Genomic DNA, 115343 nt, shown 5'->3' with positions numbered 1-115343 from the left:
CTGTCCAGACCTTCCCAAACTAACCATAGCCTATATCCCTCCAACGTCATCATAAAATACATATAAATTTTCATCTCCGTATATTACCTTATCAACCACGCTTTGTCAAGTAGATATAAAATTTATTTAAACATGTTTAAAAAAATTTACAGCAAACATAACTAAAGCTGTTATAACAGAAAAAAAGTACGAATGTCAAGGGAATTTTTTTATTAAAAAATTTTTGTAATTCTTTTTTCCCTTTATTCTGCTAAGGAGGAAATTCAGCGTTTTAATGCTTTTTTTTATTAAGGACTGTATGCAGCTCTGCATTGGGTTGCTAACCCCTTGAAATGACAGCTATAAATGTTACTTTAACTTGCTTGATAATCATTATTTTGGTGTTTCTTTCATGTCCGCACTTCTAAAAAAAGCACCATGCTTTACCTCAAAGAAAATTTCCTCTTTAACACCCTTGCTGATTAAATAGCGAACAACGTCAAGAGGTTTAAAAAATAACCTTAATTTCCAGAGTTTTTTGCTTGAGCCAATAAAAAAATCTGAGCTCAACTTGTCTATTATGCAAGATAATTCCTCTATTTCGCTGTCGTTGTACTCTGATTTCATTTGAAGACGCTCTGTTATAACTTTTGAGTCATGGAAACTAAGGAGAAATGTTCTCACTATGCTTTTAACCGCTGATGTGAAAGCCGCTCCCGATTTTGCTTGCAAAAAAGATGGAATATCAAGCAGATAGCCGCTTATTTCCCTTACATCAGGAATATTTCCCACGTAGTTTAATTTAACCCCGTACTTTGTAAAACAGTGGTTTATCAGACTTGTCACTAAGCGGCTGGACTCCTGCTGCCCTATCCTGTTTAAAACCAAAAATGGATCAAAACTCTCACTTACCTCCATAACAAGAGGATACACCTCTGGGTCAGTGTTCAGCACTTTCTCTATAAACCAGTTAAGCATAAGGGAATCATCATAGGTTGACGTCTCTGACATTGTCTCAATAACGGGCCCTAACTCGGCATGGTTTTTAAACACCCCGCGAAGTTTCCTGTAAAGCGATCCCTTTATAAACCTGTAGGCATTCATAACAGCCCCGGGCTCAGGCACTGTAACTATAAATCCTTTATCGGAATTTATAAAAAAATCCATCGTGCTTAAATCCATACCGGCACCCAGGTCTATTATCACAAAGTCCACATCAAGCGCTCGTATGTGTTTAAGCAGCTTTGCCTTAATTGTTGAAGCCGGGTTTGACATTGAAGGCAAATAATGTACGCCGCTTATCAGAGTCAGATTTTTAACACGTGTCTCTGTTACAACATCCTGAAGGGTTTTTACTTTTTTCTGAATGAAATGGGCTAATGACATAGTTTTACCCATAACGCCCATGTATGTGTGAAGATTGGCCCCTCCAAGGTCTAAATCTACAAGACATACGGAGTTATCCATACCAGAGAGCAACGTGGCAAGTGTAATGGAAAATATGCTTTTGCCTACGCCTCCTTTGCCGCCAGCCACAGCAAGGACGTGTTTTGCTTTTCTATCTAATTTCACTGTTACCTAAAATCGCCGCAAATTCAAATAAATTGCAGCTTTATTCCCTCCTGAACATCTTTCACTGTCGACTTTTACCTTAAAGGCTGAGATTGCGACGCTGCGCTCGCAATGACGGCTGGGGGCTGTGCGTGTTGTCCCTGATAGTGAACAGATGCGGCATTCCCTTCTCCGTCATTACGAGGAGCGGCAGCGACGTGGTAATCTCATCTTTTACGAAACTATTACTATCAGACATTTGTCGGAGGCTGTCTAACATCAGAGTTTTGCCTCTGCCTCAGTTTTAGCCTCATAAAGGGAGGCTGCCACCTCAGAAACCCTTTCTGCCCATCGAATGTCGTGTTTGTTAAGTTCCAGCTCTATAAAAAAATCCCTCACATCAGGGTGCACCATTTTGTAGGGATTTTCAGGGTTTTCAATGTCCATCTCAATGTGGCGCAACTGATGCCGTATGATTCTAATCTTATCGTCTCTGTCAACAGCGTTTATGGTTACTTTATCAAGGTACAATATAAAATCATAGCCCTCGCCGCCTCCGGCCTCGTCTTTGGTGAGAAATCTGAGCAGGTCGCTGCATTTCTGAAGTCTGCTGATTACCAGTGAGCCACGGCTCATTCTCTTTTTAAGGTCAAAAAGCACCTTTATCCTTGTGTTTATAAGCTCCGGCATAAACTCTGCCACAATCTCCCCAACCAGTGTGCGCACATCCACCTGTGCCTCTTCATATCTGTTTCCCATATTGACTTCTAATTCCTCCTTTATTCAAAAAGTCTCTGATACCCATCTTCACAATCTCTCGATATGCGCTGCCAACTGAAACGCTCCTCTGCGGTCTTGCGCCCGCTGAGTCCTATGCGCTCTCGTAACCCACTGTCTTTAATAAGATCCCCTATAATTTTTGAAATACTTCCGCTTATGTTAGTTTCATCAATGAACAGACCGTTTTCTTTATCTTTGATATAATCCAGGACACCGCCCTTTTTTCGCACAATTACCGGTAAACCAGTTGCCATAGCCTCTAACACAACAAACGGAAAAGGATCATTAAAATTTGAAGGAAGCACCAGCACATCTCCCAAAAGATACAGAAGGTGCATCTTTTGCGGAGGAAATACTCCTGTAAAACCCACCTTTCCGCCCAAAGCTTCAGCTGCCTTTAACATTTCAATACCATACCTTACCCTGCTGCTGCTTAAATCCCCTTCAGAAAGCTCTCCTACTATAAAAAACTTTACATTTTCGCTATCCCGAAAAGAAACTGCCGCCTCCAGTATGTGCTCAACACCCTTTTCGGCTGATACCCGTCCTACATATAAGACGACAAAATCATCTGATTTTATGTTAAACCGCCGCCGTACATATTCTCTGTCCTCAGGAACATCCTTAAAATACCTGTACTTATCTAAATCCACGCCGTTATAAATACACTCACTGGTACCTGCATCTATTAATGAAGTGTTGTAATGGTTCATCAGATAGCTGCTACAGCCCCAAAAAGCGTCAACACTGAGCGCACTCTCCACAGGGTACTCATTTTGAAGATGCAGCACGGTTTTAGTTGCCGTTCCATAGAGGGATTTTATCACTGGTAAAAACCACTTAACAGAGTTATGCAGATGAACGATTTGTGGATTTAGTTTATGAATTATTTTTAAAACACGCTTAGAGTACGAAAACGGATCGAAACGGGTCAGTTTTTGAAACAACCGTTTGTATAGCGTTCCAAAGTGCACTCTGTGATGATATACACCATCCCTGTACTCATAGTCCGGGTAGTACGGGGCAGATATGGAAATTATATGCGGTTCAAACGATAAAATTCTCTTTGAGACTTCACACATCCACATCTCAACGGCTGCTCCCTTAAGCGGAGGAACAGAATGAAATGGCGGTGATACCATTACTACCCGCTTAACCACTGATTTGTGCCTCCTTATCAAATCTGTCTGTGACAGTGTTCCAGCTAAAATTATCCAGACACCGCTGTCTGCCATTTTTTCCCGTTGAAGCAGCTAATGAACTGTCAGAAAGCAGAGCGTTAACGGCGCTACCGAGGGCATGTTCATCTCTTGGAGGGATAAGCACTCCGGCATCGTCTGAGAGCACCTCAGGAATTCCTCCAACCCGAGTTGCCACAACAGGCACCCCACAAGACATAGCCTCTGCTATAGATATTCCAAAAGTTTCATCGGCAACACTTGGATACACCGCAACACTGGCAAGATGATAGTACAGCGGCATATCTTTGTTGGCTATTTTACCTAAAAATACAACATCGCCGTCAACCTTTAGATCCTGAGCCTTTCTTTCCAAAGATTTTCTAAACTCTCCGTCTCCAATTATCAAATATTTAACCCTGTGTTTAGTTAAAATTTCCGGCAATGCCGCTATAGCATATTGTACTCCTTTCCATCCAACCAGTCTGCAAACTGTGATAAGAATCTTTTCACCATGGGAACAATATTGCTTTACGAAATTTTCATCAGGCTCTGAGGGCTTAAAAAAATCCGTATCTACCCCATTATAAATAACAACGGGATTAATTCCAGTTCTCTTTTCCACTGAAGCGGCATTAAACTGGCTACAAGAAAAAAACTTATCGACCCGTCTTACAAGGCTACCAAATCCAGGGAAAAACTCTGTCCCATGGCTATGGAAAAACACCCTTGCGCCAGTCCTCAGGCGGATATAGAGGGCAGCCGGCAAATCAAAAGACTTATGTATGTATATTATATCGTAAGAGCGTTTGATAAGAGGGGAAATGGCAAAAAAAGCAAACGAAAGGCGCTCTATAAATTTCCTGAGACGCGACCCCACAAACGGTATCAACTCCCTGTTAAGATATGGGTATGTGAAGACCGTAACACCATCAGTTTCAGGAAAGTTATCATTTGACTTACCGCCATAGATATGAACTTCATGTCCTAGTGTTGCAAGCCCGCGTGCAATGCCCCAGACGAAAGTCTCTACGCCTCCGGCTTTAGTAGTGGTTGTCAAATTATATATAGCTATCTTTGCCAAGAAGCTCCTTTACGGCTGAAAAAACATCCTCTAAGCTGATTTGCTCCATACAGTGGGGATTTTTACATTTTTTTGTAATGCACGGGTCACATGGGCGCTCTTTGTAGATTACCTTATGAAGGTGAAAATCATATGCTCTGCCTACTCCCCAGTGGTTTGACGGGCAAAACAGGGACACGGTTTTAGTGCCAACGGCTATTGCCACGTGCATTGTGCCGGTGTCATTAGTTATAAGGACTGTCAACTCTTTAATAAGCGCTCCAAGTAATCTTAACGGAAGCTCTCCGCAAACCGGCACAGCTTTTTGGCCAATATCGGTGGCAATTTTTGTGCACAGTGCTCTTTCTGCTTTTGAGCCGGTAACTACTATTCTGACATCAGGTATAAGTTCAACGAGTTTTTTGCCAAGAGAGGTGAAATTACTCTGTGGCCACATTTTGTAGCTAAGAGCGGCTCCCGGCTGAAGACCTATTAAAACATGTCTGCTTTCAAATCCAAGTTTGTGAAACAGATGTTTTACAGTGTCTGAGTCTTGAGCGCTTACTGGCAGCACCATTTTAAGATCATCCTCTTTGCAACCGGCAAATGAGGCGGTCTTCAGCCGAACCGATATGGCGTGATGTTGCCACGGGCTGTCAGTAAAGCCGTTTGTGTGATTACTTAATAAAAAACCGTACTGAGACGGAATCGGTATTTTAAAGATAAATCTTGCTCCGGCAAGATATGCCAAAGGGGTTGCCTGCGGTTCATTGCCATGCAGTATAAATGCTGTGTCTGGTTTGAGCTTACGGAGACGTAATGTGGTTTCTAAAAATTTTTTGTATCCGCCATAATATGGGATAAACTCATCAATATGGGGGTTAGTGGCAACGAGCTCCATGTAATTTGTATGAATAAGAGCAAAAATTGCTGCCTCAGGGTAGCGTCTTCTTACGGCTGCTATTGCAGGTGTGGAAAGCAGCGTGTCACCCAAAGCGGTTGAGGAGATGATTAAAATCCTTCTGGTTAACGTTGGTTCAAAATACTCAATACCACATAATCTGCTGTCAAAGAATCTTTTTAACAACTTCATTAAAACATAGACAATGCTGTCAACAGGATTAAGCTTCATGATACAACGGGTAGTATATCACGTCTGAGTTATTAAAGAAAGTTTAGAATTATACCCGATATCCGATATAGGAAATGTAGTTCCCCGATAAAAAAGATTTTTTAGAAAAAATGAAATGCGTTTGCCCTGGGTCGTCCCTAACCGTTAACTGAAAGTTTTTCAAGAATCGTAATTATCCGGTCGAGCGTGAACCGCCGAAGCCGTGCATTTCGGATACGTGAAAAATCCTATTTAGAGCCTCCTTCAATCGTTTTAAGCGTTATACGCTGTCAATCCGATTCGGCCAAAATAGAGCGCACTGTTGCCAAAGTCATCATAAGGGTCGTAGGTTGCAACGGGGACTCTACAAAACCGCGTGATAGATAGAAACGTTTGGCTTGTTCTGATAACGCATGAACCATGAGCGCAAAAATACCCGCATCGCTGGAAACGTTGACGGCTCTAATCATGGCATCGCGTAACAGTGCGCGGCCAAGTCCTTGATTATGATAACGCTGGTCAATCGCCAACCGGCCAAGCAGTAGCACCGGCAATGGATCGGGCATATTGTGCCGCATAGCCTTAGTTACTGATTCATGCCTGATTGCTCCTGCTGACAAGCTATAATAACCGATTACATCCGCACCGTGGCAAACAACAAAGCAACGTGAGGCTCCTGAAGCATGGTTTTTGAGTGCCCGCTTTTTCAGCCATTCATCCAGTGACGGCTCTCCGCATTCAAAACCATCAAGGACATGAGCGGCTGAAATTGGTAATGGGGGTGTTAGAACAAACGTCGTCATTTGTCCCAAGGGGCTTTCGTCTTTAGTAATCGGCGTAGCCTGTCGGTCGGCGGTAGTGGCTCATCAAGCATTGCCTGAAACGCGGCGAAAGTGCCAGCGTTGACCATGAAAAATGCCTGGTCAAGCAGCACGTCCTCCGCTTCACGGCACGCAACGCTAAGCATAAAATCTGAGCGGCTACGGCCAAGCCGTTCGGCAGCTTGGTCTATAAGATCGCGTTGTTGCGTTTTGGCTCGTATGTTGATTGATACGGCTTCTTTCCCTTTTGTCTGTGCCATATGACACCTCCTTATATGCCTTTACAATACACTATTGTATAGAAAACATCAATACAAATATGAAGACTATAAAGGTCTATGACAGAGAACAGCTTAGTATCTCAATCATTTTGTCTAGTTTTGGCCTTGTCATACTTTAGGAGAGACGGGGTTTTACAGGCCGCCATAAGTATAACAATAGACAAAAGGGTTCATTTTTTCCAGTGTTTGAGAATTATTACACCTTCGCAAAAGATATTTAATGCTCATGAAGTTAACTCCACTGTTATGGTTTAATACGGCAGGAAGCAACAATAATGAAAAAACAAGAGGAAGATTCAGATTGTACAGAAGACATTAAAATATAGATAGTTTATAAAATCATCTGCTCTGTAAAACAATATAGCCGGCACCTTAAATCGCGCACTTGACTATCTGAACCGCTTGTTGAAGTGAACAGCTCAATGGACGGGTCATGATAGTTATGTTATAATGGAAATGGGGATTTGTAATATAAAAATACAGTTTAAACAGGATAGTAAAAATGCAGAAAATTAAAGATATTCCAAAGGTTGACCGCCCAAGAGAGCTATTTATACAAAAAGGTGCAGATGCACTTTCTAAAAGCGATCTTTTAGCAATTATATTGGGCAGTGGAATAAAAGGTAAAAATGTCAGGCAACTTTCAGAACATATTATTAGGAGATTTAGCAAGAATTTTCTAACTATTACTGTTGATGACTTATTAGAGATTTCAGGAATTGGGCAAGCTAAAGCTTTACAAATTATTTCAGCAATTTCTTTGGTGAAAAGATTCTATGAAGAGAATAAAGACAGAGACGTTGTTATCAGAAACTCAAATGATGCTTATGCTTTGACTTATGATTTAGGAGATAAAAAAAAGGAATATTTGATTTGCCTCTATCTCAATGCAAGAAATGTTTTAATAAAAAAAGATATTGTCAGTGTGGGTTTACTTGATAAAACACTAATCCATCCGAGAGAAATTTTTTATCCAGCAACTGAATTAAATGCGTCAAGTATAATTTTAGTCCATAACCACCCATCCGGTAATTCCATACCAAGTGAAAAAGATCAGCGAATTGTTACAAGGATTGTGCAAGCAGGAGAAATAATGGGTGTCCCTGTAATTGATTTTATTATTATTTCTGAAAACAAGCATTATAGTTTTTACTTAAACTTAAAAGATTCAGACAACGGCCTTGATTATGTTTCAGATGGGATTCAAACTACCTTGTTTGACCTATTGGAAATAGATAAGCCTCTTTATAATGCAAACATAAAAAAAATTAACAGACCGTATCTTCGCTTTCTTAAAGCTAAGGCAGATACTTTCCAATTACACAACAGAAGATACTTAGGCAATAAATATAAATTACTCGGTTTTATTGAAGATATTGTTATAGAAAAATGCAGTAGTATTAAGTCATTTTGCGATATTTTTGCTGGCACCGGTGTTGTTGGCGAAAGATTTAATAAACCAGAAATAAGAGTTATTTCTAATGATTTTCTATATAGCAATTACGTGTGTCTAAGAGCATTTCTTGGCACAAGAATAAATGTCAGAGATATTGCAGAAAAGATACATTATCTTAACAACTTACAAGTTGAACAAGACAATTATTTTTCAGAGCACTTTGGAAATAATTATTTTTCTTTGGAAAATGCCAGAAAAATTGGGGCTATTCGCGAAGAGATAGAGAAAATAGAGAAAATAGAGGGAGTAAAAAATATTCTTATCTGTTCCTTAATTTACGCTATAGATAAAGTTGCAAATACAGTTGGACATTATGACGCTTTTCGTAAAGATTTGGATATGTTGCAACCCATAAAGTTATTAGTCCCCGATATTGATTATCTAAATAATGGAAATAATGAGGTTTATAAAGAGAATGCAAATATTTTGATTAGACAAATTACTTGCGATGTTCTTTATATTGATCCGCCATACAATTCTCGTCAATATTCTGATGCGTATCATTTATTAGAAAATGTAGCGCAATGGAAAAAACCAACAGTTGAGGGTGTAGCTAAAAAAATGGATCGTTCACACATCAAAAGTTCATATTGTCTAAAAAATGCCATTCAAGCATTTGATGACTTAATTAAAAATGCAAATTGTAAACATATTCTATTTTCTTATAATAATACAGGCGATTCTAAAGATGGACGTTCAAATGCCAGAATGAGTGATAATGATATTTTGCAAATATTGTTAAATAAAGGGGAGGTTGAAATTTTTGAAAGAGATTACAAGGCCTTCAGTACTGGAAAGAGCAATGGCGATGGTAACGCAGAGCGTATTTTTTATTGTAAAGTAAACTAATAATATTAATATGAAAAAAACATGGTCAATAACAACAACTCTGAGAAATCCTGAGCGCTTAAGAGATTTCTTGATCGTTTTAAATCAACTTGGAAATTGCAAATGGGATTTAGAAAACCAAAGAAAATACCAGATTCTTTTGATTAAAGAAAGAATATACGGCTTTGGAAATAATCAATTTTATAATGGATTATCGCAAGTACAAATTGATTTGATTGATGATCCAACCAGAAAAATTTCTTTTGAAGAGGCTGAAAAGATTTTTATTGCTAAAAACTATGAAGATCCTGCAATGAGAGGCAGGCAGTCTATAAACCCGCTTAAGAAATTTGGATTTGTTGTACTAAAAGATAAAAAAATTTTTATTACAAGTTTAGGCAAACTATTTTTAAATGATGACTTTGATCTTGGAGAGATTTTTTTTAGAAGTTTTATAAAGTGGCAAATACCAAATCCTGATAGCGATGATTATAACCTTAAAGACGGATACGACATAAAACCGTTTATCGGTATCCTTCACCTTATTCAAAAAGTAAATAACAAATCAGGGATTTTAGCAGAAAAAGAAAAGGGAATTAGTAAGGAGGAATTTTCTTTATTTTGTCCAACGCTTGTTAATTATAAAGACATAGACTCGTATTCCGAAAAAATTATTTCGTTGAGAAAAAAACTAAAAGGTAAAACAAGGCAGGAACAAAAAACTATTTTTAGTAAATATAGAGATGTTTTTGCAGAAGAATTTTTACAGACAACAGATACTATAAAAATTCAAAAACTCTTAAAAAACCTAAAAGATTATGGAGATAATGCAATTAGATATTTTCGTTTGACACGTTATATTTACATCCGAGGAGGTGGTGTTTATATTGATTTAGAGCCACGACGGTCAATAGAAATTAAGAACCTGCTTAATTTTGATAATGCACAATCAAAAGTTTTTATCTCAAAAAAGGATTATATAGAGTATATTTCCAACATTTCCAAACCAAAACTGCCATGGGAAACTATTGAAAAACTTATTGAAATTGCTGTAACGCTAATAGACGACATAAGGTTGTACGAAAAGGAAACAGGAATAACACCGAAGTCGTTTTTGAATTATAAGGATTTAGAGGAGGATGGTTTAAAAAGATTTATTAGTGATTTACGAAACTACCGAAGGGAACTACAAGATAAACAAAACCAACAAAAAACACAAGAAATTGAGCAAATAAAAATATGCATTAACGATTTAGAAAATATCTTTAAGGCTGATGATAGGCCAATTTTATTAGAAAAACTTCTATCGCTTGGACTTAATGCGCTAAATGATGCATTGAAAATCAAACCGAATTATCCCGTGGGCGATGATAATGAGCCAACTTTTACTGCCCCTGCAAATATTCCGGACATTGAATGTTTTTATGAAAACTACAATGCTATTTGTGAGGTTACAATGCTTACAGGACGTAATCAGTGGTACAATGAAGGACAGCCGGTAATGCGTCATTTAAGAGATTTCGAGAACAAACATATTGATAAAAGTACTTATTGCTTATTCGTTGCTCCAAAACTGCACAGAGACACAATAAATACTTTTTGGACTGCAATTAAATATGAATATGAGGGGCGTAAACAAAAAATTGTTCCATTATCAATTAATAATTTCATTGAGCTTTTAAAAATACTTGTTGAGATAAAAAAACACGGAAAGCTTTTAAAACATAATGACCTTTTTCGTCTCTATGATAAGATTTTAGAAAAGTCGGAGGTCTTGTCAGATTCAAATGAGTGGGTAAAAAGTGTACAAAAGAGTATTACGTCCTGGCAGGAAAGCCTTACTTTTTAGTTATGAAAAAAAATATAATTTACAATGACGATTGTATAAAATGTTTAAATCATGAAATTGATGAAAACTCAATTGATCTTATTTTTGCCGATCCGCCTTATAACCTTTCCGGTAACGCTTTGAAATGGAAAGGGAATAAAACCGGAGGAGATTGGTACATGGTCAATGAACACTGGGACAAGATGACAGCACCCGACTATTTGCAGTTTACCAGAAAATGGATTGCTGGCTGTCATAGCGTCTTGAAAGAAACGGGGTCAATTTATATTGCGTGTAGTTACCACAATATAGCAGAATTAATAATTGTTTTAAAACAACTCGATTTTAAGATAAACAATATCATCACATGGTATAAGACAAACGCAATGCCAAATATGACAAAACGTGTCTTTACCCATTCAACTGAATTTGTTGTTTGGGCAGTTAAAGGCTCCGGGTGGACTTTTAATTATGAAAAAATAAAGGCAATTAATCCGGAAAAACAAAAAAATGGGGAAGAGAAGCAAATGCGTGATTTATGGGAAATGCCGTTGGTTCAGGGCAAAGAACGAGCAAGAGGCGAAGACGGAAAAGCCTTGCATCCAACGCAAAAACCAGAAGAGATGTTAAAAAGGATCATTTTAGCAAGCTCAAATGAGAATGATATTGTCTTGGACCCATTTTTGGGAAGTGGAACAACTGCTGTTGTAGCTCAAAAATATGGCCGGAACTGGATTGGAATCGAGAAAGAACCGCAATATGTGAGGATCGCTGAAAAAAGATTAAGGGGAGAACACACTTAATATGGTAAGAGAAGGTGAATCTGTAAAGGTTAATATAACATAAAGAAGAGTAAAGCAAAACAGCCATGTTTTGTTGCCTTGGGTCTCAGACCCCTTGAAATTTATGCCATACTATCTATATAATTATGCCACAATGTTGTCAAAGATAATCAGCAGTACGGTGATAGGGATAGATGCCTATATTGTGGAGGTGGAGGTAGACATAGCGTCAAAGGGTTTTCCGGTCTTTTCGATAGTAGGGCTTCCCGATATGGCGGTTAAAGAAAGTAAGGAGCGGGTGAGAGCGGCACTTAAAAATATCGGATTTTCGTTTCCGCTTAAGAGAATCACGGTTAACCTTGCTCCCGCCGATCTGAAAAAAGAGGGCGCCTCGTTTGATCTTGCTATTGCTATTGGTATTATGGCAGCCGAGGGCGCCATCCCCGCAGAAAAATTAAATGATTACATCCTGACCGGAGAGCTTTCGCTTGATGGCAGCATAAAACCCGTAAAGGGGAGTCTGTCGGTTTCAATTAAGTCAAGGGAGTTAAACTATAAAGGGGTAATTCTGCCTGCGGAAAATGCACCAGAGGCGGCAATTGTTGACGGTGTGTCGGTCTATGGAATGAAGAGTCTTAGCGGTGTTGTTGATTTCTTAAATGGCCAGGAACTTTCAAGTTATCCAACTGTAGATTTGGCGGCAATGGATAATAGCGGATTTTTGTATGAAGAAGACTTTCAAGATGTAAAGGGTCAGGAACACGCCAAACGTGCGCTTGAGGTAGCGGCCTCAGGCGGCCATAACATCATAATGATGGGGCCTCCGGGCTCTGGTAAAACCATGCTGGCACGCAGAATTCCATCAATCCTCCCCCCCATGACAGTTACCGAGGTAATTGAGGCAACACAAATCTACAGTGTGGCAGGCCTTCTGAGAGATAAACAACCCCTTGTAGCAACTAGACCGTTTCGCTCCCCTCATCACACAATATCTGATGCCGCACTGATTGGAGGCGGACACATTCCCCGTCCCGGTGAGGTCTCACTGTCTCATCACGGCGTATTGTTTTTGGATGAGCTGCCGGAGTTTAAAAGAAACGTTATCGAGGCTCTCAGGCAACCCATGGAAGACGGCGAGATAACCGTCTCCCGCGTAGCCTCCACAATTAATCTACCTGCCCGATTTATGCTTGTAGCCTCTATGAATCCTTGTCCATGCGGAAGATTTGGCGACTCCCGCCAACCCTGTTCGTGCTCTCCCCCGCAAATCCATAAGTACAGGGCAAGAATATCCGGCCCCCTTCTGGACAGATTTGATATACACATCGAGGTGCCGGCTGTGCCGTATAAGGACTTATCGTCTAACTATTCGGGTGAGAAATCAGATCAAATCAGAAAACGCATAACAGAGGCCAGAAAAATTCAGTTAGAGCGGTTTGCACACGACAAGATATTTTCTAACGCTCAAATGAAGACCCGCCAAATAAAAAAATACTGCACCCTTAACGACTCTGCCACAGAGCTTCTTGATATGGCCATGCAGCGCCTTGCGCTTTCCGCCAGAGCATACTCAAGAATCATAAAACTCTCACGGACAATTGCCGACCTTGATGCCTCATCGGAAATAAAAGCCCACCACGTCTCGGAGGCTATTCAGTACAGAGCCCTCGACAGATCTGTACATTAATGATAGTTTTTTCGGAGGCTTTTAATAAGATTGTCGCAATATGTCTATAGATAAACCCAATAGCGGAATTGTTTTTTTCTTAAAACGAGAATACGTTTTAATACTTCCTGTTGTTGCAGGATGTTTCCTTCGTTTATACATGATAACTGAGCAAATCATTGCCGATGATGAGTGGCATGGAATTCATGCTATTTTTACGTTTAGTTACCACCATATATTCTCTCATTTTGGATTCTGCGACTACTGCATTCCTCTTGCCGCATATTATAAATTTATGGCTGAAAACTTTTTTCTTTCTGAAATGGTAGTGCGCACTCCTGAGTTGTTTTTTGGCATTATCTCGCTTGTTATTTTTCCTCTTGTTGTACGCAATCTTATAAACCGCAGGGTTGGAAATGTTTTTGCCTGTTTTTTAGCAATATCTCCTATACATATCTTCTACAGCCGGTATGCCAGGCCTTATGTTATTGTCGTGTTTTTTTCGTTTTTAGGTCTTATCGCTTTCTATAAGTGGCTGCACGGCGGCAGGGACAAACGATGGTTATGGACGTACATTGTTTGTGCCATTATTGGCCCGTATTTTCACCTTACGGTTTTGCCTGTTTTGTTTGCACCATTGTGTATTTTGGTAGGAGATAAATTGATATATAAAAACGACATCCCTGTTAAAGAAATAATTAAATTGTTTGTTATTGTGTTAGCAGCTCTGGGCATATTGTTATCGTTACCTGTAGTAGTAGGAATGAGTGATCTTAGTGGGAAATTAGGGCATGACAGGGTATCGCTTGATACTGTTTATGAAACATTTAAGTTATTCATAGGGGTTTATAATTATTGGATACTTTATTTGGCTTTACCGTTAATAATTGCTGGAATACTGTCAATTGTAAAATTTCCGAAAAAATTCCTGCTCTATCTGTCTATTTTGTTTGTTTTGCAGTTAGTTTTCAGTATTTTTTCCAATTCCAGCAATATTTCGATACCAATGGTACTTGCCAGATACTGTCTGTCTTTGCAACCTTTTGTTATCTTGTTACTTTCTGCAGGATTTATCGCTTTTTACGATTTTATCAAAAATATCACAAAATCCAGGATATTTTCTTATATGGTTTCCTTTACGGTTTTTGCTTTGTTTGTTTTTTTTTATCCATTAAAAAACATTTATTACTTTCCTAATAACTGGACAAATCATCCTAAATTTCAGGCTTATTATGGCGATACAAACCCTGAGTACAGTTTACATCCCGAAAAAATTCCAAAGTTTTATTATCAGTTGGCAACACTACCTAAAGGCAACATAACTATCTTAGAAGTTCCATGGTACTATGAATGGAGCTGTAACACTAACTATACTAACTATCAGTTCATACATGGCCAATATGTTATGATAGGGTTTGTTGGCGGCCTCTATGCTTGGACACGATCGGGTGAGCTTCCAGTTCTAAAAAAAGGAATTGCCTTCAGGCATTTTTATCATGTAAGCCTTTATAAATCATTACCCTCAAAAATAAAATACGTAGTATTTCATAAAAATCTTCAAAAAGAGACAGGATATCCCGTAGAGTATATAGATGTTACGCCGTGGATTAAAACTTATACCGACGTGTTTGGTAAACCGGTTTATGAAGACAGTTTGATTGTAGTTTTTGACGTGTTATCCTAATTCTAATTCAATCGTCTAACTTCGTTGGCATCGTCAAAAAGCTCCTCAACGTACTAAAAGTACGCCTGCGTCGCTTTCTCCTTGCCGCCTTGTTATACTTCTGAATTAAAATTAGAATTACGAGACAAGTTTAAGTTATAGGTGCAGCGGATTTTGGTATATGATTTTTATTGACATAGTTGAGTTGTTTTGTTAGCATACGTGTTGCACAGTTGCAACGTCCGGAGATACAGCATAAATTATTATTTGAACAAGGAGGCGTTGACGTGGAAGTGTTGTACGATCTCTGCATAGTTGGCGGCTTAGGGCACATTGGGCTGCCTATGGGCATAACTATGGCAAAAGCTGGTAAACGCGTCCTGCTAATAGATATAAACCCGGAGGCTATTAAAACTGTCTCTGGCGGTAAGGTGCCGTTTATGGAATCAGGTGCTGAGGGTGCCCTCAAAGAGGTGCTGAACAAGACTCTGTTCATTTCAAATAATAACGCCGATATCCGTCTGTGTAAGTTTGTCGTTATTGTAATTGGCACTCCGGTGGATGAGCATTTGAACCCTCAATTTACAATTTTCAAAAAGCTGTTTTTATCTCTTATGGATAATATCTCAGACACCCATCACATTATACTCAGAAGCACCGTGTATCCGGGAACTACGGAAAGAATTCGGGATTTTTTACAGTCATACGGCAAGCACGTCTCACTGACCTTCTGTCCGGAAAGAATCGCAGAGGGTAAAGCCATGGAGGAGCTAAGCAGTCTGCCACAGATAATAGGAGCCTTTGATGATAAATCATTTAATGAGGCAAGCGGATTTTTTAGCGCCCTCACCACAGACATTATCCGGCTGAATCCTCTTGAAGCAGAATTAACAAAACTCTTTACAAACGTATGGCGATATATTCTTTTTTCGATTTCAAACCAGTTTTATCAGGTGGCTACCCAAAACGATGTTGATTTCTATAAGGTATATAATGCGGCAGTACACCATTACCCAAGGATGGCAGGGTTTGCCAAAGCAGGATTTGCTGCAGGCCCGTGCCTTTTTAAAGACACCATGCAGCTTGCCGCCTTCAGCAATAATAAGTTTTTCCTTGGCCATGCCGCTATGCTCATTAACGAGGGACTGCCTAATTTCATCGTTGGCCGCCTGAAAGACAAGTATAATCTTAAGGAAAAGCGGGTGGGAATCATCGGAATGGCCTTTAAAGGGGATATAGACGATGAGAGGGAGTCACTTTCTTATAAACTTAAAAAAATCCTTGAGTTTGAGGCAAAAGAGGTGCTCTGCACTGACCCATATGTCAGAGATGACAGACTTATATCGTTAGATGAATGTATTGAGGCATCTGATATTCTGATACTTGGCGCTCCTCACAGCAACTACAAGGGGCTCAAAATTGACAAAACATCAAAGGTGCTGGTGGATATATGGAATTTTTTTGGTGAAGGGGGATATTTCTAATTATGAAGATACTGGTAACGGGGTCAGCCGGATTTGTTGGCGGCTATCTGGTTGAGGAGCTGCTTAATTGCGGGCATGAGGTTGTTGGAATTGACAACTTCTCTAAATACGGCAAAGTGGAAAAAAGTTATGATACTAACCCATCGTACCGGTTTGTTGAGGGCGATGTTAAAAATGTGGATTTGCTTAAGGAGTTAATATCGGATTGTGACCAGATGGCGGCAATTGCTGCAATCATTGGCGGCATATCAATGTTTCATGAGCTGGCGTACGACCTTATAGCTGAAAACGAAAGAATCACAGCGGCATCGTTTGATGCGGCACTCTGGGCATTTAAAAACAAGAAGTTGAAAAAGATAAATGTTCTTTCATCCTCTATGGTTTTTGAAAGCACCAGCACATACCCAACCCCTGAGGGAGAACAGCTAAAATGTCCTCCGCCTCTTTCCACATACGGGTTTCAGAAACTTGCCTGTGAGTACTTCGCTAAGGGTGCGCACGAACAATACGGGTTGCCCTATACGATAATAAGGCCGTTTAACGCCGTTGGTATTGGAGAGAAGAGAGCAAAAGTGGAGAGGGAGATTCTCTCCGGTAACGTGAAACTTGCCATGAGCCACGTTGTCCCGGACATTGTGCAAAAGGTACTAAAGGGACAAGACCCGCTTCACATACTGGGCAGTGGCAATCAAATCCGCCACTACACCTATGCCGGAGACCTGGCAAGAGGAATCCGCATGTGTATAGAAAATGAAAAATCCATTAACGATGACTTTAACATATCCACCGCTCAGTCAACCACAGTAATCGAATTGTCTGAAATGATCTGGAATAAGATAAACACCGGCAAACCATTTCGATACGTATCCGATAAACCGTTTCAGTACGATGTACAAAAGCGCGTACCAAATGTTGAAAAGGCAAAGCGGATTTTAGGGTTTGAGGCAACAACAACTCTCAGTGAATCGCTTGATGAGGTAATCCCGTGGATAGCCGAGCAGATAAAGATAGGTGGAATTTAGTTTAAGTTACATTAATTATCAAAATGATAAAGAATAAACTTGCCATAATCATACCTGTTTTTAATGAAGCGGAAAACATATCTGCTACAATTTCGGTGATAGAAAATACGGTTAAAACCCCTCATGTCATATACATTGTGTATGACAATGACGATGATAACACGGTGCCAGTGGTAAAAGCGTTAAAGGAAAACGGGGCAGCGGTGGAGCTCTTGAAAAACCCCCAAAAAGGTGCCTGTGAGGCAATCAAATGGGGATTAAAAACTGCCATTGGTGATTATAAACTTGTTACGATGGCAGACATGTCTGACGACTACGGTGATGTTGATAAAATGTGCAGCTTGATGGATGCCGGGTTTGATCTTGTCTGCGGCAGCAGGTATTGCAAAGGAGGAAAGCAAATAGGTGGCGGCATAATAAAAAAAACAATGTCACGAACTGCAGGACTTACGCTTAAACTGCTTGCCGGTGTTCCAACCTATGATGCTACAAACAGTTTTAAACTTTACCGGAGTACGATGCTTGATACATTTGAAATACAAAGTGACGGCGGGTTTGAGATTGGGCTGGAAATAATAGCAAAGGCTTACACATCAGGATATAAAATCACCGAGGTTCCAACCACATGGAAAGACAGAGAAAAGGGACAGTCACGGTTTAAGATTATACAATGGCTTCCTAAATATCTAAAATGGTACTTTTACGCTATAAGTCATTAGTCTGTTTTGGGCATCAGGGCAAGGTGTCTGAGTATGGTGCGTCTTGTGGCAGGCGAGGTATCCGGCTTAAAAAACTTACCTTTGGTTTTAAGTCCAACGGGTGTTTTCTTTTTAGATAATTCAACTATTAAGTAAGTTATACCGGAAATTTTAGTTTCTACCGACTCAGACGGAAAATTTTCAAAATCAATCACTATCGGCTGAAACGTCAGCGAGGACAATTCTTTAGTCTTAAGTTTGCCTGTGCGTGCTGTTGCTTTCCAGTGAACGTATTTAAGAGGATCACCAGCCACGTAATCCCGTACTGAGATTAGCTCTGAGTCATAGCCTGCTCTGTCTGAGGAACTCTCACCTTTGGAAAGTCTTGTTTTTTCACTTACCACGGGGATGCTGCACCTGAGTGGTTCCGGATATATTATTATATCGGTTTTAGTTTCTAACTGACGGTATCTGGTAAACAGGTTAAAGGGGTAAACCGAGGAAACCTCTATGGAGTCTATGGTTGTAAGGCCTCTTTGAGGAAACTGCATCTGCACGGTTTTTTGCTCTTTAGCGTTTGGTGCAACGTATGGAAACAGAATTTCGTTACCGCTGACTCGGACTCTTACAAGGGAGGCAGGCAGATATGTCTTTTGATTAATCAGCGTTACACGCAGTGGAAACTCCATGTTAGCATACAAATCATCAGGAAACTCAATCACGGCCTGAAGTTTAGAGATATTTTTTCTGCCAAACGCTCCGGAGATGGCCATAAAACTTAAAATCGCAGCAGTTATAAGGTATATGAGATTGTTGCCCGTGTTGGTGGCTGAAACACCGATAAGTATTGACAATACGATATATATAGTACCGGCTTTATTAACTTTTATTATAGAGGGGTGGGAATTTTTTCTAAGAGCGATCTTATTATCTCCCTTTTGCTATCTGTGTCAAGCTCCTCCTTAAAGAGCACCCTGTGTGGGATGGTAAACTCCGCCAGCGCTTTTATATCCTCAGGGATAACGTAATCTCTGCCGTTAAAGAAGGCATGTGACCTGGCTGTGTTGGCTAAGGCCAGTGCACCGCGGGTGGATACTCCGGCTGTAAGGTGTTTGCTGGTTCGTGTTGCTTCTATTATGTTTATTGAATAGTCAAGGATTTTTTCTGATATATAAACGTTCTTACGAATGGCGTCCTGAATGTTAGTACATTCCTCACTGTTTAAAAACGGCTTTAACGCATACAACTCCTCGCGTCTGCTGCCTCCTCTCATGATATCCATCTCGGCTGCCCTGTGCGGATAACCGATACCGATTTTCATCATAAACCTGTCCAGTTGAGACTCAGGCAGGGGGAAAGTCCCGTAGTGTTCGATGGGATTTTGGGTGGCTATAACAAAGAAAGGCCTGGAGAGCTTATAGGTGGTCTCCTCAACAGTTACCTGTTTTTCCCCCATAGCTTCAAGGAGAGCGCTTTGGGTCTTGGGGGTTGCCCTGTTTATCTCATCAACGAGAACGATGTTGCTGAAAATCGGTCCCTTACGAAATTCAAATTCACCCTTAGTCTTGTTAAAAATAGAAAGGCCTGTAATGTCTGTTGGCAGAAGGTCGCTTGTGCACTGAATTCTGCCAAATGTGAGCCCTAGTGCCCGCGCTATGCCAATAGCCAGTGTTGTTTTACCAAGCCCCGGCAAGTCTTCAATGAGAAGATGTCCGCGTGAAAAAAAAGATATCAGAGATAATTTTAAAGCATTTTCCTTACCTTGAAGATACTTTGAAAGTTCTCTTAAAATCCCCGCAATGGCTTCATTTTTAATTTCCGTCATATTCTTGCAGTATGGTAACACAGGATGCTTTGAAGTTGCAAAGATGAAATTTTCCCGCCGGCAACGAATTTTATCTAAATTATACCTGTTGATAAAAACACACAATCAATGATATATTTCATGGTGGTGGTGTTGAAGCGATGAAGATGCGAGTACTCAGGATATCAGGGTCTATGGTAGGTAAACCCCTCGAGAAGCCGATTTATGACGAAAACGGCCAATTGATGCTTGGGCGCGGTTATGTCATGACCGAAAAGGATGTTGCCAAAATCTCCCGCGCACTTGTGATAGATCCAGAGGGAGATGACGCTGTACTTGAAGAGGACGAAGACATTGACATAGAGAAGATAGTTGACTCTGACCTGCCGTTTGAAAACCTTGACCTTTTAAACATAAAAATAGATGGATTATTTGAAAACCTAAAAAGAGAAAGAGAGCTTCAGAAGAAAATCCACAATTCTGCCAAAATTGTACAGGATGTCTGCTCTATTGATGAGGACCTAGCCCTTGGAACCATTATGCTTGAACATGAGTCCCGATACACGGTCAAGCATCCCATTCACACAGCCATAGTGTGCGAAATAGTTGCCAAGAAAATGGGTTGGAGTCAGGAGGGCCGTACATCTCTGATATGTGCTGCTTTAACTATGAATATAGCTATGGTAGAACTTCAGGAAAGACTTCACTTTCAGGAGGAGGCGCTCTCTCCCTTTCAGAAAGAGGAGATAAACAAACACCCGTTAGAGGGTGTTAAGCTCTTGAAACGGCATGGCGTTACAGATGACGTGTGGCTTACAGCCGTGCTTCAGCACCATGAGATGCTTGACGGTACCGGCTATCCCTCAAAGCTTAAAGACAAGGCGATAGCTGAGGTATCAAGAATAGTGGCGCTGGCTGACATCTATTGTGCCAGAGTTTCCGGCAGGTATTACCGCCAGCCAATGCTTCCTACGGTTGCTTTAAAGGAGCTGTTCCTCAATAAAAACGACAGCCTGGATCCTGATATTTCTGCTGTGTTTATAAAAAACCTTGGCATTTATCCTCCCGGCACCTACGTGCAGCTGGCAAATAATGAAACTGCTATTGTCACACAAAGAGGGGAGAGAATCAACGCTCCTATTGCCTACACAGTCCTCAGGCAAAATAACACAGTGCCGACAGTAGCAATTAAGAGAGATACATCGCTGGACGAATATGCCGTAAAAACCATAGTTCCCCCATCAAAGGTAAAAGTTGTGATAAACCGCTTCCAGCTATGGGGATACGGTGCGTTTAAACGCCCAAAGGTCGCAAAGCGCAAGCAACTAAGAGTGCAGGTCACTATTCCTGCAAAGGTGCTGGAGCTTGCCACTATTTCAACTTATGAGGCCGTAATTTTAAATATAAGCCTTAAAGGGTGTTTTATCAGAATTCAAACCTCAACTGACAAGGAATTCCAATTCAATAAGGATTTCTATGTAACTTTCCGGCTCCTAAACAGAACTCTCGAAAACATACACGCCCTGTCAAGAACCATTCAGCGCAAGTACGACCACTCTCTTATCGGTATGGAATTTATAGAGCTTTCAACTGAGCATAGCGAAATTATCAAGATTTTCATCAACTCTCAGTCTTAGTTCAACTGGTAGCTTTTATAATCCCTCTAATTTATTGAGCACGTCATGTGTACCTATACAGTAAAGCCTATAGAGGCTTCCTTCTTTAGTAAAAACACAGCGATAGAATTTGTCAACGTATAATTCCCAATAATCTGTTCCCTGAATTTTATGAATCTTCAAAGATGGGTGTTGAGGATTTTCCTTAAGAAACTTGAATTGCTTTTTAAATTTTTTTTTAATTTCTTTAGGAAGGTTCTCAAAATCGGACCAAAAATTTGGCTCTACGTCAACTATGATAATGCTTTTCAATCTGTGCCGATTTTTTTCTCAAGTATTTCTATAAACTCATCTATAGTATATTGACTATAATTACCAGTTTTGAAGTTTTCATGAGCACTGGCTATGCGTTGTTGTATTTCCGGTTTACAAAACCAACTCAGGGAAAATGGTATATTAACCGCAGGCTCTAAGATCAACTTCCCATTTTCTACCGATACAGAGAGAGTATCTCCTTCATTTATGTTCAAATCTGCCCTCATTGCCTTAGGAATCGCTACCTGACCCTTTGATGACACAACAACACTTTTCATAAATAATACTAAAATATTCTCGCTTTTTTGTCAACATGTACATACGTCTTTCATCTTTTTAAAATTACTTTTTTAAAGCCAAATTGGTATAATCAAAAATAGAAAACAATAAGGAGGCTCAGCTATGGCACAGTATAAGATTCATCCAATCGTTATGGGGTCAAAGTTGTTTGATAAAACCATGATGACCTATCAGTTCGGCTATGGACAAATGTATAACATCCCAATATACTGCTGGCTGATAGAGGGCGAGGGTGTGAGAATTGTCGTTGATACTGGTGAGGCTGCTCCCGGGCGTTCCGAAGCACGCCAGAAAGCTATTGGCGCCAGGATTTATACTTTTGAAGAGGGGCTTGCAAAATGGAACCTCTCCCCCTCCGATATAAACATTATCCTGCATACACACTTACATAACGACCACTGCGAAAACGATGATAAATGTGTAAACGCTGACATCTACGTCCACGAAAAAGAGCTTGTGAGAGTCCATGAACCCCACCCTCTCGATTTCCGCTACATGGAGGATTATATTGTTGAGGTGGAGGAAAGCGGGCAGATTAAACCGCTTACCAAAGACACTGAAATACTGCCAGGTATTACCATGATTCACACTCCGGCCCACACCGAGGGCGGTATGAGCGTTATGGTTGAAACCCCGGTAGGTAAGGCCGTTATCACGGGGTTTTGCTGTATAATGGAAAATTTCAACCCACCCCCTGCTATAAGAGGAATGGACATGGAGGTTATTCCGCCGGGAACCCACGTTAATGTCTATGACTCCTACGACATATTGCTTAAGGTTAAAGCTATGGCTGATATTCTTTTACCCCTTCATGAGCCTGAATTTGCTGTCATTGACACTATTTAGCGGTTTCAAGGCTTACCGACTCTTTTGTTGCTGATGTGCTGGCTTATTGTGCCAAGTTGCAGTCAGAAGCATAACAAGGCGGCAAGGAGAAAGCGACGCAGGCGTACTTTTAGTACGTTGAGGAGCTTTTGACGCATGCCAACGAAGTTATACCAAGTTGCGCTCAAAAGAGGAGATTGCCACACCCCCTGCGGGGGTTCGCAATGACGGCGTGGGGCTTGTACATGAGCTTCCCTATATGTCATTACGAGGAGCGTAGCGACGTCGTAATCTCCTCTTTAAATTATAGTTTAGATTGCAACTCGGTATTAGGCGATTGAATGCAGCTTGGTATGAAGCAACTTCACACCGGTACCAAGATTCTGATTGTATTTATGCTTACCAGTGTGGTTTGGTTTGCTATTTTGAATTTTGTAAGCGTAACGTATTTCAGAAAAACTCTGGAGGAACTCTTATTAGACAAACTCTCTGTAACAATACGCCAGTACAAGCAAAATACATCTTGCGGACTGCCGGAGTATATCGTGGCAACCCATAAAACACTTACTGAGGAGAGGTCTTTGACATTGTTGGCCGAGGAAAACGTAAACGGAAACCTGATGTACTTTTACGTCAAAAGAGCATACTTTGAGGATAAAATAAGGGATTTTGCCATTATAGTTCTGGGGATAGAGTCCTCGCTGTTTCTTTCCCTGATTCTTATCACGTATTTGATTATTGCCAGATTTGTACGGGACATTGAACACAGCGGGAGGTTTCTTAACCTGCTCCTTCTTTCTTTTAACCACAAGATAGGGAATTTTCTCTCAATTCTGAAAATAAATATTGAGATTCTAAAGGAAAATCCCTGCGAAAAAGGAGCTGTTCAAAGGCTCTCTTCAACTACCGAAAAAATAGAGGGTGATTTAAAACGCACCTTTAAAATGCTCAGAGAAAAGGGGAAAACTGTAAAGGAGGATGTCAATCTGATGGACTGTATCTTAGAAGCAACAGAGTTCTTTGCACTCTCTGACACCAACACCGTCTTTCATTTAAATGTTAAACCGCTTGTTATATCGGCAAATTCCAACGACATCGGAGACATCCTGTATAATCTCATTGACAATGCAGTTAAATACTCAAACGGCTTTGTTAATATAAGAGTGTCGTCAGATGCCCGCTTTGTTTACGTGTTTATCAGAAATGAGCTTGCAGTTAATTCACTAAGGGGGACAGGCCTTGGCATTGAAATAACAAACAACATTCTAAAGCGCTGCAACGGCAAATTAGTATTCCGGCAAAAGGGACAACACTATCTCACTTATGTACGCCTGTCCCTACTTATCAAGAATCTCCCTGACTTTTGACAAGAACTCCTCTGCCAATAACGGTTTTGATATAAAGTCAAAATTCTCTGTTGTGAACTCCCTGCCTGACAAAACATCAAAGGTGTAGCCGCTCATAAACAATGCTTTTACACTCGGTTTTACAGCTTTCATCTCATCGTAGGCTTGTTCTCCGTTCATCTTTGGCATTATAACGTCCAGTATTACCATATGAATCTCTCCGCTGTGTGTTTTATAAGTTTCCACAGCCTCCTTTCCGTCTTCTGTCTCTATAGTTTTATAGCCGGCATCGTGCAGCAGCTCTACCACAATCTTTCTAACCTCAGGGTCATCCTCAACTACCAGGATTGTCTCATCGCCGCCCCTTACCTCTACCTTTTCCACTACCTTCAACCGCTCAGCTCTGATATTTGCTAACGGAAAATACACCTTAAAAGATGTACCTAATTCTGGCTCACTATAGACGTTAATCAGGCCATTATGCTGTTTCACTATTCCATACACTGTGGAAAGTCCCAAACCTGTCCCTTTGCCAATCTCTTTAGTCGTATAGAAGGGCTCATAAATCCTGCTCATAACCTCCGCATCCATTCCGCAGCCGGTATCTGTCACAACTAAAAGAGCATACGGGCCTTTGACATCACGGCGACTTTTACCAATGTACGGCCTGTCAAGCTGAACAAGCACAGTTTTTATAATTAGAAATCCTCCCTCAGGCATGGAATCCCGTGCATTGGCCACAAGGTTTAAAAGCACCTGCTCAAATTGAGAGGGGTCTGCCATTATGCTGGGGTTATCATCTGTTAGTTCCACTCTGAGCTCTGTTTCCTCAGGAATCAGACGCCTCAGTATCGGCTCCACGTGCGATATAACATCGTTTAAATTAACTACTCTGGGTTGAGTTACCTGTTTTCTGCTGAAATCAAGAAGGGACCTTGTAAGATTAGATGCCTTTTCCGAGGCTAACCGTATGCCCTCGGCATATTTTCTTAGTGGATGTACCTCATCCATGTTCTTAAGCATGAGATAAATGTAATTTGTTATTGAAAATAAGATGTTATTGAAATCATGGGCAATCCCACCGGAAAGCTGCCCTATGACCTCCATTTTCTGAGAACGGACAAGCTGTTCTTCAAGCGTTTTGTTCTGCTGCTCTATCTGGTTTTTTATCTTTTCCTTTTCCATATTTTCAAGAGCATACGAAACATCTCCGGATAACTCATCAAGCAGATGGATTTCCTCTTCACTAAAAAAATCCGGCTCCCCGGAGTAAAACATAATGGCTTCTTCGTTTTTTTCAAACACTTTTAAGGGAAACACAGCATAAGACTGATACCCTTGCCTTAGCGCCTCTTCTTTCCTCTTAGCGCAGGGTTCGTTAGAACTGATGTCATTGCATATGTAGAAGGTACCAGTCTGAATGGTTCTTTGAACCGGATCAGGGTTCTTGTCATCACACTTTGAAACGAGGGTCACTGAGTCCGGATATCTCTCTGAATGTCCGTTAAAAGTCAGAGGTTCAAGAGTATTGTTATACTCGTTGTATCTGATTATTGCTACAAACATGAAAGATCCCTGTTCAACACCCACCTTGCATATTTTATCCAGTAGCTCTCCTTTATTGGAAACGTGCACAATCAGATGAGTTGTCTCACTTACAACGGCATACACACGGTTTAAACGGGCAAGGTTACTCTCTATATTTTTCCGCTGATGAATCTCCTCCAAAAGCAACATAGTACGGTTTTCAACCCTCTGTTCGAGTTCGGTATTAATTTTTTGAAGGGAATCCTCGCTTATTTTCAGAGTTCTGAACAACAGGTCAAATGGTTTATTAATGCCCGTCACAACTATCGCTCTATAAATGAAATAGTAGGAGAACACCTTAAAAAAATGGCCTGCCATGTTAATCGAGTCATATAAACCAATGTAAGTTGTAAAGCATAGCTCTGTCAGTATTGCAAAAGATATGGAGGCGGCAGATAGCCTTAAAACATCTTTATCGAAAAAACTCCTTCTCCTAAACAGTAGCAGCAATGAAACTGCTAAAATGCAGCAAATGAGGTATTCACTGCATTTTTTAAATGTGGTAAGCCCGGTTCTTTCTGTATAACATTCTGGAAAATTATTCCATATGAAAATTGTGGCAAACACCAGCATGGTCACAATCACATAAGCACTAAATATATAAAAAGCGCTGAGTCTTTTCTTGTATAAGAGTAGTGGGGCAATAAGCAGGGAAATACTCTCAATGTATCTCGTAGAAATCCATATTTCGATTGTCTCTCCCGTACTGTGAGTGTGTATTAAATTCATACCCTCATAGGTAAGTGTGTGCAATATATCAAGACTGCCGATAAAAAGGTATGAAATGCCAATAAAGAAAAGATAGTTATTTTGCATATACCGGCGTGTGTTCCAGGAAAGAATAAAAATACAAAATGCTATAATCACACAAAACAGCTCAGCAAGGGTATGAAAAACCAAATATCCCCAAAAAGAGCTTGCATACAGCACAGAGATAATTAACCCCCAAAACGGCAAACTGCGGATTAGACTGTAATTGCTTGTTGTTGTGATATTTTCCTCCATATAATAACCTATGCCTTTGTGCTGTTACGCTTTTCTATGCAAGACTATTATAAAGGTGAGTGAGATAAATGTCAAAAAAACATATTATGAATTCATGCTATTTTCCCTTTTATGCAATTTAGAATGAGAACCTCTGTCAATACACACCTGAAAAAACTTGACGTATTTACGTATTTGTGTTATTCTACCGGTGTTTTATAATGACAGTTAATTTTTGGTTTGGGTTTTTAGTCATAACATTTGGTGCTTTTCATAAAATGTACTAAGGAGGTACAGTACAATGGAGGAAAAAAACGGCATTGCAGGAGAGAGCGCACAAGAGGAGGGTTCAGCAGAGCAGTTAGGCGTAGAGGATATTATCTCCCAACGTGAGAAGCTTGATGAGTTATTCAAAAATAAATTCGTAAAAATCATAACAGTGATGTTTACCGACCTTAAAGGCTCAACTGCCCTTGCCGAACAACACGGCGATATGTTTCACAGAACGATACTTAAGCAGCACAACGACATTGTGTTTCCACTCATATCCCAAAACAATGGGACACTCGTAAAAACAATGGGAGACGGCACGATGTCATATTTTGAGGATGCCTCTGATGCAGTAGAGACAGCCGCAGCAATACAACGAGCAATTGATGAGTTTAATCTTGCAAAAATATCAGTAGTCCCTATTCTTATTCGAATCGGCATACATACCGGGCAGGGCATTGTGGAGAAAACAGACATATTTGGAGATGTGGTTAATGTTGCCTCAAGATTTGAAAGTCAGGCCAATCCCAGTGAGATTTATATATCAGAGGAAACATACCATGCTATGAGAGAGCGTGTGAGCGCAAAAATCGCAGCCGGAGAGACTAAGGACGAAATATTCTGCAGGTTTGTTAAGACAACGTCTCTTAAAGGAAAATCCGGCGAGTTTAAGATATACAAAGCCTATTGGAACCCTAATGAAATAGAGAAAGACCTTTCCGCCGAGACTGTCACGGTAAAAACGGAAAAGAAAAAAAGTTCCCAGTATGCAAAAATGATAATCTATCTTGTATTAACGTTTCTTATAGTCTTTATGCTTGTCAAGGGTATCAATATGTTTACGGCTCCTGATGCTCCCCAGAAGCGTACCTTACATCATGGAGTTGATAAGGACACCAATTAAGCACTTTATACGCAAACACTTTATACAAACAAGGCGGGGCTATACAGTTGGCATATATATCGCGTTGGGCGCTGCTGTGCTTCTGTATTTCCATATCATCGGCTTACTCCTGCCCGTTTATGCGCAAGCAATAGTCAGTTGGGGATTGATAGCAATATTAATAGTTTTTAACCGTATTAAAAAGTTTAAATATCCTCCGTGGCGTATTCATTTTATGCTAATAGCTTCTCTCATAACGCTGAGGTATCTGTACTGGCGGACTTTTGAAACGCTTATATATACTGATATTTCAGATTTTATGGGTATGGCGCTACTGTATCTGGCTGAACTTTATGGGATTACTCTACATTTCCTGTCGCTTTTTGTAAGCCTCTGGCCCACAGAAAATGAACCTGTACCGCTGCCTGCTGACACTGCTTTATATCCCTCAGTGGACATATTCATTCCAACGTATAATGAGCCCCTTGAATTAGTCAAAGTAACGGTAATTGCGGCGCTTCAGGTAGATTATCCTAAAGACAAGCTCCACGTCTATGTGCTTGATGACGGCGGCACTATGGCAAGAAGAAGCAATCCTAAGCTTTCTCAGGCGGCATGGGAGCGTCATTATGAATTCAGAAGAATGGCCAGGGAGTTTGGCGCAGGTTACATCACAAGAGAACGAAATATCCATGCTAAAGCCGGTAATCTTAATCATGCTTTTGGATATACTAATTCTGACCTCATACTGATTCTTGATTGCGATCATGTTCCCGCAAAAGACATATTGAAAAACACCGTTGGATATTTCATAAGAGATGAAAAACTTGCCTTTGTACAAACTCCTCACTTTTTTATCAATTCAAGCACAGTGGAGAAAAACCTAGCAGTATTTGCGGATGCGCCAGCTGAAAACGAGATGTTTTACCGCGGAGGGCAGCCCGGGCTTGATTTCTGGAATGCTTCGTTTTTTTGCGGTTCTGCCGCCATTATGAGAAGAAAGTACCTTGTAGAGGTTGGCGGCATTAGCGGAGAAACAATTACAGAGGATGCTGAGACCGCACTGTCTTTGCACGGCATGGGTTATAACAGCATATACTATGGCCGCCCCATGGTTTGCGGTCTTTCCCCTGAGACATTTGATGATTTTATCCTGCAAAGAAGCAGATGGGCACAGGGTATGGTACAGATTTTTATTTTGAAAAACCCGCTTTTTATTAAGGGACTTAAATTTTATCAGCTAATTTGTTATATCAATGACTGCGGTTTTTGGTTTTTTGGAATATCAAGGGTTATTTTCTATGTGGCACCGGCAGCTTTTTTGCTGCTTAACCTTAAGATATTTTTTGCCTCCACATCTCAGGTGCTTATCTATGCGTTACCTCACTTGTTGAGTTCCTTAATTCTTACGGAGTATATTTCAGGAAAGTACAGATGGCCGTTCTTTTCAGACCTGTTTGAAAGCGTACAGTCAATATATCTGTTTCCTGCTGTAATTGGCGTGGTGCTTAATCCTCGTTCCCCTTCATTTAAGGTGACGCCTAAGGGCCAAACATCCGAGAGTGAATCGTTAAGTAAAATGGCGATTCCTTTTTTAATTATGACTACAATAATGTTCATAGCCGTGCCGGTTGCCATTATAAGGTGGTTTGAGTTTCCTTTGTACAGAGATGTTATAGCTGTTACGTCAGCATGGAGCGTCTTTAACTTAATTTTGGCAATGGCCTCGCTGGGAGCATTTTTTGAACGCCGGCAAGTGCGCCGCCATCATCGTTTATGGGCAAATTATAAGACAAGCGTTTACTTGCCGCAATCAAATGAACCTGTTGCGGGATTAATTACTGACCTCTCCCTCTCTGGCGCAAGTGTTGAGCTTGGTCTTTCAGTTTCTTTAAAACAACTTGATGAAGTTACCATCTCCTTTAGTGATAGTTACGGAAACCAATATTCTGTTCAGGCAAGAGTTCAGAGAATTTTCAAAAAGGGAACCTATATTCTTTGTGGTTGTGAGTTTATTGTTTTAAATGAGGAAACATTTAAAAACATCGTAGGGTTGGTTTATGGTGACAGCCAAAGGTGGGTGGATTTCTGGAATAAAAGAAGAAAGACTCCAAATACCTTAAGGATAGTTTTCGTCCTCTTAACCCTGGGAATAACAGGCACTAAAAAAAGCTTTGCAGCTGTTTTTCAGATGATTTTTCAGTTAATCAAACGACAGTGGAAATATCTAAGGCCAAACCGGGGTACTGTTTGACATATATATCGAAATTGTGTTATTTTTGTTGCCAGAATTACAAAAAATGAGATGCTGAACTAAATATGAAAGCAAAGAGCATATTTGCTCTGGTAGCAATGAACTTTTTAGGGCTCTTTTACTCTATACAAATTACTGAGGCAGAGGTAATCAAACTTCCCTTATATAAGCTATCTCCCGTTAAAGCAATGGATCTTAAATGCTCAAGTGCTGCCGCTGAAATATCTATAGCAATTCCTGAGAGATGGAAAGTGGAGAAAGCCGTGCTTGAATTCAATTACACCAACTCAACAGCTCTCTTACCCAACAGATCCCGCATGGTTGTCAGGTTAAACGGCTTTCCTGTGGAGCAGTTTAATCTCAATCCCCAGTTTCCTGATAAAAGTGCTAAAATAGTTTTACCGGAACTTTTGTTTGAGACGGGTTATAATCGCCTGACTTTTGATGTTGCCCAGCACTATACTAATGAGTGCGAAGATACGTGTGCCAAAGAGCTCTGGACCACGCTAAGGCTTGACCAGGCTTTTTTGGAACTTGAGTACTCCCTGCGTCCCGTGCCTCAGAAATTATCATCCCTTGATAAATTCCTGTTTGACCCCAAAATTCTGCCATATGGCGAAATAAACGTTGTTGTTTCAAACACAAAAGAGGACATGATAACAAATGTTGCCATAGTGGCATCAAGCATTGCTAAAAAATTCGACTATAAAAAGGTGATCTTCACTGTCTCTAAAGATATTAAACCAGGGGTTGACAATGTTATCGTGGGAGAAAGCAGCTTTATAACTGATTATCTTAAGCAAAAAGGCGTAGCCTTAAGTGAAATTAAGGGACCGTTTCTTAAACTTATGAGTTTACCAGCCGGGGAAAAAGCTGACACGCAGCATATGCTTCTTGTAATCTCCGGTAAAAACGTAGATGAGGTGAAACTGGCAGCAGAAACAATGTCTGTTATTTCGCTTCCATATCCAGACACCAGTGAAACGACTATTTCTGAGTTGACTCTCCCTGACATCACCCTCTATGGAGGCAGGCAAACAATCGTTCCAAACAAGAGATACACCTTTAAGACCATGGATTTCCCGGATTATACCTTTAGGGGATTTAACTCAATGTCTAAGGACATTTCTTTTCGCCTGTCGCCGGATTTTTTCATAAAACCAAATCAATACGCAGAGATTCTTCTGACAACCGCATATGGTGCCGGGATGAGGTCCGATTCTGTTTTGAATATTTTAATAAACAACGTACATGTTTCTGCAATCAGTCTTGATAACAAAAATGGCGCAATCATTGAGGATTACAAGATGAATATACCTACGCATATGTTTAAAGTGGGTTCCAATATACTTACTTTTGAACCCATATTGGTGCCCTCGGTCTCTAAGAATTGTGAGTTACCTCAGGACAGAAGCCTCTTTCTGACCATATTCGGAAAATCCTCGATGAAATTTCCGGCAATGCCTCATATCGTGGATTTACCAAAGCTGGAACTTTTTATGAGCAGCGGTTTTCCTGTCACACGATGGCCGGATGGTTTTGAGTCACTAATATATCTGACAAACGGTAATTTAGACAATATAGCCGCAGCTTTTAACTTAATCGGACTTATTACTCAAAAAAACGGCTACCCTCTGTTTGAGACAAAGTTTACCTACACTAATCCCATAAGCTGGAAAGGGGAAGTTATCATAATTGGAGACACCGGCACTCTGCCAGAAAACATTAAAAAGTTAACACCACTTAAACTCACTGCCAAGTCTGTGATTCCATATCCTGTTGTAAAGAGCTGGAGTGATGAGATAACTATTGCCCTCAGTAAGCAAACGGTTAGCATAAGCGAGGGTAAAGGCGCTATCATGGAATTTCAGTCGCCATATGCCGAGGGCAGAACAGCAATACTATTGACTGCCGCAACGACAAAAGATATTTTTGCGCTCTCTGATGCCCTTTTAGATCCTAATGTTCAGGGAGATTGCAAAGGAGACTTGAGCCTGATAGACCTTACTCCGCCAAACTTTAAGGTAAATTCTTTAAATGTCGGAGGAAGATATTTTGCCGGTAAATCAGGTGCAACATCAAAACTGGATATGTATTTGTATGTTTATCCGTGGCTATACTATGTAGCCATTGGATTAGCCGTGACAGTCATAGGTTCTACTTTATATATTATATTGAAAGCATATAGAAAAAGGAGGTTGAACGTTGGTAAAAATACGGACAATAGTGGTTAGTGTAATACTCTCAATGCTCTTCTGCACGTCATCCGGCGCAGATGATAACGGGCTTTGGGAAAAATATAAAACCACATTTATCCAGGCCGACGGTCGGGTAGTTGACTTCTATCAGGGGCAGATGAGCCACTCCGAAGGACAGGGCTACGGCATGCTGCTTAGTGTTTTGTATAATGACAAATCTACCTTTGACAAGCTCTATAAATGGACAAAAAACAACCTAATGCTAAGAAAAGACAATCTGTCGGTGTGGAGCTGGGGGAAAAGAGCAAACGATAAGTGGGATGTGATTGACTACAACAATGCCACAGATGGCGACGTTCTAATAGCGTTTGCCCTGATTAAGGCCGCTAACAAGTGGCAAAACAACGCTTACAAGACAGAGGGCACAAAAATTGTTGGGGCTATAAGAGCAAATCTTTCAGTCAAATGGCAGGGCTTGAACGTTCTTTTGCCTGGCTACTATGGATTTACAAAAAACGATTCAATAGTGTTAAATCCCTCATATATAATCCCTCCGGCATACAAGCTGTTTGCAAGTGTTGATGACAAGGCATTCTGGGAAAAAACATATAAAGACTCCATTACCTTTTTGGGGCAGTGTAAGTTCAGTAAGTATAAGCTTCCAGGCGACTGGATTGCCCTGACCGGTAAGGGACTTCAACTTAGCAGTGAAAACCCCCAGGTGTTTGGTTATGATGCAATAAGAACTTTTCTTTACCTTTCACTGGATAAAGTTGTTCCGTATCCGGAGGGTCTGAAAGAGATTTCTAAAATATATAAGCAGGCAGGTTCTATCCCGGCTCAGATTGATCTTTCTGACAATGCAACTAAAGCATCCGTTTCCACAGACACCGCTCCGTCAGGGTTTTATGCCATATATTCTTTTGCCTTTTCAAAGTCCGGAGATGGGGAGTTAAGTGCTAAACTATCTAAAGAAGCGCAAGATAAACTAACCAACGAAAAAGAAAATTACTACTCCTACACCCTCTACCTTCTCGTTAAAAAGGGCAACGATTTGTGAAATCCATAAAAACACTGCTTGTCTTTATTGCGGTTGTTGTTTTGTCATGTCACAATCAAGCTATTGCAGAGGATGTGACAGCAGATAATGTGACGGCAGGTGATGAAAAAAATGACGGTTCTTACTTTGCCTATAAGGGCTGGCAGTATTATCAAATAGGCAACTACAAACAAGCCGCCGATCTCTTTAAATATGCTCAAACCTTCAAAAAAAGTGTTTTAGAGGCAACATTAGGATTGGCACGTTGTTATGTAAAACTTGGAAAGACTGAGCTTGCACTTTCTAATTATGATATACTTCTTGATAAACGTTATAAGCTGCAAGATGTTGTCTCTGACATTGTATGGGTGATGATTGCCCAAAAAGATTTTGTTAAGGCTGAATTATATCTAAATATGCTTGAGGGTAAAGACCGTCAGAAGGTGCAAGAAATAATAGATAAGGAATTTTTTCCTGAACAGGTTAAAGAAGCCGTAAAAGCCGGTAACGTTACAGAGCTCCACAATCTTACACAGACACATAAACACTACTTAATGAAGTGTGAATTGCCAGGCACTTTTTTTGATGCCGGTGAAGCATTAAACCAAAGAGATAAAAAAACTGAGGCGCTGGAGATTTTTCAGACACTGCTTAAATCCTGTCCGAAAGAATGGGGAATCCGTACGGGCGTGTTTTATTCTCTTAAGACCATGCTGTCTTTGGCAGAGGTCTTATCAATTATTGACACTGAAGGAGAGCGTGACAAACTGCCTAAAGGTTATACAAAAACACTTACAGAGATAAAACTTGCACTGCTTCACGATGAGCTTAATGATGATAAAGAAAACACCGAGTCTATCGCAAACAAAATACTGTCACTTGACCCTAATGATGTTGCAGCAATTTCGGCACTTGCATGGCACGCTTACCACACTGAAAAGTACGATAAAGCCTATGAGGGATTTTCAAAACTTCAAGCTATGGAGCCCGGTGTCGCTGTTTATGTCTCAGGCCTGATATACACACTTGTCAAATTACAATGGACAGACGAGGCTCTGGATTTGATAGGAAAGTATGAATCTGTGTCGGATTTTAAAGACATAAAAGCCGGCATATATAAAGAGAAAGCCTCACAGGCCTTTGATGCACAAAACTATAAAGAGGCCGAACAATATACTTTGAAATCAATAGAGATAAGCGGTGGCGATGATAATGATACAACGCTTTTAGCCTGGAGCATATATAAACAGGGAAGAGTTAGCGACTCACTGCCTGTGTTTTTATCTGTTTTTGAGACTAAAAAGGACCCGGCAACTGCTCAGGTAATCTTATCTGCCTATAACGACAGCGGTGATATAAAAAAAGCAGAATCATTTGCCAACACACTGTTGGCACTGAATGACGAAAAACTTAAAAAACTAACCGGAGATTATTTTTTTGACAAGGGTGAAACCATGCGGGCTGCTTACTCATATTGCGGTGCAGATTCCTGCTACTATAATTACGAAAAACCGCTGCTTACCCTTTCGTCTTCTATGAGGACTAAAAGTGGTGACAGCGGGCTTTCAAGACTTTGGGAATATTCAATTCCTGTAAGTTACTCATTTACAATAGCTCCCGATAAGAAAATAACAGTATCGTTTACAGATCAACACTTATTCTCAGGTACTGCTCCCCCACTGCCATTTACGGGTACCTACAAAAACGTATTAAACCCCGTATCTCTTATTACCTCAGCCAATGTCTATACACCGGAGGTAAAACTGGAAAAAGAGGGAGAGCTTCACTATGCCATAAAGCTGGGTACAACACCGTTTAATGGCCCCATTGATCCAACAATCACTTTTGATGCCGGCATAGGGGCAGCACACTGGAATATTAACCTCCATAGGACACCAATTGCAGAATCTATCCTGTCCTATATTGGATTAAAAGACCCCTACGGCACTGACAAGTGGGGACGAGTGGTAAAGACCGGAGTTGAGGGAGAGATTGTTATTACACCGTTTAAACCGTTTTGGGTATCAATAAAGGGAGGGTATGACTCTTATAATGGGATAGGTGTGATTGAAAACTCTGCGTATCACGCCAATGTCTCTCTTGGTGCCACATTTATGACTGACGCAACAAGTTTTTCAACGGGAATTGCTGTAACAGACTCACATTTTAATAGCAACTCTGGATTTTATACTCACGGATATGGGGGTTACTATAGCCCAGACATTTATTACTCGGTTGGACCGTTTGCACACCTGCAAGTGAACCAATGCAGGGATTACTTTATTGACGGCCAGTTTTCAATCGGATATTTTAATTCCCAGAGCGATGATGCACCTATGTTTCCCTATCCTGAGGATTTTCATGTAGGAGGCAACACTTACGAGGGCTCAACCGTAAAGGGAATAGGATACTATATAAACGTTCATGGACTCAAACTGATTACAAAATATTTGGCGGTTGGCGGCACTTTTGAATTGAATAAGTCCCCGGATTACACTGAGTGGACAGCTGGTTTGAACTTGCGTTTATATTTCTCGCCGCGAGCTAAGCTAATTGAAAAATAGGAGTTTAGGCAAAATTTCACTGTTTAATCGTCGTCATCGCTGTTTAATTGCAGGATTTGTTTTATGTCTGTAGAGCTAACCTGAGTGTGGAGTCTTGCAATGTTTTGTGTGACATTGCCTTTTGTCATAAGTATGCCGAAATCCCTGGGAACTGATGTTTGGTTATCGCTAAAGATACGGGCGAAGATGTACTTACCGTATTGACTTCTAAGGTGCGAGGTGTCCCACCATAGGCTTTGATCTGATGTGACAGTGTTTCGACCTGTAAAATCGTAGTAATCAGATAGTTGAGCTATTTCAAATTTCCACTTTTCGTAAGTCTTACGTAGTCCCATTGCGTATATTAAATCAAACTGATTCTTATACACCGGGCTGATATAGAGTTTCAGGGTAATTCGCCGCTCCTTACAAGTGTCAACAATGCGTTTCAGAAGCCGGAGGTTATCGTTAATTGAATCAGGATTTCTAAATGCCTCAGAATTATAACCAAGCGGGTCTGTGGAAAACACCCGCAGGGAGTTTTTCATGTCTCGCTGGATTATGATATTGCCGTATTCCTGCAGAGCTTTTTCCTTCTCACACCACGTGCTGTAACCCTCTGACCAGTTTATTGGTTCACATTTCCCGGTAATGTTGTTTCTTACAGTATCGATACTTGATTTCAAACTCTGTAGCCCCAAAAGCTCCGCTTCAAAATCACTGAGCAAAAATCCATGCTTAAACCGCCTTTCATTAAAACCAATCTTGTTTCTATTTTCAGGATTATATGAAAAAAAATCCAAACTTAAAATCACATACCTTATGTTGTAGTTTTTAACCATATAGTAAAAATAGCTGAACTGTTCATAAACATTTGAACCGGAAAGGGACAGGTTATAAGTTTTCATATTTATATAGTGTTGTACGTCAGAGGGCTTAAAAACCATCATCCTTGATGTGCCAATCATTAAAGCCTCCGGTGTTGCCCGCTTTGCATAATACAGTTTTGTTGTATACTCTGATATGATTTCATACTTGTTTGCATTTATCCCGTGAATTTTTATAGTCTGCAAATATCCGTTTGAATCAATAATTAAATTGAAAAAAACAGGTGCAGCTGTTATGAAAAAGAATATGATTATCCATTTTTTGTAAATATTTATTTTCATACGGCTCTCATTGTTCAGAAATTGAAATACAGAAATTTTGAGAGCTTCTCTTTGTGGAGCAGCATTATGGCAACTGCCCCTAAAAAACCAAACAACAGAGCGTTTCTTAAGTTGGGGGAAAAGTCCTTTGAAATATCATTTGAATTACGGCAGGAAACACACACAGTTATGAGTATTGCGAGATACATGATTTTAGCGCCATCTGAGGAAAAATAGTTGCATAAAGTGCTGATTGCCTGGAATTTCTCCTTATTCTGAAACAGATTTATAAAATCCATAGTAACCGTATTAAGAAATGTTTTAACCTCTGTGCTGCCAAAATTAACCATCCCCTTGATAACCTTAACAGCATCGGCGAATGATTTTGCCCTGAAGAAAATCCATGTTATGTTTATAAAGTTGAAAGTTAAAAACCATGCTATTGGTCTAGCTAACCTAAGACCGGTACTTTGCCAGAGGCGGTAAAAAGCGTATGCAAAACCATGCAAGGCTCCCCAGATAAGAAATCCCCATCCGGCTCCGTGCCATATCCCTCCTAAAATAAAAGTGAGTATGATGTTGAGATTAACCCGTGCCGTGCCGCACCTGTTTCCGCCCAGTGGGATATATAGATAATCGCGCAGAAATCTGCTCAGGGTCATATGCCACGCTCTCCAGAACTCACGGATATTTAACGACTTATAGGGTGAATTAAAATTCAGGGGAAGGTGAATATTCAGCAACAGTGCAGAGCCCAACGCCATATCGGTGTAGCCGGAAAAATCAAAATAAATCTGAAGCGTATAGGACAGACTGGTTATCCATGCCTGAAGCAATGAGAGATTTCCTGCAGAGTCAAACCCAAAATCAGCCCAGGCAGAGAGATAATCGGCTATGGCAATTTTTTTTATAAGGCCTATTACGATAAGGACAAGAGCTCTTACGGTGTTTTTTGAACTAAACACTTTATTTCTCATCCTGTCAAACTGCGGCATCATCTCTCTGTGGTGCAGTATTGGGCCGGCAAGCAGGTGAGGGAAAAAAGCCACAAAAAGCGAATAATTCGTACCCTTATATTCTTTAACCGTCTGTCTGTATGCGTCAGACAGGTAGGCAATCTGAGTTATGGTGAAAAAACTGATGCCAAGGGGCAGGGTCAGTTTAAGTGTGTTAATGTTGGTGTTAAGAAGCGTATTTATGTTTAAAATTAAAAAATCGGTATATTTATAAAATATCAGCAGCAATATATTAAGTGATACACCGGTTATGAACAATCGTTTCCTGTCGCTGGAAATATTTGTTTTTCCAAGCTTTAGTCCAATACTGTAATTAAATATTACGCTTATAATTATAACAGGCAAATCCCAGATATTCCACCATGAATAGAATATAAAAGATGCTAAAATAAGAAAGACTCTTGCAGCGAAGGTTTTTTTTAACTTATTGAGAAAAAAATAGACACAGATTGTTGCTGGCAAAAAGGCAAACAAATAGACATATGAGTTAAAAAGCATGAAAGAATTATGTCTTTATTTGCCGGTTATAATATTGTTTTTAACTATGAAATCCACCTGTGCTTTTGCCCATAGTGCATTGCCCCCGATATTGAAATGTCCTGTATCTGATTTCCAGTAATACTTGTCAGCAGGAGCATCCTCAACAGACGGCCTTAATGCCTCAACAGAGTCCAAATAATATGCTTTATGTAAAAGGGCTGTCTTTTCAATGTCTTTATGTTGCAAAGAGCTACAAGTGTCTGTAAGCTGACAGAGGCCTGGCGCTCCGGTTACAATTATTTTTATATTGTTTTTTCTGCAGATATCAATCGCTCTGCCCAGAAGTTTCATAGAATAAGCTACTGCTTCTTTATCCTTAACTGTAGGATTTTCAGAACCCCAATTTACGCCGCCAAGAGGACAGTCAAATGTTTCAGGTTCATTTATTTTTTGTTTCCATGTTTTATTGTCAGGGTTGTGTCGTGACCAGGCTTGCTGTTCTGGTGTTTCTTGTTGCTCCAACAAACCTGCCCCTTTAGTCAATTTAATAATTAATTTACTAACTAAATACTCTAAATAAGCTGCAAGGTTAGAATGGTTTACCAAAATACGCGCTGTTTCTATTAAAAGCGGCATCCTCTTAAAACCCACCGGAGAATGTATATACGCCCTGTAGCTTTTATTTATCATAATTGGATACCCGTCTTTGTCAAACGTACTTAAAGTCTTGTAAAACGCATCATTGCCGACATCAGACATATCAACGTCAATAACAATCAAATCCGGTGAATACTCCAACAATGTATTCTCTATAAACAGCATGTACTGAGAAACTGCAAAGGAGGAGGTTCCAGTGTTGATTACTTCAATTTTTTTTCCAAGGTCTTTATATCTGGCATTCAGTTCGTTTTCAACTATCGTAGTCATTTTATACATAGGAGATACCACTCCCTGGGTTGTGGAGTCCCCAAGGTAAAATATCCGGTAAAAATTTTTAGGTTTTTTTACTGAGACTTCATATTGTGCAAGAAAAGACTGGCTGTTAATGTATATAAAATATGGAATGCTCCGGTAATTATCAGGCCATATCACATTTTTGTGCCATTTATGGTGCAACAGAAGGTCATGGTCCACAAGATGAAACATTTCGTCTGAAGGGTATTCATATTTCCAGAACTGGATACGGCCAGCTATAATCTCCATTATCGAAAGACATGCGACGATACTCAACAGGATTATTAAAATCTTCTTAAATCTCATGTTATTCCATTATAATGAACAATAGGAATATTTGCAACAATTGCCATGTAGGAGTGCACTACTTAATTACCGTTTCACTGGTACTGTACTTTGTACCTTTTTTGATGATTTTCCACTGTACATCGTGTTCTTTATATTTAGCAGAGTTAACTGAGGTTAATACTTTAATTATATTTGCAAAAAGTCTGCTTGGCGTAAATATTTTTTTACCGCTAACAATTATTTCATCGTTTTTTTCCAATACTTTTAGTGCCTGAAAATTATACGTTCCTAAAACAACGCCAAGACTCTCCAGTTTATAACTTAAATCGAGAGTCCGAAGCAACACATCGTAGTTATTGCCTATTGGTGTAATTACGGTACCTGACGGATTACTTTCTACTTTTACGTCATTAGTTGTTTCTAAAGTCCGTGCCACTTTTAAATATTCGCCATTTAGGTTAGCATCAGCCTTTCCCACAGGCAGCTTTACTGGTAAAACATATATTTCATCCTGAGGATAAGCGCATGTTCTCCTTATGATTTTTTTGTAATAATTTAAGTCTTCTGCAAAAACACTAAAGTTGCAAAGTGGCAATGACAATGCGCTAAATAACAGAAGTCCGATGCCGGCTTTAATCAAATGATGTTTCAAATCTATAATCCCCCCATCCGTACTTCACCTGTTGTTGCAATTATACCACCAGCAGATTCTATCCGTCAACTTTAACCATTTTACAATAACCCATTAATATTCCCTTTAAGTTATAATATCCGGTAAATGGCTGAAAACAGTTTTTCTTATAGCCCCGGGTCTCTGTGGATACATGGGGTCATTTACTCAGTTTTGATTATAGTGTTAACCCTCTATGTGTATCAGGATACAAGGAATTTCCAGTTTCTTATTTACGACGACAACCGCTACATAACCGCCAATCCTTTTGTTCAAACGGGGTTTACAAAAGAAAGCGTCAAGTGGGCATTTACCACTGATAACGACGGCAACTGGTTCCCTCTTACGTGGTTGTCACACCTTACGGATTTTCAACTCTACGGGATGCGCCCAATGGGACATCATATCACAAGCGTTATAATACACACGCTAAACTCTCTGCTGGTGTTTATCCTGTTTGCTAAACTTTTACATGGGAATATGCTGCAAGGAGCAATAGCCGGAGCACTTTTTGCAATACACCCTATGCACGTTGAGTCGGTAGCGTGGGTATCGGAAAGAAAAGATGTGCTGAGCGCTTTCTGGTTTTTTCTCACAATGCTTAGTTATGTCTCCTATGTGCGTAAAGAAAACATCCTCCGGTATATGCTGACACTGGCTCTTTTTGTGCTTTCACTTATGTCAAAACCTATGGCAGTTACGCTTCCTGTTTTGCTTTTGCTCCTGGATTTTTGGCCTCTTAACAGATTCTCAAATGTTCCGGATGCGAGGGCTACAAAAAAAGCTGCTGCAATTATACTAGAAAAAATTCCATTTTTTGTCCTCTCTGCCGTCTCCTGTGTCATAACGGTTTATGTCCAAAAAAGTGGCGGGCACCTGATGCCCCTTCAACGCTTTCCGCTTTCTCTAAGAGCTGGTAACGCTCTGGTGTCATACACTAAGTACCTGTATCTTGCCGTGTATCCAGCCGGACTGTCTAATTTTTACCCTATGCCTGAAAGCATTCCAGCTTTGCTTGCCATCTTTTCAGCGGTTTTAATAATTACTATAACTACCGTGTCTTTGATAAAGATAAAAACTATGCCGTGGCTTATAGTTGGATGGGGTTGGTTTTTTATCTCACTGCTGCCTGTAATCGGTCTTATTCAGGTGGAGCTTCAGTCCATGGCCGACAGATACACTTATATCCCATACACAGGGATCTTCGTTTTGGCAGTGGTTTGCGTTTTCAAACTCATGGAGAGGTTTCAAAAATTAAAACTGCCTATAACAGTCTTTGGAGCAATTTTTTTACTCCTTCTGACTCATTTTGCAAGGGTTGAAGCCTCCTACTGGAGAGACAGCCTGACGCTTACAAATCGCGCCATAGAGGTAAACACTAAAAACTACATGGCATACTATAACCTTGGTTACATAAAAGCCTCAGAAGGAAACCATGTTGATGCTTTTATAAGCTATAAGAAAGCAATTTCCCTGAAACCCGGGTTTGGTAAGCCATACATAAATGCAGGATTTGAACTTTTGGCTCTTAACAAAGTGACAGATGCCATCTGGTATTTCAAGAAATCAATACCAATAGCAGGCCCCAATATTTCCATTGGTTTTAATGGTCTTGGGATTGCCCTGTTAAGGGTTGGAAAAATAGACGAGGCACGTACCGCGTTTGAAAATGCACTTAAGTATGACCCTGGCATGGAGCCTGCCCGGATTAATCTGGATATTGTTAATGAAATGCTCAGAGAAAAGAATAATCTAATAAGGTAGGGCGCTGCCCTCCCTTAAAATCCCACCTGTAAGGGGGCCAGCCCCCTTAACCCCAGGTTTTTATCTACGATTGGTGGGTTTATTTAAAGTTTGTGAGGGATGTTTTTGATTTAAAAGAATTTTTTAACCGGCGTACCGCCGCTTAAAAAGTTTCAATTGCGAGCTCCGCCCGCAAAACAGATGAGTAGATTAAAAGATTTATTATTTGACATCATATATTTTAAAGCTATGCCCATCAACATTTGCATCATACACTAACCTATACCGTGCAAGTTTGTCATACTGTACACTGAGTGAGTTAAGTTCATAGGGGCTGACTAAAATATACGATATATTGTATTTTTTTATAAGTTCAGGGTCTCCTGTTAAATAAATCTTTCCAACATCGTCCTGCTTGCCAGGTTTGTCATATCCTACCTCCCAATTATATGCTCCGTCAACAACTGCACGAGCCCCCATGGAGGGGACAAAATGTATTACACTGTTGCTTGTTAAAAAAATTGAATCCTTAGCTGTATTGGCTTTTATCCACCTTGCCGTAACTCTGTCCCCTGCACTGAACAACACACTCTTTGGTTTTGTAAAAATAATGTGGAACTCAGTTGAAAAAGGCAGCACTGCCATAACCATTATAATTAACACCGCCACAGATTTTTTAACAATGTTTCCCTGTTTAAACATATTGCTCAATTGAAATCCGGAAAAAAGTGATAGTATCACATCAAAGTAAAAGAAAAACTTATTACTGTCTCCCCACGCAGGGCTAAAACGATAAAAGTTTATCAATACAAAAAATGAAAACGTGACAGCCAGAGAAACAATGAGAAAAATATTTTTTCTGCCCATTGCTATTGAGGATTCCTTATACCTTCTGAAATATAAAAATACCGATAAAAGCCCTGTGGTTAGGACGGCACCACCAGCTCTTATCCAAAATATTAATCTTGCGATAATTTCTGAATTAAGCGGTTTTATCTCATTCAGCCCGCCTCCAAGTTTATGAACGTCAAATCCGGCATAATATGAGGGTTTTAAACCTGAAAACAAAAAAACTATCTGAAACACCCCTAATAAAAGCGGGGATAACGATATGAATGCTCTTTTTTTATCTTTACACATATACAAAAACATTATCACGATAATCGGACAGACTATAAAGAAACTATGAATATGAAAAAGAGGCAGAAGCCCTGTAAACAGTGAAATCATAAAGAGATTATCATAATCGGCATCATCTTCTTTAATCAGTTCCTTGCTGGCGGCAGACAGTATGATCAGTGCCAGAGGAAACCCAAACAAAAACGGTCTTTGAGGGTGAAACAGGTTTATAATTACATCCAGAAAATTATAAAACGGCCTCAGCATCTCCTCTCGGATACTCATCCAGGAAGAGAGTTTAAGCTGGGTATGAGTGACAGGAAACCCAATAAGAGCAAACAGCATATTAAAAACCCCTGTGTGCCCCATAATTATTAACGTTGAGGAAAAGAAAACCTCAGTTTCTGTCTTAAGCAGGGTTTTACAGAAATGATACAGAATGTTAACAAGAGCAAAACTATACAGAATCTGAGGAATAATCACAGAGTATAACAAAGTCATTCCGCAACGCACTAGTATTGCTGAGTTAAAGTTAACCAGATAGTGGTATCTTAACGCATCTCCGGCTGATTGCAGATTTGCAGGCGGGAAATCCATTTTTTCTACAAATGAGGAAATCATCGACATGTGATAAGCCATATCGTTATAATTTCCTATAAACATGACACTGCCATCAGCTCTTTCCCACATGCCAAAAATGAAAAACGGCATAAATACCATACACAGGTATGCCTGCACGTGTGACATAGTTAACTCCGGGTTTTTAAATGAGGAAACACTCATAAAACGCACTGCAAGGAACAACAGAATAACGCCAACACTCAGCACTGATATCATATTGAAACCAACAAATGCCGATAAAATGTACACGCCCCAGGTTGAAAATAAATTCCCGATGATTATGGCAAATGAGAGCTTTATCCAGAAGTTTTTGGAAAAACCAAAGGATCTCTCAATTGCCAATCCCAGCAGTGTTGAAAGACAAATAAAAATTACTGCTGTCATCTGTCAGCCACTGTCAGCTACCCGTAACACCTGCCGTATGAACCTTTTTACGCCTTGTCAGGTACTTAAAAACTTTACTTATTAAAAACAGCGGGTCATTTTTCAGCAAGTAAAGAATAAGGTGTCTGCTTCGTTTAAGCTTTGTCGCAAATTTGTTATTATAATCGTAAAGCCATCTGGCTATCATGTTGACATAGTTGTCAAAATCCTCTCTTTTAATATTTTTAACATAATAGGCGTCAGGCCAAAAGGGGAAATTTGTCCAATCCGGATTTTTTGGAACGAGTCCCTCCGCTATACACTTTTCATACTCTGTGCTTCCCGGCATAGGGTCAAAAATATTAAAGGCAAGCTCCCCGGCCTTAAGTTCCTGCATAAGCTTAAAGGTCTCTGCAAGGTCCTCCAGTGTTTCATCCGGGAATCCGGCCATAAAAAAACCGCCAACCCCTATCCCTTTTTTAGAGATAAGTGAAAACGCTTTTTTTATCTGTTCGTTTGAAACATCCTTAGAGATTATCTTTTTTATTCGGTCGCTTCCGCTTTCCACCCCTATTTCAAGTTTCACACACCCTGACTTTGTCATCAGTTCAAGAAGCGGCTCATCTATCAAATCCGCCCGCGTAGCAGTTTTCCAGCTTACGTTTACCTTAGACTCTATGAGTGATTTACAGTACTTTTCTATGACAGTTCTGTTGATAGTAAAGGAGTCATCCCAAAACATTATAAAGTTAGTGCCATAGGTCTCCTTAAGCAGTTGTATTTCCTTAATAACATTGCCTGGGCTTCTCATTCGCACCTTTTTATCCCAGAAATTTCTTGACGAACAAAATGTGCACCTAAAAGGACAACCCCGTGAAACAATCATACTGCCCAGCGATTTGAAATCAAATGTCTCAGGATACAGTACCGCATCACGGGCAGGAAACGGGATATCGTCCACATTTTCCACTGCCATGCGCACAGGGTTATGGATAATCTTTCCATTTTCCTTAAACGAAAGACTCTCAACAGAGCTTAAGGGTGTATGCCCCTCCAGTGCTCTGCAAAGCTCAAGAGTGGGATATTCACCCTCACCCCTGATTACGAAATCAACCTCTGGCAACATTAAACTCTCATCGGCCATAAAGCTCGGATGCAACCCCCCCCAAAGGACATAGCAACTGGGATTGTACTCTTTAACAAGCTGACTTATCTTTAGAGCTGAACCAACCTCTACCGACAAAAGTGATATGCCAACCATGTCAGGCCTGTAATCTTTGAGAGTCTGTCTGACCTCAGCCCAGACAAAGTGAGTGTCATCTTTTAATATTTCCAGGTAGCGGTGGTAACTCTTAGAGCGAAAATTAAAAGTCATATCAGCATCCGGAAAAACGCACTCAGCTTTACTTTTTGGATTTTCGGCATGATATATAACCGCCTCGTAACCGTTTTCCCTTAGCAATGATGCTATGTAGCCAAGTCCCAGTGGAAAATACGGTGATTGCCCAACCCCTTTTAATCTTGAGTACGGCGGTTTAATCAGTAATATTCTCATTTTGTGTTACCCCTTTTGCCTTACAAGCTAACACACGTTTAAAGTGTTATTTTTAAAATACGGCACATCGTCACCGTTTAAGGCTATTTTGTTGCGCCATGCAAGATAGTATATGTAATGCCACGGGTATCTTGCCACATAAGACTGCAGCCGGTTAACAAAAGCGGCTGTGTAGTTTGTTATTGTTTCTGTTTTATCAGCTCCCTCTGGGCATACAAGAGGGCTTTCTATAATCATCTTGTGGCGGCTGTCCTGCCCTCTAACCATAAAGACAGGCAGAATTACTGCTCCAGTCCTGAGAGCTATATCTATGGCACCGGTTGAATAAAGCGCCTTCTTGCCAAAAAACTCTACCTCCACCCACTCCTTACCGCCCCCGCCATCAAGTGCCACCCCAAGGATTTCATTTCTCTTTAAACACAGGAATGCCTCCTTAAGAGATCCAAACACGTTAATATGGGTCACGGGAAGAGTTTGTTCGTGCCGCCATTTGATTTCCATGTTCTTCTTTTTTATATAAGATACATCGTTTTTGTCATTCCACACAGTGGCGGGCGCTCCCAACTGGCTCATCTTGTATCCTTTATATCCGATTGCAGGCATCACCATCTGGTTTGCCCCAAAGTGCGCAAAAAGCAGGATAACTCCCCTTTGCTGTTTTAACGCCTCATCCAGATTCTCAAGTCCGTCATACTTTATAAACCAGTCTATGTTGTCTTTGTTAATTTTAGGAAACATCAGGGTTTCTATCTCATTTTGCAGAAAATTCAGTAAAGTCTCCTTTGCAAGGTAGCGGATTTCCTCTGCTTTTTTACTCGGAAAAAGCCTTTGAAGTTCTTTAGAATAGGCAAACTCCTTCTTTTTGTCAATGTTAAAGCCAATACTCCCAAGGGCTTTAATCAGGCGGTATGAAAGCGAAAATGGAAAGAGCCCGACAAGGTACCTAAACGGATAATAGTAAATAAACCTGAAAATATCTTTTATCAGCTCAACTTTAAGACTCATGGTTGTTGAAAAACCCCCCTTTCTCGAACTTTCACTCTCCTCAGTATATCCATAATATAAACTTTCTCACTTATCGCAAAAATACCTCCCCAAACTGCCAATCCTAAAAACATCACCTCAGTTGTTATGGCTGCAATGTAAACATTATAGTCCTTTATCAAAATCCCGGCACAAACCGACACGGCAGAGTACGCCATGGCTTTCACCACAGCAAAGACGGGAAGCCTTAACACGGACTTATTTAATACAAAAAGAGAAACAAGGAAATTTGAAAAATATGCTGTTAAAGAGGCAAGGGCAGCCCCCCTGTACCCATATACAGGAACCAAAGCGACAAGCAAAATGGCTATCAGTATGAGGGAAATTAAATTACAAAGTATAAACTGCTTTTGCATCTTTAAGGAAATAAAGAACAGATGGGCAAAATTAGCTAAAAATAGAAACACTACTGAATAAGATATGACCCTTAAAATCATCCACGATGAATCATACTTGTGCCCATAGAGTATCCCCATGGTTTCCCTTGAAAAGACAAAAAACAGTATTGAAACATTCAATGAAAACACAAGGAGTATCTTAAAAAATTTGCTACCAATATCCTTAATTCTGTCTCTGTCTTGTAAAGCGGCTAAAAAAGAAAATCGCGGTAAAAACACAGTCATCAGCACCTCGCTAAGAACCAGCGTCTGAATAATAATGCCGTGAGCAGTTTCAAAAAAAGCAACCTCCTCAGCCCCCTTTAAGTATTTCAGAAGCAAAGCTGGCATCCGGCCAATAATCTGCACAAACAGTACGCCAAGCCCCAGACTGAAAGCGTCTTTGAGAAATATCCTGAGGTCGGCCATTGGAAACACTTTAGCGGGAACTACAAATTTCTTTAACATAATCCGGATGCTTAATATAAACTGTACAACCTGAGCCGCTAAAATTGCAATAACAACAGGCATAAATCCGCTCTTGAAATAAACAATAGCGATTACGATAACAAGCAATACGGCGGAGTAAACGGTTGTAAGAACCATTTCGTATTGCATTTTCTCGTATGCTCTGAATACGTCTTTAGAGAGATCTGAAAAAGCCCTGAATATTTCAGCAACAGCCGATATGATAATAGCGATAAGAATAAGTTTCTCTACCTTCATAACAATGGCAATAGCGATTACGGAGGTAAATGAAGCGACAGCCAGCCAGACCCTGACTTTAAGTGCTATCCCAATATAAAGAGAGGCTTTATCCCTGTTTTGTGACACCTCGCGCACAAGTGCCTGCCCAACTCCATAGAAAGCTATGCTCATCACACTTGCCGTAAGGCTTACAACAAAGACAAAGTTACCGAAATCCACTACCGTAAGAACCCGTGCAAGGCCAAACAGCAATAGCATACCGGTGCCGATTCTAAGGATACGTGCTATAAAAATAAAAAAATAATTCCTTGCAATCAGACTGACAGAGTCTTGCTCACCACGTAAAAGGTCATTCCCGTGCTCAGGTGTGTTCATACAGTGATTTTAAGATACTATTTTCTGAGTGGTTTTTACAAATAACTATAAAGATGAATTTAAAAAAATTGTTCTTTTAGTTTAACTCGTGGTAATAATGCTTTGTATTACACTAATAAAAAAGTTGAGTAATTTTTTTTTGATTGTCGTAAATTTATTAAGTTGACAATAACCTGGCAAAATAGTTAAACTCTACCTGCGTAGATTTTAAGCATGGTAATGGGGCTGTAGCTCAGTTGGGAGAGCGCTTGAATGGCATTCAAGAGGTCGTCGGTTCGATCCCGATCAGCTCCACCAGTTCTAATTAATATGGCAGGCGATTGAATGCGGCTTGGTATCAGAAGAAAGTGCTGACAAGTGTTACCGGATTATCCAGCAAATTAACATTTACATGAAAATCATCTTCTCTGTTTAGAATTCTGATAGTTCCTTTATAGTCAATCCTCAACTGTATAGGTTTTCCAGGCGGTAACGTCAGCGTCTGAGGCTGTCTTGCTTCACAACAATCTGCCGATGAGACAATTTTGCCGTAATAGTTTTCAGGCGGGCGGTGTATAACATAACTGACACCGGTGTCTTTCAATGATTTTTCAAGAGTATCCCAATCTGCCTGATCTGTTATGAAATTGTCTTTTTTCCACTGAGAATCTATGCCGGTTACATTAAAAGGATACCTTATTTCATGAAATACGCCTGCGTACTTTTTAGCACATTGAGTTACAATGTCAGGTGTTTCGCCCATGTTTGATTTTAAAGCTACGGTTATGTAGTGGAGTTCTGGAGCACGAGGCTGTTGAGAAAATAACGATGCTAAACGCTCCAGGTTATTGATGAATCTGTCAAAGATACCGCCTTTTCTTAATTTAGGATACAAGGATGGATTAAGCGTATCTGCCAAAATGTTAATATGGTGAATGCCGCTTTTACTCATAGCGACAAGAATGTTATCCGATAGATTAGCAGCTAAGTTTGTTGTAAACAACACTCTCTTGCGCAATTGCAGAGGGATAAGTTCCAAAAACTTTGCCAGCTCAGGATGAAGTGTAGGCTCATAAAGAGATGATAAATAAAATGAGGCAGCGGGCAGGTATGGCAGAAACGATATTACTTTTGTAAAAGTTTCAATTGTCATAAAACCGTTATCCATTAACCCTTTATGAGTGACTGGGCAAAAAGGGCATCTCAGATTACAGTTATCAGTGATGTCAGCTGTTATAAACTCTATATCCATATTCATGCCGATACTAAAAGGACTATCTTTTAAAATGTAGTCAGTATTACGAATTTTTACAGATATCGTATGAGTTTTGTTATCTGCCATATATTCAGGGAAAAAGAAATGAAACGCATGGCAGCCATTGCCAATGCCCGACTCTTCAAGATCTTTCCTGTATGTGTCTGCCGGAACTGTACCTATATGTGTTTGAGTTGATGAATCATAGATTTCAATATCAACAGGAGTGTCAGGATTTTTTTTGTTATAAGCCCAGCCGGAAAACCCGGTTTTGTCAAAGCCTTCAATATACCCTTCATACTCAATTTCTACAGGTATATTGACTGTTAAAAAATTGGCACTAAGAAAGAAATCAGTATTAACAATCTTTGCTGTTATCGTGTGCTCGTTACCATCTGCCAAATGGTCGGGGAAATCAAATCTAAACGCATGGCAACCATTGCCAATGCCCGACTCTTCAAGGTCTTTTCTATATGTGTCTGCTGTAACTGTATCAATAAGTGTTTGAGTTGATGAATCATAGATTTCAATATCAACAGGGGTATCAGGATTTTTTTTGCTATAAGCCCAGCCGGAAAACCCGGTTTTGTCAAAGACTTCAATATACCCTTCATACTCAATTTCTATAGGTATATTGACTGTTAAAAAATTGGCACTAAGAAAGAAATCAGTATTAACAATCTTTGCTGTTATCGTGTGCTCTTTACCATCTGCCATATAATCTGGCAAATCAAATCTAAACGCATGGCAGCCATTGCCTATGCCTGCATCTTCAAGGTCCTTTCTATATATGTCTGCCGTAACTGTATCAATAAGTGTTTGAGTTGCTGCATCATAGATTTCAATATCAACAGATGCATCCGGAGTTTTCTTGCTATATGCCCACCCGGAAAACCCTGTTTTGTCAAAGAACTCAATATACCCTTCATACTCAATTTCTACAGGTATATTGACAGTTAAAAAATTGGCACTAAGAAAGAAATCAGTATTAACAATCTTTGCAGTTATCGTGTGCTCTTTCCCATCTGCCATATAATCTGGTAAATCAAATCTAAACGCATGGCAGCCATTGCCTATCCCTGCATCCTTAAGGTCTTTTCTATAGATGTCCGCTGTAACAGTACCGACAAGTGTTTGAGTTGATGAATCAGCGATTTCAATATCAACAGGGGTATCGGGATTTTTTTTGTCATAAGCCCACCCGGAAAATCCGGTTTTATCACAGCGTTCAATACGCCCTTCATAATTTTTTATTTCATGCGGCATTATGTCACTTCGCCCTGTGTTTCATACGACATGATCCTGTCATGCTATACTGATTCTGCATCAGAGAGTCATTGGAAAGCAGTAAAGAGCTTCATAGGATTATTAAGTATATGTATGTTTACATAGAAATATTCTTCTCTGGTTAAAACTCTGATATCACCCTTATAATCAATCCTCAACTGTATAGGCTTTTCAGGAGGTGTTGCTTTCATATGATGCTGCCCTGTTTCGTAATAATCAACTGATGAGGCAAAAGTATCATAATAGTTATCTGCCGGACGGCATAAAACATAGTTAGCTCTGGTATCTTTCAGCGATTTTTCAATAATATCCCAATCGGTTGCCTCAGTTATGAAATTTTCTTTCCGCCACGTATCATCTATGCTGCTTACATTAAAAGGATACCTTACTTCATGCGATACGGATAGATATTTATTTGCACATTGAGCCACAATATAAGGGATTTCACTCATGTTTGATTTTAAGGCAACAGTTATAAAGTGAAGTTCCGGGGCGAGAGGTTCTTTTGAAAAAATAGCTGTTAAGCGCTCAATGTTATTCATGAATCTTTTATAAATACCACCTTTTCTTAGTTTTGGATATAACGTTGGGTTTAGCGTATCTACTGAAATATTAATGTGATGGATACTGCTTTTGCTCATAGCTATAAGAATGTCATCAGAGAGGTTAGCTGCTAAGTTTGTTGTAAAAAAAACCCTGTTACGCCACTGCAGCGGTATAATTTCTAAAAATTTTGCTAAATCAGGATGAAGCGTTGGTTCGTGAAGACATGATAAATAAAATGAAGCTACAGGCAGGTACGGCAAAAACGTTATTGCTTTTTTAAAAGTTTCAAGCGACATAAAATCTGTATTTATTAAACCTGTACGATCAACAAGACAAAAAGGACACCTCAGGTTACAGTTATTGGTGATGTCAATAGATATAAAATCAATATCTGTAGGTATGTATATTGTAAAAGGGCTGTTTTTTAATAAGTAATCCGTGTTAGCAATCTTTACAGATATATCATGATTTTTTTTATCTACAAAATGCGGTGGGAATTTAAACCTAAACCCATGACACCCGTTGCCAATTTCTGCTTTCTCAAGATCCCTTCTATATGCATCAGCCTTAATTGTGCTGATGAGAGTGGAGGAATCATAAATTTCTATGTCAACAGGAGTGTCAGGAGTCTTCTTATTGTACGCCCACCCGGAAAACTCGCTTATTTCAACGGCCTCGACATAGCCTTCAAAAACATCGTTTTCCTCAGAATCAACAGGTATGTTTATAGTAAAAGGGCTATTATTTAAAAAGTAATTCGTGTTGGAAATCTTTACAGATATATCATGATTTCTATTATCTATAAGTTGAAGTGGGAATTTGAAACTAAATGCGTGACGTCCATTACCTTTGCCTGTCTTTTCAAGATCCTGTCTGTAAGTATCAGCCTTAATTGTGCTTATGTGATTGGAGGAATCATAAATTTCTATGTCAACAGGAGTGTCAGGATTCCCGCGATAATACGCCCATCCAGAAAACCCTTCTTTGTCAACACCCTCAACATAGCCTTCACAAACATTATTTCCATCTGAGTCTATCGGTATGTTTATTGTAAATGATGTGTTATTTAAAAGGTAATCCGTGTTAGAAATCTTTACAGATATATCATGATTTGTATTGTCTAAAAGTTGAAGCGGGAATTTGAAACTAAATGCATGACGCCCATTGCCTTTGCCTGCCTTCTCAAGATCCTTTCTATACGTATCAGCTTTAATTGTGCTTATGTGATTGAATGAATCATAAATCTCTATCTCAACAGGAGAATCCGGAGTCTTCTTATCATATGCCCATCCTGAAAATCCGGCTGTGTCAATGGTTTCAACATATCCTTCAAAACCTTTATTCTTTCCCTTATAGATATTCTTAAATCTCTTCCACATCATGCGTCTCTACTTATATTTAGCCACGTATATGCCCGTTTTGTCAAGGCTGCAACGATGCAAGCCCGATTAAACTGCAGGCAAAGAAACTGTGAAAGGGCTATTATCCAGAAAGAAATCGGTATTAGAAATCTTCACAGATATAGTATGGTTTTTATTGTCCATTATAAGTGACGGATAGTCAAACCTAAATGCGTGACAACCATTACCCATTCCTGTCTCCTCAAGATCCTTTCGATATGTACCGGCTGTCATGGTACTAATAAGTGCCTGAGTTGTTACATCATATATTTCAACCTCAACAGAGGTATCAGGATTTCTTTTATCGTATGCCCACCCTGTAAACCCGCGTTCATCAAAACCATCAATATAGCCGTCATACTCGGCAGGGATATAAATTTCAAAAGGACTATTTTGCAAAAAGAAATCGGAATTAGAAATCTTTACAGAGATTGTGTGATGTTCATCATCAGCCATAATAGCAGGAAAATCACATCTAAACGCATGAGAGCCATTACCAATGCCTGTATCTTCAAGATCCTTTCTATACAAATCAGCGGTAATGGTTAGGTGTGTTTGAGTTGACAGGTCATAGAGTTCAACATCAACGGGTGTATCCGGACACTTTTTATTATAAGCCCAGCCTGCAAGTCCGGTTTCGTCAAAGCTCTCAACGTAACCCTCATAATCTTTCTCTTCATATGACATAAAAAGCAACTTTTCCACAAACCATGTTATGTTATTTTATAACGTATGTTCCGATGTTGTCAAACACAACTATAAACTCTACATATCAATTCTTGTGACAACTCCACGGAGTTTATGAGAAGGCAGGGCATAGAACTGAACAAAGGCCGGAGTAAGCCGTTTTATTATTGAAAAAATTTGCCATATAAAATTCCTTGTGGCTATATCCTCCACACCATAAAATATGGTCTTTTCATAAATACTGTTTATGTTCAATATTGACTCCACATCAATAACCTCCATGTAGCCTATCTCTATTTTAAATGCTCTTAGCCCTGGGGCAGCCTCCGTCTCCGGCCAGCCCCTTACACCAAAAGGCTCATCCGTTACACGGATGGATACAATGACATTGTCCTCGTAAATTATGTTGGCTGTAAACATTGTACTTACCACATACGGAGGTATCAACTGCATATCCCTCGCAAAATATAAGACCGTACCTCGTATCTTGTTCAGAGTTCTGTAGATTTCTGTGTATTCAGGCAAAAAATCGGCCAGAGGAACTGGCTTTAAGCTCTTGTATAATCTCTTTTGCCCTGCCGTATATATGAGTATTATTGATAACGGGATAGAAGCAATGATTACAGACCAGTATCCTCCATGCGGAATTTTAAACATGTTGGAAAGAAAAAATATCAGATCCACTATGAAAACAGCACAAGAAAAAGACGATCGAATGTACTGTTTTTTCAGAAAGAAAATCCATGTCATGAAAAACCCTGTAAGTGACATAGTTCCCGTAACAGCAAGACCGTACGCAGCGGCAAGATTACTTGATTCCCTGAATCTGTTCATTATAAACAGCACTGAAATCAGCAAAAACCAGTTAACGAACCCTATATATATCTGAGAGCGCAGCTTCTCGGATGTGTAATCCACCTTAAACATCGGCATAACCCGTGTGGTGATGCCCTGATAAACTATCGAAAACATACCGCTAATCATAGCCTGAGAGGCTATTACAGTTGCCATTATGCTAAGAATCAAAAACGGCACATATAGGAACTGCGCCTGATGAAACATCATTTCAAAAAGCACATTCTTAGCCGCAGGATGTTTTATCACATAAGCACCCTGCCCAAGGTAATTTAAGATAAGCGCTATGAAAACAAAGTACCATGCCCTCACTATAGGTTTCCTGCCAAGATGTCCCATGTCGGCATAGAGAGCCTCGCCTCCTGTAGCACAAAGAGTTACCTCAGATAAGATAAAAAAACCGCTTAACCCCTTGTTAAACAAGAACTTCAACCCATAGTACGGATTCACTGCATTTAACACATGTGGAAATTCCAGAAATGAGAACACACCTGAAACGCTAAGACATAAAAACCAAATGACCATAATAGGCCCAAAGGCGCTTGCCACTTTCTCAGTCCCCTTTCTCTGAAATAAAAACAGCACTATGGCAATTATCCCCGCCGCTATCAGTATCTCATTAGTGGTTAAATTCTCCCATCCCGGAATCAACCTTGCACCCTCTACTGCACTAAGAATGCTTATAGCAGGCGTTATGACCCCATCCCCAATCAGCAGCGATATGCCAACAATCGAAAGAGTGGATACCAGCCGTGCGCTCCAGACATTTTTTAACAAAGGAGTCAACAGCTCTTTAAGCACAACAGTTCCACCCTCTCCCTTTTTACCCAAAGACATTGCAAGCCACGCGTACTCTATCGTCACGAGCACAATCAGTGTCCACACAATCAGCGACAAAACACCGGTTATGTTGTCCTGTGTTGGCTCAATAAGCAGGAGGATTACGGTCAGTGTGTAAATTGGACTTGTACCAATATCTCCAAATACGAGTCCTAAAGACTTGATTATCCCTTTCCAGGGTGCCGATTCTTTTACCATCTTTCCAATTCTAAAACATGTGTATTATACTAAATGTCAATGTTTTTAGTGAACATATTTGGGGGATACCTGACGGATGCCGGATAAAATAAAAGGGATATTAAAAAAGCCTGATACGGCTCTTTACATTGCTATCTGTGTCTATTTCGTTGTTACCCTGATAAATCTGCTTAACCACGTAATGTGGAGAGATGAGTTAGGACCGTGGGCAATAGCAAAGGAAAGCACCTCTTTATCTGAGCTTTTTTATAACTACAGGTATGAGGGACATCCAAGACTTTGGGTTTTTATAGTCTATCTGCTTACCAAACTTACTAACAACATGGCTTCTATGCAGATGGCTCACCTGTGCATTGCCACGGCTGCTGCTTTTGTGTTTTTAAAGTATGCTCCTTTTAAAAAATGGCAGAGCATTTTCTTTATTTTTGGATATTTTACTTTTTTTGAGTATGCCGTCATAAGCAGAAATTATTCAATGGGAGTATTGTTGTTTTTTATTTTTGCCTATATGATAAGACCTGTTGAAGGCAGGAGAAACTACATATTACTGTCAGTTGTGCTATTTTTAATGTGCCAGACAAATGCCTACGCATCTGTTGTAGCAATTGTGTTTGCTCTGACTCTGTGTTTTGAATTTTTGCTTAACAAGCAAAAAGATACTAAAACATGGCTAATTTTTACACTAAGTGCCCTTATTTTCATCTCTGGACTTCTTTTTTCAATATATCAAATGCTGCCACCGCCTGATTCCCTGTATCTCAAAAAACCAGAATTTTTGACTGGTGACCCAACGTATGATTTCATGCGCCTCCTCAATCAGATTGCAAATGTTTACAATGTGTATTTCCCGATACCTATGTTTAAACAAAACTTCTGGTGCGGTAATATAATCGGCTATATATCCAAAAACCCTTTAGTGCTGTTTTTTACGAGAGTTGCAGTTGGGGCAATTTTTTTGTCTGTTACTTTTTTTATGGTTATCAGACGTCCGGTTGCCGCTTTTTTTTTCATAACAGGAAATGCTGCTATTATGGCTTTTAGTGATCTTTTATATGGGAGCTTGATAAGACACAGAGGACACCTTTTTATGATTTTTATCTGCTCTCTGTGGCTCACTTATTATTACAGGCCTGTTGCATTTAAAGTACCTTTTTTAAACAAGTTTTGTTTGTTTTTTGAGGGGAAAAAAAACGTATGGTTAAATTTTTTTATAACAATCCATATATTTGCCGCCTTAGTAGCAATAACAATATCTGCCATGTATCCGTTTACAGATGCCAAAGATACTGCTAATTTCATAAAAGCCAACAACCTTGACTTATTACCCATGGCAGCTGATGCCGACTACCAAACCACCTCTGTTGCAGTTTATCTTGGTGAAAGTATGTTTTATCCAGTAACGGGGCGCTATGGCACTTACGTCATTTCAAACAATAAGCGTCTCTATACTGACAGTGATGGCGTGTTAAAAGAAATAGAAAAATTTATGAAACTGAGGAAAAGCAATATCCTGCTTGTGTTAAACAGCCCACTTACAAGACAACAAATGAAACGAAACGATATAGTATTTATAAAGGCATTTGCTAACGGCATAATTGGCGATGAAAGGTACTGTATTTACGTTATGAAATACAACGAGGTGAGTCCATGACAGAGGATAACAGCCCTGAGGCTGCAACGAAAATATCAACAGGGAAAATTATTTTTGGTGCGGTTGTATTGTTGTGTCTGTTTCTTTCTGTATTTGTCAGGTACCATGCAATGGCTAAGTGGAAAATGCAGCAGGATCTGTTCTTTTACGGCAGCACCCCCATGATGTCAACAGTTGACGCCTACGACTGGATTATTAATGCCCATGAGTACGAACAAGGAACTCCGGCACTTAAAAGCCCGCTTATCAGCGTCATAGCAGTTAAGCTTTCAGGGCTTTTTGGAAACAATACCACAAGGGCTGCTTTTTACACGGTGTTTTTTCTTTCAGGACTCTTTATAATTCCGCTGTCGTTATTTTTTTATAAAACCGGACATCCTGGTGTGGCTATTTCGGCCTCTGTCTTTGGCACGTTTGGTAAGATATATTTTGAAAGAACTGCTATCGGCAGATTTGACACAGATTTATTAAATTTATTTTTCCCATTTCTTGTCTCATTTTTTATTTTAAAATCGTCTGCAGCTAAAACTCATAAACAGAGCTATCTTTACTCCGCTTTTACCGGTGCTGCATTGTCTTTTTTTGATTGGTGGTATCAGGGACACAGAGGGTTCACTTTTATCTATCTTGCCGTTTTGGTTATTTCGCTTGTTTTTCACAGGGTAAAGTATAAACATATCCTTGTTTCGTGTTTACTGTGTTTTTCGTTTTCCTTTCTAAATGAGGCATTGCTGCCGTTAAGCGATACTCTGCTTTTAGTAGTGGTTTTTATTGTAATCGTTATTGGCTTTTTGCTTTACCGTTACAGAGACGCTCAGAAGTGGGAACTGTTAATGCGATTAATTTCAGCAGGGCTTTTTCTAATCGTATTTACGTTGAGTTTTAGTGTATTGAAGCCTGAGCTGGAAAAACTCCTGTTTTTTACACACAGATTTACAGAGGTCTCCTCGGTAGAAACTATGAAAGCAGGGGACAGTTTTCCCGGGCGCGAGAGTTTTACAAGAGAGACAAAACACTATACGCCTCAAGTGGTTATGTCCACGATTTTTTATAGCAAATCATGGCTGCCGCTGATTGGAATTTTAGGATTTTTCGTTTTTATAATCCTGAACTTCAGAGCAGCATTTATGCTTCTGCCAGTGTTTTTAATCGGGCTTCTTTCCTTTAAAAGTGAAATTCGCCTTGCCATGTACCTGCCACCGTTTGCAGGAGCTGGTTTAGGCTACCTGCTAATGCTGTCTGTAGCTCCTTTTAAAAATCTGATTGAAAAAATTAAATTAAAAAAAGAAATAGTAGTTTACATTTTAATATTTGCTATTTTTTTTGCTGCCGATTTTTCATCAGCTTATTCATACAGTCCATTTGTATTAATTAACGCCAAAATATACAAGGGATTTAATGAGATAAAAAAAATCGTACCAGCCGATTCTAAGATGTTTACATGGTGGGACACTGGGTATGCCCTCCAGAGTATCGGTCTTAAGACATACCATGACCCTGGCCCTACAACCCAGGAAATCACTTACTTTACGGCAAGAGGGTTAACGGTTACAAGCCAAAAAGAGCTTTACAGTATTCTCAGTTACATAGACCGTGTGGCTTCAAAAAATAAGGTCAATGAAAACAAAAATGCTAAAGAAAAAATACAGAAAGCCATAAACTTTACCGGGGGTTTAAACGGAGACAATGTGTATGTTCTTTTTTCAAACGATATGATTTACACATTTAATGCCGTAAGCAACATAGGCAACTGGGATTTCGATGCTAAAACCCGTGAATATAAAAAACCGGTTAAATTTCTTAAAGAGATCACACTGGAGAGCTCAACCGGAATTCTCAATGGCAACATCCCGCTTAAATCCATACTCACGGTAGATAACGGTGAAATAAAGGACACTCAAACTTTCATAAATAATCCCTACGGCCAATACCTTGAAATAATAAAGTCAGGCCAAACCGTCCTGTACATGCTTCTCATGGACGAGGATACCTATCAGTCAAACTTCAACAAAATGTTTATCCTTGGGGCTTTCGATAAAAACCTCTTTGAGGAAATCTACAACAATTTCCCAAATGTCAGACTTTATAAGGCAAACCTGGGTGTCATTTAGTATTTACTTTTTTACCTGTGAATGTTATAATATTGTTTGATAGATGTGTTTTAACAGTTGATTACTAAAAAAACAGAGAGAAAGTATGCCACAAACAATGAATGTTAAAGAGTGTGTGTTTTATAGCACTGATGCTGCAAGGGCAATGCCTCTTATGGACATATACGAGACCGATGATCTGCTCGTGTTTGAAGTGGATGCGCCGGGGATTGTTTTAGAGGCTCTCAGCATAAGAGTTTGCGACGATGTTGTGGTTATCGAAGGGGACAAATGTAAGACAACAAATGCTGAGGGAAGCCGTTTTTTTTGCATGGAACGATGTTATGACCACTTTAAACGTATGGTAAAGCTACCAATCAGGGTGAATGTCGCCTCAGGTAAGGCCGTTTATTTTAAAGGGGTTATAAAACTTACTTTTGAAAAATCCAGAGACAGAGTTATAACAATTACAATTGAAAGAGCGACAATAGGAGATGAAAATGGGTGAAGCTGATAAAAAAATAGATGAAAAAGAACTTGAAATTCCCGATGTGTTACCAGTGCTTCCTGTTCGAGACATAGTTGTGTTTCCTTATATGATAATCCCATTGTTTGTTGGACGTGAAAAATCAATCAGTTCTATAGATTCATCTTTAAGCACAAACAGGATGATAATGTTGCTCACTCAAAAAGACCTTAATACCGAAAACCCATCCATAGATGAACTCTACCACACGGGCACCGTTGGACTCATCATGAGGATGCTGAAGCTGCCCGACGGTCGCGTCAAAATACTGGTTCAGGGAATAACAAAGGCCAGATGTTCCGACATACATGAAAAGGATAATATCTTTATTGCCCACATACAAAAAATAGAAGAGAAAAAGCCTGACGTTCTGTCCTTAGAAGTCGAGGCTCTTATAAGGTCAGTTAAGGAACAAATAGAAAAGGCCCTGTCTTTTGGTAAGACAATTCTTCCTGATATTATGATAGTCATAGAAAACCTTGACGACCCGGGCAGACTTGCCGATTTAGTCGCCTCAAACATAGGGTTAAAGACCGATCAGGCTCAGCATATTCTTGAGATAGAGGATCAGGTTGAACGGCTAAAGAGAGTGAGTGAGCTGCTTAACCGTGAAATTGAGCTTCTCATAGTGCAGCAGAAAATCCAGACTGAGGCACGCGGAGAGATAGACAAGACACAGCGTGAATATTTCCTCAGAGAGCAGCTTAAGGCAATACAAAAAGAGCTTGGCGATATAGACGAAAAAATGGAGGAAATCCGCGAGTTCAGAAAGAAAATCGAAGAGGCAAAGATGCCTGAAAAGGTACAAAAAGAGGCTGAAAAACAGCTTAAACGCCTTGAAAAAATGCACCCGGACAGTGCCGAGGCTGCAACAGTAAGAACATACCTTGACTGGCTTGTCGAGCTTCCGTGGTCAAAGTCCACAAAAGATAACCTTAACATAAAAACAGCACGAAAGGTACTTAATGAGGATCACTACGATCTGGAAAAAATAAAGGACCGAATCTTAGAATATCTTAGCGTAAGAAAGTTAAATCCAAAGATGAAGGGCCCGATTCTTTGTTTTATAGGCCCCCCAGGCGTAGGAAAGACCTCACTGGGTAAGTCAATAGCAAGAGCGCTTGGTAAAGAATTTGTCCGTATGTCGCTTGGCGGGGTGCGTGATGAGGCAGAAATCAGAGGCCACAGAAGAACCTATGTAGGCGCACTGCCGGGTAGAATCATACAGGGAATCAAGCAGGCTGGAACCAATAATCCGGTGTTTATGTTAGATGAGGTAGATAAAATTGGTACGGATTTCAGAGGAGACCCCTCATCGGCACTTCTTGAGGTGCTTGACCCGGAGCAGAATAACTCCTTTGTTGACCATTATATAGCGGTTGCCTTTGATCTTACCAAAGTCATGTTCATAACAACGGGTAACATAGCAGACACAATACCCGGACCCCTTAGAGACAGAATGGAAATCATCAGTCTTTCCGGTTACACGGCTGAGGAAAAAATAGGTATTGCTAAAAACTATCTTATCCCCAAGCAGTATCAGGAGCATGGTCTTACAAAAGGCGTGCTGAGAATTTCCAATACCGCCCTGAATCTTCTCATTACACAGTACACACGGGAGGCAGGGGTAAGAAATCTGGAACGCACTATAGCGAAGCTATGCCGTAAGGTAGCTAAACATATAGCCGAGGGTAAGCGCAGGAAGTTTCTAATAACCAACAGCAGCCTCACAAAGTATCTCGGTGCACCAAGGTTTCTGCCTGAAGAGGAGATGAAAAAGGACGAGGTAGGCGTGGCTACCGGGCTTGCATGGACAGAAAGCGGCGGAGACATCATATACGTTGAGGCTACAACCATGAAGGGTAAGGGTAACCTTACCATCACAGGACAGCTTGGTGATGTTATGAAAGAATCAGCACATGCCGCTCTTTCCTACGTTCGCTCCCGCGCTAAGGAACTCGGCATTAACGAAGATCTGTTTTCCGAAAAAGATATTCATATCCATGTACCGGCTGGCGCTATTCCTAAAGACGGCCCCTCAGCAGGGATTACCATAACAACCGCTGTTGCCTCAGCGCTTATCGGAGTCCCAATACACAAAAGCATTGCCATGACAGGCGAGGTAACTCTAAGAGGAACAGTTTTACCGATTGGCGGTCTTAAAGAGAAAACTCTGGCGGCAAAGCGGCATGGCATCAGGAAAATCATAATACCAAACCGAAACCAAAAGGATCTCGACGACATTCCTAAGTACATCCGAAAAGACATGGAGTTTATACTCAGTGAGACCATGGACAATGTCCTTGAAGTTGCTTTAAAAAGACCGGCTGCCGTATAACTCTGCCGTCATGGAAACATCCGGCATGGGCGAGTTGTCTTTAGTTAAGCATATCAGAGAGAGTTTCTTTAAACCGGTTGACGGACTCGTTGCAGGGATAGGGGATGATGCCGCAGTGCTAAAACCGCCGGATGGTTGCCTTGTCGTTACTACGGATGCTCTGATGGAGGGTGTTCATTTTGACCTTACATACTGTTCATTGTATCAGGTTGGATATAAACTGGTAAGTGTAAACGTAAGTGATATATATGCTATGGGGGCACGTCCTCTGTATATGCTGTTGTCACTGTCAATTCCCCCGCAATCGGCTGTTTCTACGAACATAGAGGAGTTTTTAAGTGGTATGAGAAGTGCTCTGGATATTTATAACGCCGCACTGGTTGGCGGAGATGTAACATCGTCCCGCTCCGGATTGGCTCTCAGTGCAACCATAATAGGAGTTTCAGAAAAAACTCCTGTCATGAGAAACGGAGCAAAACCCGGCGACAGGGTATATGTTACCGGTTCCCTTGGTGATTCAGCTGCTGGATTACATGCCTTAAGGAAATTAGGAAAGGTTGTGCGCATAGAAAATTCTGAGACTATAGATGATTTCCCTCTGTCCTGGAACATTTTAAAACCACTCATTAACAGACACCTCATGCCAGCCGTCAAACAGCTCCCCTCAACTGAGCATATAAGCTCTATGATGGATATAAGCGACGGACTTGCTATGGATTTAAGGCGGCTTTGCGGTGAAAGCGGTGTTGGCTCTCGTATCTATGAAAAAAATCTGCCCATATCCGTTGAAATGACAGCTTTGTGCAGATACCTTGATCTTAATCCTCTTGACTTATGCCTGTGCGGAGGTGAGGACTACGAGCTGCTTTTTACCAGCTCCTCTTGTGACAGTGTTACGGATGCGGTGTATATCGGAGAGATTGTACAAGGCGACAGCGTTATCATTGTAACACAGAATAGCAGTGAAACAGAGCTTAAGGACTGTGGATATGATCATTTTAAAAATTAAAAACGCTTGCAAACAGCTTATAGGGCTTAATGATTCACCGTTTCTGATAGCGCTGTCTTTTGGGGTCGGAGCCTTTATCGGATTTTCTCCTCTTTATGGTATTCACACCGTTTTAGGCCTAATAGCTGCATGGGCGTTCAAGCTTAATAAGGCATCTTTAATAACAGGCGTGTATCTGTCAAATCCTGTAACAATAGTTCCCATATACACCTTTGGCACGTGGTTTGGGATAAAAATAACCGGCAGCACTGCCTCTATTTCTGATTTTAATCTTAAAGGCTTAACGCTCTCAAATATTGAAAACACGCTTGAGTCGCTTCTTTGGCCGTTTATTATAGGCAACACGGTATTGTCTGTGCTTGTCGGATTTATTAGTTATGCCATTTTATATCACATACTTAAACTCAGAGCTAAATCTAAACCGGTTGAGGCAAACTTGCTGCCTGATGACAAATAAAGGATGTCTGCTCCTGCTGCCTTAATAGTCACTCTGGGCTGTCCAAAAAACAAGGTGGATTCTGAAAATCTGGAGAGCCTCCTTCACAAACAAGGCATACAGACGGTAAGCTCAGTTAAGGATGCCTCTTTTGTAATTATCAACACCTGCGGATTTATCGAAAGTGCCAAACAGGAGTCCATAAACGAAATTCTCTCACTGACGGCAGAAAAGGCTAGTGGCAAAAAAATTCTCGTCTTTGGCTGTCTCGCTCAAAGGTATAAGTATGAATTGATGGCTGAAATCCCAGAGATAGACGCAATATGGGGTGTGGGAAAAGAAGAGGAAATTGCCGGCTATTTTAAGGAAATACTGGCCAAAGAGAGATTAACTAAAGAGAAACCACGAAACATCTCCCGTTTACCTTATGCCTATTTAAAAGCAGCCGAGGGATGTAACCGCAAATGCTCATTCTGTGTGATACCCTCAATAAGGGGAGGCTTCAGAAGTTTTCCAACAGAGGAAATTGTACAAAAAGCCAAAGCGCAAACAGAGGCCGGAAAGAAAGAGTTAATTTTTGTTGCACAAGACCTTACATCGTATGGCTCTGACACAGGTTCATCGCTTAGCGATTTGATAAGAAAAGTTGCGGCACTAAGCGGTGATTTTTGGATACGCCTTCTGTATCTTTATCCGGCCTCTATAAACGATGAACTTATAGCGTGTGTGAGGGATGAGGAGAAAGTGTTGAAATATTTTGACATTCCGTTTCAACACTCTGAGGGGCGGATTCTTAAAGCTATGGGACGCAGCGGAGACAGTGGGCAGCACTTAAAACTCATCGAAAAAATTCGCTCAGAGATTCCTGACGCTGTTTTTCGGACAACCTTCATCGTAGGGCACCCCGGTGAGACCTATCGTGATTTTAGCGCACTTATGTCTTTTGTCAATGAAGCGCAATTTGATCACGTAGGTGTGTTTTCGTATTCTGATGAGGAGGGTACACGGTCATTTAACATGGCAAAGAAGGTATCCGAAAAAACCATGAAAAAACGCATTGATGATATAATGATGCTTCAGGCAAAGATATCTTATGAGAAAAATCTTAAGTTAATCGGCGGCACTTACCCCACATTAATTGACGAGGCAGGAGAGGGCATCCTTATAGGACGGCTGCAAAGACATGCTCCTGAAATAGATGGAAATGTTATTATAGAGTTACATGGTTCTGAAAAAGTTGATACAGACATTTTATCAAATTTTATAAATGTAACAATAACCGATGCCAGTGAGTATGATTTAATGGGAAAAATTCATGATTAGTAAGGTATAGATTATGAGAGCAGCTGCCCATGTGCAAAAAATAACGCCTCTGCATGTGATACTTTTTTTTCTTACGCTTTTGTCAACGATAGTTGCCGGTATGTTTCAAAAGGGGATAGACCCGCTGAAATCACCAGAGAGGTTTTATGAGGGGCTGCCGTTTGCCTTAACTCTTTTGGGGATACTTCTTTCGCATGAGCTTGGCCACTATGTATCCTCGGTTAAGCATAACACACAGGCAACGCTTCCGTACTTCATCCCGGCACCATCCATATTTGGCACGTTTGGAGCATTTATAAAGATGAAATCACCCATACAAACGCGCACAGCTCTTCTTGACATCGGAGCCTCTGGGCCGGTAATCGGGTTTGTATTTTCCGTAGCGGCCACAATTATTGGACTTATGGGCTCAAAAATTGTGGAAACTGCAGGCAGTCATGGGATTACTCTTGGCGATTCCTTATTGTTTTCGTTTTTATCAAAACTCATACTTGGCACACCTCCAGCCGGACAGGACATAATGTTAAACTCAGTGGCATTTGCAGGTTGGATTGGCCTTTTTGTAACCTCGTTAAACCTGTTGCCTGTCGGACAGCTTGATGGCGGCCACATTGCATACGCAGTGACAGATGTCGGGCACAAGTGGTCGTCTAAACTTATAGTGGCAACATTAGCTTGTATAGGTGTTTTTTATTGGGAGGGGTGGCTTATGTGGGCTTTCTTAATGGTTATGCTAGGTATACATCACCCTCCTGTTTATTTTTCAGATGTGCCGCTTGATCCCTCAAGAAAAAAAATTGCAGTCCTCTCACTTCTTATTTTCATAGTCACCTTTATGCCAACCCCTTTTATACTGAAAGATTGAAAGATTAGTAGATTAAAAGATAGCTAAGGGGAGCTTCATTAATGCCTGGACGATTTAAGTTCTTCTATGAAAAAGGTTGTGCTTTTTATGAGTCGGAAAGTAGGTGTTTATTAAATTTTAGAGTATGCTTCTTTTGCAGTTTTTATTTAAAGAGAATAGATATGTTACAACCTAAAGAGCATATAAACTTAATATTTACTAAATTATCATTCAGTAGAGCTTATATGTTCTCATTGTTGGCAATTGTTTTTTCATTAGTTAATTTGATGCAGTTGTTTTTATCAAGAAGTGATGATATATCACGTGAGATTTATAAATTATTTGCATATTATGCTCATTAAAAAAAGGAAGTTTAGTTTTTTAACCGTGCCAAAAGCGCATTGACTTTAGCGTCGCTCTTTTTGAGTTTTTCTGTGAGAATTATAGCCAAATTCTTATAGAGCTTAAGACAGAGCCTGGGCTCTGAGGTTCTAAGTATTACCTCGTTGATTGCAATAAGGCTGCAATCAGTCTCCGCCACGGCTGCCGCAAACCTCGGAGCTGCTGATATGATAGACATCTCCCCAAAACACTCGCCAAGCTTTAGCACATTTAGTATGGTTTCGGTGCCTGAGTCATCAAATTGTTTAGTGATTTTTACCTGCCCCGAGATGATTATAAACATCTTACTGCCTATGGTGTTTTCTTTAAAAATCACATCTCCCTTTTTATATGAAACTTTAAGGCTGATGTTGTAAATTTTGTTAAGCTCATCTATTGAGAAATCAGAAAAAAAAGCATAGTTTCTTTTAAGGCTTTGCAGGAATTCCTTGTCGGCATATTCCTTAGATATGTCCAGTTTTTGAGTCTCCAGCAGCTCCTCCCGATTATGAAAAATCTCAAGTTCATCGGCAAATTCACCTGCGGACTGGTATCTTGAGTCTTTGTTTTTTTCGAGGCCCTTTAATATACACTTGCTAAGGTCCTCGGGGATGGTTGGCTCAATAACGTGTGGGGGCTTAGGGGTGGTGGTTTTAATTTTCTGAAAGAGCTCCGGAAGCGTTGGAGCCGAGAAGGGTTTTTTACCCGTAAGAAACTCATACGCAAGACAGGCTAATGAGAATATATCGGTTTGTCTGTCAAGCTCCAGCCCTGAAATCTGCTCAGGTGACATATAAGAGGGAGTTCCCAGAATTCTGTCAGAAGATTGCCTGCCTATTGCAGTGCCTGTGGATGAGAGCATAGCAATACCAAAGTCCATAATCTTAACCTGATAATCCCGCACTGCTCTTTTATCGTCTGAGACAATCATAATGTTAGCAGGCTTTATATCTCTGTGAATTACACCTCTTTGATGCGCATAATGAAGGGCATTAGCTATCTGAATTAATAATCCAACCTTCTCTATAAGTCTAAACGATGCCTTTTCCAATATTATGCTTTTAAGATTCACCCCGTCCACATACTCCATTACAAAGTAGTGAATATCATTGTACTCTCCGACATCAAAGATGGTTGCTATATTGGGATGGGATAATTTCCCGGCTATTCTTACCTCCTGATAAAACAGGCCAAGCATATCCTTTAAATTAACATTCGTTATGGCTTTCCCTATTTTGATAGTTTTGATGGCAACTACCCTGTCAATAATCGTATCCACTCCCCGGTAAACTAACCCCATGGCTCCCTGTCCAAGCTCATGTAGTATCCGGTACCTGCCAATCTTTGTCATGGCAATTGTGGAGTCGTATAACAGGTTAAATTTTTTCATATAAACAGTTTTAATTATAACATAATGTGTCTTTAGAAGAGATTTCCTTATGTTGGAACAGTTGGATAAAAACTCATTCCGGCTTGAGTGTGACAGCTCTGTGTGCAATGTCCTTTCTGTAGTGCATATTGTCAAAGTGTATCAGTTTAATAGCTGAGTAGGCTTTTTCAAGTGCATCTTTAATGTTTCTGCCTAGTGCGCTCACAGCACAAACTCTACCACCTGAAGTAACTATTGAATTGTCCTTATATCCTGTGCCGGCATGAAAGACAACAACATCTTTGAGAGCCTTTACTTTATCAAGTCCTGAGATTGGCTTATCCTTTTCAAATTTTCCTGGATACCCACCTGAGGCTAACACCACTGTAACAGAGTGACGGGTTGACCACTCAACTTTTACTTTATCCAGATTACCCTCAATCACCCCAAATATGATGTCAATTAGTTCCGACTCAAGCCGCATGAGGACCGCCTGAGTTTCAGGGTCGCCAAGACGGCAGTTAAACTCAAGCACGTACGGTTTTCCATCTTTAATCATAAGGCCGGCATAGAGAATTCCTTTGTATTTAATACCCTCTTTGGCAAGGTTGTGGATTACTGGTTTCATGACTTTTTCCATGACAATTTGTTCTATCTCCGGAGTTATAACCGTAGCCGGACTGTAAGCACCCATGCCTCCGGTGTTTGGCCCGAGATCGTTATCAAAGATGCGCTTATGATCCTGAGATGAGACCATGGGAATTATCGTTTTCCCATCCGTAAAGGCCATAAAAGATGCCTCCTCGCCCTCAATGCAATCCTCTATTATTACTTTATCTCCGGCATTGCCAAATGCCCTGTCTTTCATGATTAATCTGATGGCAGCAATAGCGTCATCTGTGCTGCCAGCTACTATAACCCCTTTACCTGCGGCAAGCCCATCGGCCTTAACTACAATCGGAGCGCCCTTGATGCGCACATATTCCTCTGCGAATATGTTTGATGAAAACACTTTGTAATCGGCTGTGGGAATCCCGTAACGTCTCATGAAATCCTTAGAGAAGGCCTTAGAACATTCAAGCTCTGCAGCCATACGATTTGGCCCAAATATCTTTAAACCCTCTTTTTCAAATGAATCCACAATGCCGGCACAAAGCGGCACCTCCGGGCCCACTATCGTGCAGTCTATCCACTCATATTTTACGAAATCTATAAGTCCATTTACATTCTCAACCTCTATGTCAACACAATCGGCCATAGCGGCTATGCCTGCATTACCGGGACAGCAATAAACTTTATCCACTCGTTTGCTCTTTTTTAAAGCCCATATTATAGCGTGTTCACGTCCGCCGCTGCCTATTACCAATATCTTCATTATTTCCTCCATGCCCGGTTTATCAAATTATCTTTTAAATTATTTATTAACTCAAGATTTCCGTAAGTCATCCGAGTCAGTAAACGCTAATGTAATCATCTACGATAGTCTCCCTGAGAAGCTCTCCCCTGTTATATGCCGGTATTATTGTTGATACCAGCGGATTCACCATATATAATAACAATAAGCAGCAAGATGAGTAAATTGAAAACCCGCAGATAAAACAGACTGGACCCCCAGATCGGAGGTAACAATGCTAAAAAGAAAACCCAATTATCTTTTCTACAATATTTGTAAAAGGAAGAATCAGATGTTTAATTCACTTTTTTGTTTCCTTTATTGAAAGGTCCCTTGTAAAATCCACGCACCGGATATCTTTACCACTTATGGAAAACTTCTTATTACAGTGCTCCCGCCATGCACACACCGTGCAGATGCTAATCTCATCGGCCATTTTCACCTCTGACAACTCGGTATCATTTATTATTATACCTGATGCCGGTACAAATAAAAAAGGGGGAGGGTTATATTCCCTCCCCCTTTTTACAAACATATAACAGTTAACCGGTTAAGCAGTAGTTGAGGCTGCTTTTCCTGCCTTTTTCTTGAGTGCTGCTTGTGCTGCTGCTAGTCTTGCCAGCGGCAGTCTGTAAGGAGAGCAGCTTACATAGTCCATTCCTACGTTAAAGCAAAACTCAACTGATCTTGCCTCTCCGCCATGCTCGCCGCAAATACCTACTTTGAGTTTGGGTTTGGTGGAACGTCCCTTTTCAATACCCATCTTTACCAGCTGGCCAACTCCGCCGATGTCTATAGTTACAAACGGATCATCGGGAAGCACCTTCTTATCTACATAAAATGGTAAGAAGCGTCCGGCATCATCACGGCTTAATCCGAAGGTGGTTTGGGTAAGGTCATTGGTGCCAAATGAGAAGAACTCAGCATCTTCTGCTATCTTATCGGCTACAAGGGCTGCGCGTGGAAGCTCAATCATCGTTCCGATTAAGTAATCCACTTTCAATTTTGCCTTTTCCATAACTGCATCGCAGGTCTTTATGGTCATCTCTTTTAGTCTCTTAAATTCCTCAGGTACTGCTACCAGTGGAATCATTATCTCTGGAATTACATCCTGGCCTTCTTTCTTAAGCTCACATGCGGCCTCCATAATTGCCTGCACCTGAATCTCATACATCTCAGGATATGTTACACCCAAACGGCAACCTCTGTGTCCAAGCATCGGGTTAAACTCATGAAGTGCCTCATTTCTTTCATTAAGTTTGGCAGCAGACACTCCCATCTCCTTTGCAAGTCCATCGATCTCTTTCTTTGTGTGTGGGAGGAACTCATGAAGCGGCGGGTCAAGAAGCCTGATTGTAACCGGTTTGCCCTTCATTACTTTGAAGATTCCCTTGAAATCTTTCTTCTGCATAGGGAGAATTTTCTTAAGTGCCTTGCGTCTGCCCTCTTCGTCGTCGGCAAGAATCATCTCACGCACGGCCTTGATTCTGTCCTCTTCAAAGAACATGTGCTCTGTTCTGCAAAGACCGATTCCCTCGGCTCCAAACTTAATAGCTACCTCTGCATCATGCGGCGTGTCGGCATTGGCTCTTACGCCCATCGTTCTGCACTCATCCACCCAGCCCATAAACTTAGCAAAATCGCCAGTTATTGCAGGTTCGATAAGCTTAGTATCACCGATAATGATTTCACCGGTGGAACCATTTATAGTTAACATATCACCCTCTTTTAAGCTGTTGTCTTTTATGTTGAGGGTCTTTTTCTTAGAATCTATTACGAGGTCACCGCATCCTGCCACACAAGGTTTACCCATACCTCTTGCAACAACTGCTGCGTGTGAGGTCATACCGCCGCGGGCTGTCAGAATTCCCTGGGCTGCGTGCATTCCACCGATGTCCTCGGGGGATGTTTCAAGTCTGACCAGTATGACTTTCTCTTTCTTTTCTGCCCATGCCTCAGCGTCCTGAGCGGTAAACACTATCTTTCCTACTGCTGCTCCGGGTGAGGCTGGAAGTCCCTTAGCTACTTTATTGAGTTTTGCCTTAGGGTCTATCATTGGATGCAGGAATTGGTCAAGCTGCGGAGGTTCTACTCTTTGCACTGCCGTTTCCTTGCTGATTTTACCCTCTTCTACTAAATCCATGGCAATCTTTAAGGCTGCTGCTGCCGTTCTCTTACCTACTCTTACCTGAAGCATGAAGAGCTTTTTGTCTTCAATTGTAAACTCCAGATCAAGCATATCATTGTAGTGCAGCTCCAGTTTTTTGTAAATATCCATGAGGTGATTGTACGCATCCGGCATGTCTTTGCTAAGATCGCTGACCGGCATAGGGGTACGAATACCTGCCACAACGTCCTCGCCCTGAGCGTTAATCAGACACTCACCGTAAAACTTATTCTCACCGGTGGAGGGATTTCTTGTAAATGCAACTCCGGTACCGGATGTGTTACCCATGTTACCAAATACCATCGTACAGATGTTAACAGCGGTACCGAGATCATCGGGAATTCCGTTGAGTTTTCTGTAGGTCTTTGCGCGCTCGCCGTTCCATGAGTCAAACACTGCGTTAATAGCTGCTTTCATCTGATCCATGGCATCCTGAGGAAAGTCCTGTTTGGTTTCCTTTTTATAAAGGGCCTTAAACTTAACCACGAGCTCTTTCAACTGCTCTACGTTTAGGTCAGCATCGTACTTTACTTTTGCCTTGTCTTTTGCCTCATCCAGAACGTGCTCAAACTTCATCCTGTCAACACCCATAACTATTGAAGCAAACATTGTGATAAAACGTCTGTAAGCGTCATAGGCAAACTTCTCGTTACCACTTCTTGCTATAACGCCTGTGATTGTGGCATCTGAAAGACCGAGATTCAAAACAGTGTCCATCATGCCGGGCATAGAAAACTTAGCACCGGAGCGCACCGAGACCAGAAGCGGCCTTTCAGGATCGCCAAACTTCAGGTTCATAATTGCTTCGACCTTCTTAAGGTCCTCCATCGCCTGATCCCACATCCCATCAGGGTACTTGGCGCCGTTTACAAAATACTCGTTACAAGCCTCCGTGGTTATTGTAAACCCAGGGGGCACTGGAATACCGAGCTTGGTCATCTCAGAAAGACCGGCTCCTTTACCGCCGAGAAGGTCCTTCATAGAACCGTCCCCGTCAGCCTTACCATCACCAAAGAAATAAACCCACTTCTTTGCCATACACTTAATCCTCCTACTTATTTTTGGTACTGATTATACTCTACTAAAGTCCTTATCTAAACGACACACTTTAACATATATTTACATAAAGTTTCAACATATTTTTTGTTTTTATCAATCAAAAATTTTTTGGTCAGGGCAAAAAGGACTGTGGCTGAAATTGGTTTGATTTAACCTATTTTTTCAAGATACTGTTTAAAGTTTTTAACGGATGTAAGATCATGTTTTTTAAATCGTCAGGGGCATTGCTGTCTTTATACTTTTTCAACAGCCTGAATTCAAGCATTGTAATTGAATAAATTATATCTTTACTCATTCTCTGTGCCTCTTCAAAATCTATTTGAGCCTGCGCATCCAATCGTGTGCTGATTCTGGGAGCATTATGCCACTTAACTACTCTTTCCGCTGCCAGATGGAACATCTTATGGCTGCTCTCAAGTAAATCAATTTCAGGGACATCTGCATACAGCTTTATTGCCTCACTATACAGCCACTGGCCTAATTCACACTGGTCATACGAGCCTATGTCAAATATTATATCTTTCTTTTTCAGAGCTAACTCAAGCTGATATGCCCATTCCACATGCTTTAACCGTGCTATCATAATATCTATCATCTGTCAAATCCGCCTTTGGTTTAATTGATTTATATACATTATAATTATAAATATATAATCACATTGTGATATACTACAGGATTTATTGGTGATTGTCAACAACACAATGCTTAAACAGACTCAGAAAGGCACTCAGGTGTTATCTTTAATATTTTGCCGGTTAATTTTTCGCTAACATCATTTCAAAACAAATGCCTATTAATTCCTGATTAATATGTCTTCTCATCATTATATATTCAAGTTCAGAAATCAAGTGATTGGGAACAGTGCTTATGTTAATACCAAGCATTTTTAACCCAAAAGCCAGTCCGGCAATATAATTGAGTTTTAAAGCCAAAGAGTTGCCTAACAAGCCCGCAGGTAAATAAACAATTTGCCATCTGATAAACCGAAAGGAAAATATACCGGCTATTTTACCATGAGAAATTCCCTTTTTTACTTTACGTCTGTAACTGAGTATCTTTATATCTTTTTGTGCCTCTAAAAATGCTGAGGTGAACGCCTTTTCAGAAATCATTATGTCATCGCAGAATCCGGCGGCGACAGCCAAATCTATTATAATCTCAGTATAACGTTTATACCAATAACTAAGATTTTTAATATCCATTTCAACTCAAGTACTAATCAAATGTCTTGGACGCTTCGATTAATATACGAAGGTCAAACGGTTTTTCCCAATTTTCGTCCACCATCCCAATAAGCTCCTCCTCTGAACGCACACCATCGTTTAAATCAGTCTCGTCCCACTTTTTTTGAGCTTTTGCATAATACTCTTTTACGCTCTCCAGTGACTTGCCAAAGCCCTCAGGCTCTTTAATGTCTTTGAGTAGTCCCATTCTGCCCTCTCTTTCTATAATTCGTACACTCTGCCACCAAAGAATAATGTGCATTTTATACCAACTTCTATGGTTAAATTAACATATTCCCTATCCGTTGTCAAGAGAAAAAAGCTTATACAGACTCAGAAAGGCTCCGCAAAACCGATTTTTCACCGAGGATTTCCTTAGCCTCTCCCAGTAGATAAAACGAGCCGGCCACAACTATTAATGTGCCGGGGTTATACAGATTTATCGCTTTCTTAAGCGCATCAGCAACCGTTGTTGCTATGTGAAAGCTTTTATCCGTGAATTTCCATTTAACCTCAGACAGTAAACTCTCCGGTTTTTCAGCCCTGCCATAAGAAAGTGCGGTAAATATGACCTCATCCGCAGCAGGTACTATCTCGTTAACCATCCGGCTGCAGTCTTTGTCAGACATTGCGGCAAAAACTAAAATTATCCGGCCATATGATGAGTTAGGGTTTCCACTCTTTAAATATACCCGACAAATTGTCTCAGAGAGCATTGTTAGAGCCTCAGGATTATGTGCTCCGTCAAACAGAAAATGGATGCCTTTAATTATCGTTAGCTCACACCGGCCATGCCATGTCATTTGCTTAAGTGAGCTTCTGAGTAACTCCTCGCTGCCGCTGATTTTGCCGCTTTCTATTATAAGTTCCCACGCTCTTACGGCAGAGCTTACGTTTGCCGCCTGATGAGCGCCAACTACCGGTATAGATAGCGCATCTATTGCACTTTTGCCGTGGTAATCAAAAATGGTTCCATCTGGTGTGCATTTAACAGATTTTACATCAAAACCCTCTCCGTAGATATACATCGGGCTTTGTTTTTCGCTGCACACATTTTTAATCACGGCTAATGCCTCAGTTCTTTGCGGCAGGACGATAACCGGCACACCGGTTTTAATTATCCCTGCTTTTTCAAATGCTATTTTCTCTATCGTATCCCCTAAAAACTGCTTATGATCCTCACCGATTGTTGTTATTATAGAAACTGCCGGGGTTACAACATTGGTTGAGTCAAAACGTCCTCCCATACCGGTTTCTAAAACAGCCCAGTCACACCCCATATTTCTAAAATAAAGAAAAGCCATAGCAGTTACAAATTCAAAGAACGTGGGCTGTATGTCAGGCCGCTCTTTGAGAGCCTCTAAGATTTCACCGGTAAGGTTTACAACATCATCTTCAGAAATCTCAGAGCCGTCAATTGTTATCCGCTCGTTAAATCTAACCATGTGGGGTGAGACAAAAAGACCGGTTTTATAACCCGATGCGGAAAGAATACTCTGCATGGCTTTTGCCGTGGTGCCTTTACCGTTTGTGCCTGCAATATGAATGGTGTTTAGGGCAGTTTCAGGGTTATCTAAAAGAGCACAAATCCATCCAATGTTTTGAAGGCCTAATTTAATTCCGTACTTTTGGAGTGAGTACAGGTAACTGATTGCCTCAGCGTAGTACATCAGGCATATTTGAGGTCAGAATGCGGATAATATTGGAAAGAGTGCTCTTTAACTCTCTTCTGTGGACAACCATATCAATCAATCCTTTTTTAAGCAGAAACTCTGCCTGTTGAAAATCCTCCGGCAACTGGCGGTTAATGGTTTGCTGTATTACCCTTGTTCCGGCAAAACCTATAAGACTTCTTGGTTCGGCTATAATTATATCGCCAAGCATCGCGAAACTTGCGCTTACTCCGCCAAAGGTGGGATCTGTCAAAACCGTGATGTAAGGTATTAACTCCTCCTTTAAGGCGGCTATGGTTGAACTTACCTTAGCCATTTGCATAAGAGAGTAAATCCCCTCCTGCATCCGTGCCCCACCCGATGATGTAAACACAATCAGTGGTACCCTTTCAGTGACAGAGCGTTCAGCAGCTCTTACGATTTTTTCTCCTACCACAGAGCCCATACTGCCGCCCATAAAGGAGAAATCCATTATGGCCAGTACCACAGGCTGACGGTTTATAGCAGCCTTGCCGGTAACTACTGCCTCTTTAAGGCTGCTTTTCTTTTTGCTGGCCTCTATCCGTCCCAAATATGCAACAGTGTCTTTAAACTCAAGCGGGTCGTCCGGACTGAGATGCGCGTCCATCTCCTCAAAACTGTTACTATCTGCTGTCAGCGCTATTCTTTCTCTGGCTCCTATCCGGAAATGATAGTTACACTTGGGACAGATTTTAAGGTTCTTTTCAAATTCCTTGCGGTAGATTATCTCCTTACAAAGCGTACACTTAACCCACAATCCCTCAGGAATTTTCACTTTTCTGTGTGTTTGTGTATCTATGGGTTTCTTAAACCATGGCAAGTCAGCAGGTCTCCTATATAGCCTTTCTCAGACTAATTATATAATCTGTGAGAGCTTTTTCGTCATTAAGCATAGTTGACACTATAGAGCTGCCAATAATTACGCCATCTGCATGAGCAGCTATCTCAGAGGCATCCTCCGGAGACTTTATCCCAAACCCAACGGCTACGGGTTTACCGGAAATTCTCTTTATCTTTTCAACCATACCCTTAAGCTCAGCACTTATGGTAATGGTTGAGCCGGTAATGCCTGTCAGGGACACGTAGTATATGAACCCGCGGGAGGCCTCAGCGACAAGCTGGATTCTGTCTTCTGTAGAGGTTGGAGCAAGGAGATATATAGTATCAAGGTTATTTTTCAAAGCCAGACCCCTAAAGCCAGGTTCCTCGTCAGGGGGCAAGTCAGGAACTATTACGCCATCGACACCACTTTGCACAGCATCAAGTATAAAGTGCTCCATCCCGTACTTAAACACTGGGTTAAAGTACGTCATAAGAATGATTGCTATGTCAGTTTTCTTGCGCAAACCGGCAACAAGAGACAGAACTCTTCTGAGAGTAACCCCGTTTTTAAGGGCAATATCAGCAGCAGCCTGAATTGCCGGGCCATCGGCAAGAGGGTCTGAAAAAGGTACTCCCAACTCCACAATGTCGCATCCAAGCCGGGAGAAGTTTAATACCCACTCCTCTGTCTTTTCTATAGATGGGCACCCTGCCATTATGTAAGGGATAAACGCTTTTTTCCCTTCCCTTAAAATGGCCTCAAATCTCCGGCTAATTCTTGTTTTCTGTTCCACTTTGCTCCTCTTGTTCCAATTCTAATTCATCTGAATTAAAATCAGAAGTAGATCTGTTTTAAAAAATTTATCTCGCATTTGGATTAGTGAAAATACCAAAAAACCCTTTTAAGGCATTCCCAATAGATTGCGGCACATCTGCCGGGGGCGTATCCTCCGGTCTTTGCACAGGTTCAGGTTTTGGCCTGTTTTCATCGGCGATATTATAATTTGTTTTATTATTTTTTAATCTTTCAAGTATTTTATTGATCTCCATTATAATTGCATTATCTTCTGTTGAATAGGGATTATCTTTTGGAAAAGTATCTTTAAATCTGTTGATTGCAACTATTTTCTTATCAACATTTGATTCTGTCTCTAAGTATGACTTAAGCTCAATGAATGATCTTTTCATCTCTCTAAGATTACTTGCCCACCATGCTTTAGAGCCATCAGGTTCGCTTTGTTGTTGCTTTAAGCCATCCGGATTGAATGTTGCCTCCTCATCCGGTGTTGAGTCAACTTCAGGTTCGCTTTGTTGCTGCTTTGAGCCATCGGGTTCGAATCTCGCATTTTCAGCCGGTGCTGGCTGTGAATCGCTGATGGCCGGCGTTGTGGCAACAGCCACCGCATCTTTCACTTTGAAAACAAAATCGCCTTTGTCTAATTTAGAATCTCTTATTTTACCGTATTGGGGATGTTGTGTACCCTTAGAGTAATTAGTGACGGTGTTTTGCAAATACTCACCCAATGCCGTGCCGGTTACATAGCCATCTTTATCAGCGGCAGCTCCCTCTAAAGCCGCCTTAAATTGCTCCAAAAAGATACTCTTATCCGGCACAGGCTCATCTGCTGCCCCTGAGGTGATAAATTGACGCACAGGCCTTGAGGCCTTATAAGAAATACTTTCAGGCACAGCACGTGTCATATCAAAAATAGAGCCTGAAAAACAACTGTCAAAGAGAAACAACGCATGTTTAGCGTCAATTCTTTTAGCAAAAGATTCTATTTGCTGCATATCAATGGCCTTTGCAGCAAAAGCAGCCTTATCTTTCTCTGGTACAGGTGCATCTGCAGGAACTATGTATCCAATGTCGCCGCCATAAGACTTATGTTCCGTAAACCCATGTCCTGCATAATAAAATAACAATCTGTTGTCAGGATTTGAACCATAATTTTGAATGAAATCATCATATGCCTTTAGAAGCTTGTCCTTGTTGGGATTTAAAACGGTAACGACTTCAAAACCCTGGCGTGTTAAAAGCTTTTTGACAACCTCTACGTCATTAACAACCCCCGGCAATTTTGGCCAGCCAGCCTGGTACGCTGAAACACCGATTACAAGAGCATGGCTTTCGCCGTAGAGAGTCACCTCTTTTCCGCTTTCATTTTTAATTTTAATTGCCACACCCCTGTTTGCCCCCTCTGTTGCTGAGGCTACTGTTAAAAGTATCAGACACACAAAAGCAATTAAAGACCATAGATGTTTTTTCATAAGGCCCTCCTTCAAAGCAAAAGCTAAATTATACTAACAAATACACATAAATAAATCAAGCACTTATACCAATTAAAAGGAAATGTACCACATACCAACACAGAGCATTAAGATGTCAACATGAGGTGTTTAAAGGTTTTAGCAGCAGGTTGAAAAGGTCTTACACGGTGCAGAATTCAAAAGAACTGGTCTTCTTCTCTTTAGCCTTATACATGGCCTCGTCAGCCTTTTTTATTAACATAGTAGCCTCTGAGGCGTTAAGCGGATAAATGCTGATACCAATGCTGGTTCCCACAGAGCACTCATACCCCTCGATAAGAAATGGTTTTGTAAGGGACTCTATGATTTTTAAAGCGACAGATCTGGGGTCCTTCTTGCCAGCTATTCGTGACAGTATGATATTGAACTCATCTCCGCCCATACGTGCCAAAGTGTCTGACTTTCTGATGCAATCGTTGAGGCGAAGGGCAGTCTCCTTAAGAAGCATATCTCCAATGTGATGGCCATAGAGGTCATTTACAGCTTTAAAGCGGTTAAGATCAAGAAAAAGCAGCGCCAGCATGTAGTTATACCGTTTAGCCTGTTCTATGAAATTATTGAGACGGTCAAAGAAAAGCATCCTGTTTGGCAATCCGGTAAGCATATCGTGATGAGCGATGTAGTGAAGGCGATCCTCGGCCTCCTTTCTTTCCGTTATACCGACAGCTGAGCCTATAAAGCCGTTAAACTCATTGTTCATACAATGACGAGGGGTGCCTGTTTCAAGTATCCAGCGGTAAATACCGTCTTTTCGTCTTAAACGGTACTCTACCTTATAGGCTTCTTTCAGCTCCACATGCTTGTTATAAATCTCTTCAAATTTCTCTCTGTCCTCCGGGTGAATGTTTTTAATCCAGTTATTGCCGGATTCCTCGTCTATCGTTCTTCCTGTATAATCAAGCCACACTTTGTTAAAATAATTGCGTTTACCGTCAGCCTCAGACATCCATATAAAAACTGGCGCTGAATCGGCCATTAACATAAACCTGGTCTCAGTCTCCTTAAGGTTAGCCTCACACTCCTTACACTTATGAGCCTTTTCCTCAAAATAAGACACCTTGTCCTTAAGCTCATCAAGCTCTCTGGTTAAATCTCCTTTAGTTTTCCTATGCACGCTCATAAGTCCTTTATAATATGTTATATTGGTAATATATGTCCAGCACAAAGAAAAGGGGGACTTCAAAAAAATGAAAAAAGATGTAGTTATATACGGGAAAGCCGGTTGACCCTACACGGAAAAAGCCAGGTCGGCTTATGGAGGCAATGCCGTATTCTTTGACGTAGCCCGTGATGGGGACAAAATGGATGAGATGCTAAGTTATTCCGGTGGGCGGAGGATAGTTCCGGTAATTCTGGAGGACGGTAATGTTACAGTTGGCTATGGCGGCACCTGAGGTGTGTAGATTAAGGCCAGGCAGTTTGCCTGCAAGCGTAAAAGAGCGAAAAACCTGAGGATACAGTATTGCTACAAATCAGAACAATTTGACACTACACCACATCATTCAAAGTGCTGTCTGTCTCCTGTCCATGCACATTGCTCTGCTGCATGGCAAGTTCGTCTGATGTGGCATAAAGACGGTAAAGCAACCGCCTTATTATAAACATAAGAATGTGATAGGAGGCTTTGGGGTAATCTTTCAGAAATTGAAGGAATTGCTCTCTCTCGAATTTCAGAAGTGTGGCCAACTCCTCACAGGTTACGTTTGCCATGCGCCGTTGTGATTCAAATATTGCGGAAACGCCAAAGACGTCATTTTTGGTTATTTTGTAGAGGAATAATTCATTGTCAGGGCTATCAGGTGAGTTTTTGCTTACCTTAAGCGAACCTGAGATCACTGCATAGAAGCAATCTGCCTCTTCATTCTGAGCCACTATACGGTCATACGGCCTGCATGTGACTTTTTCGCCAATGTAAGCAAGCGTTTCTAAAATATGTTCAGGAATGTCATGAAACATCTTTACACTTTTTAACATCTCACTTATATCGTGGTACCGGGATTTTATATCGTGATACTTGTCAAGTTCCCTTGGCATCACGTCCTTTTGAATCTTATTCTGTAAAACAAGGATTTCACCGATAGGCGGCCTTAGCTTTTCCCTCTCTGTGGTTATTATTTCAACCTGCTTAGCGGTAAGAAAGCCTTTTTTTTGAGCAATTTCCTCAAATGAATAATCAGACATGGCGTGATAGTTAAGTATTTCATACACATCTTTCATGCTAAGAAAGGAAAGCCTCGTTGCCATGTCTATAAAAGACGGGGTCTCCTGACTCTGATACTTAAGTGCATCCAGCATATCTTTCTCAGTTATCAGGTTTCTTTTGACTAAATATGTCCCAAAAAAAGCCTCTGTTTCCAAAACTAAACTACCCCCGTGTGTGTGCGGTTAAATATATATTGAATTATAGCATAAAGGGACTTTTTGTTGCAGGGTAATTCAGATATTGTCCAGGGATTCGTCAAAGAACAACGAATACCACTATAGCTGCAATATCAGTTTAACGCCGGCTGAAGCCGAGCTATAACTTACCTGCTTCTTTCTACACAATCAATAATAGCATTAAGTAATTTCTCCTCATCTATCGGTTTAATTATATGTTTACACGCCTCGATAACTGTATGCTCATCGTCGTTATAGCCTGTGGTGATTATTATCGGCTGTTCCCTCTCTATTTTAAGTATGTGTCCTATCATTTCAAAGCCATTCATCACAGGCATTTCTAAATCTGTAACTACAATATCTACCTCATGTTGTTTATAAAGTTCTACACCTACCTTGCCGTTTTCAGCTTCAAATACAGCTTTACACCGTCTGCGCATGAATTTCGCTATAATGATTCTAACTATAGCATCATCCTCTACGTAGAGAACACTTATGTCTTTTAATCTCTCTTCTCTTTCTTTTGTCATAACTCGATTATAACCTCCAAACCTTCTTCTGTATTTTGTGCTCTTATAGAGCCCGACATGTTCATCTCAATTACAGACTTTGCTATGTAAAGTCCAAGCCCGATACCGCGTGCCTTATGTTTTGTAGTAAAATAAGGGTCGAATATTTTACCTATTATATCATCTCTTATTCCGCCACCATTATCCGATATACATAACATTACCTTACCAACCTCGCCATCTTCTTTTAGTTTTATCTTTATGTGTCCATTTTCAATTGCTCTTTCCTCGAATATATCCTTTGTGTTGTTCAGGATGGATAGTATAGCTCTGGAAAACTCGTTTGGATACCCTTCAACCATAACATCATTCTTAACATCTATTTCAATTTTGATTTGACGATTTTTAAAATATCCCTCCATTAAAGACAGGCTTTTTTCTACCGCTCCGGCTATGCTGAATTGTTTCTTTTCTTTTTCCACATGATAGAAACTCTTAAAGTTGTCAATCGTGTCCGATAACAACTGCAGCTCTACCATAATCATATTTACATTACTATCGAGATATTCGTCAGTTAAATCGTCAAACATTTTTGCATCCCTGATTTCCTGTGCTATAACTGAGATGGCATTCAGAGGTTGTCTCCAGTGATGAGCTATATTTACCAGTAGTTCTCCCATGGCTATATGGCGGGACTGTTCAAACATAACTTGATCCTTCCACCTGTTTTCCTCCACCTCTTCAGTTACCCTTCTTTGCAGGTTTTTGTTAAGTTCGTTGAGTTGCATTTCCATATTCTTTCTCTTTGTGATATCACGTAGAAATGCAAAGATAAGCCCGCTATTCCTTATGAAATTTATGCTCACTTCAACGTCAATGATTCTGCCATCCTTTGTTTTGTGTTTGGTTTCAAATTTATCAGAGCCGACATCGCTAATTTGTTGTATATGGAGCCGGGTTTCCTCAGGGCTTTCAGATGCTTCTATGTCCGATAAACTCATATTCAGCAAATCCTCGGATGTGTAACCCGTCATGTTGCAAAATGCGTCATTTGTCTCTATAAATCCTCCTTCGGCATTAAATATTATAAAACCGTCTAAAGAAGTACGAAGAATTGTCTTATCCTGTTCCTCTAACCTCTTACGTTCAGTAACATCCTGGAAATAAACAGAGATGCCATCTGTATAAGGATATACAGTTCCTTCATACCATCTTTCAAGCAACGGGTAATAGTATTCAAAGTGTGTTACTTCACCAGTTTTCATAACGTTATCGTATAACCGGTAATAAGGAGTGTCAACGATTTCAGGGAATTCCTCAGTAATGATTTTGCCAATGAGGTCTTTGGAATTACGCTTTACCATCCTCCCAGCATTTGTATTTAAGTAGGTATAACGCCACTCCCTGTTCAGGGTGAAGAACCCGTCGCTGATACTTTCTAAAATATCGAGCAGCTCATCTTTTGATTTCTGTAAATCAGACTGTGCTGCTATAATTTTGTTAAGCATTGTGTTTAAACCGAAGGCGAGATTCGTTATTTCGTCTTTTCCGTCAGTACCTGCTCTTACTGTCATCTCTCCACTTGCGAACTTTTTAACAACAGAAGCCAGCTTGATTAACCTGCGTGTTATAAGCAGATGTATTACGGAGCCAAGAAGGATATATGCGATGGCAAAGAAAATCAGGTAGTTTAAATCACTTAGAAATATCCTTCTGTTTGAATTGTATGTTTGTCTGGATAAATCATACTCTATATACAAAACACAGACACTTACATGATGGAGTTGTTCCCCTAATATTGAGGAATATATAGGGTATAGGGCATATAAAGAAGCGTCATAAGCGGATTTTATGACGTTAGACTTTCTATGTGACCTTGTAGTTTCCACACCACTTAAGATATTCAGCTTTTCATCGCCGGTCAAATTAGAAGAGAAGACCTCGTCAATATTATGGCCATTCCATTTGCGCTGGCTTGATGCAATAATATTATCATTTTCGTCCGCTAACAATACCAGCCGTAATTTGATATTTGAGCCAAGCAATCCTATTTGTTCCTGAACGAGATCTATGCGATTTTCTTTTATTAGATGTTCCAGTATATTCTGTAGATAAATAGCAAGTTCCGTAATTTCTCTCAGGCTGTTTTCCTGAATTCGTGTTAAAGCTCTCTGCCTTTCTAAATAATTGATATAAAGGAAACTTAACATTGTCATCAGCACCAATATAAGCGGGATTATAAAGCGCAGAGACAACACAAACGGGTATTTGTTGGCAGTTGTAATGTTTTTAATTCCGGTTGTCATCTTTTCAGGGCGTTTATCTGGCATTTGTCAAAAATGCTATTTACATTGAAATCTTTTTGGAGTAAATCATTGGCAATCATAAATCTCTTCATTTGGTTAGTTGTCAAAAGAAGTGTTGGTTTTATGCCGCATAGCATCGTACGGTTTTCCTTTATGTCAGGAATATGCAGCCCTTTCAGTGCCGTAACGAACTCATCTTTTGAGATACCCTCTCTTTCCGCCATTATCTTATATGCATTTTGAGGATTGCTATGCACATAGTCAAGAGATTTAAACCACCCTTCAAGTAAAGCATTCAGTGTATTTACATTATTGGGAGTCTTTCTCAGATAGTCATTATGCACTACAAGTACATCTACAATAGCTCCGTAAACCTGAGAGCTGTCAAAAAGTACATTTGCGCCTGCGGCAATTAACTTTATTCTCACTGGCTCAAATGTCACAACAGCATCCACAATCCCGGTTTTAAGGGCTGTTTCGTGCCTGTCAACCTCCATGTTGACTGGTATGGTGTCCGAAGGTTTTAATCCAACAGTCTCCAGTGCAATTGCAAAGAAATATGAACCAAGCGCAGTCTTTTCAACACCAACGCGTTTCCCCTTAATGTCTGAGAGCTTATTTAATCCACTTCTGCCTAAAATGACATCTCCTCCGGATGAAATGTCCATTGCAAGGACAACTGTTATATCATATCCATCCTTAATCAGCAGTAAAGCCTCATCCATGGTTAGTGCCGCCGCATCTATTGCATTATAGCGAAAGCCTCTGATTACATCTGAGGCTGAGGAATACTCAACAAGCAATATGTTGTTATCAAAATACTTTAACTCCCTGGCTAAATAAAGCGGTTCATACCCGGGCCATACGTTAGTACCTACTCTTAAAGGCTGAGTGTCCCTGGTACATCCCCATAGCAAGATAAGGAAAAGTACACACAAGAACGCTAACCTGAAAATGCCGGCTATCTTGTTACGGCAGTTTAGCCTGCCCTCAGGGACGATAAGGGCTTGGTATTTACAGAGGTTTTTATACATCTTGTTATGATAGAATAGCATAAATGCAGGGATATATACTATATGTTGCAACCAGCCAATATCAATAGCGGGGATAGTGTCAAGGCACTTTTTGTCATTGTCACATTAACTGCGTGCGTTTATATTCAGGTTCTACACTTTGATTTTGTAAGCTACGATGATTTCAGGTATGTTATGGAAAATCCACATATAGCTGACGGACTGACCTTTAAGGGCATCTTGTGGGCACTTAGTGCCGGTTATGATTCAAATTGGTTTCCTCTTACATGGGTCTCCCATATGACAGACATCTCTGTGTTTGGCAAAAACAATCCGGGAGGCCATCATTTTACAAACCTGACAGTTCATTTGCTAAATGTGTGTTTGCTGTTTTGGCTGTTTAAGCTAATGACAAAGGGGGATATTTTTTTATCGGCAGGCGTTGCCGCTCTGTTTGCTCTGCATCCTCTGGGGGTGGAAACTGTCGCATGGATATCTGAAAGGAAAAATCTCCTTTGTGCCATGTTTTGGTTTCTAAGCTTAATTTGTTACGTAAAATATGGACAGGAACGGAATTTTTATTTTGCGTCTCTACTTTTTTTTATCCTTGCCCTGATGTCTAAACCTATGGCAGTGACTCTGCCGTTTGTTATCTTATTGCTTGATTTCTGGCCGCTTAGAAGATTAAACACCGTCCGATGGCAAAAAATAGCAGCAGAAAAAATACCGTTTCTTATTCTTACAGTTTTGTCTTCAATTGTGACCTTTAAACTTCAGCACGATGCCGGTGTGACCGCTGATGTTAATATTTTACCTTTAGGTTTTAGGATTTTAAACTCTGTAAATTCGTATATGCAATATTTAATTGAGCTGGTTTATCCGGTTCACCTTGCAGTCATTTATCCATACGCCGCTAAAGCTATGGGCTATCCCATTATCTTAAAAACACTGGTTTTGATACTGATTACGGTGTTTGCGCTTTTGAAAGCCCGCCGGTATCCATATCTGATTACAGGCTGGCTTTTTTATGTGGGAACACTGGTTCCTGTTATTCAGATTGTACAAATCGGACTTGCCCCTATGTCTGACAGATATACATACATCCCGATGACAGGAATTTACATTATGCTTAGCTTTGGAGTTAAGGATATAGTAGTGCGATTTCCAAAGTCTGAGTATTTTTTTATTTCGGTAATAATTCTTTCTCTGTCAACTTTCTCCGTAATGACCTGCTTTCAGGCTGCTACGTGGAAAAACTCCCACAGTTTGTATAAACACGCAATAGAGGTATCACCCTATAATTTCGTAGCTTACAACAATTATGGGTTAGACCTTATGGACCACGGCCAAACGGATGAGGCAATAGCGGCATTTTCCAAAGGGTTAAATATCATGCCGACAAGTAAAAACATTAACTATTCCATGTACCTTGCATTGATGAAAAAAGGCAGGGTGGATGAGGCACAGGTACACCTTTTAATCTCAACATATTTTTTAAAAGACAGAGACAAACAAATCGCACTTGCCCTGATAAAGATTAACCAGCATGAGCGGGCTGTTTATTTCCTCACCGGGTACACAAAAGATAACCCCACAGATAAAGAGGCACTTAAAGCGCTTGCCGACTCACAGATTAAAGAGAAACAACACGATAAAATACAATAGGAGGGATTTATTTATGGATAACAGAGAAATACAGCACATTCTGATGGATGAGCTCAGACTTATGCACTATCCGATAGCCGTGAAATTTATTTTTAACGATACCGAGCTTGATGATTTTAAAAACAATGCCACTTACCACGTACCGGTTCATCCCATAACATTTTGCCAGTTTGAAATTGGTCCCAGAATGAAAGGGCAGACAGTATTGGGAACAAAAGAGACTTTGGGTTGTGCAAGTGCGCAATTCATGTTTGGATGGAAACCGCTGGATGAAGCTGAGGTCAAAGCTCATCTTAAATACACAAGGGATATGGAGCAAGCTGAAAGATTTCTAAAAACAAAGTCACGGTTACCTTATTTAGAGTTGAAAGCTTTTGTCGTTTCACCTCTTTCAGATTGCTACTTTGCACCGGATGTTGTGCACTTTTATTGTGACAATATGCAGGCGTACCATCTGGTTGTGGATTATATGGCCGCTATGGATGTCCATCCGTTAAGGCCGTCTCTTACGATGAATTCATCGGCGTGCGGAGGGAGCGTATTTTCCTACAATGAAAACACGTTAAACATGTTGACAGCGTGCAGTGGAAGTTATAACTCAGGAAAGACCGAACGAGGTGAGATAAACGTTATGATTCCCGGCGGACACATAGAGCGGGTAACTCAAAGACTTTTAGAAAGAAAAAAACTATCCGGCAGTGCTTCAGTAACAAGACCCGGAGATATATTTCCCGGGGCCGATGTTTGTAAAAACTGTCCGCTTATAATAAGCGTTAAAGCAAAGAAACCGTAGTTGGTGGAGGCGGCGGGAATCGAACCCGCGTCCGAAAGTACTACTCTTAAGCCGCTACATGCTTAGTCTGTCTTTTAGTTCTCGGGTACTTAAGCGCCAACAGACAGGCTCACCGTACCCGTATTCCCTTTGATCTTACGTCCGATGCAGGGACCTCATCAGACGCCAGCCCGCTTTATGACGCATACCCACAGATAGCAGACCTCTCCGGGGTTGCGTGCCGCTTTATTTAAGCGGCAAGTGCCAGTTCGTCGTTGGCTTTTGTAAGTTTTTCCGCTTTTTTACGTGACCGCGGAAACACGACATGCTGCCTAAGCCTCATAACCCCCGTCGAATCCATACGCCCCCATTATGTGCGATTCCTAACTCATCTCTCTGTCCATCTCTCTTTTTATATCACGCTCCTTGATTTTCTCCCGCTTTTCATACTCTTTCTTGCCCTTAGCCAGCCCCACCTCAACCTTCACGTAAGGCCCCTTAAAATACACCTTAAGCGGAATCAGCGAATACCCCCGCTGTGCCGTTTTACCCACTAACTTTAGTATTTCCTTTATGTGAAAAAGCAGTTTCCGTGTTCTAAGCGGCTCGTGGTTCATTATGTTACCGTGGCTGTAAGGGCTTATGTGGCAATTAAGCATGAATGCCTCACTGTCTTTTATTATCACATAGCTGTCCCGTAAGTTAATTCTGCCCTCACGTATAGCCTTTACCTCCGTGCCCTTTAAACTAACTCCGGCCTCCAGAGTTTCCTCTATCGTGTAGTCATGGTACGCCTTCTTATTTTGAGCCGCCAGTTTCATCTCTTTATTATACCACATTTTTACGCTTTAACTTAATTGCTGACATTTAGTTTAATTATTCTGATATAATAAATTCTTTATAATGCTTATTAAGTTAACTCAGTTAGAAGACTTTATGACGTTTACGGATGTAGAGAAAATGACTGGATCCCGCATCAAGTGCGGGATGACAAATGAGGGGCTACATGTCATTTCGCTTTTTTCTGTCATTCCTGCGAAGGCAGGAATCCATGTTTTTAGTAGCTGAGTTAACTACAAAAGCAATATTTTTAAAATTCTAAAGGAGAATTGAAAGATGGAAATAATAACCCCAGGCACTGAACAAACCGAATGCAAAAGATGCGGCGACTGCTGCACAAAGGGCTCTCCCACGCTGCATGTTATTGATCAGGTGCTCTTAATGGAAGGAACTCTCAACTACAAAGACATCTACACTATCAGAAGCGGTGAGCTTGTCTATAATAATGTTGACGACGAGTTTATCACTATTGATGAGGAGCTGATTAAAATAAAAGAAAAACCGGACAGCAGAGAATGTATTTTTTTTAACATAGATGATGTCTCCTGCCGGATTTACGAAAAACGCCCTGCTCAGTGCCAGGCGTTTGAGTGTTGGAATACAGAGAAATTTCTCAGCGTGTTTGCTGAGGAAAAGATGACCCGTGAAACGCTTTTACAATCTAACCCTGCTCTCATGGATATTGTTGAAACACACGAAATGAAATGTTCCTACAGCGTACTAAACAACCTTTTTGAAGAGATTCGCTCAGGAAAGGACGTTGTTAATGAAGTGTTTGACATCCTAAGTTACGATATGACAATTCGCCATATGCTTTCCGATAAGATGGGTGTGCCCAATGACTACATGAACCTTCTTTTGGGTCGTCCCCTGAACGAAACCATAATTATGTACGGCTATAAAGTTGAAACTGAAGAAGGGGGGTTCTTTACTCTGGTTAATATCTGATTCCGATTCTAATTCAATCGTCTAACTTTGTTGACTTCGTTACAAGCTCCTCAACGTACAAAAAGTACGTCTTTGTCGCTTGCTCCTTGCCGCCTCGTTATACTTCTGAATTAAAATCGGAACGAGTCGTTATTTTGCTATTATAAGAAGCGCATTGGTTTTAGTCTTTTTTAAGTAAGCCGATTGTGCCCATAATGAGGATGAACGTGCCAAAGAAAGCGTAAAGAGGCACCCCCCACTCGGTCTTTTCAAAAGTAGCAATAAGGAACTCCCGCTTGTAGATATATCCCCAGAAAAAAACAAACATATACGTCACAACAAGGCCCAGACGAAATTTTCCTAAAAGGAGACAAACCGAATTTGCTATTACAAAGAGCAACATCTGCGCAAGCGGAATTGAAAACTCCTTGTCAGTCAGAAATCCGATAAGTGTGCTGTCTGTTGCAGCCTTAGTAGCTATGTCTACCGCCATACCTTCTCTCATGTTATCACAATTTATAAAAATATGCAAATAAACTTTTTAGTTTAAATAAACACTAAAAAAATGCTAAAATACAGTGGGATTGCTTTATGTTGTGTCTGTCGTTAGGCAGACGCTTTGTGATTAACTTAAACCGGCGGTATTGTTTGTGTGGGCGAAAGGACGGTTTGTGCAGGTATATAGGAATGGATAATGTTGTGGCAGCACAAGGAGGTATGATTAGCTCTCATGCAGGAACCGGTGATAAATACCGCAACCTCGTTGAAAATATGCACGATTTTGTGCTTGAGATTGATACCAATTGGCGGATTATTTTTGCCAATAACTCATTTGCTTTAAATACAGGTTATTCCGTCGACGCCCTCTTAAACACCGACATCATGGCCTATATTCACCCTGATGATATAAATACATGTATGCAAATTGCAGGGGAAAATGCACTGCACCACACCCCGTTAGAGTATCGGTTCAGAAAAAATGATGGCTCTTATATCGTGCTGGCTTCAAAAACTAATCATCTCTATGATTCTTACGGGAACCTGACATCCTATCTGTTGGTTTCATTTGACATAACTGCAAGAAAGCAGGTTGAGGCACAACTGAGGACAGATAAAGAGACTGCAGAGGCTGCCAATGTTGCAAAGAGCGATTTCATAGCCAGTATCAGCCATGAGCTTAGAACCCCTATGAACGGCATAATCGGAATGACTGAGCTTACTTTGGAAACAGAACTGTCCTCTGAGCAAAGAAGGAATCTGGAAATGGTCAGAGATTCTGCTCACTCCCTGCTTCACTTATTGAACAGTGTGCTGGATTACTCTAAGATGGAGGCCGGAAAGTTTGAGCTTGACAGTATGGAGTTTAATCTTTATGACGCAGTGGAATCATCCCTCGACCCGCTTCTTGTACAGTTTCAGAAAAAAGGCATAAAGCTTCACTGCATTATAGAGCCGGATGTCCCTGTCATGGTAATGGGTGACCCTGCAAGGCTGCGGCAGATAATTATAAACATCTGCGGTAACGCTATAAAATTTACAGAAAAAGGCTCTGTCACTCTTAAACTCTCTAAGGGCGCAGCTCTGGATGGCACCGTTACGCTTCATTTCACAATAACCGATACCGGGATAGGAATACCAAAGGGCAGAGAAGGCGCTATTTTTGACAGTTTCACACAGGCTGACCGCTCAACGGCAAGAAAATACGGCGGCACCGGACTGGGCCTCACTATAACAAAAAAACTCATTGTTTTAATGGGAGGGGATATAACAGTAAGCAGTACTGTTAACGTTGGTACCACTTTTAATTTCACTATCCAATGCCATGCCTTAACAGACAGAGGGGTGGAGCTTAAACCCAGTCTGGCAAAAATCTTTTCCGGTAAATCCATAATAGTGGCAGACTCAGATGAATTAAGCAGACAGGTTTTAGTTAATATGTCAAAGTGGTGCGGATTTAGCGTTTATGAGGCAGAGAGCGCCTCTGAAATTGAAGATGCCTATAAACAAGCTGCAGCCTCAGGTACTCAGATAGCAGTTGCAATAATTTCATCTGAGTTAAAGGATGCAGACGGTTTTAGCGCTGTGCTGGATATAAAATCTGAAAACCGCCAACCTGACCCTGAAATAGTAATGCTGAATTACGGAGCCTCACCGGGATTTGCTGCAAGATGCCGGCAATCAGGCGTTTTGGTAACTCTTCCAATGCCTGCTAAATATCAAACGTTTGCCGGTACAATGTGCATTGTCCTTAACGGCTCAGTGAACGACTCTGCTGCTGCTAAAACGGCCACTGATTCGGAAAAACACAAGAGCCTCAAAATACTTCTTGCCGAGGACAACATCGTAAATCGTGAACTGGCAGTGAGATTATTGAGAAAGAAAGGCCATTCGGTAGTAACCGCAATGACTGGCAAAGAGGCCTTGGAGAGGTTGGGCAGAGAGAGCTTTGACCTTGTATTTATGGATGTCCAAATGCCGGAGATGGATGGCTTTGAAGCTACCGGCATAATACGAAGCGGCAAAGATAAAAACATCAACAAGGAAATAACGATAATAGCCATGACAGCACATGCTATGAAAGGCGACAGAGAGAGGTGCATCGAGGCCGGAATGAACGACTTTATATCTAAACCTATTGCAGCTGGTGCTCTTTACGAAATAATTGCAAGGTATGCTCCGGTTGACTCCGCTGAGCACTCAGCGATTGAGTTGGATGCTGCCAGGGCACAAAAACCGAAACTTATTGTGTTTGACATAGAGGAAACACTTTCCAGATTTGACGGCGACGAGGAACTGTTAAGAAAACTCTGCGGGGCTTTCTTAGAGGATGCACCGCGACAGATTAAAAAACTCAAGGACCTCCTTAAAAGCGATGATGTTCATGCAATTGAAGCACAGGCGCATACTATAAAAGGGATGTCGGCAAACATAGGGGGCTCATTTGTAAGAAATGAGGCTTTGAGGATGGAGTTGGCAGCAAGAAAACCTGATTTGGAAAAGATACGTACAATTTATCCAAAAATGGAATCGGAGATGGATGTGTTAATAGCCGCGGTGAAAGAGTATGCGTCAGGAAAACAGGCATAAGATTAGAGGATAACATAAAAGGAGGCATGACAAAATGAGAATACTGATAGCAGAGGATGACTTTACAAGCCGCACACTATTGCAGCATTTTTTGACCCCGTTTGGGGATGTGGACGTTACTGTAAATGGGGCAGAGGCTGTTGAGGCTTTTATGCTTGCAATGGATGAGGGACAAGCCTATGACCTTATTTGCCTTGACATCATGATGCCGGAAATGGACGGATTAAAGGCATTAAAAAACATTCGCGACAAAGAAAAAGCAATGGGAATTACTCCCAACGATGAAGTTAAAATAGTAATGACTACTGCCCTTGACTCAGCCAAAGACGTACTTGATGCATATTACCGCGGCGGCTGTAACGATTATCTTACAAAACCAATTGACACAAAAAAGCTGCAATCACTGCTTAGAAACTACGGTTTTACCACCGAATAGGTGCGGCATAAGGGACACTGGTGCGTGCCTTTGATTTTATTGCCCGTCTGATTGCCGGTTTTTTACCCGGCTCAGAAGGGTTAGCGTTTCCATCGGAGTTTTTACAAAGAGAGCCGTTAAAGACAGGGTTTGAGCAGGTATGGATAGAGATTAATCCTGCAGGCGGCGGAGCTTCATATCGAGTTTATGCACATGTGCACAGACCTTTAGACGGCGTGAAATATCCTGCAGTTGTGATTGTTCCGGGGGGCGGCAGTTGCGGAACAGATTACGATGGCAGCACTGAGGTAACAGCAGAGGACGTAGCCTCCTTAGGATTTGTTGTGCTACATTATGACCCTCTGGGGCGGGGTAAAACCGGAGGCACAGAGGATTTTTGGGGGCCTAAGCACAGGGAGGAGTTATCGCAGGTTGTTGGCTACCTTTCAATGCTTGCTTATGTTGACTCAAAGGACATCGGAATTCTCTCTTTTTCCATAGGGATAACCATAGCAACGGGAATGCTTGCGGAATTTCCACCAAAAAACTGTATGGTCAAATATTTATTTGATTGGGAGGGGCCTTCAAACCGGATAAACATAACAAAAAACGATACCCATAAACCGCTAAAAGATTATCCGTCCTCCAATGACTCTTTTTGGACAGAGCGTGAGGCGATACGTTTTATTGGGCAAATTAAGTGCGGATATTTCAGGTATCAGGCAGAAAACGAGCATATGCAGGGAACATTTAAAGGCCATGCGGTTGAGCTTCTAAACGCAGCAACAGCGGGTATGGCTCTGTGGAGCCGCTGCAATGACAATCCAATTAATATAATTTACGATGCCAATAAACTTAACTCATACCACTGGATACCGGATAATCTTAACCATAAGGGGCAAATTCTCAAATATCTGCTTGAAATTCACAAGTATTGAAGAGGTTGACGGATACGGTTATGGCATGAAATATTTGTTTTAATTTGCGGGCGAAGCTCGCATTGAAACTTTTTAAGCGGCGGTACGCCGGTTAAAAAATCTTTAGAAAATGGAAATTGTAACTAATTATAAGCTAATACCAACAAAACATTGGAAAGAAGGGGTCAAGGGGACAAGTCCCCTTGCAGGAGGGTCTAAGGGAGGACAGCGTCCTCCCTTAAATCTCATTTGAACCAACAATCAGTAATCATAGGAATGAGCGGGGGGGTGGATTCCTCCGTGGCGGCGTATCTGCTCAGGGAGCGTGGGTTTGAGGTGCATGGGGTGAGTTTTATTCTTTGGGAGACACGTCAAAGGAGCGGCCATGCGGCGTGTTGTTCGTTGGATTCAATTGTCGATGCTTCATTAACCTCAGGAGCTTTGGGCATAAAACACAGGGAAATTGACGTCAGGGATATTTTTATTGAAAAGGTGATAGAGCCGTTCATTTCAGATTACAGAAAGGGGTTAACCCCAAATCCATGTATCCTATGCAATAAGCACATAAAGTTTCCAATACTGATGGCAGAGGCAGAGCGTCTGGGGATTGATTATATTTCAACCGGACACTATGCACAAACTGAAAATAACACACTGAAAGCCGGTGTTGACGGTAAAAAGGATCAATCGTATTTTTTGTATGTTTTAGAGCGTGATATGTTAAAAAATATCATTTTTCCTCTTGGCAACTTAACAAAAGAGACTGTGCGGGAGGTTGCCATAAATCTTAATTTTGCATCGGCACACAGAGCTGAAAGCCAGGATATTTGCTTTACTGAGGGCGGTAACTACCGCAAATTTATAAAAGACTATATTGGCCCGCAAGGAAATTCAGGCGGCAAAATAGTTGACATTGACGGTAAAACTCTTGGTGTGCACGAGGGGCTTTATGCCTACACGTTAGGCCAGAGAAGAGCAACAGGGGTGGCCGGTGGTGTTCCGCTTTATGTGGTTGATATAGATGTGCACAATAATGTGTTAGTTCTGGGTCCCAGAAAATATGTAATGAAGCAGGAAATAAGTGTATCGGATGTTAACATGTTAATTGCTGACAGAATAGAGTTTCCTATAAGGGTTAAGGTTAAATTTCGTTCAACTATGAAAGCCGTTACCGGAGACTTATCTAAAAACAATGATGGCGGAATAACCGTGGCATTTGAAGAGCCTCAGTGGGCGCCGGCCAGGGGGCAGAGTGCTGTTTTCTATATTGGGGAGCAAGTTATAGGCGGTGGTATTATTGTGTGAATTGTATGGTTTTTTGTATAATATCGCCAGCAGCAACAATTTGTTGGTTACTATTAGACTACTAAAGACCACGGAGGGCATAATATGAAGACGGCAATTACCGTGCATATGGCAGACAGAGTTAAAAACCTGCCGCCATACCTATTTGAGCGTATAGACAAATTAAAACGAGAGGCTCTCAAACGTGGGGATGACCTGATAGACTTAAGCATTGGAGACCCCGATATTCCCACCCCGGCGCACATAGTGGCGGCACTTCAAAGGGCTGCTGAAAACCCTGCCCATCATCGTTATCCCTCATACGAGGGGATGTTTTCGTTTCGTAAGGCAGTGGCAGACTGGTATGGCAGGCGGTTTCAGGCAAATATAAGACCAGAAAACGAGGTGCTGTCTCTGATTGGCTCAAAAGAGGGGATAGGGCATATACCTTTTGCGTTTGTTAATCCCGGAGATGTTGTGTTGTGTCCATCGCCAGGGTATCCAGTGTATTCAATAGGAACGCTTTTTGCCGGAGGTTTTCCATATTTTATGCCTCTTCGTGCTGAAAATGATTTCAGGCCGGATTTCAGCCAGATACCGGAGGAAATATATAAGCGTGCAAAGCTTATGTTTTTAAATTATCCGAATAACCCTACAAGTGCCTGCGCAAGCCGCGAGTTTTTTGGTGATGCCATAGACTTTGCGTATAAATATAACATCATCATATGCCACGATGCAGCCTATAGTGAAATCTACTATGATGGGAATAAACCGCTGAGTTTTCTTGAGGTGGACGGAGCGAAAGACGTCGGTATAGAGTTTCACTCGCTCTCTAAGACATACAATATGACGGGCTGGCGTGTGGGGTTTGCTGTTGGCAATAAGGATGTTATCTTTGGTCTTGGTAAAATTAAAACCAACCTTGACTCCGGCGTGTTTCAGGCAATACAGGAGGCAGCCATCTGTGCTCTTGAGACGGATGACTCGGCGCTAAGTGCCATAAGAGACACGTATCAGTCAAGACGCGATGCTCTATATGACGGACTGGCGTCAATCGGACTTACTGCAAATAAACCAGATGCGACGTTTTATCTGTGGAGTATAGTGCCGGAGGGATTTACATCGGAGACATTTTCCGAGTACCTTCTTGAGAAAGCCGCTGTGATGGCAACTCCGGGAAATGGCTTTGGAGAAAGCGCAGAGGGATATATACGCTTTGCCCTCACTGTGCCGGTATCGCGAATAAATGAGGCCGTTGAGCGTATTAGAAAGATTATTTGATAAGGGTATTAATAAGCTAAAGTGCTTGTGCCGTCATCACACGTGTGTCCTGCTAAGTTACGTTTGGGATTTGTTGTACCCTGAAAACAGCTCATCGGAATATCGGTACAAGCCACGTTTGTTGATGTTGCCGTCCCTGTAAAACTTAGCTTACCGCTATAGCTGCCGCTAGTTACGTCTGATATGGTAATTGTTGAGGAGCCTGTTGTTATAGTGGTTCCCGAAAATGTAATCATTTGCGTTGTGTTTGCTGCTATGCTGAAACTTGTGCCCGCTGTTTGAGTAGCAGTGCCGGTCTCTGTCGTCATTGTTGAAAACGTGCCTGTCAGTGCATTTGAAGATACATTTCCGATAACACAGTAAACAACATTACCTGCATTTGTGTGAAGATACGGCATGTAATACGTTGCTGAACCAGCCTCAGATTTATTGCCTGTTGATATACTAATAACTACCGTTATCAGTATTGCCATCATCGTGTATGTTATTAACTTTCTCATTTTTATCATCTCCTTTTATTTAAAATTAATGGGCAAGTACAGTGCCTGTGTAAGTTGTGTTATCGTCGCACATTATCCCTAAAACGTTACGTTTAGGTGAAGTGGTTCCCTGAAAACACGCCAAACCCATTGTTTTACACTTTGTTGTAGTATCATTGGAACTAAATGTTAGTCTTGCTGAATACATCGCTGTTTGACTGGATGAACCCCCTGTGTTAACAAGCAAACTTATTGGTGTGGAACCAGCAGTTAGCGTGTGTCCGGAAAATGTCAACATGGATGATGTTTTACCTGAAAGTGAAAATGTAGTGCTTTCATATGATGGTGTGAGTATAGTGCCAACATTGTTAGCCATTACCATCACATAACCTGTCTGAGAGGATGATGTCATATTACTTGCCACACAATAAATCACGTTATTTGTGTCTGTGTGAAGGTAGGGGATTGTGTATTTGATATTGTTAGAGCCGCCTGTTGTGGTTAAGGCTGTGGTGGTGCCAGCTGTAGTTGTGGCAGTCGTTGTGGTGGTGCTGTGTGATAATGCAGTCGTTGTGGTGGTGCTGTGTGATAATGCAGTCGTTGTGGTAGTGCTGTGTGATAATGCAGTCGTTGTGGTGGTTGAGCTTGAAGCTGAGGTACCACCTTTTGTAGCAGTCCATGTACCTGATGACGATACATTACACATATTAGCGTTAGATGAGCCGGTCCACGTGCCGGAGGCTAAAGTGGCGCCGGAAAACGTGCCTGTGAATGTCATTTCGTTATTGTTAGCATTTACGGTAAAGCTGCCGGAACTTACATCTGTTGTCAAATTAGTAGTATTTGGGACGGCTTGTATTGTAAAGCAACTTGTGCCTGATATCCTAAAGCCAACTAACATTGTGATAGAATTCATAATATCGCTGCTTACAGAAAAAATGAAATTTCCACCATCACCGCTGTTGCTGGAACTTGTAGCTATGCCTGTCCATGTACCGTCATAAACATTAGATGCTTCACCATAAGGTATAACAACTAAGCACATAAACAGGAAAACAGAAAGGCAAGAAAAGATTTTGCTTATTGGTATTATTGTTTTCATCAGCGTTTCTCCTTATTTTTTAATCACAACACACGCATTAACACTGCCAAAAAAAACTATTAAGCACGTAACATAAACTCCATAGTAAGTCTAAAAAAATTAAATGTCAAGTTATATTTATAATTATTATATTTTCATATAGTTTTGAAATCAGAGCGACCAAGTCCCATTGAAAATAGTGATGCAATAGTGAGAACAAGGTGCAGAGGAATCATTCTTTTTCAAAATACTCCTAAAATATGTTAGTATCCAGCGGATGGTGCACAAAAGGAATCTACGCCGGTTATTTATCGTAACTTTGGCTCTCGTCACTGTATTTCTGGCTTTTTCATGGATTAGAATAATCTTTCTTTTTCCCATCAACCCCGATGGTGGCGACTACCTGTCAACTATGGAAAGAATTAGTGACGGGCTAAGGCCTTATGTGGATATTAAGGTGCATTATCCTCCTGCTATCTATTTTTATTTTTTATTTTTTAAGAAATTTTTTGGCGGAGGTGATGTACTCTACAAATTTGCTCTCTTTATTGTTGAGATGGCCTCGGCTCTTATGTTGTCTTTAATAGCAAAGAGGTTATTCAAAAGTATGGCTGTTAGTGTGTTTTGCGGCATTGTGTTTTTATTTTTTTATTTGGCTTATGACGGGCCATGGTTTGTGATAGAACCGTTTGTTAATTTTTTCACTCTTTCCGCTGTTTTTTTACTGCTTAATCCAACCATGGCTGGCGCTTTTGCCTCAGGTGTGTGTCTGTTGCTTGCTGTCATGTCTAAACAGTATGGGTTTTTGGCACTCCCTGCTTTGTCAGCGATGCTTTTCATAAAACAGGAAACATTTGAAATAAGAGGCGGACTGCTAAGGGGGCTTTTATTTATTGCAGGATTTCTTTCAGCCGCTTTGTTGGTGGTTCATTTTCTTAATCTTGATGTTAGATCATTTGTTTCACAGTTAAGCGGCCAGGGATATGTAAAGGCAGGATTATTAAATATGCTCTCAGGTATTTTCAGTGTCAGAGGGTTATGGATTATAGGCGTATTGATTCTGTCGGCAGTTATGTTAATGAAAACATTTGATTTTTATTTGCTAATTTTCTCTTTTCTTTGCCTTTTTCATATTGTTCCGCTTTATTTCAGAACATATGCGCACTATTTTCAATTGTGCTTACCCTATGCTTTAATACTTTTGGTTTATACAGCCAAACAATTCTTTTTTAACGGGCAGTTTCAGGATAAACTTAGAAAAGTAGCGGCTGCTTTCCTTATCCTGGCACTTATGGGGCCAGTGTCTGTTGCCATCTACGTACCCCTTGTCTATGCCTTAAGCGTCAAGGACAAAAAAGAAACTCTCCTCATTGCTAAGAAAATAAATACAATTGTACCACAAAGGTCTCCAGCTCTTGTAGTAAATGCTCCGGAGTTTAATTACTATTGCAATCTCTACCCGCCAAATATGCAGGAGGGCTACCATGTTACATATAAAAGCGGTGACTTTGGCAACCCGTTTAACTACAAAATGGAGGATATCCCCTACGTTTTGTGGTTTAACGGAAACATGATACAGTTAGGTGATGCTGAGTTTACGAATTATTTAATGCTTACCCACAAAAAAACCATGGTACTCACATTTAATGACGGAAAACGCACAGTGGAAATATGGGGGAAAAAGTAAAAAAATTCTTCCCTATTATAACTCCTTTTATGTTAGAGTATCATGAAAAATAAAGGAGGATCCGACGATGGTATTTGATACTCTGAAAGAGTTTGCAATGGCAGCGCTTGGCGCTCAGGAGATGGTGAGGAATTTTGTTGAGGATTTGGTAAAGAAGGGGGAACTGAGTGAATCCCAGGGCATGAAAATGGTCAAAGAGTGGTCAGAAAAACTTGGTAAGACCGGCAGCGAATTCTCTTCAAATCTGTCAGAGACAATAAGTTCGGTCTTAGAGAAAATGAACCTTGCCAAAAAGGATGATATTGAAAAGTTAACTAAAAAAGTGAATTCACTTTCAGCTCGTGTCAGTGCGCTTGAAGGCACGAAAAATACAGATGATGAGAAGCACTAAAGGAATATAACTCAGCAAATGTTTTCTGAAATCCTGAAACTCACTAAAACCTACAAAAATATAAACAGAATAACTCAGATTCTGAACATTCTTGCAAAGCATGGGTTTGGACAGTTTATTGAGCAACTTAACTTAAGCCGTTTGATACCTTTTAGAAAGCGGTTGAAAATTTTTACCCAGGTTGAAATAATAGAAACGACAATAGCAGAGCGGCTGAGGCGGGCGTTTTCTGACCTTGGGCCGTCATTTATAAAACTTGCTCAGATACTGTCCTCACGCCCGGACCTGATAACAGAGAAATTTGCTGCCGAGTTTGCAAAGCTGCAGGATGAAGTGCCGCCATTTCCGTTTGAAGGTGTAAAGGAGACAATAGAGGCAGATCTACATCTGCCAATTGATCAAATATTTGCTAAAATAGATAGAACTCCAATTGCAGCGGCCTCAGTTGCTCAAGTACATAAGGCAGTGCTCAATGACGGCACAAAGGTTGTGGTTAAGGTACAGAGGCCAAACATTCGCCAAACCATAGAGACCGACATAAATATCATGCGGCTTCTGGCCTCCATGATGCTTAGGTATATCCCAGGGGCTGAGATATTTAACCCTGTGGGGATAGTTGAGGAGTTTGCAAAAACCATAAAAAAAGAACTGAATTTTATGGAGGAAGCTAAGAACGTACAACGCTTTGCGAGGAATTTTAAAAAAGTTGAGAGCATAAAAATCCCGATACTCTATCCTGCCTATACATCAGAGAGAGTTATTGTGCTTGAACGGATTGAGGGTATAAGGATAAACGATGTAAAGTCAATGGAAAGGCTTGGGTTAGATAAAGGCGAGATAGCGGAAAATCTTGTTAATGCCTACTTTAAGATGATTCTAGAGGATGGTTTTTTTCATGCTGACCCACATCCAGGAAATCTTTTTATTGTTGATGACGGCATAATAGGCATAGTGGATTATGGCATGGCGGCGTGGCTTACTCCTGATGTCATGGAAAGCATTGCAGGAATTCTTATAGCCATCGTCAACAAGGATTTTGAGAGTCTGATTGATGAGTTTATATCCTTAGGGATGGTCACAGAAGAGGTGGACATAGACAGGTTCAGAAAGGAATTTCTAAACGATATGATGGAAATTCTCATACCTCTTTATGACACTGCACTTGCTGAGATTAATTTTGCCGAGTACCTTGACACTATAACCAAACTTTCCCTTAAGCACAAACTTAAAATTCCGTCCTCGCTCTTATTAATAGATAAGTGTATGCTCATGGTAGATAGCATAGTGAGGGAAATAGATAAGGATTTTAACTTTATCACGGCCTCAGCCCCATACACAACCATGCTTATCAGGAAAAAGTACGGCCCTAAGAAGATGTATGCTAAAGTTGGGAAAAACCTCTCGGATCTGGCCGATTCCCTTATTGATACCCCTAAGAAACTGCGGGTACTGATTAGAAAAATGATAAATAATGAGTTCATTGTGAAGTTTAACATAATCGGCGTAGAGCGTCTTATCCGGGATTTCGACCGTTCGACCAACCGTCTTTCTTTTAGCATTGTGACAGCTTCAATCATAATGAGCTCAGCCATATTAACAATGTCAGGGATAGGAGCTAAGGTTTTTGATATGCCTGCAATTGGGACTTTGGGCTTTATAATATCCTTTTTTCTGGGGATATGGCTTATTATCTCCATTATACGATCGGGAAGGTTTTGACGTTTCTTTTTCAAAATCTGTTCATTTTCCATTATTTTATGTATAATATGTTTTATGGGTGAAAAGTAAAATGAAAATCGATTGCACAATTAAATGCAGGGGGATTTAAACATATGTCACTAATTACGTGGAATGACAATTTAAGTGTGCGTGTAAAGGAGCTGGATGATCAACACAAGAAACTGATATCTTTGATTAATGACCTGTTTGATGCTGTAACGGCTAGAAAAGGCAAGGATGTACTTGGGGCGGTATTAACCGAACTGATAGAGTACACAAAGTATCACTTTGGTAATGAGGAGAGACTGTTTGCTGCCCATGGTTATCCACAGACAGTTGCCCACAAACAGGAGCATGATGATTTAACACAAAAGGTGATAAGTTTTGATGCTCAGTTTAAAGCCGGCCGTGCTATGGTTGATCTGTTACTTATGAATTTCCTGAAAGACTGGCTTACCAAACACATCGTTGGCACAGACAAACAGTACTCGGCGTTTTTAAATGAGAAAGGTATCAAGTAATAGTCGCTAAAGGGAGAGGAAATTAACCTCAGATGGACACAGATAAGAGCAGATAAAAATTGAAAAACCATAATCTGTGTTCATCCGTGCTTATCCGTATTTTAATCTACTTATGACCTACAAGCTATCAGAAATTTTCGACATTAAGGAATTGCAGGAACTCTCTGCAAGTTTTACCAGACTTACGGGAACACATACTGTAATTTTAGATATAGACGGTAATATACTTACTGCAAGCGGCTGGCAACAGATCTGTACTAAATTTCATCGTGTAAACCCCATAACTGAGGTAAGATGCAAAGAGAGTGATTTTATCCTTGCTGAGAAAGTAAATGCAAAAGAGCAATACAACGTTTGCAGATGCAAAAATGGCCTTGTGGATGTTGCAGTGCCTATAATTATTGACGGCGCGCATATGGGAAATCTCTTTACAGGACAGTTCCTTTTTGAGCCGCCAAATGAACAATACTTTATCAGACAAGCTGAGGAGTGTGGTTTTAATAAGGATGAGTATCTTGAGGCGCTTTCAAAGGTCCCGGTATTTACTGAGGAATATGTAAAAATGATAGTTGATTTCCTGCTGCGTCTTGCCATGCTTATTGGTGAAACAGGACTGGCAAAGAAAAAAACGTTGGAGTCAATGGAAAGAGACCTCAGAGACAGTGAAGAGAAGTACAGGTTACTGTTTACGCATGAAAATGACGCTATATTTCTTTGTGACGCTGAAACATATGAGTTTATTGATTCAAATGATGCGTGGTGTAATCTGTATGGTTACAGCAGGGAGGAGATGAAAGGCGCAAGTGTAACCATTATATCAGCGGAACCTGAAAAATCATTTGCAATAGCAAAAAAGGCAAAAACTACATCACGCCAGAGAGTGACCAACATCTTGCACAGACATAAGGATGGAACAGTGTTTTCCGTTGAGTTGAGCATAGGTTTTTTTACCTATAAGGGCCGAGATGTGTTTTGTATAATATCAAGAGACATCACAGAGCGAATACGTATAGAGGAGGCGCTAAAGCAGTTCACTATCAATCTTGAGAACAGGGTGGCTGAGGAGATAGAAAAAAACAGGTTAAAAGACCAGCTGATGTATGAACAGTCCCGTCACATGGCAATGGGAGAGCTGCTGGTAAACATTGCTCATCAGTGGAGACAGCCCCTTGCTGCAATTGGCCTTTTAGTGCAGGATATACGGGACGCTTACATGTGTAATGAATTAAATGAAGGCTATCTGGATAAAAGTATTACAGATGTTATGTCAGAGCTAGTGGCGCTTTCAAATACGATAGATGGCTTCAAAGATTTTTATCTTAGCAATCAGCAAAAAGAGGTACTCAGGATTAAAGATGTGATAGAGAGTGCATTGTCAATTACAAATGTGTATTTTGAGGTAAAAGATATTATTATTGAGAAGGAAATTGATGATGGGCTGACTCTGAACGTGGTACCCAGCGAGTTTGCCCAGGTAATACTGAACATACTGTCTAACGTCAGGGATGTTTTTGATCAAAGACATGTCTCAACGCGTATTGTTAAGATTAACTCATACAAAGATACGTCCGATGGCAAAGTAGTTATCACTATCACTGACAACGGAGGCGGAGTGCGTGAGGACATTATCGGTAGAATTTTTGACCCATATTTTACAACCAAAGATAAGTCTAGAGGGACAGGACTCGGTTTATACATCACAAAACTCATAGTGGAAAAGAGTATGAAAGGCGCTATTTCGGTAAGAAACATTGATGGCTGGTGTGAGTTTAAGATAGTGGTGTAGGAGGGGGAATTCCGGAAAGGCTGTGTCCGGTATAATAATTTCTTATTCAAAATTCTTATTCAAAAACCAAATTGATGCAATCTAAGAAGTACCTCCAGCTTTCTACTTTGTTTCTATACTCGCCGTTTAGACATAGATCAGTATAGTCCAAATTATAGGCTATTTTGTACGAGTCATCTTTGTGTTTGTCATAACTTTTGCCGCATAAATGATAGATTTTATCAATAATTTTTGTAGGATGAGGGTAAGATTCAGGATTATCGTTGATTAAATCATATCCCAATTCTTTTTTGATAAAGTTATGGGTTAGCAAACTCTCAATTTTACAAAACATCTTAGAATCCATCAGAAACCATGCCTCTATTTCCATTATTGCAAGTACAAGGATTATTCTTTCATAATAATCCTTGTTTTTGAATAACTTTCTAAAAGCTCCTATAACTTTCTTCTTTTCTTCTTTTTTTATTTTTTCCTCATTTATTTTTATATGATATAGATCATGAAGACCGATGATATAGTCGTATCCATTGACTTTAATCATAGACTCTGCTCTTTCTTTAATTTTTGATGCAACGCTACTATCACCGCTTACATCATAGATTAGAACTTCATAAATTGCATTTGGATTTTCTAGCATAGTAACTTTTGTGAGATATTGACCTATATACTTGCATCGTTCTAGTTCTAAATTATGATAACCCATATAAGCTAACAAAAAATTTTCAAGAAAAATCGCTTCAGTTTGTCCCTCGACAAAAAAAGCTATTTTTTTCAATTATTATCCCATTCTTTGTACATTTTCCCGGTAAGAAGATCAAAGTTATTTAAACCGGTAAGTGAAAACTCATCAAACATTTCTTTATTATTGAAATAATTATAAGACTCAACTGTATGTCCGGTTCTTTCCAGTATGTTCAACGAAGTAATATCCACGGCATTTATTAAAAATCTGTCATTGGATGCTGCAATTAGCTGTATTTTCGTATCCTTGAGTTTTCCCATAATAAGTTTCGTAAGCTTAGAAGACCTTTCAAAATCCAAACCCTCCCCAATATCGTCTATTACAAGGGTATATGGTGTGTTCCTTATCAAAAATGCTTCAACTATGATAATTGTTGAAAGTGCCCGAAGCATACCCTGCGACATATAACCCTGAGAAGTATTAAACCCTAAACTTTCCTCATTAACGTTTATAAAAGAGTCTCCATTTGGAATTTTGATAACTTCAATATTTTTGATGGGATAACCAATGTTTGTAAAGTCAGCTATAAGGGCATCCATTCTCTTAATATTTAAAATAAGTTCTAAAGATGCTATTACCAAGTCCTGATTAAATCTCTCAAGCGTGTCTTTATACATAACAAAATGCGGGCTAAACTGTGTAAAGTTTAAGGAACGAAATTCATCTGCCCATGACCACAATTTTTCCAGAAAAGGAAATTCTTTTTTATCACGACGCACGTTTACCGTTAACTCTTTTTCAGGAGGTGAGAAATCTATCATTTTTTTTGTGCTTTCAGAAAATATCTGACCGTTATCTTTTTCTCTTTTTATTAACACACGTTCATCATTTTTAAATTCCTCAAGTTCTACTTGTATTTCTGATAATATCAATTTATAAACATATTTAACTGGTGGCGTAATTTGAGTATCTAAAAATTCAATATCCCATGATCGTTGCGAATTTTTCATAAAGCTACTGTAAATGATTGATTTCATGATACATAATCTCAAATCCAATATAGCGTTCAAGGATCTGGTCTTACCTGTAGCGTTAAGGCCGATAATTAAATTGTGCATACTCAGATCAGTACTTTTTAATTTCCATTGTCTGCCAAAAACGTTTTCACTATATTCAAGTTTAGTAATAATCATTTACGCTCCTGCATTCAACAATCTGTTACTCAAATTATTTATTAAGTATAACATAGATTTATAAATCTTATTGCAGATGTTGTCAGTGATTATTCGTTTGTTTTTAAAGACATACAAGAAACATAATTAGAGCGTTACAATTCTTCAGTAAATGCCTCACCGGTTTTTAAGCACCGCTCAGCCTTAGCAAGTTGTCTGCCTACAAAAATAGCGTGGCCTATGTCTGAGATTGCCCTGTCGCGTTTTATCTCATACTGTATCCGCTCGGCTTTTTTACTCCTGTATTCAGTGAGTTTCTCTCCATTATAGATATGCTCTGCAACAATTTGCCCATCCTCAATTTTAAATCTGAACTGCCCGTTTGGGTCGGCCTCAAACTTAAAATTACCGCTGTGCTCACGGACAATCATCTGGAGCTTTTCATACCCCTCATCGGGATTTATGCTTATGGAGTGGCTGATTATAGTTATAGCTCCTGCTTGTATCCCTGTCTGTTGTGCGACATGCTTTTGAATAGCCATAAGAGCATAGAAATTTTTGAGCCACGCATCCAATGCGTTATGGACTCTGAAAGTTGCCGAAAGTGTCAGTTTATCATCAAACACCCGGAGAAAAATTGTAGCTAAACAAGGAGAGGAGCGCCATGTGTCGGTCAGGTCTGTCCTTGAATCCCATAGCACTATAAAAGAACGCCTGTCCTGCCGGTTTCTCTTTAGTTTTTCTATACAGACAATCAGAGCATCCACATCAAAATAATCCCTGATTCTGTTGCCATAGCCATAATCCCCCTCTACAATATCGCTCATGACTGTGCTCTGATAGTCATGGAGCTCTTCGATAGAAAATCCAAACGGCTTTAAACGCTCGTTGTTCTCCTCTATCGGATTTTCTACTATTACCTTTACGTTTTGCAGCTCTTTGCGGCGCTTGTCAGGCTTAAGCTCTGTCATGCGCCCAAAACGATCCAGACAAAAGATCAACTCTTTCCACGCTTCAAGCGGAGTGTTTTTTATAATTATATGACTGCGCTGATTAGAAGGAAAATACGAGGGAGTAATTTCTGGTAAATCTATTTCTACTCTCTCAGCCTCTGCCATATTTAATCCTGACGGAAGATTATCAAAGAAAGCCATCAGTTTTATTTTAAATTCAGCGTCGCTCTCCTTTCCTATATAGGTTAAATTGGGAGGATTCTTAAATAACTCAGGAGTTAACGCCTCAGGCAAAAATCTGGATGTGCCGATAATCCTGTTACTTGTAATGCCAAGTTGAATTTCTTTTTCCACACCTTTATTAAAAAAGCTCAACAGTTGCTGCAACGACCCTCCGGTATCCCGTCCGCAAATTAAGATATGTGTTATCTGAGGGTTATAGAGCAAATTGGCAAGAAGGTGCTTTAGTCCATTGCCATAGAGTGTGCCAAAAGCGGCGACTTGTGAGCTGGATGCGTCTAAATCCACACCAGCCTCTTTGAATTTGTCTATTACTGCTTGCGGCTTTGACCATAGGGTGACAACTCCAACATAACCATTTGGATTTATAATGGTTAGGGAGTCTTTATAATAAACAGGTACAAATTCCATTAACTCTTTTTGGAGTTATGCCCTCTGGGGCCTCCAACATTTTCAAATGCAGAGTTGAAGTTTCTGTAAAGTGTCTTATACTTTTCAATTCTGTGCCATTTCTTAAGAAACCCCTCCGGTAAATCCTCAACAATTTTAACCTTATCCCATCCCTCTGGAATTGGGTATGCGTAATAGGGTAAATCTTTGGGAATACCGCGCACAAAAATTACCTGAGGATTGACCCATTCAAGACGCGACAAAAACACCCTGTGCATTCCATCGTTTATGATGTTTACGACTCGTCCGTCTTTTTCAATGGATTCCTCAACTACCGGAGGGAGCAGATCAATTGGCTCCTCCTCATCCTCAAGCCATATTTTCACATAGCCGTTTAAATTAAAAATGTCTATATTGTGATTTCTTAGCTCCCACCTCAGATTGCGCACTTTGTCTAATTCCTTATGTAAGACATAATACTGTGCCGGATGCAGGTAGTTGACAGAAATATGCTCTAATGAAATAAACACATCTTTATAAGGGCGGATTTCCGGTGCATGAAGCATCGTAATGTTTTTAAGATTTTCAATCAACTGTCCGGTAGAGAAATGTTTTATCTTTAAAATTTTCATATATTTATCTCCATAAATCCAGCATTAGTAGCTGTGAAATTGTTCCTATGGTGTAATCAGGTTTTTTAAGTTCGCCATTAAATACCCGTACAATTGGATCCAGCTCATGTGCGGGACGTGACAAAAACCACACAGTATTCATGCCCAACTTCATAGCCGGCTCGATGTCGCTAAAATACGAATCCCCTACCATAACGGCAGCGTCAGGGGTCAAATCAAGAGATGCCAAAGCCCTTTCATAAAGCACTGGGTTGGGTTTTCTTACGCCCTCTCTGAAACTCAGCGTGGTACTGTCCACTGTGGCCACAATCTCAGGGCAGGCCAGTTTGAAAGACTTATAGTATGGTACCCAAATGTCTGAAATAAGGCCTATAAGTAATCCCATCTGTTTCAGTTCTTTTACTGTCTCAGAAGCACCTGTTATTTCTATAGCTGCTATTTCCTGGCTATCCCAGAGATCCTTAACCTTATGCGTGCACCTCGTTATGGCTTCTGCATTTACAATGCTCACAAGATATTTGATTATATCGGGTGGAGATGTTAGCTCTCTGACCATTATTATATCTTTAACCATGTCAGAGTTAATCTCAGTGTGGCCAAGAATTTTGGCAATATCCTTACATGGCGATATATCCGGCCCCATTACCAAAGTTGATCCTATATCAAAAAACACTCCCTTTAACTTTTTCATGCAGCCCGTCTATCTATGTGGCGTCATCGTCAATTATTTTACTGGGCTGAGGTCCGTCCTGATTCATGTACTTTGCACTTACCTTCTTGTCATAGGGAACCTCTGCAGGAGATGAGAGCATTTCAAATGTGAAAGAGCATATTCGCATACCCGGATACAGTGCTATCGGCATTCTGCCAATGTTACTGAGCTCCAGGGTGGGATTTCCTCTCCAACCCGGTTCAAACGTTGAAGCGGTGCCATGAATTATTAGTCCGAGGCGTCCCAGACTGCTTCTGCCGTCTATACGGCCAACAAGGTCTGCCGGCAGCTCAAGTCTCTCAATAGTCATAGCAAGAGCAAACTCCCCTGGCTGAAGGATAAACCTTTCTCCGTCAGGGATTGTTATTGATTTCATGATGTCATCAATTTTAATTCCCGATCTTAAATCAAGCACAGGATATCTGCTGTGTTCAAACACGCTAAAGACATTACCCAGCCGCATATCAAGCGTGCAGGCTCCCAGCTGCTTGTCAAGCTCAGGGTACGGTACAACCGTTATCCGTCCGCTCTCTAATGATTGTCTTATGTCTCTGTCTGATAAAATCATATCTTTATAAACTCAGGCAATTTTCAGTTTTTTTCGTGTCCACTCAATAAGTCCGCCGGAGTTTATCAGCTCCTGCATAAACGGAGGGATTGGCTTTGCTTTAAACTCAGCCCCAGTCGTGTGGTTTTTAATTATTCCGGTATCCGCATCTATCTCTACCACATCACCCTCTTTTATGCCATCGACGGCCTCCGAGGATTCAAAAATAGGCAATCCTATGTTAAAGGCGTTTCTGTAAAATATTCTGGCATAGCTTTTTGCTAAAACCGCTGAAAGCCCTGCGGCTTTTATGGCAATAGGGGCGTGTTCACGGGATGAGCCGCAGCCAAAGTTTTCCTCTGCAACTATTAAATCCCCTTGGCTTAATTTCTTATAAAAATCCTTATCAGCATCATCCATCACATGCGCTGCAAGCTCCGCAGGGTCTGAAGTGTTTAAGTACCTTGCCGGAATTATCGCATCCGTATCAATGTCTCTTCCAAATTTCCATGATTTCCCTTTTATTAACACGGGATAATCCTCCCTCTTAAAAAAGTTTCTTTAATTTCCATAAAGATGCCTCGCCTCCTCCATCAGAGCCACAGTGATTGTGCTTAATCCCTTTTCCCGTGCATGGTTTTCGATTGTTGACTTGGCCATCCATCTTACAAACACAGGCACTTTCTCAAGCCGCTTAAGTGCCTCAGGCTCCCACTGTAATGTCTTTGTGGCAGTGCTTACAGATTCCACCGGGGTTTCCGGCACTTTTGGCTTGCCTTCATGCACACCAAGCTCTTTTATCATCTTCTCCTCCATAGGATTAGCAATCATTGCAAAAGAAGCTCCACAACCGGCACAGGAAAACGTTAACGTTGCGCCAGCGGCATAGGCTTCAGTGCTTTGCTCCCTCTTAACCGGCATTTCTATATTACATTTCAGACAGTTAAATTTCATGATACAGTCCTCCTTTTTAAGAAGTCTTAGACCCCGTCCTTACAAAGTATCTGTATATACGGTGAAAATCACCTTTAAATAGTGATCGAACTCCTTTAGATATTACTATTAACCTCTCTCCCATTCTGTTTAAGTAACTGTAAAGCCCGTTCAAAGACTCCTTATCAAGAAGTTTTATAAGCGGTTTAGCGGCAAGCAGCTTTACCATAAACCGTGGAAAATGGGAAAAACCGGCCAGATAAGTCAGGAAATTTATGTAGGAGCCGTGCGGAGTGTGAAGGTGCTTTGAATAGACCTCACGCCACTCATCCTCCTCGGTTTTAATGATGCCGTCACGCTTAGCTTTTTCATAGAGGTCGGTTCCGGGAAAACAGACCAGTGAGGCACGCTTTAACCAAAATGGCTTTGGAAGCTGAAGGATAAGATCAAGGGTTTCAGCAACATCAGATGTGCTCTCCCATGGGTTATCTAAAATTATATGGTAACACGGCGGATATATTCGCCCCTGATACTTATGAAACACATCGGCAGCCTTTAAAATTGTGCCCCCTGTGATGCTTCTTTTATATAACTCCATACCATGTTGACTCATAGACTGAATCCCCATCTCAACGAAAACAAGGCCGGCATCAATCAGTGCCTCCATCTTGGCTTCAGTAACCGTGCCCGGACTTGCCTGAATGTGAAATGGTAGCCCGATGTGTTTTTTGTAGGCAGCTGCAAACTCAATTATCTCAGGTTCACCTCTGACCATAAAGGTATCGTCAAACAGAAAGATGCTTTCCACAAAGTCAAATTCCCGCTTTACCCACAAAAGCTCCTCTATGATGTTGTTAACCCCCCGTTTTCTTAAATACCTCTGCCCCTTGTACATTTCTGACAGGGTTTTTTCCGCACAGAACGAGCAGTGGTGAGGACAGCCCCGTGTGGTCATAACTTTAAAGCTAAGAGTTCTTTTGTATGAATCATAAAATGTTCCCTCAAGGTGCGGCTCAAGTGGAAACATGCGTTTTAAGAGGTCTTTTGACATCGGCTCTATGGAGCCTTTTATATTGTCATAGATAAAGTGCCCATCCATACCGAAATCGCAAAACGGGATTGAGTCCAGATCCTGCACAAGTGCCCGCATGGGGTTTCTGACTGTTACACCGTTTTTCTTTAAGCACAGATTCTGAATGTCTGAGTAATCCTTACCTGCCTCAATAGCATTAACAAGCTCAAGCAGTGTTTCCTCACCCTCACCGACACACACAATGTCAGCAAATCTCAGACAATCCTCAGACATTACGGTGGGATGTATGCCGCCTACGACAACGGGCACCTTAAGGGCTGCCCTTAAGGTCTCACACAGTTGTGTTGCCCTGTCAAGGTAGTTACTCATAAATGAAATCCCAATGAGGTCTGAGCCCTTACACAGCTCTATCACCTGGTCCATAAGTTTTTGTTCGTAGTTATACTTAAATCCGGTTTTATATTTAAATTTTTCAACTCCACCGGGGAGGAATATATTTCTAACCTCTTTACCGTGCTTTTTCAGATAAGCAGAGAGAGTTCTTACGCCAAAAGCCGCAACATCCGGCGGCGTAGGCGCTATCAACGTGGTTTTCATCTGGCTATTGCTCCTTTTTTCTACCGCTTGTATGCGGTTAGTAATTTCTGACCATCAGGAAAATTGCACACAGTAGTTTATCATAAAATTAACAGTTTTGAAAGTAAAAAAATGATATAATAATCACCGATGTTAAGTTCAAATAGATTATTTTATATTTTGATTTTGATTTTTTTAGTTTTACCAGCTCAACGGCTCTCTGCACACGAGCAAATGGAACTTACGGTTGAGGATGTGGCGGCTATGGTGTTAGACAAAAATCTTACTTTAAAGACGGAAAGCTACAAGCCAGGTTCTGCTGCCTCCGATGTGTTAATTAACGAGGGTGCATTTGACCCGTCCATATCTCTTGGCGTAACAAACTCCTACACGAAGGAGCCCTCAAGCACCTCTTACGACAGTTCTCAGTCCAGTGTATCCACTTACAACTCAACACTTTCCGGTACACTTCTTACCGGCACTCAGTATCAGTTATCATTTGAAAATGACCGTTACTGGGGAGACTCTGCCTACCTGACATTTAATCCTTATTATACGTCAGAGGTAAAACTATCCATTACTCAACCAGTATTAAAAGGTTTTGGCACAACCGTGCAAAGTACTAATATCAATGTGTATAAGAACACTTTCGAGATAGCTAAGTTAACGTATGATTCAACTGTTAATGATAAACTTGCTGAGGCAGCTAAAAAGTACTGGGATCTGGCCTCTGCAATAAGTAACGTTGAAGCTGCTAAAATTGGCTTAAACCTTGCCAATGACACCTGTAACATTGTTAAGGCAAAAATAGAGATTGGTTTAAGCGCACCGGTTGACATCTACACGGCAGAGGCTGAGATAGCAAGGCGGGAGGGTAATCTTCTTGATGCCGAGAAAACCCTTGTTGATGCTGAAAACGCTCTTAAAACGCTTTTAAACATAAATGAAAAAAATGTGCGGCTATTGCCAATTTCTCAGCCTGTTAAACCGGTTGTACCGCCAGAGTTAGACACTATTGTTGAGACTGCACTTAAGTTCAGACAGGACTACCGCAGCGCAAAGCTTGAAAAACAAAACCGTGAACTGCTTAAACACTACTACAAAAACCAGATGCTTCCGGAGGTGGACTTAACCGGCTCCTACGGCTACATAGGGCTTAGCGAAAACCACGGCACAGCACTTGATAAAATGACGCAAGGAAATGACTTTGCATGGCAAATCGGAGTTACCGTATCACTCCCTATTGGAAACCGCAAATTTAAGGGCTACTACAAGAAGGCATCCTATGAAAAAGACCAGTACGAGGCCAAAGTGCTGGAGATTGAGCAAACTACTGCCGCCTCTCTGCGCGATGCGCTAAACGCCCTGATTTTTGCAGAAAAGAAAATCAAGACAACTGAAAAAACCCGTCTTGCCGCAGAAAAACAGTTAGAGGCTGAAGAGGGCAAGTTTAAAGTAGGACTTGCCACTTTAAACGATGTCTTAAAATTCCAAAGCGATTACGTTACCGCTATTTATCAGGAAAAAACAGCTAAAAACGAATACTCCAAAACACTCATCGAAATTAAGCGCCTTCAGGGGATTGCTCCGGTATAAAAATATGGTTATAAATATTGACTAATAAGGGAGATTAATAAGCAGTGATGCAGCACAGTGGTTATTTACTAAAAATCAAAACAAACTTTGAAAATATCTCCTCCTGAAAGTGGTGCAGCATTTCTTCTTTCATAAGTTTCAGGGCTTCAAACGGGCTCATTGCCTGCTTATAAGAGCGCTCGGCAGTGATAGCGTCAAACACATCCGAAATACAGCCGATTCTGCCGTAGGGGTGGATTTCATCCTTTTTTAACCTGCGCGGATATCCGGTTCCGTCCTCTCTTTCATGATGCTGCATTACGATGATTTTACATTCCTCGCTTAATTGATCAGCCTCTTTGAGTATCTTGTACCCCTGATAGGGATGAGTGCGCATCTCAAACATTTCGTCATCGGTAAGACGACCGGGTTTGTTGATTATCCTTGGTGTAATTTTAGTTTTACCGATGTCGTGAAGAAAAAATCCAGCTCCAATTTCGTGCATGTTATGAGCGTCCGAGTTTTTGAAGATTTCCTTAGATACCATTATTGACAATATCCCCACATTTACTGAGTGGGTATAGGTGTAGAAATCGTGAGAGGTTATGTTTAAAAGGTAGCCAGAGGTCTCAGGTTCTCTGAGAATCATATCAACCAGGCTGGCTACGGCATCTTTTGATGTTTTAATGTTTTCAGCAGTTGGACTTTCAAACAATTTTCCCATCACCTGAAGGGATGACTTGTAAACTTGTTTTGCTTTTTCCCTCTTAGGCATCGTGGTGTCTTCTATGGCTTCTTTAAGATCATCCGGCATTAGTTTATCCGGCTGCCACACAATGGGCGGCATCAGGTCTTTGTCTGAATGGGTGATGTTTTCAATATTCTTTATAGTTAAGATACCTTTATCGGTATCTATGAAAACACTTTTGATACCGTTTTCAATTATTTGCTTAATTTGTATATCGTTTGTTATTACAAATTCATTTTTAATAAACGGATGTTTATGCCATGACTCAGAAATCTTGACATACATTCCAACTTTAAGCTCTTCTGTTTCTATAGTTTTAATCATTTTTATGGGAAAAACCTGTAAATATCTCTTCTATGGAGCACTCTTCTGAATTCCAATTTGTCAAAAGCAACAGACAAGCCAATACGGAAATCCCCTTTCTTTACCTTGTAAAATCCATCATATCCTTTCATTTTTGATATTCTGGAAAAAAGCGATTCAGGATTAACCAAAGGCAGCTCCTCAAACACAAGGTACTCAATTTGTTTTTTGTAAGGCGCAGGCAAAGAGGCAAGGTCTTTTAAGAATTGCTTCCTGTACCTGAATTCCATTAATCAGACACTGCATGAAAATATTCTTTTGCTTGTTCAAGGTTAAGGGAGTCATTGTCTTTGTCGTCAATCATCAGCTTATAGAGTCCATAGTCTTCTAGTATGTCTTCAATCTTATTAAATGTTTCAATGTCAATTTCAACTGCTAACCTGTTATTATTCTCATCCACGACATATTTTTTTACTATTTCCATCATAAAGCCAATCTCCTTAAACTTAACCGTCCGTACCAGCTCATTATATTAAGCTGCCTAAACTAAGGTTGTCAATTGTTGAGAGAGTTATTTAGCAGTGATAAACATTTAACTCTATGGTAAACTTAGCTCCCTCACCCTCGTTTTCAGCATATAGCCGCCCGTGCATGTTATTTTCGATTATTACCTTTGACATGTAAAGCCCAATGCCTGTCCCCTCTTCTGCCTCCTTAGTTGAAAAATATGGTTCAAACAATCTCTGCAATGCCTCTTCAGAGATTCCCCCGCCATTGTCCTTTATTTCTATCAGCACCTTGCCGTTTACCTCTGATACTGAAATGCGGATATCTCCCTTTAATTCCGGGGTTTTCTTAAGTCTGTTCACTATTGCATCTTTTGAGTTGTTTACTATATTCATCACAACGTGTTTAAACTCATTTGGATAACCTAACACAATTATCCCGGCAAGAGAGTCCTCCGGCATGTCAGTTACAGTAACCTCAGTGTCGCATTGCCTGTAAAAAAACCTTATCTTCATTACTACTTTTACAGACTGAACTGTCAAAAAAGAAAGAAGCTCCTTTATCGCTGTTACAACATTAAAAGGAATTTTTTCTTTGCTCGGTCTGAAAAAATTCCTGAAATCATCTATTGTACGAGACATAAAGGTTATTTGCTCCATACATTTGCTGACTGAATCTGACATACTGAGGCTGTCAAGCTCTCCATATTCGAAAGCATCCTCTATATCCTGAACCAGCAAACCAAGGGCATTAAGCGGCTGTCTCCACTGATGCGCTATAGCGGCAAGCATCTCCCCCATCGATGCCATTTTCGACTGTTGAATCAGAAGTTGTTCATTTCTCCTGCCCCGATCCACCTCCTCTATAACTCGTGCATTCAGGTTTTGATTTAAATTCTCAAGCTGTATTGTTTTTTCCTTAAGCTCTTCCTCAGCCGCTTTCCTTGCGCTTATGTCAGTACATAGTCCGATATAGCCTGAGAATTT

Annotated in this window: 95 protein-coding genes, 1 tRNA gene and 1 other RNA gene (1 of these 97 cut by a window edge); 41 read left to right on the top strand and 56 right to left on the bottom strand. The window is 40.6% G+C overall.

Annotated features, from left to right (window positions below; all coding sequences use genetic code 11):
- Nucleotides 1-372 precede the first annotated feature (372 nt).
- The 7 genes from HQK88_01010 to HQK88_00980 form a co-directional block, all read right to left on the bottom strand.
- On the bottom strand, nucleotides 373-1551 hold the full coding sequence (locus tag HQK88_01010) for a P-loop NTPase (protein ID MBF0615374.1): 1179 nt from the start codon (nucleotides 1549-1551) through the stop codon (nucleotides 373-375).
- A 258-nt stretch (nucleotides 1552-1809) separates the two neighbouring features.
- The gene (locus HQK88_01005) at nucleotides 1810-2289 is read right to left on the bottom strand and encodes a hypothetical protein (protein MBF0615373.1); all 480 of its coding nucleotides are present in this window, start codon (nucleotides 2287-2289) and stop codon (nucleotides 1810-1812) included.
- A gap of 20 nt (nucleotides 2290-2309) precedes the next feature.
- Nucleotides 2310-3470: a glycosyltransferase gene (locus tag HQK88_01000; protein MBF0615372.1), complete on the bottom strand. Its 1161-nt coding sequence runs from the start codon at nucleotides 3468-3470 to the stop codon at nucleotides 2310-2312.
- A complete protein-coding gene (locus tag HQK88_00995; GenBank protein ID MBF0615371.1) occupies nucleotides 3463-4572 on the bottom strand; it encodes a glycosyltransferase family 4 protein in 1110 nt (369 codons plus the stop codon). Before HQK88_00995 ends, HQK88_01000 begins: the two co-directional genes overlap by 8 nt.
- Nucleotides 4550-5683, bottom strand: coding sequence for a glycosyltransferase family 9 protein (locus HQK88_00990; GenBank protein MBF0615370.1), 1134 nt, complete (start codon nucleotides 5681-5683; stop codon nucleotides 4550-4552). Before HQK88_00990 ends, HQK88_00995 begins: the two co-directional genes overlap by 23 nt.
- 269 nt (nucleotides 5684-5952) lie before the next feature.
- On the bottom strand, nucleotides 5953-6465 hold the full coding sequence (locus tag HQK88_00985; GenBank protein MBF0615369.1) for a GNAT family N-acetyltransferase: 513 nt from the start codon (nucleotides 6463-6465) through the stop codon (nucleotides 5953-5955).
- Nucleotides 6462-6743 (bottom strand): DUF1778 domain-containing protein, encoded by a 282-nt coding sequence (locus HQK88_00980; GenBank protein MBF0615368.1) that lies wholly within the window; start codon nucleotides 6741-6743, stop codon nucleotides 6462-6464. The genes HQK88_00985 and HQK88_00980 overlap by 4 nt, the downstream gene beginning before the upstream one ends.
- Nucleotides 6744-7857: 1114 nt before the next feature.
- On the opposite strand from HQK88_00980, the gene HQK88_00975 reads away from it, so the two are divergent.
- The 8 genes from HQK88_00975 to HQK88_00940 all read left to right on the top strand — a co-directional run bounded on the left by HQK88_00975 (nucleotide 7858) and on the right by HQK88_00940 (nucleotide 18212).
- Nucleotides 7858-9069 carry a DNA adenine methylase gene (locus HQK88_00975; GenBank protein ID MBF0615367.1) on the top strand — a complete coding sequence of 404 codons (1212 nt, stop codon included), beginning with the start codon at nucleotides 7858-7860 and terminating at the stop codon, nucleotides 9067-9069.
- Nucleotides 9070-9079: 10 nt separating this feature from the next.
- Entirely contained in the window at nucleotides 9080-10897 is a 1818-nt protein-coding gene (locus tag HQK88_00970) for an AlwI family type II restriction endonuclease (protein ID MBF0615366.1), read from the top strand.
- Between the two features lie 2 nt (nucleotides 10898-10899).
- The gene (locus HQK88_00965; GenBank protein ID MBF0615365.1) at nucleotides 10900-11679 is read left to right on the top strand and encodes a site-specific DNA-methyltransferase; all 780 of its coding nucleotides are present in this window, start codon (nucleotides 10900-10902) and stop codon (nucleotides 11677-11679) included.
- A gap of 133 nt (nucleotides 11680-11812) precedes the next feature.
- A complete protein-coding gene (locus HQK88_00960; GenBank protein MBF0615364.1) occupies nucleotides 11813-13345 on the top strand; it encodes a YifB family Mg chelatase-like AAA ATPase in 1533 nt (510 codons plus the stop codon).
- A gap of 40 nt (nucleotides 13346-13385) precedes the next feature.
- A complete protein-coding gene (locus HQK88_00955; GenBank protein ID MBF0615363.1) occupies nucleotides 13386-15008 on the top strand; it encodes a glycosyltransferase family 39 protein in 1623 nt (540 codons plus the stop codon).
- A 275-nt stretch (nucleotides 15009-15283) separates the two neighbouring features.
- The gene (locus tag HQK88_00950; protein MBF0615362.1) at nucleotides 15284-16471 is read left to right on the top strand and encodes a nucleotide sugar dehydrogenase; all 1188 of its coding nucleotides are present in this window, start codon (nucleotides 15284-15286) and stop codon (nucleotides 16469-16471) included.
- Between the two features lie 2 nt (nucleotides 16472-16473).
- The gene (locus HQK88_00945) at nucleotides 16474-17493 is read left to right on the top strand and encodes an NAD-dependent epimerase/dehydratase family protein (protein MBF0615361.1); all 1020 of its coding nucleotides are present in this window, start codon (nucleotides 16474-16476) and stop codon (nucleotides 17491-17493) included.
- 23 nt (nucleotides 17494-17516) lie between these two features.
- A complete protein-coding gene (locus HQK88_00940) occupies nucleotides 17517-18212 on the top strand; it encodes a glycosyltransferase (protein ID MBF0615360.1) in 696 nt (231 codons plus the stop codon).
- Here the strand turns inward: HQK88_00940 and HQK88_00935 are convergent.
- Nucleotides 18209-19045 carry a DUF58 domain-containing protein gene (locus tag HQK88_00935; protein MBF0615359.1) on the bottom strand — a complete coding sequence of 279 codons (837 nt, stop codon included), beginning with the start codon at nucleotides 19043-19045 and terminating at the stop codon, nucleotides 18209-18211. The two genes, HQK88_00940 and HQK88_00935, sit on opposite strands and share 4 nt — an antisense overlap.
- A 35-nt stretch (nucleotides 19046-19080) precedes the next feature.
- Nucleotides 19081-20016, bottom strand: coding sequence for a MoxR family ATPase (locus tag HQK88_00930; GenBank protein MBF0615358.1), 936 nt, complete (start codon nucleotides 20014-20016; stop codon nucleotides 19081-19083).
- A 140-nt stretch (nucleotides 20017-20156) separates the two neighbouring features.
- Between HQK88_00930 and HQK88_00925 the strand changes: the two genes are divergently transcribed.
- Nucleotides 20157-21632, top strand: coding sequence for a PilZ domain-containing protein (locus HQK88_00925; GenBank protein MBF0615357.1), 1476 nt, complete (start codon nucleotides 20157-20159; stop codon nucleotides 21630-21632).
- A gap of 287 nt (nucleotides 21633-21919) precedes the next feature.
- Here the strand turns inward: HQK88_00925 and HQK88_00920 are convergent, their stop codons facing one another.
- Complete coding sequence (locus HQK88_00920; GenBank protein MBF0615356.1) at nucleotides 21920-22204, bottom strand: AbrB/MazE/SpoVT family DNA-binding domain-containing protein; 285 nt, start codon at nucleotides 22202-22204, stop codon at nucleotides 21920-21922.
- A 124-nt stretch (nucleotides 22205-22328) separates the two neighbouring features.
- Here HQK88_00920 and HQK88_00915 point away from each other — a divergent pair, with 124 nt between their 5' ends.
- Nucleotides 22329-23072, top strand: a complete 744-nt coding sequence (locus tag HQK88_00915) for an N-acyl homoserine lactonase family protein (GenBank protein ID MBF0615355.1) — start codon at nucleotides 22329-22331, stop codon at nucleotides 23070-23072.
- 332 nt (nucleotides 23073-23404) lie between these two features.
- Nucleotides 23405-24418: a HAMP domain-containing histidine kinase gene (locus HQK88_00910; GenBank protein ID MBF0615354.1), complete on the top strand. Its 1014-nt coding sequence runs from the start codon at nucleotides 23405-23407 to the stop codon at nucleotides 24416-24418.
- On the opposite strand, the gene HQK88_00905 is transcribed toward HQK88_00910, so the two are convergent.
- Nucleotides 24389-26914, bottom strand: coding sequence for a response regulator (locus HQK88_00905; GenBank protein MBF0615353.1), 2526 nt, complete (start codon nucleotides 26912-26914; stop codon nucleotides 24389-24391). The two genes, HQK88_00910 and HQK88_00905, sit on opposite strands and share 30 nt — an antisense overlap.
- Before the next feature lie 355 nt (nucleotides 26915-27269).
- Between HQK88_00905 and HQK88_00900 the strand changes: the two genes are divergently transcribed.
- The 5 genes from HQK88_00900 to HQK88_00880 all read left to right on the top strand — a co-directional run bounded on the left by HQK88_00900 (nucleotide 27270) and on the right by HQK88_00880 (nucleotide 36176).
- Nucleotides 27270-28142 carry an adenylate/guanylate cyclase domain-containing protein gene (locus tag HQK88_00900; protein MBF0615352.1) on the top strand — a complete coding sequence of 291 codons (873 nt, stop codon included), beginning with the start codon at nucleotides 27270-27272 and terminating at the stop codon, nucleotides 28140-28142.
- Nucleotides 28117-30375, top strand: coding sequence for a UDP-forming cellulose synthase catalytic subunit (gene bcsA, locus HQK88_00895; protein ID MBF0615351.1), 2259 nt, complete (start codon nucleotides 28117-28119; stop codon nucleotides 30373-30375). Before HQK88_00900 ends, bcsA begins: the two co-directional genes overlap by 26 nt.
- Nucleotides 30376-30440: 65 nt before the next feature.
- Nucleotides 30441-32609: a cellulose biosynthesis cyclic di-GMP-binding regulatory protein BcsB gene (locus tag HQK88_00890; GenBank protein MBF0615350.1), complete on the top strand. Its 2169-nt coding sequence runs from the start codon at nucleotides 30441-30443 to the stop codon at nucleotides 32607-32609.
- Nucleotides 32581-33633, top strand: coding sequence for a hypothetical protein (locus tag HQK88_00885; protein ID MBF0615349.1), 1053 nt, complete (start codon nucleotides 32581-32583; stop codon nucleotides 33631-33633). Before HQK88_00890 ends, HQK88_00885 begins: the two co-directional genes overlap by 29 nt.
- A complete protein-coding gene (locus HQK88_00880) occupies nucleotides 33630-36176 on the top strand; it encodes a BCSC C-terminal domain-containing protein (protein ID MBF0615348.1) in 2547 nt (848 codons plus the stop codon). Before HQK88_00885 ends, HQK88_00880 begins: the two co-directional genes overlap by 4 nt.
- Nucleotides 36177-36199: 23 nt before the next feature.
- Here the strand turns inward: HQK88_00880 and HQK88_00875 are convergent, their stop codons facing one another.
- The 4 genes from HQK88_00875 to HQK88_00860 are packed head-to-tail and all read right to left on the bottom strand — an operon-like array spanning nucleotide 36200 to nucleotide 40693.
- Nucleotides 36200-37324: a hypothetical protein gene (locus tag HQK88_00875; GenBank protein ID MBF0615347.1), complete on the bottom strand. Its 1125-nt coding sequence runs from the start codon at nucleotides 37322-37324 to the stop codon at nucleotides 36200-36202.
- Nucleotides 37325-37338: 14 nt separating this feature from the next.
- Nucleotides 37339-38817, bottom strand: a complete 1479-nt coding sequence (locus HQK88_00870; GenBank protein MBF0615346.1) for an MBOAT family protein — start codon at nucleotides 38815-38817, stop codon at nucleotides 37339-37341.
- Nucleotides 38818-38832: 15 nt separating this feature from the next.
- The gene (locus HQK88_00865) at nucleotides 38833-40059 is read right to left on the bottom strand and encodes a hypothetical protein (protein MBF0615345.1); all 1227 of its coding nucleotides are present in this window, start codon (nucleotides 40057-40059) and stop codon (nucleotides 38833-38835) included.
- Between the two features lie 58 nt (nucleotides 40060-40117).
- Entirely contained in the window at nucleotides 40118-40693 is a 576-nt protein-coding gene (locus tag HQK88_00860) for a hypothetical protein (GenBank protein ID MBF0615344.1), read from the bottom strand.
- A gap of 192 nt (nucleotides 40694-40885) precedes the next feature.
- Here HQK88_00860 and HQK88_00855 point away from each other — a divergent pair, with 192 nt between their 5' ends.
- Nucleotides 40886-42475, top strand: a complete 1590-nt coding sequence (locus HQK88_00855) for a glycosyltransferase family 39 protein (protein MBF0615343.1) — start codon at nucleotides 40886-40888, stop codon at nucleotides 42473-42475.
- Between the two features lie 201 nt (nucleotides 42476-42676).
- On the opposite strand, the gene HQK88_00850 is transcribed toward HQK88_00855, so the two are convergent.
- Genes HQK88_00850 through HQK88_00835 form a run of 4 tightly spaced genes read right to left on the bottom strand, consistent with a single transcriptional unit; the run spans nucleotide 42677 to nucleotide 48616 of the window.
- On the bottom strand, nucleotides 42677-44578 hold the full coding sequence (locus HQK88_00850) for a hypothetical protein (GenBank protein ID MBF0615342.1): 1902 nt from the start codon (nucleotides 44576-44578) through the stop codon (nucleotides 42677-42679).
- A gap of 13 nt (nucleotides 44579-44591) precedes the next feature.
- The gene (locus HQK88_00845; protein MBF0615341.1) at nucleotides 44592-46112 is read right to left on the bottom strand and encodes a radical SAM protein; all 1521 of its coding nucleotides are present in this window, start codon (nucleotides 46110-46112) and stop codon (nucleotides 44592-44594) included.
- Nucleotides 46113-46139: 27 nt separating this feature from the next.
- Complete coding sequence (locus tag HQK88_00840; GenBank protein MBF0615340.1) at nucleotides 46140-47117, bottom strand: lysophospholipid acyltransferase family protein; 978 nt, start codon at nucleotides 47115-47117, stop codon at nucleotides 46140-46142.
- Nucleotides 47114-48616, bottom strand: coding sequence for a flippase (locus tag HQK88_00835; GenBank protein MBF0615339.1), 1503 nt, complete (start codon nucleotides 48614-48616; stop codon nucleotides 47114-47116). The genes HQK88_00840 and HQK88_00835 overlap by 4 nt, the downstream gene beginning before the upstream one ends.
- A 221-nt stretch (nucleotides 48617-48837) precedes the next feature.
- Here HQK88_00835 and HQK88_00830 point away from each other — a divergent pair.
- Nucleotides 48838-48913 (top strand) — tRNA-Ala (locus HQK88_00830).
- 40 nt (nucleotides 48914-48953) lie between these two features.
- On the opposite strand, the gene HQK88_00825 is transcribed toward HQK88_00830, so the two are convergent.
- The 4 genes from HQK88_00825 to HQK88_00810 form a co-directional block, all read right to left on the bottom strand.
- On the bottom strand, nucleotides 48954-51116 hold the full coding sequence (locus HQK88_00825) for a radical SAM protein (GenBank protein ID MBF0615338.1): 2163 nt from the start codon (nucleotides 51114-51116) through the stop codon (nucleotides 48954-48956).
- Nucleotides 51117-51184: 68 nt separating this feature from the next.
- Nucleotides 51185-53065, bottom strand: coding sequence for a radical SAM protein (locus HQK88_00820; protein MBF0615337.1), 1881 nt, complete (start codon nucleotides 53063-53065; stop codon nucleotides 51185-51187).
- 66 nt (nucleotides 53066-53131) lie between these two features.
- A complete protein-coding gene (locus HQK88_00815; GenBank protein ID MBF0615336.1) occupies nucleotides 53132-53788 on the bottom strand; it encodes a hypothetical protein in 657 nt (218 codons plus the stop codon).
- A gap of 60 nt (nucleotides 53789-53848) precedes the next feature.
- Complete coding sequence (locus HQK88_00810; GenBank protein ID MBF0615335.1) at nucleotides 53849-55663, bottom strand: KUP/HAK/KT family potassium transporter; 1815 nt, start codon at nucleotides 55661-55663, stop codon at nucleotides 53849-53851.
- A gap of 76 nt (nucleotides 55664-55739) precedes the next feature.
- Between HQK88_00810 and HQK88_00805 the strand changes: the two genes are divergently transcribed.
- The 8 genes from HQK88_00805 (at nucleotide 55740) to HQK88_00770 (ending at nucleotide 65901) form a co-directional block, all read left to right on the top strand.
- On the top strand, nucleotides 55740-57314 hold the full coding sequence (locus tag HQK88_00805) for a hypothetical protein (protein MBF0615334.1): 1575 nt from the start codon (nucleotides 55740-55742) through the stop codon (nucleotides 57312-57314).
- On the top strand, nucleotides 57311-59425 hold the full coding sequence (locus HQK88_00800; protein MBF0615333.1) for a hypothetical protein: 2115 nt from the start codon (nucleotides 57311-57313) through the stop codon (nucleotides 59423-59425). The genes HQK88_00805 and HQK88_00800 overlap by 4 nt, the downstream gene beginning before the upstream one ends.
- A gap of 85 nt (nucleotides 59426-59510) precedes the next feature.
- A complete protein-coding gene (locus tag HQK88_00795) occupies nucleotides 59511-59912 on the top strand; it encodes an Hsp20/alpha crystallin family protein (GenBank protein MBF0615332.1) in 402 nt (133 codons plus the stop codon).
- Nucleotides 59899-62268 carry an endopeptidase La gene (gene lon, locus HQK88_00790; protein MBF0615331.1) on the top strand — a complete coding sequence of 790 codons (2370 nt, stop codon included), beginning with the start codon at nucleotides 59899-59901 and terminating at the stop codon, nucleotides 62266-62268. Before HQK88_00795 ends, lon begins: the two co-directional genes overlap by 14 nt.
- 10 nt (nucleotides 62269-62278) lie before the next feature.
- Entirely contained in the window at nucleotides 62279-63277 is a 999-nt protein-coding gene (thiL, locus tag HQK88_00785) for a thiamine-phosphate kinase (GenBank protein ID MBF0615330.1), read from the top strand.
- Nucleotides 63258-63734, top strand: coding sequence for a DUF2062 domain-containing protein (locus HQK88_00780; GenBank protein ID MBF0615329.1), 477 nt, complete (start codon nucleotides 63258-63260; stop codon nucleotides 63732-63734). The genes thiL and HQK88_00780 overlap by 20 nt, the downstream gene beginning before the upstream one ends.
- 3 nt (nucleotides 63735-63737) lie before the next feature.
- Nucleotides 63738-65036, top strand: a complete 1299-nt coding sequence (rimO, locus tag HQK88_00775) for a 30S ribosomal protein S12 methylthiotransferase RimO (protein ID MBF0615328.1) — start codon at nucleotides 63738-63740, stop codon at nucleotides 65034-65036.
- Nucleotides 65037-65067: 31 nt separating this feature from the next.
- Nucleotides 65068-65901, top strand: coding sequence for a site-2 protease family protein (locus HQK88_00770; GenBank protein MBF0615327.1), 834 nt, complete (start codon nucleotides 65068-65070; stop codon nucleotides 65899-65901).
- 352 nt (nucleotides 65902-66253) lie between these two features.
- On the opposite strand, the gene HQK88_00765 is transcribed toward HQK88_00770, so the two are convergent.
- The 15 genes from HQK88_00765 to HQK88_00695 form a co-directional block, all read right to left on the bottom strand.
- On the bottom strand, nucleotides 66254-67651 hold the full coding sequence (locus tag HQK88_00765) for a protein kinase (protein MBF0615326.1): 1398 nt from the start codon (nucleotides 67649-67651) through the stop codon (nucleotides 66254-66256).
- Nucleotides 67652-67724: 73 nt separating this feature from the next.
- Nucleotides 67725-69005 (bottom strand): phosphoribosylamine--glycine ligase, encoded by a 1281-nt coding sequence (purD, locus tag HQK88_00760; protein MBF0615325.1) that lies wholly within the window; start codon nucleotides 69003-69005, stop codon nucleotides 67725-67727.
- Between the two features lie 568 nt (nucleotides 69006-69573).
- Nucleotides 69574-72228: a pyruvate, phosphate dikinase gene (locus tag HQK88_00755; GenBank protein ID MBF0615324.1), complete on the bottom strand. Its 2655-nt coding sequence runs from the start codon at nucleotides 72226-72228 to the stop codon at nucleotides 69574-69576.
- 175 nt (nucleotides 72229-72403) lie between these two features.
- Complete coding sequence (locus HQK88_00750) at nucleotides 72404-72844, bottom strand: CZB domain-containing protein (GenBank protein MBF0615323.1); 441 nt, start codon at nucleotides 72842-72844, stop codon at nucleotides 72404-72406.
- A gap of 160 nt (nucleotides 72845-73004) precedes the next feature.
- Entirely contained in the window at nucleotides 73005-73451 is a 447-nt protein-coding gene (locus tag HQK88_00745) for a hypothetical protein (GenBank protein ID MBF0615322.1), read from the bottom strand.
- Nucleotides 73452-73464: 13 nt separating this feature from the next.
- A complete protein-coding gene (locus HQK88_00740) occupies nucleotides 73465-73734 on the bottom strand; it encodes a hypothetical protein (protein ID MBF0615321.1) in 270 nt (89 codons plus the stop codon).
- 61 nt (nucleotides 73735-73795) lie between these two features.
- Nucleotides 73796-75142, bottom strand: coding sequence for a bifunctional folylpolyglutamate synthase/dihydrofolate synthase (locus HQK88_00735; GenBank protein ID MBF0615320.1), 1347 nt, complete (start codon nucleotides 75140-75142; stop codon nucleotides 73796-73798).
- On the bottom strand, nucleotides 75129-75986 hold the full coding sequence (locus HQK88_00730; GenBank protein ID MBF0615319.1) for an acetyl-CoA carboxylase carboxyltransferase subunit beta: 858 nt from the start codon (nucleotides 75984-75986) through the stop codon (nucleotides 75129-75131). Before HQK88_00730 ends, HQK88_00735 begins: the two co-directional genes overlap by 14 nt.
- A 13-nt stretch (nucleotides 75987-75999) precedes the next feature.
- Nucleotides 76000-76782 (bottom strand): tryptophan synthase subunit alpha, encoded by a 783-nt coding sequence (locus HQK88_00725; protein ID MBF0615318.1) that lies wholly within the window; start codon nucleotides 76780-76782, stop codon nucleotides 76000-76002.
- A 67-nt stretch (nucleotides 76783-76849) separates the two neighbouring features.
- The gene (locus HQK88_00720; GenBank protein MBF0615317.1) at nucleotides 76850-78256 is read right to left on the bottom strand and encodes a caspase family protein; all 1407 of its coding nucleotides are present in this window, start codon (nucleotides 78254-78256) and stop codon (nucleotides 76850-76852) included.
- 160 nt (nucleotides 78257-78416) lie between these two features.
- The gene (locus tag HQK88_00715; protein ID MBF0615316.1) at nucleotides 78417-79415 is read right to left on the bottom strand and encodes a GGDEF domain-containing protein; all 999 of its coding nucleotides are present in this window, start codon (nucleotides 79413-79415) and stop codon (nucleotides 78417-78419) included.
- A 368-nt stretch (nucleotides 79416-79783) separates the two neighbouring features.
- Nucleotides 79784-80653 carry a cyclic nucleotide-binding domain-containing protein gene (locus HQK88_00710; GenBank protein ID MBF0615315.1) on the bottom strand — a complete coding sequence of 290 codons (870 nt, stop codon included), beginning with the start codon at nucleotides 80651-80653 and terminating at the stop codon, nucleotides 79784-79786.
- Nucleotides 80654-80820: 167 nt separating this feature from the next.
- Nucleotides 80821-81204 (bottom strand): response regulator, encoded by a 384-nt coding sequence (locus HQK88_00705; GenBank protein MBF0615314.1) that lies wholly within the window; start codon nucleotides 81202-81204, stop codon nucleotides 80821-80823.
- Nucleotides 81201-83513, bottom strand: a complete 2313-nt coding sequence (locus tag HQK88_00700) for a PAS domain S-box protein (GenBank protein ID MBF0615313.1) — start codon at nucleotides 83511-83513, stop codon at nucleotides 81201-81203. The genes HQK88_00705 and HQK88_00700 overlap by 4 nt, the downstream gene beginning before the upstream one ends.
- Entirely contained in the window at nucleotides 83486-84544 is a 1059-nt protein-coding gene (locus HQK88_00695) for an ABC transporter substrate-binding protein (protein MBF0615312.1), read from the bottom strand. The genes HQK88_00700 and HQK88_00695 overlap by 28 nt, the downstream gene beginning before the upstream one ends.
- Nucleotides 84545-84565: 21 nt before the next feature.
- On the opposite strand from HQK88_00695, the gene HQK88_00690 reads away from it, so the two are divergent.
- Both HQK88_00690 and HQK88_00685 read left to right on the top strand, forming a co-directional pair.
- The gene (locus HQK88_00690) at nucleotides 84566-86167 is read left to right on the top strand and encodes a hypothetical protein (GenBank protein ID MBF0615311.1); all 1602 of its coding nucleotides are present in this window, start codon (nucleotides 84566-84568) and stop codon (nucleotides 86165-86167) included.
- A 13-nt stretch (nucleotides 86168-86180) separates the two neighbouring features.
- Nucleotides 86181-86960 carry a DUF169 domain-containing protein gene (locus tag HQK88_00685; protein ID MBF0615310.1) on the top strand — a complete coding sequence of 260 codons (780 nt, stop codon included), beginning with the start codon at nucleotides 86181-86183 and terminating at the stop codon, nucleotides 86958-86960.
- A gap of 1 nt (nucleotide 86961) precedes the next feature.
- Here the strand turns inward: HQK88_00685 and ssrA are convergent.
- Both ssrA and smpB read right to left on the bottom strand, forming a co-directional pair.
- Nucleotides 86962-87308, bottom strand: a transfer-messenger RNA (tmRNA) gene (ssrA, locus tag HQK88_00680).
- Between the two features lie 14 nt (nucleotides 87309-87322).
- Nucleotides 87323-87760: an SsrA-binding protein SmpB gene (gene smpB / locus HQK88_00675; GenBank protein ID MBF0615309.1), complete on the bottom strand. Its 438-nt coding sequence runs from the start codon at nucleotides 87758-87760 to the stop codon at nucleotides 87323-87325.
- 295 nt (nucleotides 87761-88055) lie between these two features.
- On the opposite strand from smpB, the gene HQK88_00670 reads away from it, so the two are divergent.
- Nucleotides 88056-88727 (top strand): YkgJ family cysteine cluster protein, encoded by a 672-nt coding sequence (locus tag HQK88_00670; GenBank protein ID MBF0615308.1) that lies wholly within the window; start codon nucleotides 88056-88058, stop codon nucleotides 88725-88727.
- A gap of 160 nt (nucleotides 88728-88887) precedes the next feature.
- On the opposite strand, the gene HQK88_00665 is transcribed toward HQK88_00670, so the two are convergent.
- On the bottom strand, nucleotides 88888-89199 hold the full coding sequence (locus HQK88_00665; protein MBF0615307.1) for a hypothetical protein: 312 nt from the start codon (nucleotides 89197-89199) through the stop codon (nucleotides 88888-88890).
- Between the two features lie 194 nt (nucleotides 89200-89393).
- Here HQK88_00665 and HQK88_00660 point away from each other — a divergent pair, with 194 nt between their 5' ends.
- From HQK88_00660 to HQK88_00640, 5 genes are all read left to right on the top strand, one after another.
- On the top strand, nucleotides 89394-91793 hold the full coding sequence (locus HQK88_00660; GenBank protein ID MBF0615306.1) for a response regulator: 2400 nt from the start codon (nucleotides 89394-89396) through the stop codon (nucleotides 91791-91793).
- A 34-nt stretch (nucleotides 91794-91827) separates the two neighbouring features.
- The gene (locus tag HQK88_00655; protein MBF0615305.1) at nucleotides 91828-92229 is read left to right on the top strand and encodes a response regulator; all 402 of its coding nucleotides are present in this window, start codon (nucleotides 91828-91830) and stop codon (nucleotides 92227-92229) included.
- Between the two features lie 20 nt (nucleotides 92230-92249).
- Nucleotides 92250-93146, top strand: a complete 897-nt coding sequence (locus HQK88_00650; GenBank protein ID MBF0615304.1) for a hypothetical protein — start codon at nucleotides 92250-92252, stop codon at nucleotides 93144-93146.
- A 267-nt stretch (nucleotides 93147-93413) separates the two neighbouring features.
- Entirely contained in the window at nucleotides 93414-94430 is a 1017-nt protein-coding gene (mnmA, locus tag HQK88_00645; GenBank protein ID MBF0615303.1) for a tRNA 2-thiouridine(34) synthase MnmA, read from the top strand.
- A gap of 108 nt (nucleotides 94431-94538) precedes the next feature.
- A complete protein-coding gene (locus HQK88_00640) occupies nucleotides 94539-95690 on the top strand; it encodes an LL-diaminopimelate aminotransferase (GenBank protein ID MBF0615302.1) in 1152 nt (383 codons plus the stop codon).
- A gap of 8 nt (nucleotides 95691-95698) precedes the next feature.
- On the opposite strand, the gene HQK88_00635 is transcribed toward HQK88_00640, so the two are convergent.
- Complete coding sequence (locus HQK88_00635) at nucleotides 95699-96190, bottom strand: hypothetical protein (GenBank protein MBF0615301.1); 492 nt, start codon at nucleotides 96188-96190, stop codon at nucleotides 95699-95701.
- Between the two features lie 25 nt (nucleotides 96191-96215).
- The gene (locus HQK88_00630) at nucleotides 96216-96593 is read right to left on the bottom strand and encodes a hypothetical protein (GenBank protein MBF0615300.1); all 378 of its coding nucleotides are present in this window, start codon (nucleotides 96591-96593) and stop codon (nucleotides 96216-96218) included.
- Between the two features lie 49 nt (nucleotides 96594-96642).
- Between HQK88_00630 and HQK88_00625 the strand changes: the two genes are divergently transcribed.
- From HQK88_00625 to HQK88_00600, 6 genes are all read left to right on the top strand, one after another.
- Nucleotides 96643-97173 carry a hypothetical protein gene (locus tag HQK88_00625; protein MBF0615299.1) on the top strand — a complete coding sequence of 177 codons (531 nt, stop codon included), beginning with the start codon at nucleotides 96643-96645 and terminating at the stop codon, nucleotides 97171-97173.
- 354 nt (nucleotides 97174-97527) lie between these two features.
- Entirely contained in the window at nucleotides 97528-98937 is a 1410-nt protein-coding gene (locus tag HQK88_00620) for a hypothetical protein (GenBank protein MBF0615298.1), read from the top strand.
- A gap of 67 nt (nucleotides 98938-99004) precedes the next feature.
- A complete protein-coding gene (locus tag HQK88_00615; protein MBF0615297.1) occupies nucleotides 99005-99328 on the top strand; it encodes a hypothetical protein in 324 nt (107 codons plus the stop codon).
- Nucleotides 99329-99346: 18 nt separating this feature from the next.
- Nucleotides 99347-101047, top strand: a complete 1701-nt coding sequence (locus HQK88_00610; protein ID MBF0615296.1) for an AarF/ABC1/UbiB kinase family protein — start codon at nucleotides 99347-99349, stop codon at nucleotides 101045-101047.
- A 113-nt stretch (nucleotides 101048-101160) separates the two neighbouring features.
- On the top strand, nucleotides 101161-101568 hold the full coding sequence (locus HQK88_00605; GenBank protein ID MBF0615295.1) for a hemerythrin family protein: 408 nt from the start codon (nucleotides 101161-101163) through the stop codon (nucleotides 101566-101568).
- Between the two features lie 112 nt (nucleotides 101569-101680).
- Nucleotides 101681-103354 (top strand): PocR ligand-binding domain-containing protein, encoded by a 1674-nt coding sequence (locus HQK88_00600; GenBank protein ID MBF0615294.1) that lies wholly within the window; start codon nucleotides 101681-101683, stop codon nucleotides 103352-103354.
- 55 nt (nucleotides 103355-103409) lie between these two features.
- Here HQK88_00600 and HQK88_00595 read toward each other — a convergent pair whose 3' ends face one another.
- From HQK88_00595 to HQK88_00555, 9 genes are all read right to left on the bottom strand, one after another.
- Nucleotides 103410-104129 carry a DUF4276 family protein gene (locus tag HQK88_00595; protein MBF0615293.1) on the bottom strand — a complete coding sequence of 240 codons (720 nt, stop codon included), beginning with the start codon at nucleotides 104127-104129 and terminating at the stop codon, nucleotides 103410-103412.
- Nucleotides 104126-105229: an ATP-binding protein gene (locus HQK88_00590; GenBank protein MBF0615292.1), complete on the bottom strand. Its 1104-nt coding sequence runs from the start codon at nucleotides 105227-105229 to the stop codon at nucleotides 104126-104128. Before HQK88_00590 ends, HQK88_00595 begins: the two co-directional genes overlap by 4 nt.
- 134 nt (nucleotides 105230-105363) lie before the next feature.
- Nucleotides 105364-106812: a hypothetical protein gene (locus HQK88_00585; protein ID MBF0615291.1), complete on the bottom strand. Its 1449-nt coding sequence runs from the start codon at nucleotides 106810-106812 to the stop codon at nucleotides 105364-105366.
- Nucleotides 106812-107423, bottom strand: coding sequence for a hypothetical protein (locus tag HQK88_00580; GenBank protein MBF0615290.1), 612 nt, complete (start codon nucleotides 107421-107423; stop codon nucleotides 106812-106814). Before HQK88_00580 ends, HQK88_00585 begins: the two co-directional genes overlap by 1 nt.
- 4 nt (nucleotides 107424-107427) lie before the next feature.
- The gene (locus tag HQK88_00575) at nucleotides 107428-108114 is read right to left on the bottom strand and encodes an HAD family hydrolase (protein ID MBF0615289.1); all 687 of its coding nucleotides are present in this window, start codon (nucleotides 108112-108114) and stop codon (nucleotides 107428-107430) included.
- A gap of 13 nt (nucleotides 108115-108127) precedes the next feature.
- The gene (locus HQK88_00570; GenBank protein ID MBF0615288.1) at nucleotides 108128-108703 is read right to left on the bottom strand and encodes a dCTP deaminase; all 576 of its coding nucleotides are present in this window, start codon (nucleotides 108701-108703) and stop codon (nucleotides 108128-108130) included.
- 12 nt (nucleotides 108704-108715) lie between these two features.
- On the bottom strand, nucleotides 108716-109213 hold the full coding sequence (locus HQK88_00565) for a 3-isopropylmalate dehydratase small subunit (protein ID MBF0615287.1): 498 nt from the start codon (nucleotides 109211-109213) through the stop codon (nucleotides 108716-108718).
- 30 nt (nucleotides 109214-109243) lie between these two features.
- Nucleotides 109244-109486, bottom strand: coding sequence for a PCP reductase family protein (locus tag HQK88_00560; protein MBF0615286.1), 243 nt, complete (start codon nucleotides 109484-109486; stop codon nucleotides 109244-109246).
- 166 nt (nucleotides 109487-109652) lie between these two features.
- Complete coding sequence (locus tag HQK88_00555) at nucleotides 109653-111245, bottom strand: B12-binding domain-containing radical SAM protein (protein MBF0615285.1); 1593 nt, start codon at nucleotides 111243-111245, stop codon at nucleotides 109653-109655.
- A gap of 213 nt (nucleotides 111246-111458) precedes the next feature.
- Between HQK88_00555 and HQK88_00550 the strand changes: the two genes are divergently transcribed.
- Nucleotides 111459-112820, top strand: coding sequence for a TolC family protein (locus tag HQK88_00550; protein MBF0615284.1), 1362 nt, complete (start codon nucleotides 111459-111461; stop codon nucleotides 112818-112820).
- A 61-nt stretch (nucleotides 112821-112881) separates the two neighbouring features.
- Here HQK88_00550 and HQK88_00545 read toward each other — a convergent pair whose 3' ends face one another.
- From HQK88_00545 to HQK88_00530, 4 genes are all read right to left on the bottom strand, one after another.
- Complete coding sequence (locus HQK88_00545) at nucleotides 112882-113871, bottom strand: HD-GYP domain-containing protein (GenBank protein MBF0615283.1); 990 nt, start codon at nucleotides 113869-113871, stop codon at nucleotides 112882-112884.
- 2 nt (nucleotides 113872-113873) lie between these two features.
- Nucleotides 113874-114140, bottom strand: a complete 267-nt coding sequence (locus tag HQK88_00540; GenBank protein ID MBF0615282.1) for a type II toxin-antitoxin system RelE/ParE family toxin — start codon at nucleotides 114138-114140, stop codon at nucleotides 113874-113876.
- Complete coding sequence (locus HQK88_00535; protein ID MBF0615281.1) at nucleotides 114140-114337, bottom strand: hypothetical protein; 198 nt, start codon at nucleotides 114335-114337, stop codon at nucleotides 114140-114142. The genes HQK88_00540 and HQK88_00535 overlap by 1 nt, the downstream gene beginning before the upstream one ends.
- A gap of 88 nt (nucleotides 114338-114425) precedes the next feature.
- Nucleotides 114426-115343 carry the final stretch of a PAS domain S-box protein gene (locus HQK88_00530; protein ID MBF0615280.1) on the bottom strand. It continues 1158 nt past the right edge of the window, so 918 of the gene's 2076 nt are visible here — the last part of the coding sequence; its start codon lies beyond the right edge, outside the window — the gene reads right to left on this strand; its stop codon occupies nucleotides 114426-114428.

Source organism: Nitrospirota bacterium, assembly GCA_015233895.1.
Lineage (GTDB): Bacteria > Nitrospirota > Thermodesulfovibrionia > Thermodesulfovibrionales > Magnetobacteriaceae > Magnetomonas.
Note: the sequence above shows the minus strand (reverse complement) of the source record. Positions and strands in the feature narration are given on the sequence as shown.

Bases quoted from the DNA above. Each gene is read 5' to 3' on its own strand.
- HQK88_00960 (MBF0615364.1), top strand. From the start codon at position 11,813: ATGTTGTCAAAGATAATCAGCAGTACGGTGATAGGGATAGATGCCTAT.
- HQK88_00550 (MBF0615284.1), top strand. From the start codon at position 111,459: ATGGAACTTACGGTTGAGGATGTGGCGGCTATGGTGTTAGACAAAAAT.
- HQK88_00910 (MBF0615354.1), top strand. From the start codon at position 23,405: ATGAAGCAACTTCACACCGGTACCAAGATTCTGATTGTATTTATGCTT.
- HQK88_00800 (MBF0615333.1), top strand. From the start codon at position 57,311: ATGACAGAGGATAACAGCCCTGAGGCTGCAACGAAAATATCAACAGGG.
- HQK88_00695 (MBF0615312.1), bottom strand. From the start codon at position 84,544: ATGCTATTCTATCATAACAAGATGTATAAAAACCTCTGTAAATACCAA.
- thiL (MBF0615330.1), top strand. From the start codon at position 62,279: ATGGAAACATCCGGCATGGGCGAGTTGTCTTTAGTTAAGCATATCAGA.
- HQK88_00890 (MBF0615350.1), top strand. From the start codon at position 30,441: ATGAAAGCAAAGAGCATATTTGCTCTGGTAGCAATGAACTTTTTAGGG.
- bcsA (MBF0615351.1), top strand. From the start codon at position 28,117: ATGGAGTTGATAAGGACACCAATTAAGCACTTTATACGCAAACACTTT.
- HQK88_00920 (MBF0615356.1), bottom strand. From the start codon at position 22,204: ATGAAAAGTGTTGTTGTGTCATCAAAGGGTCAGGTAGCGATTCCTAAG.
- HQK88_00940 (MBF0615360.1), top strand. From the start codon at position 17,517: ATGATAAAGAATAAACTTGCCATAATCATACCTGTTTTTAATGAAGCG.
- HQK88_00970 (MBF0615366.1), top strand. From the start codon at position 9,080: ATGAAAAAAACATGGTCAATAACAACAACTCTGAGAAATCCTGAGCGC.
- HQK88_00720 (MBF0615317.1), bottom strand. From the start codon at position 78,256: ATGAAAAAACATCTATGGTCTTTAATTGCTTTTGTGTGTCTGATACTT.
- HQK88_00930 (MBF0615358.1), bottom strand. From the start codon at position 20,016: ATGACGGAAATTAAAAATGAAGCCATTGCGGGGATTTTAAGAGAACTT.
- rimO (MBF0615328.1), top strand. From the start codon at position 63,738: ATGTCTGCTCCTGCTGCCTTAATAGTCACTCTGGGCTGTCCAAAAAAC.
- HQK88_00635 (MBF0615301.1), bottom strand. From the start codon at position 96,190: ATGAGAAAGTTAATAACATACACGATGATGGCAATACTGATAACGGTA.
- HQK88_00810 (MBF0615335.1), bottom strand. From the start codon at position 55,663: ATGGTAAAAGAATCGGCACCCTGGAAAGGGATAATCAAGTCTTTAGGA.
- HQK88_00820 (MBF0615337.1), bottom strand. From the start codon at position 53,065: ATGATGTGGAAGAGATTTAAGAATATCTATAAGGGAAAGAATAAAGGT.
- HQK88_00975 (MBF0615367.1), top strand. From the start codon at position 7,858: ATGGGTGTCCCTGTAATTGATTTTATTATTATTTCTGAAAACAAGCAT.
- HQK88_00620 (MBF0615298.1), top strand. From the start codon at position 97,528: ATGGTGCACAAAAGGAATCTACGCCGGTTATTTATCGTAACTTTGGCT.
- HQK88_00665 (MBF0615307.1), bottom strand. From the start codon at position 89,199: ATGGCGGTAGACATAGCTACTAAGGCTGCAACAGACAGCACACTTATC.
- HQK88_00780 (MBF0615329.1), top strand. From the start codon at position 63,258: ATGATCATTTTAAAAATTAAAAACGCTTGCAAACAGCTTATAGGGCTT.
- HQK88_00875 (MBF0615347.1), bottom strand. From the start codon at position 37,324: ATGAAAATAAATATTTACAAAAAATGGATAATCATATTCTTTTTCATA.
- HQK88_00945 (MBF0615361.1), top strand. From the start codon at position 16,474: ATGAAGATACTGGTAACGGGGTCAGCCGGATTTGTTGGCGGCTATCTG.
- HQK88_00825 (MBF0615338.1), bottom strand. From the start codon at position 51,116: ATGCCGCATGAAATAAAAAATTATGAAGGGCGTATTGAACGCTGTGAT.
- HQK88_00685 (MBF0615310.1), top strand. From the start codon at position 86,181: ATGGATAACAGAGAAATACAGCACATTCTGATGGATGAGCTCAGACTT.
- HQK88_00585 (MBF0615291.1), bottom strand. From the start codon at position 106,812: ATGGAATTTGTACCTGTTTATTATAAAGACTCCCTAACCATTATAAAT.
- HQK88_00640 (MBF0615302.1), top strand. From the start codon at position 94,539: ATGGCAGACAGAGTTAAAAACCTGCCGCCATACCTATTTGAGCGTATA.
- HQK88_00560 (MBF0615286.1), bottom strand. From the start codon at position 109,486: ATGATAAAAGAGCTTGGTGTGCATGAAGGCAAGCCAAAAGTGCCGGAA.
- HQK88_00575 (MBF0615289.1), bottom strand. From the start codon at position 108,114: ATGAAAAAGTTAAAGGGAGTGTTTTTTGATATAGGATCAACTTTGGTA.
- HQK88_00660 (MBF0615306.1), top strand. From the start codon at position 89,394: ATGGATAATGTTGTGGCAGCACAAGGAGGTATGATTAGCTCTCATGCA.
- HQK88_00765 (MBF0615326.1), bottom strand. From the start codon at position 67,651: ATGAAAAAATTTAACCTGTTATACGACTCCACAATTGCCATGACAAAG.
- HQK88_00980 (MBF0615368.1), bottom strand. From the start codon at position 6,743: ATGGCACAGACAAAAGGGAAAGAAGCCGTATCAATCAACATACGAGCC.
- HQK88_00925 (MBF0615357.1), top strand. From the start codon at position 20,157: ATGAAGATGCGAGTACTCAGGATATCAGGGTCTATGGTAGGTAAACCC.
- HQK88_00580 (MBF0615290.1), bottom strand. From the start codon at position 107,423: ATGAAAATTTTAAAGATAAAACATTTCTCTACCGGACAGTTGATTGAA.
- HQK88_00750 (MBF0615323.1), bottom strand. From the start codon at position 72,844: ATGATAGATATTATGATAGCACGGTTAAAGCATGTGGAATGGGCATAT.
- HQK88_00735 (MBF0615320.1), bottom strand. From the start codon at position 75,142: ATGTACTACGCTGAGGCAATCAGTTACCTGTACTCACTCCAAAAGTAC.
- HQK88_00700 (MBF0615313.1), bottom strand. From the start codon at position 83,513: ATGCCAGATAAACGCCCTGAAAAGATGACAACCGGAATTAAAAACATT.
- HQK88_00835 (MBF0615339.1), bottom strand. From the start codon at position 48,616: ATGAACACACCTGAGCACGGGAATGACCTTTTACGTGGTGAGCAAGAC.
- HQK88_00570 (MBF0615288.1), bottom strand. From the start codon at position 108,703: ATGATTTTATCAGACAGAGACATAAGACAATCATTAGAGAGCGGACGG.
- HQK88_00915 (MBF0615355.1), top strand. From the start codon at position 22,329: ATGGCACAGTATAAGATTCATCCAATCGTTATGGGGTCAAAGTTGTTT.
- HQK88_00610 (MBF0615296.1), top strand. From the start codon at position 99,347: ATGTTTTCTGAAATCCTGAAACTCACTAAAACCTACAAAAATATAAAC.
- HQK88_00990 (MBF0615370.1), bottom strand. From the start codon at position 5,683: ATGAAGCTTAATCCTGTTGACAGCATTGTCTATGTTTTAATGAAGTTG.
- HQK88_00600 (MBF0615294.1), top strand. From the start codon at position 101,681: ATGACCTACAAGCTATCAGAAATTTTCGACATTAAGGAATTGCAGGAA.
- HQK88_00740 (MBF0615321.1), bottom strand. From the start codon at position 73,734: ATGCACATTATTCTTTGGTGGCAGAGTGTACGAATTATAGAAAGAGAG.
- HQK88_00900 (MBF0615352.1), top strand. From the start codon at position 27,270: ATGGAGGAAAAAAACGGCATTGCAGGAGAGAGCGCACAAGAGGAGGGT.
- HQK88_00965 (MBF0615365.1), top strand. From the start codon at position 10,900: ATGAAAAAAAATATAATTTACAATGACGATTGTATAAAATGTTTAAAT.
- HQK88_00655 (MBF0615305.1), top strand. From the start codon at position 91,828: ATGAGAATACTGATAGCAGAGGATGACTTTACAAGCCGCACACTATTG.
- lon (MBF0615331.1), top strand. From the start codon at position 59,899: ATGAAAATGGGTGAAGCTGATAAAAAAATAGATGAAAAAGAACTTGAA.
- HQK88_00590 (MBF0615292.1), bottom strand. From the start codon at position 105,229: ATGATTATTACTAAACTTGAATATAGTGAAAACGTTTTTGGCAGACAA.
- HQK88_00540 (MBF0615282.1), bottom strand. From the start codon at position 114,140: ATGGAATTCAGGTACAGGAAGCAATTCTTAAAAGACCTTGCCTCTTTG.
- HQK88_00985 (MBF0615369.1), bottom strand. From the start codon at position 6,465: ATGACGACGTTTGTTCTAACACCCCCATTACCAATTTCAGCCGCTCAT.
- HQK88_00865 (MBF0615345.1), bottom strand. From the start codon at position 40,059: ATGAGATTTAAGAAGATTTTAATAATCCTGTTGAGTATCGTCGCATGT.
- HQK88_00795 (MBF0615332.1), top strand. From the start codon at position 59,511: ATGCCACAAACAATGAATGTTAAAGAGTGTGTGTTTTATAGCACTGAT.
- HQK88_00850 (MBF0615342.1), bottom strand. From the start codon at position 44,578: ATGACAGCAGTAATTTTTATTTGTCTTTCAACACTGCTGGGATTGGCA.
- HQK88_00805 (MBF0615334.1), top strand. From the start codon at position 55,740: ATGCCGGATAAAATAAAAGGGATATTAAAAAAGCCTGATACGGCTCTT.
- HQK88_00605 (MBF0615295.1), top strand. From the start codon at position 101,161: ATGTCACTAATTACGTGGAATGACAATTTAAGTGTGCGTGTAAAGGAG.
- HQK88_01005 (MBF0615373.1), bottom strand. From the start codon at position 2,289: ATGGGAAACAGATATGAAGAGGCACAGGTGGATGTGCGCACACTGGTT.
- purD (MBF0615325.1), bottom strand. From the start codon at position 69,005: ATGAAGATATTGGTAATAGGCAGCGGCGGACGTGAACACGCTATAATA.
- smpB (MBF0615309.1), bottom strand. From the start codon at position 87,760: ATGAAACTGGCGGCTCAAAATAAGAAGGCGTACCATGACTACACGATA.
- HQK88_00870 (MBF0615346.1), bottom strand. From the start codon at position 38,817: ATGCTTTTTAACTCATATGTCTATTTGTTTGCCTTTTTGCCAGCAACA.
- HQK88_00670 (MBF0615308.1), top strand. From the start codon at position 88,056: ATGGAAATAATAACCCCAGGCACTGAACAAACCGAATGCAAAAGATGC.
- HQK88_00555 (MBF0615285.1), bottom strand. From the start codon at position 111,245: ATGAAAACCACGTTGATAGCGCCTACGCCGCCGGATGTTGCGGCTTTT.
- HQK88_00745 (MBF0615322.1), bottom strand. From the start codon at position 73,451: ATGGATATTAAAAATCTTAGTTATTGGTATAAACGTTATACTGAGATT.
- HQK88_00705 (MBF0615314.1), bottom strand. From the start codon at position 81,204: ATGACAAAAGAAAGAGAAGAGAGATTAAAAGACATAAGTGTTCTCTAC.
- HQK88_00615 (MBF0615297.1), top strand. From the start codon at position 99,005: ATGGTATTTGATACTCTGAAAGAGTTTGCAATGGCAGCGCTTGGCGCT.
- HQK88_00755 (MBF0615324.1), bottom strand. From the start codon at position 72,228: ATGGCAAAGAAGTGGGTTTATTTCTTTGGTGATGGTAAGGCTGACGGG.
- HQK88_00955 (MBF0615363.1), top strand. From the start codon at position 13,386: ATGTCTATAGATAAACCCAATAGCGGAATTGTTTTTTTCTTAAAACGA.
- HQK88_00715 (MBF0615316.1), bottom strand. From the start codon at position 79,415: ATGAGCGTGCATAGGAAAACTAAAGGAGATTTAACCAGAGAGCTTGAT.
- HQK88_00845 (MBF0615341.1), bottom strand. From the start codon at position 46,112: ATGAGAATATTACTGATTAAACCGCCGTACTCAAGATTAAAAGGGGTT.
- HQK88_00545 (MBF0615283.1), bottom strand. From the start codon at position 113,871: ATGATTAAAACTATAGAAACAGAAGAGCTTAAAGTTGGAATGTATGTC.
- HQK88_00535 (MBF0615281.1), bottom strand. From the start codon at position 114,337: ATGATGGAAATAGTAAAAAAATATGTCGTGGATGAGAATAATAACAGG.
- HQK88_00840 (MBF0615340.1), bottom strand. From the start codon at position 47,117: ATGAGTCTTAAAGTTGAGCTGATAAAAGATATTTTCAGGTTTATTTAC.
- HQK88_00690 (MBF0615311.1), top strand. From the start codon at position 84,566: ATGTTGCAACCAGCCAATATCAATAGCGGGGATAGTGTCAAGGCACTT.